Annotated in this window: 102 protein-coding genes, 1 pseudogene, 1 riboswitch and 1 other annotated feature (2 of these 105 running past the window's edge); of the genes and pseudogenes, 90 read left to right on the top strand and 13 right to left on the bottom strand. The window is 39.1% G+C overall.

The window, feature by feature from the left end:
- From IGJ95_RS14095 to IGJ95_RS14080, 4 genes are all read right to left on the bottom strand, one after another.
- A protein-coding gene (locus IGJ95_RS14095) for a rolling circle replication-associated protein (protein WP_438762210.1) crosses the window boundary here: on the bottom strand, positions 1–568 show its 5' portion. The gene continues 95 nt to the left of window position 1, outside the view; the window shows 568 of its 663 coding nt (coding positions 1–568); it begins with the start codon at positions 566–568; its stop codon lies off the left edge, out of view.
- Between the two features lie 266 nt (positions 569–834).
- Positions 835–1620 (bottom strand): hypothetical protein, encoded by a 786-nt coding sequence (locus IGJ95_RS14090; protein ID WP_438762159.1) that lies wholly within the window; start codon positions 1618–1620, stop codon positions 835–837.
- Positions 1610–2218, bottom strand: a complete 609-nt coding sequence (locus IGJ95_RS14085; protein WP_438762157.1) for a hypothetical protein — start codon at positions 2216–2218, stop codon at positions 1610–1612. The genes IGJ95_RS14090 and IGJ95_RS14085 overlap by 11 nt, the downstream gene beginning before the upstream one ends.
- On the bottom strand, positions 2218–2565 hold the full coding sequence (locus IGJ95_RS14080; RefSeq protein WP_438762155.1) for a hypothetical protein: 348 nt from the start codon (positions 2563–2565) through the stop codon (positions 2218–2220). The genes IGJ95_RS14085 and IGJ95_RS14080 overlap by 1 nt, the downstream gene beginning before the upstream one ends.
- A 172-nt stretch (positions 2566–2737) precedes the next feature.
- Between IGJ95_RS14080 and IGJ95_RS14075 the strand changes: the two genes are divergently transcribed.
- The 13 genes from IGJ95_RS14075 (at position 2738) to tkt (ending at position 17515) form a co-directional block, all read left to right on the top strand.
- Positions 2738–3463 carry a hypothetical protein gene (locus IGJ95_RS14075; protein WP_438762153.1) on the top strand — a complete coding sequence of 242 codons (726 nt, stop codon included), beginning with the start codon at positions 2738–2740 and terminating at the stop codon, positions 3461–3463.
- Between the two features lie 43 nt (positions 3464–3506).
- Positions 3507–5093: a type I restriction-modification system subunit M gene (locus IGJ95_RS14070; RefSeq protein WP_311801522.1), complete on the top strand. Its 1587-nt coding sequence runs from the start codon at positions 3507–3509 to the stop codon at positions 5091–5093.
- The gene (locus IGJ95_RS14065; RefSeq protein ID WP_251853430.1) at positions 5090–5656 is read left to right on the top strand and encodes a restriction endonuclease subunit S; all 567 of its coding nucleotides are present in this window, start codon (positions 5090–5092) and stop codon (positions 5654–5656) included. The genes IGJ95_RS14070 and IGJ95_RS14065 overlap by 4 nt, the downstream gene beginning before the upstream one ends.
- Entirely contained in the window at positions 5643–8774 is a 3132-nt protein-coding gene (locus IGJ95_RS14060) for a type I restriction endonuclease subunit R (protein ID WP_438762151.1), read from the top strand. Before IGJ95_RS14065 ends, IGJ95_RS14060 begins: the two co-directional genes overlap by 14 nt.
- Before the next feature lie 1070 nt (positions 8775–9844).
- Positions 9845–11329, top strand: coding sequence for a BglG family transcription antiterminator (locus tag IGJ95_RS14055; RefSeq protein WP_153830611.1), 1485 nt, complete (start codon positions 9845–9847; stop codon positions 11327–11329).
- The gene (locus IGJ95_RS14050) at positions 11319–11729 is read left to right on the top strand and encodes a PTS sugar transporter subunit IIA (RefSeq protein WP_226077342.1); all 411 of its coding nucleotides are present in this window, start codon (positions 11319–11321) and stop codon (positions 11727–11729) included. Before IGJ95_RS14055 ends, IGJ95_RS14050 begins: the two co-directional genes overlap by 11 nt.
- Positions 11730–11759: 30 nt before the next feature.
- Positions 11760–12071, top strand: a complete 312-nt coding sequence (locus IGJ95_RS14045) for a PTS fructose transporter subunit IIB (protein WP_010734012.1) — start codon at positions 11760–11762, stop codon at positions 12069–12071.
- 15 nt (positions 12072–12086) lie between these two features.
- The gene (locus tag IGJ95_RS14040) at positions 12087–12536 is read left to right on the top strand and encodes a fructose PTS transporter subunit IIA (RefSeq protein ID WP_010734013.1); all 450 of its coding nucleotides are present in this window, start codon (positions 12087–12089) and stop codon (positions 12534–12536) included.
- 20 nt (positions 12537–12556) lie between these two features.
- Entirely contained in the window at positions 12557–12871 is a 315-nt protein-coding gene (locus IGJ95_RS14035; RefSeq protein ID WP_010734014.1) for a PTS fructose transporter subunit IIB, read from the top strand.
- A 24-nt stretch (positions 12872–12895) separates the two neighbouring features.
- Complete coding sequence (locus IGJ95_RS14030; protein ID WP_010734015.1) at positions 12896–13996, top strand: PTS fructose transporter subunit IIC; 1101 nt, start codon at positions 12896–12898, stop codon at positions 13994–13996.
- Positions 13997–14027: 31 nt separating this feature from the next.
- Positions 14028–14681, top strand: a complete 654-nt coding sequence (gene fsa, locus IGJ95_RS14025; protein ID WP_010734016.1) for a fructose-6-phosphate aldolase — start codon at positions 14028–14030, stop codon at positions 14679–14681.
- Positions 14682–15371, top strand: a complete 690-nt coding sequence (gene alsE / locus IGJ95_RS14020) for a D-allulose 6-phosphate 3-epimerase (protein WP_010734017.1) — start codon at positions 14682–14684, stop codon at positions 15369–15371. It abuts the gene before it with no gap.
- Positions 15372–15520: 149 nt separating this feature from the next.
- Positions 15521–17515, top strand: coding sequence for a transketolase (gene tkt, locus IGJ95_RS14015; protein ID WP_438762148.1), 1995 nt, complete (start codon positions 15521–15523; stop codon positions 17513–17515).
- Between the two features lie 126 nt (positions 17516–17641).
- Here tkt and IGJ95_RS14010 read toward each other — a convergent pair whose 3' ends face one another.
- A complete protein-coding gene (locus IGJ95_RS14010; RefSeq protein WP_010734020.1) occupies positions 17642–18793 on the bottom strand; it encodes an ROK family transcriptional regulator in 1152 nt (383 codons plus the stop codon).
- Positions 18794–19051: 258 nt separating this feature from the next.
- Here IGJ95_RS14010 and xylA point away from each other — a divergent pair, with 258 nt between their 5' ends.
- From xylA to IGJ95_RS13880, 26 genes and pseudogenes are all read left to right on the top strand, one after another.
- Positions 19052–20359, top strand: coding sequence for a xylose isomerase (xylA, locus tag IGJ95_RS14005; RefSeq protein ID WP_153830558.1), 1308 nt, complete (start codon positions 19052–19054; stop codon positions 20357–20359).
- A gap of 103 nt (positions 20360–20462) precedes the next feature.
- Complete coding sequence (locus tag IGJ95_RS14000; RefSeq protein ID WP_153830559.1) at positions 20463–22079, top strand: glycoside hydrolase family 43 protein; 1617 nt, start codon at positions 20463–20465, stop codon at positions 22077–22079.
- 40 nt (positions 22080–22119) lie between these two features.
- The gene (locus IGJ95_RS13995; RefSeq protein WP_023520549.1) at positions 22120–23631 is read left to right on the top strand and encodes a sugar ABC transporter ATP-binding protein; all 1512 of its coding nucleotides are present in this window, start codon (positions 22120–22122) and stop codon (positions 23629–23631) included.
- 41 nt (positions 23632–23672) lie between these two features.
- Positions 23673–24638, top strand: a complete 966-nt coding sequence (locus IGJ95_RS13990; protein ID WP_194180109.1) for an ABC transporter permease — start codon at positions 23673–23675, stop codon at positions 24636–24638.
- Between the two features lie 25 nt (positions 24639–24663).
- Complete coding sequence (locus tag IGJ95_RS13985; RefSeq protein WP_438762145.1) at positions 24664–25713, top strand: sugar ABC transporter substrate-binding protein; 1050 nt, start codon at positions 24664–24666, stop codon at positions 25711–25713.
- Positions 25714–25754: 41 nt separating this feature from the next.
- Entirely contained in the window at positions 25755–27290 is a 1536-nt protein-coding gene (gene xylB / locus IGJ95_RS13980; protein WP_430395221.1) for a xylulokinase, read from the top strand.
- Positions 27291–27332: 42 nt separating this feature from the next.
- Positions 27333–27947 (top strand): ThuA domain-containing protein, encoded by a 615-nt coding sequence (locus IGJ95_RS13975; RefSeq protein ID WP_153830580.1) that lies wholly within the window; start codon positions 27333–27335, stop codon positions 27945–27947.
- Between the two features lie 93 nt (positions 27948–28040).
- Positions 28041–29690, top strand: a pseudogene (locus IGJ95_RS13970) (MutS-related protein).
- 316 nt (positions 29691–30006) lie between these two features.
- On the top strand, positions 30007–30948 hold the full coding sequence (locus IGJ95_RS13965; protein ID WP_010734030.1) for an ABC transporter ATP-binding protein: 942 nt from the start codon (positions 30007–30009) through the stop codon (positions 30946–30948).
- On the top strand, positions 30941–31711 hold the full coding sequence (locus IGJ95_RS13960; RefSeq protein WP_010734031.1) for an ABC transporter permease: 771 nt from the start codon (positions 30941–30943) through the stop codon (positions 31709–31711). Before IGJ95_RS13965 ends, IGJ95_RS13960 begins: the two co-directional genes overlap by 8 nt.
- 386 nt (positions 31712–32097) lie before the next feature.
- On the top strand, positions 32098–33063 hold the full coding sequence (locus IGJ95_RS13955) for a tRNA dihydrouridine synthase (protein WP_137072974.1): 966 nt from the start codon (positions 32098–32100) through the stop codon (positions 33061–33063).
- Positions 33064–33402: 339 nt separating this feature from the next.
- Positions 33403–34893 carry a phytoene desaturase family protein gene (locus tag IGJ95_RS13950; RefSeq protein ID WP_019722718.1) on the top strand — a complete coding sequence of 497 codons (1491 nt, stop codon included), beginning with the start codon at positions 33403–33405 and terminating at the stop codon, positions 34891–34893.
- Positions 34880–35776: a phytoene/squalene synthase family protein gene (locus IGJ95_RS13945; protein ID WP_023520543.1), complete on the top strand. Its 897-nt coding sequence runs from the start codon at positions 34880–34882 to the stop codon at positions 35774–35776. Before IGJ95_RS13950 ends, IGJ95_RS13945 begins: the two co-directional genes overlap by 14 nt.
- 364 nt (positions 35777–36140) lie before the next feature.
- Positions 36141–37031 carry an Rgg/GadR/MutR family transcriptional regulator gene (locus tag IGJ95_RS13940; protein ID WP_023520542.1) on the top strand — a complete coding sequence of 297 codons (891 nt, stop codon included), beginning with the start codon at positions 36141–36143 and terminating at the stop codon, positions 37029–37031.
- A 141-nt stretch (positions 37032–37172) separates the two neighbouring features.
- The gene (locus IGJ95_RS13935) at positions 37173–37466 is read left to right on the top strand and encodes a WXG100 family type VII secretion target (RefSeq protein ID WP_023520541.1); all 294 of its coding nucleotides are present in this window, start codon (positions 37173–37175) and stop codon (positions 37464–37466) included.
- Positions 37467–37718: 252 nt separating this feature from the next.
- The gene (gene esaA / locus IGJ95_RS13930; RefSeq protein ID WP_438762143.1) at positions 37719–41117 is read left to right on the top strand and encodes a type VII secretion protein EsaA; all 3399 of its coding nucleotides are present in this window, start codon (positions 37719–37721) and stop codon (positions 41115–41117) included.
- Positions 41118–41130: 13 nt separating this feature from the next.
- Positions 41131–41616, top strand: coding sequence for a hypothetical protein (locus tag IGJ95_RS13925; protein ID WP_010734039.1), 486 nt, complete (start codon positions 41131–41133; stop codon positions 41614–41616).
- 13 nt (positions 41617–41629) lie between these two features.
- Positions 41630–41905, top strand: coding sequence for a hypothetical protein (locus IGJ95_RS13920; protein WP_010734040.1), 276 nt, complete (start codon positions 41630–41632; stop codon positions 41903–41905).
- Positions 41902–43074 (top strand): type VII secretion protein EssB, encoded by a 1173-nt coding sequence (essB, locus tag IGJ95_RS13915; RefSeq protein WP_438762141.1) that lies wholly within the window; start codon positions 41902–41904, stop codon positions 43072–43074. Before IGJ95_RS13920 ends, essB begins: the two co-directional genes overlap by 4 nt.
- Positions 43061–47473, top strand: a complete 4413-nt coding sequence (gene essC / locus IGJ95_RS13910) for a type VII secretion protein EssC (protein ID WP_438762139.1) — start codon at positions 43061–43063, stop codon at positions 47471–47473. The genes essB and essC overlap by 14 nt, the downstream gene beginning before the upstream one ends.
- Positions 47470–47871 (top strand): DUF4176 domain-containing protein, encoded by a 402-nt coding sequence (locus IGJ95_RS13905; RefSeq protein WP_010734043.1) that lies wholly within the window; start codon positions 47470–47472, stop codon positions 47869–47871. The genes essC and IGJ95_RS13905 overlap by 4 nt, the downstream gene beginning before the upstream one ends.
- 11 nt (positions 47872–47882) lie before the next feature.
- The gene (locus IGJ95_RS13900; protein ID WP_010734044.1) at positions 47883–48137 is read left to right on the top strand and encodes a hypothetical protein; all 255 of its coding nucleotides are present in this window, start codon (positions 47883–47885) and stop codon (positions 48135–48137) included.
- Positions 48138–48146: 9 nt separating this feature from the next.
- Positions 48147–48497 (top strand): hypothetical protein, encoded by a 351-nt coding sequence (locus IGJ95_RS13895; protein WP_010734045.1) that lies wholly within the window; start codon positions 48147–48149, stop codon positions 48495–48497.
- Positions 48488–50038, top strand: a complete 1551-nt coding sequence (locus IGJ95_RS13890) for a hypothetical protein (protein WP_438762137.1) — start codon at positions 48488–48490, stop codon at positions 50036–50038. The genes IGJ95_RS13895 and IGJ95_RS13890 overlap by 10 nt, the downstream gene beginning before the upstream one ends.
- Entirely contained in the window at positions 50035–50910 is an 876-nt protein-coding gene (locus tag IGJ95_RS13885; RefSeq protein ID WP_153830565.1) for a DUF4176 domain-containing protein, read from the top strand. The genes IGJ95_RS13890 and IGJ95_RS13885 overlap by 4 nt, the downstream gene beginning before the upstream one ends.
- The gene (locus IGJ95_RS13880; protein WP_010734048.1) at positions 50903–51235 is read left to right on the top strand and encodes a DUF4176 domain-containing protein; all 333 of its coding nucleotides are present in this window, start codon (positions 50903–50905) and stop codon (positions 51233–51235) included. Before IGJ95_RS13885 ends, IGJ95_RS13880 begins: the two co-directional genes overlap by 8 nt.
- 171 nt (positions 51236–51406) lie before the next feature.
- On the opposite strand, the gene IGJ95_RS13875 is transcribed toward IGJ95_RS13880, so the two are convergent.
- Both IGJ95_RS13875 and IGJ95_RS13870 read right to left on the bottom strand, forming a co-directional pair.
- Positions 51407–53014, bottom strand: coding sequence for an SWIM zinc finger family protein (locus IGJ95_RS13875; protein WP_023520532.1), 1608 nt, complete (start codon positions 53012–53014; stop codon positions 51407–51409).
- A gap of 171 nt (positions 53015–53185) precedes the next feature.
- Positions 53186–53653 (bottom strand): Rrf2 family transcriptional regulator, encoded by a 468-nt coding sequence (locus IGJ95_RS13870; RefSeq protein WP_019723027.1) that lies wholly within the window; start codon positions 53651–53653, stop codon positions 53186–53188.
- A 121-nt stretch (positions 53654–53774) separates the two neighbouring features.
- Here IGJ95_RS13870 and IGJ95_RS13865 point away from each other — a divergent pair, with 121 nt between their 5' ends.
- Positions 53775–54620, top strand: coding sequence for an SDR family oxidoreductase (locus tag IGJ95_RS13865; protein ID WP_438762135.1), 846 nt, complete (start codon positions 53775–53777; stop codon positions 54618–54620).
- A gap of 330 nt (positions 54621–54950) precedes the next feature.
- Complete coding sequence (locus IGJ95_RS13860; protein ID WP_153830567.1) at positions 54951–56111, top strand: glycoside hydrolase family 73 protein; 1161 nt, start codon at positions 54951–54953, stop codon at positions 56109–56111.
- A 67-nt stretch (positions 56112–56178) separates the two neighbouring features.
- Here the strand turns inward: IGJ95_RS13860 and IGJ95_RS13855 are convergent, their stop codons facing one another.
- Positions 56179–59667 carry a glucosaminidase domain-containing protein gene (locus tag IGJ95_RS13855; RefSeq protein WP_438762133.1) on the bottom strand — a complete coding sequence of 1163 codons (3489 nt, stop codon included), beginning with the start codon at positions 59665–59667 and terminating at the stop codon, positions 56179–56181.
- 220 nt (positions 59668–59887) lie between these two features.
- Between IGJ95_RS13855 and IGJ95_RS13850 the strand changes: the two genes are divergently transcribed.
- Together IGJ95_RS13850 and IGJ95_RS13845 are read left to right on the top strand one after the other, a co-directional pair.
- Positions 59888–60328, top strand: a complete 441-nt coding sequence (locus IGJ95_RS13850) for a DUF2798 domain-containing protein (protein ID WP_019723030.1) — start codon at positions 59888–59890, stop codon at positions 60326–60328.
- An 84-nt stretch (positions 60329–60412) separates the two neighbouring features.
- On the top strand, positions 60413–60721 hold the full coding sequence (locus IGJ95_RS13845; RefSeq protein ID WP_175401350.1) for a hypothetical protein: 309 nt from the start codon (positions 60413–60415) through the stop codon (positions 60719–60721).
- Between the two features lie 180 nt (positions 60722–60901).
- Here IGJ95_RS13845 and IGJ95_RS13840 read toward each other — a convergent pair whose 3' ends face one another.
- Positions 60902–62149, bottom strand: a complete 1248-nt coding sequence (locus tag IGJ95_RS13840; RefSeq protein ID WP_153830569.1) for a glutamate-5-semialdehyde dehydrogenase — start codon at positions 62147–62149, stop codon at positions 60902–60904.
- Positions 62149–62952, bottom strand: a complete 804-nt coding sequence (proB, locus tag IGJ95_RS13835; RefSeq protein ID WP_010734057.1) for a glutamate 5-kinase — start codon at positions 62950–62952, stop codon at positions 62149–62151. Before proB ends, IGJ95_RS13840 begins: the two co-directional genes overlap by 1 nt.
- Before the next feature lie 214 nt (positions 62953–63166).
- On the opposite strand from proB, the gene IGJ95_RS13830 reads away from it, so the two are divergent.
- The 12 genes from IGJ95_RS13830 (at position 63167) to IGJ95_RS13775 (ending at position 73676) form a co-directional block, all read left to right on the top strand.
- Complete coding sequence (locus IGJ95_RS13830; RefSeq protein ID WP_010734058.1) at positions 63167–63694, top strand: dUTP diphosphatase; 528 nt, start codon at positions 63167–63169, stop codon at positions 63692–63694.
- Positions 63695–63759: 65 nt separating this feature from the next.
- On the top strand, positions 63760–65130 hold the full coding sequence (gene radA, locus IGJ95_RS13825; protein WP_010734059.1) for a DNA repair protein RadA: 1371 nt from the start codon (positions 63760–63762) through the stop codon (positions 65128–65130).
- Between the two features lie 26 nt (positions 65131–65156).
- Entirely contained in the window at positions 65157–66305 is a 1149-nt protein-coding gene (locus IGJ95_RS13820; RefSeq protein ID WP_010734060.1) for a PIN/TRAM domain-containing protein, read from the top strand.
- A 325-nt stretch (positions 66306–66630) separates the two neighbouring features.
- A complete protein-coding gene (gene gltX, locus IGJ95_RS13815; RefSeq protein ID WP_153830570.1) occupies positions 66631–68091 on the top strand; it encodes a glutamate--tRNA ligase in 1461 nt (486 codons plus the stop codon).
- Positions 68088–68321: a binding site (T-box leader), on the top strand. Its footprint overlaps the gene before it by 4 nt.
- 82 nt (positions 68322–68403) lie before the next feature.
- Positions 68404–68952 (top strand): serine O-acetyltransferase EpsC, encoded by a 549-nt coding sequence (gene epsC, locus IGJ95_RS13810; protein ID WP_010734062.1) that lies wholly within the window; start codon positions 68404–68406, stop codon positions 68950–68952.
- Positions 68936–70348 (top strand): cysteine--tRNA ligase, encoded by a 1413-nt coding sequence (cysS, locus tag IGJ95_RS13805; RefSeq protein WP_010734063.1) that lies wholly within the window; start codon positions 68936–68938, stop codon positions 70346–70348. Before epsC ends, cysS begins: the two co-directional genes overlap by 17 nt.
- Complete coding sequence (locus tag IGJ95_RS13800) at positions 70345–70749, top strand: Mini-ribonuclease 3 (RefSeq protein WP_010734064.1); 405 nt, start codon at positions 70345–70347, stop codon at positions 70747–70749. Before cysS ends, IGJ95_RS13800 begins: the two co-directional genes overlap by 4 nt.
- Positions 70733–71596, top strand: a complete 864-nt coding sequence (rlmB, locus tag IGJ95_RS13795) for a 23S rRNA (guanosine(2251)-2'-O)-methyltransferase RlmB (RefSeq protein ID WP_153830571.1) — start codon at positions 70733–70735, stop codon at positions 71594–71596. Before IGJ95_RS13800 ends, rlmB begins: the two co-directional genes overlap by 17 nt.
- Before the next feature lie 3 nt (positions 71597–71599).
- Complete coding sequence (locus IGJ95_RS13790; protein WP_010734066.1) at positions 71600–72130, top strand: NYN domain-containing protein; 531 nt, start codon at positions 71600–71602, stop codon at positions 72128–72130.
- 77 nt (positions 72131–72207) lie between these two features.
- Positions 72208–72783 carry a sigma-70 family RNA polymerase sigma factor gene (locus IGJ95_RS13785; protein ID WP_019724411.1) on the top strand — a complete coding sequence of 192 codons (576 nt, stop codon included), beginning with the start codon at positions 72208–72210 and terminating at the stop codon, positions 72781–72783.
- Positions 72784–72899: 116 nt separating this feature from the next.
- Positions 72900–73145: a Veg family protein gene (locus IGJ95_RS13780; protein WP_010734068.1), complete on the top strand. Its 246-nt coding sequence runs from the start codon at positions 72900–72902 to the stop codon at positions 73143–73145.
- 93 nt (positions 73146–73238) lie between these two features.
- The gene (locus IGJ95_RS13775; RefSeq protein ID WP_023520523.1) at positions 73239–73676 is read left to right on the top strand and encodes a GNAT family N-acetyltransferase; all 438 of its coding nucleotides are present in this window, start codon (positions 73239–73241) and stop codon (positions 73674–73676) included.
- A gap of 35 nt (positions 73677–73711) precedes the next feature.
- On the opposite strand, the gene mscL is transcribed toward IGJ95_RS13775, so the two are convergent.
- The gene (gene mscL, locus IGJ95_RS13770; protein ID WP_438762129.1) at positions 73712–74173 is read right to left on the bottom strand and encodes a large conductance mechanosensitive channel protein MscL; all 462 of its coding nucleotides are present in this window, start codon (positions 74171–74173) and stop codon (positions 73712–73714) included.
- A gap of 222 nt (positions 74174–74395) precedes the next feature.
- Between mscL and yfmF the strand changes: the two genes are divergently transcribed.
- The 10 genes from yfmF (at position 74396) to IGJ95_RS13720 (ending at position 86181) form a co-directional block, all read left to right on the top strand.
- Entirely contained in the window at positions 74396–75664 is a 1269-nt protein-coding gene (gene yfmF, locus IGJ95_RS13765) for an EF-P 5-aminopentanol modification-associated protein YfmF (RefSeq protein WP_019723893.1), read from the top strand.
- A complete protein-coding gene (gene yfmH / locus IGJ95_RS13760) occupies positions 75657–76946 on the top strand; it encodes an EF-P 5-aminopentanol modification-associated protein YfmH (RefSeq protein ID WP_023520520.1) in 1290 nt (429 codons plus the stop codon). The genes yfmF and yfmH overlap by 8 nt, the downstream gene beginning before the upstream one ends.
- A gap of 295 nt (positions 76947–77241) precedes the next feature.
- Entirely contained in the window at positions 77242–78132 is an 891-nt protein-coding gene (locus IGJ95_RS13755) for a helix-turn-helix domain-containing protein (RefSeq protein ID WP_438762127.1), read from the top strand.
- A gap of 171 nt (positions 78133–78303) precedes the next feature.
- Positions 78304–78882 (top strand): CDP-diacylglycerol--glycerol-3-phosphate 3-phosphatidyltransferase, encoded by a 579-nt coding sequence (gene pgsA, locus IGJ95_RS13750; RefSeq protein ID WP_019723896.1) that lies wholly within the window; start codon positions 78304–78306, stop codon positions 78880–78882.
- A 226-nt stretch (positions 78883–79108) separates the two neighbouring features.
- Complete coding sequence (locus IGJ95_RS13745) at positions 79109–80353, top strand: competence/damage-inducible protein A (RefSeq protein WP_023520517.1); 1245 nt, start codon at positions 79109–79111, stop codon at positions 80351–80353.
- Between the two features lie 105 nt (positions 80354–80458).
- Complete coding sequence (gene recA, locus IGJ95_RS13740; protein WP_010734076.1) at positions 80459–81499, top strand: recombinase RecA; 1041 nt, start codon at positions 80459–80461, stop codon at positions 81497–81499.
- A gap of 288 nt (positions 81500–81787) precedes the next feature.
- The gene (gene rny, locus IGJ95_RS13735; RefSeq protein ID WP_010734077.1) at positions 81788–83344 is read left to right on the top strand and encodes a ribonuclease Y; all 1557 of its coding nucleotides are present in this window, start codon (positions 81788–81790) and stop codon (positions 83342–83344) included.
- Between the two features lie 239 nt (positions 83345–83583).
- Positions 83584–84552 (top strand): hypothetical protein, encoded by a 969-nt coding sequence (locus tag IGJ95_RS13730; RefSeq protein ID WP_137072960.1) that lies wholly within the window; start codon positions 83584–83586, stop codon positions 84550–84552.
- Between the two features lie 526 nt (positions 84553–85078).
- Positions 85079–85819 carry a hypothetical protein gene (locus IGJ95_RS13725; protein ID WP_153830572.1) on the top strand — a complete coding sequence of 247 codons (741 nt, stop codon included), beginning with the start codon at positions 85079–85081 and terminating at the stop codon, positions 85817–85819.
- An 8-nt stretch (positions 85820–85827) separates the two neighbouring features.
- A complete protein-coding gene (locus IGJ95_RS13720; protein ID WP_438762125.1) occupies positions 85828–86181 on the top strand; it encodes a hypothetical protein in 354 nt (117 codons plus the stop codon).
- 133 nt (positions 86182–86314) lie between these two features.
- Here IGJ95_RS13720 and proC read toward each other — a convergent pair whose 3' ends face one another.
- Positions 86315–87109 (bottom strand): pyrroline-5-carboxylate reductase, encoded by a 795-nt coding sequence (gene proC, locus IGJ95_RS13715; RefSeq protein ID WP_010734082.1) that lies wholly within the window; start codon positions 87107–87109, stop codon positions 86315–86317.
- A gap of 349 nt (positions 87110–87458) precedes the next feature.
- Here proC and mprF point away from each other — a divergent pair, with 349 nt between their 5' ends.
- The 9 genes from mprF (at position 87459) to thiT (ending at position 98331) form a co-directional block, all read left to right on the top strand.
- Positions 87459–90029, top strand: coding sequence for a bifunctional lysylphosphatidylglycerol flippase/synthetase MprF (gene mprF / locus IGJ95_RS13710; protein WP_324186894.1), 2571 nt, complete (start codon positions 87459–87461; stop codon positions 90027–90029).
- A 112-nt stretch (positions 90030–90141) separates the two neighbouring features.
- Positions 90142–90990: a 4-(cytidine 5'-diphospho)-2-C-methyl-D-erythritol kinase gene (gene ispE / locus IGJ95_RS13705; RefSeq protein WP_438762122.1), complete on the top strand. Its 849-nt coding sequence runs from the start codon at positions 90142–90144 to the stop codon at positions 90988–90990.
- A 534-nt stretch (positions 90991–91524) separates the two neighbouring features.
- Positions 91525–92463 (top strand): metal ABC transporter substrate-binding protein, encoded by a 939-nt coding sequence (locus IGJ95_RS13700; protein ID WP_108145309.1) that lies wholly within the window; start codon positions 91525–91527, stop codon positions 92461–92463.
- 18 nt (positions 92464–92481) lie between these two features.
- Entirely contained in the window at positions 92482–93162 is a 681-nt protein-coding gene (locus IGJ95_RS13695; RefSeq protein ID WP_010734086.1) for a metal ABC transporter ATP-binding protein, read from the top strand.
- Positions 93135–93956: a metal ABC transporter permease gene (locus IGJ95_RS13690; RefSeq protein ID WP_019722358.1), complete on the top strand. Its 822-nt coding sequence runs from the start codon at positions 93135–93137 to the stop codon at positions 93954–93956. Before IGJ95_RS13695 ends, IGJ95_RS13690 begins: the two co-directional genes overlap by 28 nt.
- A 175-nt stretch (positions 93957–94131) precedes the next feature.
- On the top strand, positions 94132–94950 hold the full coding sequence (gene purR / locus IGJ95_RS13685; protein ID WP_010734088.1) for a pur operon repressor: 819 nt from the start codon (positions 94132–94134) through the stop codon (positions 94948–94950).
- A 155-nt stretch (positions 94951–95105) separates the two neighbouring features.
- A complete protein-coding gene (gene glmU, locus IGJ95_RS13680) occupies positions 95106–96479 on the top strand; it encodes a bifunctional UDP-N-acetylglucosamine diphosphorylase/glucosamine-1-phosphate N-acetyltransferase GlmU (protein WP_153830574.1) in 1374 nt (457 codons plus the stop codon).
- 89 nt (positions 96480–96568) lie between these two features.
- Positions 96569–97537 carry a ribose-phosphate diphosphokinase gene (locus IGJ95_RS13675; protein ID WP_019722356.1) on the top strand — a complete coding sequence of 323 codons (969 nt, stop codon included), beginning with the start codon at positions 96569–96571 and terminating at the stop codon, positions 97535–97537.
- A gap of 23 nt (positions 97538–97560) precedes the next feature.
- A riboswitch (TPP riboswitch) is annotated at positions 97561–97663 on the top strand.
- An 83-nt stretch (positions 97664–97746) separates the two neighbouring features.
- On the top strand, positions 97747–98331 hold the full coding sequence (thiT, locus tag IGJ95_RS13670; RefSeq protein WP_023520509.1) for an energy-coupled thiamine transporter ThiT: 585 nt from the start codon (positions 97747–97749) through the stop codon (positions 98329–98331).
- Positions 98332–98385: 54 nt separating this feature from the next.
- On the opposite strand, the gene IGJ95_RS13665 is transcribed toward thiT, so the two are convergent.
- A complete protein-coding gene (locus IGJ95_RS13665; protein ID WP_010734092.1) occupies positions 98386–99162 on the bottom strand; it encodes a hypothetical protein in 777 nt (258 codons plus the stop codon).
- A gap of 232 nt (positions 99163–99394) precedes the next feature.
- Between IGJ95_RS13665 and IGJ95_RS13660 the strand changes: the two genes are divergently transcribed.
- The 16 genes from IGJ95_RS13660 to mreD all read left to right on the top strand — a co-directional run.
- Entirely contained in the window at positions 99395–101053 is a 1659-nt protein-coding gene (locus tag IGJ95_RS13660; protein WP_096081882.1) for a patatin-like phospholipase family protein, read from the top strand.
- Between the two features lie 2 nt (positions 101054–101055).
- Entirely contained in the window at positions 101056–101274 is a 219-nt protein-coding gene (locus IGJ95_RS13655) for a YdbC family protein (protein ID WP_019722353.1), read from the top strand.
- A gap of 18 nt (positions 101275–101292) precedes the next feature.
- Positions 101293–102183 (top strand): YicC/YloC family endoribonuclease, encoded by an 891-nt coding sequence (locus IGJ95_RS13650; protein WP_010734095.1) that lies wholly within the window; start codon positions 101293–101295, stop codon positions 102181–102183.
- 257 nt (positions 102184–102440) lie between these two features.
- The gene (gene gmk, locus IGJ95_RS13645; protein ID WP_153830575.1) at positions 102441–103055 is read left to right on the top strand and encodes a guanylate kinase; all 615 of its coding nucleotides are present in this window, start codon (positions 102441–102443) and stop codon (positions 103053–103055) included.
- A gap of 4 nt (positions 103056–103059) precedes the next feature.
- Positions 103060–103365 (top strand): DNA-directed RNA polymerase subunit omega, encoded by a 306-nt coding sequence (rpoZ, locus tag IGJ95_RS13640; protein WP_010734097.1) that lies wholly within the window; start codon positions 103060–103062, stop codon positions 103363–103365.
- A gap of 190 nt (positions 103366–103555) precedes the next feature.
- Positions 103556–105964 (top strand): primosomal protein N', encoded by a 2409-nt coding sequence (gene priA, locus IGJ95_RS13635; RefSeq protein ID WP_023520505.1) that lies wholly within the window; start codon positions 103556–103558, stop codon positions 105962–105964.
- Between the two features lie 13 nt (positions 105965–105977).
- Positions 105978–106469 (top strand): peptide deformylase, encoded by a 492-nt coding sequence (def, locus tag IGJ95_RS13630; RefSeq protein WP_019722350.1) that lies wholly within the window; start codon positions 105978–105980, stop codon positions 106467–106469.
- On the top strand, positions 106462–107406 hold the full coding sequence (fmt, locus tag IGJ95_RS13625) for a methionyl-tRNA formyltransferase (protein WP_010734100.1): 945 nt from the start codon (positions 106462–106464) through the stop codon (positions 107404–107406). The genes def and fmt overlap by 8 nt, the downstream gene beginning before the upstream one ends.
- Positions 107406–108764 carry a 16S rRNA (cytosine(967)-C(5))-methyltransferase RsmB gene (gene rsmB / locus IGJ95_RS13620; protein ID WP_153830576.1) on the top strand — a complete coding sequence of 453 codons (1359 nt, stop codon included), beginning with the start codon at positions 107406–107408 and terminating at the stop codon, positions 108762–108764. The genes fmt and rsmB overlap by 1 nt, the downstream gene beginning before the upstream one ends.
- 12 nt (positions 108765–108776) lie before the next feature.
- Positions 108777–109517, top strand: a complete 741-nt coding sequence (locus IGJ95_RS13615) for a Stp1/IreP family PP2C-type Ser/Thr phosphatase (protein WP_010734102.1) — start codon at positions 108777–108779, stop codon at positions 109515–109517.
- Positions 109514–111562 (top strand): Stk1 family PASTA domain-containing Ser/Thr kinase, encoded by a 2049-nt coding sequence (gene pknB, locus IGJ95_RS13610; RefSeq protein WP_010734103.1) that lies wholly within the window; start codon positions 109514–109516, stop codon positions 111560–111562. Before IGJ95_RS13615 ends, pknB begins: the two co-directional genes overlap by 4 nt.
- A gap of 150 nt (positions 111563–111712) precedes the next feature.
- Complete coding sequence (rsgA, locus tag IGJ95_RS13605) at positions 111713–112612, top strand: ribosome small subunit-dependent GTPase A (protein WP_029593934.1); 900 nt, start codon at positions 111713–111715, stop codon at positions 112610–112612.
- Positions 112613–112624: 12 nt separating this feature from the next.
- On the top strand, positions 112625–113275 hold the full coding sequence (gene rpe, locus IGJ95_RS13600; protein WP_010734105.1) for a ribulose-phosphate 3-epimerase: 651 nt from the start codon (positions 112625–112627) through the stop codon (positions 113273–113275).
- Positions 113275–113913 carry a thiamine diphosphokinase gene (locus IGJ95_RS13595; RefSeq protein WP_010734106.1) on the top strand — a complete coding sequence of 213 codons (639 nt, stop codon included), beginning with the start codon at positions 113275–113277 and terminating at the stop codon, positions 113911–113913. Before rpe ends, IGJ95_RS13595 begins: the two co-directional genes overlap by 1 nt.
- Positions 113914–114072: 159 nt before the next feature.
- Entirely contained in the window at positions 114073–114927 is an 855-nt protein-coding gene (mreC, locus tag IGJ95_RS13590) for a rod shape-determining protein MreC (RefSeq protein WP_438762120.1), read from the top strand.
- A 3-nt stretch (positions 114928–114930) separates the two neighbouring features.
- Positions 114931–115343, top strand: the 5' portion of a protein-coding gene (gene mreD, locus IGJ95_RS13585; protein ID WP_010734108.1) for a rod shape-determining protein MreD. 112 nt of this gene lie beyond the right edge of the window; 413 of the gene's 525 nt are visible here — the first part of the coding sequence; it begins with the start codon at positions 114931–114933; the stop codon falls past the right edge of the window.

Here is a 115343-nt window from a genome sequence, read left to right as displayed (position 1 = left end):
TTACGTGATTTTTCTTCATGATAATATTTTTACTTGCGGTTTCAGTAATAGGATCTTGAATACCTTTACTTCTCCGATATATCCTTATTCCTTTAGGATAGAAATACAATCTAGCACCTTTGACGTACTTCTTACTTTGATTATTCTTGTCAGCAGGAAGATCAAGATTACTTAGATAAGCCAATACATAATTTCCTACCTTATCCGATGATTTTAAACGTTTTGTATTGGTATAACCTTTTCCCCAGCAGCGTGCTATTTCGTCATTAGAAATAAATAGAGTTGTATCACTCTTTAATAGAATATGAAAATGCCAACGCCCACTTGCTTGTGGCTCAATGACTGATATATATTCTAAGTTTTTATAAGATTTCCGTAGATTTTTCATAAACAGTTTATAGTCTTTTGAAGCAAGTTTGTAGTCAGTAATATTTTCCTTATAGGTTAGAGTAATCCAAAGTTGATTATTTCCACCGTTAAAATTATGAGCGATGAGACGTCGTAATTTTTTCATGGTTTGCTTCACAGCTTTTAGGTTGTCAGCTCGATTCTCGGCACTAGTGTTCATATCCCTAATCTCACCAGTTTTGAGTACTACATATTGTTTATTTGGAAGTACTTTTATCGTCTGCCTATTTAGACCATTTGAGGTTGTGATTTCTAAAGTTCTTCCGTAGCGATAGGCTTTGACAAGCGCACCACTATAAATGAAAAGGCTGCTCATTGTTTGATTTCATCAGATCACCTCCAATATGATTGAAGTTCACTTGTTTTCCGCTTATCAAGTCAAAGCGCGCTTGCGCGCGAGGGCATTTTGCTAAAACCAAAATGCCCTTATTTAGTTTCACTTGTTTTGTACATTTTTAAATATTTATCGTCATTCTGATTATTAAGATTCTTTTTAAACGACTGCCAAATATCGATGTTCGAGAGATCTGGAGCGTAAAAGGGTTGAATAATCCGTTCTCCTTGCATCCAAATTAGGCCTTGCCCTCTAGAGAGATTAACACGAGGTATTTCATAGGTGGCGCCGAACGTCTGACGATATGATTCCTTTGTATCTGCTCCCATATGAACAATCATTCCGAATTGCTGCTTTATGTTACTATTTAGACCACTATTAGTAACTGAAATTTGTTGCATAATCGCTAATACTCCAAAATTATATTGCCGCCCTAATAAAACCAGTTGAGATAATAAATCATCGTGTTTTTTTTTCTCACTGGTTGTTAATGTTGGGGTGAATGCACCAAACTCGTCATACCAAAGATAATATAAAGGCATTTCTAAGTTTACTGCTGTAGTACCAAATTCAGTGTTATCATTTATGAATTCGCGTCGTTTATGCATTAAGTTAATGAAGTGTTCTAATAATGAAAATATTTCTTCCTTTGTACAGGCGACTCGTTTTTCTGGAAGTAAGGTATTAAGTCTAGAAGCATCACTTTGTTTATAGTCAATAATAAATAACTGTGTGGGTACCTCTAAGGTGGCTAGCTTATTGGCTATATACATACCTAACCAACTCTTGCCCATTCCTCGAGGCCCGCCAATTAAGCAATTAATTTGCTTTGCGGCATCATAATTGATTGATTTGGTAATGGGAATGCTATAGTTCAATATCTTCACCTCGTAATTGCTCTTTTTCAAAATTTGTTGTCAATATATATCGTATCCACCCGTTTATTTCATAGCTCTCAAACACATGATATTCTGAATTATGGTGAGCTAAATAGCTGTTAATTGCATCATTTAATGACAACATTCTTTCTTTGAAATCAGCTATTATTTCTATTTCAAATGCTTTTTGGTTATTATCATTGCCCTTTTTTATTTTACGTACATTGGGCAATAAAATAGTTTCTTGATCTAATGGAATACAGAGATTCACGGTCTGTAACCAAAAGTCAAAATAAATACTTCGAATTACAAAAGGATAAGGGTCATATCTTTTTTTAATAGCAATGTGAAGATATAGAATGCCAATACCAAAAAGAAATATTAGTATGGTTAACCCAGGGATAATTATCTCGGTCCAATCTCTCAGTATTGTTAGGATGTGATTGGTTGTTTCAGGAAAGTCGTGTTGGATAAGAAATACTAGAAATTGATTTAATATTATTATTAGTAGGTCCAGTAATGCTGCCACTCCAAGTACTTTTACTTGAAGTGGTATTAATTTAGGAAGTTGAGTTTGTTTATTTACTGTTCGTGCCATTATTTTGTATCCTCGGTAATGAAGGTAATATCTTCAGCAGAAACACTCAATTGATTACGAAATTCTCCATAGACTACTCCGGTTGGATTAATCAATTTAACTTCCGAGGGACTCTCTATCTTTTTTAAATGTTTTCCAACTACCTTCACTTTATAAGTATCACCGATATTAGTAATGGATTGATCGCCGTAATCAGTTGCATCTTCCCATACGATTACAGTGTACTTACTTCCAATAATTTCTTGATTTTCATTTTTTAATGGCTCAGATTGCATTGCTAATAGGATTTTTTTCTCAAAATAGTTTTCAGCATCAAAATAGAGGAAGGCTGATAATTTTTTTGTCATACAAATAACCTCTTTCTGCGTTTGTCACTAGCAAACAAACACTATGAATTATTCAAGGGATTGCGACTCTTTCTTGATGTTCTAATTGTGCCATTAATTTAATCAGTTGCTTGCGCTGAACTTTTTTGTGATATACTAATAAAAAATACACCACTTTTTTGAAGGTGAAATTATGAAGGAAATATTTCAAGAAACTAGTCAGTTTATTTACTCATTAGCAGCAAAAAGAATCTACTCTAAAAAAAAGAGTATGGAGGTAACCTATTACAAATTAGCGGGTTATGCTAACCAGATAGACTATGAAACTTCTACTGAAAAAACAGGGTATGATCCTAAAATGATTAATAAAATAGCTATAGGCAAAACCAATAGAAATAATCGATATTTGATACCAGATATGTATGTTGATTTACTTACTAATAAATTGAAATTTAACAATAAGCATGATCTTTTGTGGGGAAATACCGAAGAAATAAAACAATATGCACCAAAATTATTTGAATGTTTGCTAAAAGATTGTATTGAAGAAGATGTTAAAATTAAGAGTAGTATTTTGTCGCTTTTATCAAATTTCGGAAGAGGATCAACAGAAGTTACTCCAGAAAAAGTATCCACTCTTTTGGAAGCATCTTCTGATGATATGGATACTGTGGAAGATCAATTCGTCAGATTATTTACGGATTTCACATATAACAAATACAATTCAACAAATCAAGTAGAAAATGAAGGTGTATTGGAATTTAATAAAGAGACAAAATTAGTAACTAGTTTTAATGGTGCTGAATATTTAACCTTTAAGAAGCTCCCACAAAGCATAGAGCTATTTGTTGCAAATGTTTTTTTATCATTTGTTATGTCAATATTTTTATCTGAGAATCTAAAAGAGTTTTCTGATTAATAGAAACTAGAAAACAAAGAGTAATTGAAGGAGACTAAAAGTAATGGTAAAAAAGAAAGCTGAAAAGAAAGAGCTGACACTTGAAAAAATTTTATTTAATTGTCGCAATGCCCTTCGTGGTGCTGGAGGTACTGAAAAAAACCGTGATGCAGTCATTGGTTTAGTATTCATCAAATTTGCAAGTGATAAGTTTGATAATCGTAGAGAAGAAATCAAAGCGCAATATGGTGATGTTCCAGCGTTCTTGGATAAGAAATCATTCTATTTAGCTGAAAACGTCTTTTATCTAGAACCACACACTCGCTGGTCTTATCTTGTGAAAGAAGCAAGTTCAAATGACATTGCGGTCAAAATAGATACGGCAATGGCGGATATTGAAAAAAACAATCCGCCACTCGAAGGTGCACTATTATCGAACTTCTATACCAATCTTGGAGCTGACATTAGAACGCTGAAGAATTTGATTGACGAGATTAACAAAATCGACCCTGAAAAGTTCCATGAAGATGATTTGATTGGTCGTGTGTATGAATATTTCTTGCAGAGTTATGCAGTTGCAAGCTCCAAAGAAGACGGCGAGTTTTATACACCACATTCAGCAGTAAAGTTGATTGCTGAGATGATTGAGCCATACAGCGGTCGTGTGTATGACCCTGCTTGTGGTTCTGGTGGCATGTTCGTTCAGTCTTTCAAATTTGTAGAACGTCATAATGGAAACAAACGAAATATCTCAATCATTGGGCAAGAGAAAAATCCTGACACACGCAGACTTGCGAAGATGAACCTTGCGATTCGTGGGATTTCTTATGACTTGGGGGCGAAGCCCTATGGTGAAAGTTCCACATTTACAGATGATCAACACAATGACATGAAAGTTGACTACATCATGGCAAACCCGCCATTTAACTTAAAAGACTGGCGCGGAGAGAATGAACTGTTGGACGATGCGCGCTGGGCAGGATATGCCGTGCCACCTAAGTCAAATGCCAACTATGCGTGGATTTTGCATATGCTGTCAAAACTTGATGTGACGAATGGTGTCGCTGGGTTCTTGTTGGCGAATGGTGCACTCAATGCGGACGGTGCGGAGTACGAAATCCGTAAGAAATTGCTCGAAAACGATAAAATCGAAGCGATTATCGTCTTACCTCGTGATATGTTCTACACGACGGACATTTCGGTGACGCTTTGGATTATGAATAACAACAAGAAAGCGTCTGATAAGAATGGGCATAAACTTCGTGACCGTAAAAATGAAGTGCTGTTTTGTGACTTGCGTAGTTGGGACGACCATATCGAGCAATATGTGGTCGAAAAAGGGAAAAAGAAGAAAAAGACGGTCTTGACTGACGAGCAAATCGCCAAAATTAAGGATATCTATCAAGCATGGCAAACGGGTGTTGATTATGAAGATATTCCAGAACTTTGTAAATCAGCAACGCTTGATGAAATCAGAAAAGCTAACTACTCGCTTGCACCAAGTAAATACGTGGAATTTATTGACCATGACTTAGAAATCGACTATGACAAGGAAATGGCGAAGATTCTCGAAAAGATGGAACAAGCTCTTCAAGAAGAAAAGAAAACAGTATCTATCTTAGAAGCAGCAATTATGGGGGTGAAACGATGATCATCAAAAAGACAGTAGGAGAACTAATCAATTATGTTGATGAACGAAATATTGATAGTTCAATAATGGACTTTTATGGGATAAACATAAACAAAGAGTTCATGCCGACAGTTGCAAATGTTGATACGGTAGATCCCAAAAAATATAAAGTTGTACGAAAAAACAGATTCGTATTTAGTGGAATGCAAACAGGTAGGGATAAGACTATCAGGATTGGATTGTTTGATAGGGAAAATCCAATAATTGTTTCACCAGCTTACACTACATTTGAGATTAAAGATGAGGACGTCATCCTTCCTGAGTATTTCTTTATGTTGTTCTTAAGGAATGAGAGCGATAGATATGGTTGGTTCATTAGCGATAGTAGTGTACGTGCAAATTTAGATTTAGATAGGTTTGAGGAAATATTATTTAATTTACCACCTATCGAAATTCAAAGAAAATATGTAAAACTGTACGAAGCAATTTCTAGAGTTCCTGAGTTAAAACAACAAATAAAAGATATTTGCCCGATTCTTATCAATGGGGCAATCAAGGAGGCGAGAGCGCTTGCCAAAGTTTGATGAGGCTCAGCTCGAACAAGCCATCATAGAACTGTTTGTTAAAAACGGCTATGACTATGTCAGTGGGGAGTCTATCCATAGAAAATATGATGAGGTACTGTTATTCGATGACCTTAAATCATTTATGTTGTCAAAATATCCTGATTTGAACGGAAAAGAGCTCGAAATCATCACAAACAAACTCAAATTTGTGCCGACAAGTCCGCTCTATATCGGAAACCGTCAAGCCTTTTTCTTAGTCAATGAGGGTTTTGACCTTGCGCGAGACGATACAAGCAAACCACCCATTCATATTGATTTTATTGATTATAAAAACCCTGAAAACAATATCTTTAAGGTGGTCAACCAGTTTACGGTAGTTGATGTGCGAGAACGCAGACCAGATATGCTGCTTTTCGTAAATGGTATTCCACTGGCAATTTTTGAATTCAAAGCAGCTATCAAAGAAGAAACAACTATTTATGATGCTTGGAAGCAAATTCATATCCGCTACAATCGGGATATTCCAGTCCTTACAAAATACAGTTTTTTATCTGTTTTATCAGACGGTGCAAATACCAAAATGGGGTCAATCTTCACACCTTATGAATATTACTATTCATGGAATAAGGCAAATGATGAAGAAAAAGTGTCAAATGGGGTTTCGGCACTGCTTACGATGATTGATGGTGCTTTTGCAAGAGACAGACTGGTTGCAATTTTACAAGACTTTATATACTATCCAGACTCGGATAAAAAAGAAAAAGCGATTGTCACGCGCTATCCACAATTTTTTGCAGCAAATAAAATGCTTGCCAATATCAAAGCACACTTGAAACCTGTGAGTGACGGAAAAGGTGGTACATATTTTGGCGCGACTGGCTCAGGTAAAACAAATACCATGCTTTTCTTGTCAAGATTATTAGCCACACATGATCGAGATATTTTTAATTCTCCTACGATTATCATCATCGTTGACCGTGAAGATTTGAGTAATCAGACCAGTGAACTCTTTGAAGGCTCTAAACGCTATCTCAAAGATAAAAATGTTAAGTCGATTGCCAGTCGTGCGGAATTGAAAAGCGAACTTTCAACGAATGAAAGTGGAGGTGTCTACATCACAACCATTCAAAAGTTTGAGGAAGAAACAGGGCTATTGTCTGAACGTAATAATATCATCTGTATCTCAGACGAAGCCCACCGCACACAAACCAATACAGGCTCAAAGCTCAAATATACGGATAAGGGTGTGGAAACAACTTACGGCTTTGCGCATTACCTGCGTGACGCTTTTCCTAATGCAACTTATGCTGGCTTTACAGGTACACCAGTAGATGAAACCATTCATGTCTTTGGTGATATTGTTGATAGCTATACCATGAAGGAGTCAACTGATGATGGTATTACCGTCCGTATTTCTTACGAGCCACGTCTTGCACGAGTGATTATCTCGGATGAACAGACTGATGAAATTGACAAATATTATAATGAAGCTACGGAAGCTGGTGCCAATGAAGAACAGGTAGAAGCAAGTAAACGTGCTATGTCTAAGATGACACAAATTTTGAGCCATCCAGACCGTATCAAAAAAGTTGCAACAGATATTGCTGACCACTATGACAAGTTGGTCAGTGAAAAGCCTGAAATCGTACAGAAAGCGATGATTGTCTGCTCAAATCGTGAGCACGCCTATAAAGTCTATCACGAGTTGAAAAACGTTCGTCCAGAGTGGTTTGTTCCTAAAAAGACAGACCGTGATGACTTGACTGATGTAGAACTTGAAAAACTACAGGAGTTGACTAAAGTAAACATTGTCGCCACTCGTGGGAAAGACGATGAGCAGGAAATGTTTGATTTACTTGGCAATGGCGACCATCGTAAAATGCTTGATAAACAGTTTAAGAATAACAATTCTAATTTTCAAATTGCGATTGTGGTTGATATGTGGATTACAGGATTTGATGTGCCATCGTTAGCCGTGATGTATATTGATAAGCCTCTGCAAAAGCATACCTTGATTCAGACAATTTCACGAGTAAACCGTGTGTTTGAAGGGAAAGACCACGGGTTAGTTGTGGACTACATCGGTATCAAGAAAGCTATGATGGAAGCTGCCAAAAAATATGGTGACCCACAAGAAAGTCCGATTGATGAGTTGCCAATCACTTTAGGTATTTTTAGAAATCACATCGCTATGATTGATGAACTCATGGTTAATTTCGATGCGAGCGATTTTTACAATGGCAGTCCAGCTGAACGCTTGCTTTGTCTCAATCGTGGCGCAGAGTATATTCAAACCTCAAAAGAGATGGAATTACGGTTCATGGGCTTATCTCGCAGAATGAAAATGGCGTATGAAATTGTTTATCCATCGGGAGAATTGACTGATGAAGAAACTGAAAAAGCACAGTTTTATCTTGCGATTCGTTCCATTATTTATAAACAGACTAAAGGTGATGCTCCTGACACTGAAACGATGAATAAACATGTGCAAGAGTTGGTATATCAAGCAATCACGTCCACAGGCGTTGAAGATATAATTAACAATGACACTGATGAATTGTTCAATGACGAATTTCAAAAGCAACTTGATGAGTTGGATATGCCTATCACGAAATTTAATGCTTTGTTGAAAATCCTTCAAAAGCAAATCAATATGTACGGCAAAACCAACAAGCTCAAAGCGATTGAGTTTTCAGAGCGACTAAAACGTGTGGTCGAGGCCTACAACAATCGAGATGCACAACTATTTGTTTCTGAAGTTGTCTATGACTTTATTGACGATTTATCAGGTCAGCTCTTGGATATCTTGAAGGACTTGCAAGATGACAAAGATTCATTTAGTAAACTCGGCATTTCATACGAAGAAAAAGCTTTTTATGATATTTTAGTTAAAGTACGCGATGAGCATAAATTTGAGTATGTGGATGAGAAATGTTTAGACCTTGCTAAAGCCATCAAAGAATTAGTGGATGAAAAAGCACAGTACGCAGACTGGTCAAGTCGAGACGATATCAAAAATCAGCTCAATATGGATTTAACGGTGTTGTTGTACGAAAATGGTTATCCACCAGAGTGGGATGAAGAAGTTTTTGAAAAAGTAATGGAGCAAGCTGAGAATTTTAAAAAATATTCCTGATAATAAAACGTTAAGATATTCAAAAACCTTATATATAATTAGTTCATTAATAGGGGATCTCTGTTAAAAATTTGTATTCAACTAACATCAATAATGGTTCAAAATGGTTCAAATGGTATCTACAGAGACCCGTTTTTATCCTTATCAATCCATTGTTCATATTGACAGAATGTTGATGTATAAGGATTCTTATGGATAAGTGTTCTTAAAATTCTCAACTGGCAGTTCTCAAAACGTTAATTGCTGGCGTCGTTGCGAATTTATTTGCTTACGAATACAGTATGGGACGGAGATTTTTAAAGAAATCGAGTACCATTCAATTGAAACAATCAAGGCGTTTCGCAATTCAGTTTGCGAAGCGTCTTTTTTTGACGCTTATTTAAATAAATTTGGTGAGTTCAAATATCCGATAGTAGAGACATTACGTGATTTGTTTGCTCGCTTGTTTTACTTATTTGTAAATAATGAATAGGATAAGTTATCTTATTTAATGTTGTTAGTTATTTTAAATCTACTAGGTTGTTCAAGTGATTCATGTTGAAATCACGAGTAAATCTATGGAATGAACTCTTTGGTCAAAAACATTTTAAAAGGATTTTTTTGATGTTCGCTTTAAAAATAATGGCTAAAATGTTATGTTTTCATATAGTTATCTTTAGCTTCGAAAAATGTAACTATTTGGTTGTTAAAAAAGCTGACCTTCAATAGTAAGGCGGAACGGCTTTCTCACAACCTGATAAACGGTGTTCAAGAAGCAACACTTCAATAATAAGCCAAAAAAATCAAAAACGAAAAAGCCATTTTCGATTTTTCTGTCTTATTACTCAGTGCTGACCGCTTCTTTCACAACCTAGATAAACGGTGTTCGAAAGCTAACTCCTACGATATTAAGCCAAAATTTGAAAAAATAGGAGAAGCTATTTTCTCAAATTATTTCTTAATACTCGGAGTTGCCCAGCTTTCTCACAACCTTGTGTAACCGAATACATTTTGTCCGCTGCAAGGGACATTATGTAGTGAAGCAGAATAAAAATAATCGCTTATGATAAAGATACAGGGGGGATAGAGCTATGACTAGTCAAATGGATCGAGGGAATAAATTAACGCTTCTTTTATCAAAGCAAAGAGATTATGTTACTGCTGAAGTGTTGGCAGAGTTAATGAGTACCTCTACCAAGACGGTCTACCGCTTGGTTAAAAAAATGAATGACGAGTTTCCAAATGGGCCACTGATTTTGTCTGAAAAGGGTCGGGGGTACAAACTGGATTATGAAAAATATATTGCACAGACGAATCAAACAATTGTGTCTTCTGTGGAAGTCCTACCGTCAGAGCGGCAAAATAATGTGATGGAAGAATTATTATTATCCTCGCCTAAAGCACTAAAAGTCATTGATTTGTATCAAACCTATTATGTTGGTGATTCAGCGATTGCGAATGATGAAAAAATCATTGCGGAACGGATTTCAGCGTATGATCTGCAATTGATCCGCAAAAATCGGACATTAGCCATCGAAGGCAAGGAAGAGAATATCCGTCGAGCGATCACTGAGTTGATTCAACGATTGAATATTTTCGATATTGATGAAATCGCTTTATCGGACGAATTTTCGTTTAATCGTTACGATGCGAATTTTGTCATCGAACAGATCAAGCTGATTGAAAAAAAACTCAATGGCACGATTCCTTACCCATACAATATCAATATTTTCTCCCATCTATACATTGCGGTACGTCGCGCAAGAAAAACGAATTATCAAGCCACTGGAGAAAAATTAACGATGGAACAATTACAGGTTTTAGATAATGAATCCTTGATTCGTGATATTGCCATCGAAGTGATCCGCCAAGTGGAAGTATATTTGAAAACGAAATTACCAGTAAGTGAGATCTACTATCTTTATCAATATTTGCTTTCTTCCAGAACGGATAATAGTCAAACGAAGACCCAAACGTTCACAGAAGAAGTGATTGAGATTACTTCTTATTACTTGCATCAAGTTGGTGAGAAGCTAAATCTCAATGTAGCAAGCGAGATGATTTTTACAGATCTTGCTAATCATATCAAACCTTTGGTCAATCGGTTGCGCCATCAAATCAGAGTGAAAAATAGTTTGTTGGATCAAATCCAATTAACGTATGAAACGATTTTTAATACGGTTGCTGAAGTATCAAAACAGGTGAGTCAAACGTTTCAGCTTCCAACGATCACGCCTGATGAGATTGGGTTTATCACCTTGTATTTTGCACGAATTATTGAGACGCACCAATTTCCGATCCAAACACTGATCATGTGTACAACTGGCGTGGGAACTTCTGAATTATTGAAGGTGAAGTTAGCCAAAAAATTTCCGGAATTAGAAATCGTAGATGTGATCAGTACGAAAAATTACCAATCAGTGTTAGAGAAGACGCCAGGAATCGAGTTGATTTTAACAACAGTTGGCCTGAAAGAAGCATTTCCTGTTCAATCTTTGATCGTTAGTGCGATGTTGACCGCTGATGACCAGTCAAGAATCCAACAGAAAATCGAGGATATTTATCATGATAGATAATTTCGTGGAACTATTCGATCAGATGTCACTGGCTTCCAAAGTAGCGACTTATGAATGGATCAGTCAACAAGTCTTTCCTACCTCAAAAGAAAAGGCACAAGCGATCCAACAGGCATTGTTTGAGCGAGAAGAGGCAGGAGATATCCAAATTGAGGAATGCGTAATTTTGCCTCATCTTGAACATCCAGCACTAGCCAAAACACAGGTCTGGGTGATTCGTCCCCAACAGCCAATTACTGAATGGTCGGAACGAATCTCAAAAGTGGAATTGCTCATCGTTGTCTTACTAGCAGAAAATGAAACACTAGCAGTCAAACGACAGCTTGCTGATTTTATGCGACAACTGGCTGATCCTGACTATCTAGATGAATTGAAAGCTGGTAATTTTACAGAACGATAAAAATACTATCAAAAATTGGAGGAACCAATAATGAAAATCGTTGGAGTAGCAGCATGTACAGTGGGAATCGCCCATACGTATATCGCACAAGAAAAATTAGAGAATGCAGCAAAAAAAGCGGGTCATGAGATCCATGTCGAAACCCAAGGAACGATCGGGACTGAAAATGAATTGCCACAAGAAGCCATCGACCAAGCGGATATCGTGATTCTAGCAGTGGATGTCAAGATCAGTGGACGGGAACGTTTCGAAGGAAAGAAAATCATCCAAGTACCAACAGAGATCGCGGTAAAATCACCAAACAAATTAATCGAAAAAGCAATGGAAGTTGTCAGTAACTAATGAGGAGTGAGGAAAATGGAGATCAAAGAAATCATTGATCCAACAATCATCAAAACGAACTTAAACGGAAAAACGAAAGATGCGGTCTTATATGAATTAGCCAATCGCTTGTATGAACAAGAATACATTACGGATGTCGAAGCGTTTGTGAAAGATATTTATTTGCGAGAAGCGCAAGGTCAAACAGGGATCGGTAATTATATCGCTATTCCACATGGAAAAAGTGCGTATGTGAAGAAGGTCGGTGTGGCGATTGGGGTGACTGAAAATGAAATTCCTTGGGAGACATTAGACGGTAAGGGTGTGAAAGGCATCATCTTGTTTGCAGTCGGAGACGATACGGAAGGTGCGCAAAAACATTTGAAATTGTTGTCCTTATTTGCCCGTAAGTTAGGAAATGATGAAGTGGTGGAACGTTTGATTGCTGCAAGAGAAATCGATGAAGTAGTCGCTGCATTTGGATAGAGAGTGAGGAGAAAGAAAAAATGAAAATCGTTGGAGTAGCAGCATGTACGGTGGGGATCGCTCATACGTACATTGCGCAAGAAAAGTTGGAGAATGCCGCAAAAAAGGCCGGGCATGAGATCCATGTGGAAACACAAGGAACGATCGGGATCGAAAATGAATTGACAGCAGAGCAAATTAGTCAAGCAGATGTCGTGATTTTAGCTGTAGATGTCAAAATCAGTGGTCGTGAACGTTTTGAAGGAAAACGAATCGTCCAAGTACCGACAGAAGTTGCTGTAAAATCACCGAGTAAGTTGATTGAAAAAGTAGAAGAAGTAGTCGTGCAACAATAATTACCAGAATGGGGGAGACAAAAAATGGAGGCAATTAAAAAGTTAAATTTAAAAGGACATTTATTGACAGCGATTTCATATTTGATTCCAATCGTATGTGGTGCCGGATTCCTGATTGCAATCGGCATGGCCTTTGGTGGAACAAGTCAAGGAACACTTGTACAAGGTGAGTTTTCGATTTGGGATGCGTTAGCAACGATGGGTGGCGCTGGTTTAGGATTATTACCAGTTGTGATCGCTACTGGGATTTCTTATTCCATTGCAGCTAAACCAGGGATCGCACCAGGTTTCATTATTGGTTTAACAGCAAATGCAATTGGTGCTGGTTTTATCGGGGGGATTTTAGGTGGTTACTTAGCAGGTTATCTTGTTTTAGGTATTTTAAAACATGTCAAAGTACCAAAATGGGCAAAAGGATTGATGCCAACATTGATTATTCCATTTATTGCTTCAATTGTTGGTGGCTTAGTCATGGTGTATATCATTGGCGCGCCAATCGCAGCATTAACGCTATTATTAACGAATTTCTTAGATGGATTAGGCAATTCTTCCTTATTGATTTTTGGTGGTGTGATCGGCTTATTAAGTGGGATCGACTACGGTGGTCCAATCAACAAAACCGTATTTGCCTTTGTGTTGACGATGCAAGCGGAAGGGTTGAATGGCCCGATTACCGCACTGCAATTAGTCAATACAGCCACACCGATCGGCTTTGGTTTAGCTTATTTTATCGCCAAAATGTTCCGCAAGAATATCTATACAAAAGTGGAAGTAGAGACATTGAAATCAGCCGTACCAATGGGTGTCATCAATATTGTTGAAGGTGTGATTCCTTTAGTTATGAATGATATCGTACGTGGCGTAGTCGCAACAGCAATCGGAGGATTTGCTGGTGGTGCAACAACGATGATCTTAGGTGCGGATGCAACGGTTCCTTTCGGTGGTGTCTTGATGATCCCAACGATGTCTCGACCATGGGCAGGTGTGATCGCAATCTTAGTGAACGTCTTAGTAACAGCCGTCGTTTTAGCTGTGATCAAAAAGAACGTGCCGGAAGAAGAAATGGACTTAGTAGTAGAGAAAGAGGAAGAAGATATCAGTTTAGATGATATTCAGATTTTTTAAAATAAGTGCGTAAAAAAGAGGGGCAAAATCGATGAAATTTTTTCTAGATACAGCAGATGTAACAGCAATCAAAACAATCAATGCGCTAGGTTTAGTCGATGGGGTGACAACCAATCCGACGATCATTGCCAAAGAAGGACGCGTGTTTGAAGAAGTCATCAAAGAAATCTGTTCGATCGTTGACGGACCTGTCTCAGCAGAAGTGACTAGTTTGGAAGCAGACGGCATGGTCGCAGAAGCGAAAGAGATCGTCCAATGGGCGGAAAACATCGTGATCAAGATCCCTATGACAGAAGAAGGATTGAAAGCGACGAACGAATTATCTAAATTGGGGATCAAGACCAATGTCACATTGATTTTCTCTGTGGCGCAAGGGTTACTAGCAGCAAAAGCAGGTGCGACATTTATTTCACCATTTTTAGGTCGATTAGATGATACCGGAACGAGCGGGATCGAGCTTGTCGCAAAACTACGTGAAGTACTAGATACTTACGGGTTTTCTACAGAAATCATTGCAGCAAGTGTCCGTAATTCGGAACATGTGGAAAAAGCGAGTTTAGTTGGCGCACACATTGCCACTGTACCGCCATCATTGTACCAAACGTTGTGGAGCCATCCATTGACAGATAAAGGGATTGCGCAATTTATGGCGGACTGGGAAAGCTTTCAAGGAGGGAACAAATAAATGGGAAAAGTGGAATTTTCACCTTCATTGATGACGATGGACTTAGATAAGTTCAAAGAACAAATCGAATTTTTAAATGATCATGTCGATTCTTACCATATCGATATCATGGATGGTCATTATGTACCAAATATCACATTATCTCCATGGTTCATTGATGAGGTACGTAAAATCAGTAATCTACCGATGTCTGCGCACTTAATGGTTAAAGACCAAAGTTTTTGGGTGAATCAATTAATCGAGCAAAAGTGTGAATGGATCTGTATGCACGCCGAATTATTAGATGGTTTAGCTTTTCGTTTGATTGATCAGATCCATGATGCAGGGTTAAAAGCTGGCGTCGTTTTGAACCCAGAAACACCGATCGAAGCCATCTTCCCATACATCGAATTGGTCGATAAAATCACGATCATGACGATCGATCCAGGGTTTGCTGGACAACGGTTTATTGAAAGTACACTGGATAAGATCGTTGCTTTACGCGAACTACGCGAAGAAAAAGGGTATCACTATGTGATTGAAATGGACGGCTCTTCCAACCGTAAATCCTTCAAACGAATCGATGCAGCAGGACCAGATATTTATATCGTCGGTCGCAGTGGCTTGTTTGGTTTAGATGAAAAAATCGAAAAGTCATGGGAAATCATGAAAACCGATTATGAAGAAATGACTGGGAAAACGATCGGGTAAGAGAAGGTCGTAAGAAAGCCGGTCACCATCGAGTAATAAGACAGGAAAATCGAGAATGCCTCATTCATTTTTGATTCTTCTGTCTTATTTTCAAAGTGAAAATTAAAGAATGGGTATTATTTTATAGGAACGAATAAGGAGGAATTATATTGTTTGATAAAGTAGATCAGCTTGGTGTGAATACGATCCGTACATTGAGTGTCGATGCAGTACAAAAAGCAAATTCAGGACATCCGGGGTTACCAATGGGTGCCGCGCCAATGGCTTATGCCCTTTGGACGAAACACTTGAAAGTGAATCCGAAAACTTCTAAAAACTGGGCAGACCGTGACCGTTTTGTCTTATCTGCGGGACATGGTTCAGCGATGTTGTACAGCTTGTTGCACTTAGCAGGGTACCATGTGACGATTGATGACTTGAAACAATTCCGTCAATGGGAGTCAAAAACACCAGGACACCCTGAGGTCAACCATACGGACGGCGTCGAAGCAACGACTGGTCCGTTAGGACAAGGGATCGCAATGGCTGTGGGGATGGCAATGGCAGAAGCGCATCTAGCAGCGACCTACAACAAAGATCAATTCAACGTCGTTGATCATTATACCTATGCGTTATGTGGCGATGGCGACCTGATGGAAGGTGTGTCTCAAGAAGCAAGTTCGATGGCTGGACATATGAAATTAGGAAAATTAATCGTTTTATACGATTCAAACGATATTTCTTTAGATGGACCAACCTCAAAAGCCTTCACTGAAAATGTTGGAGCACGCTATGAAGCTTATGGTTGGCAACATATCTTGGTCAAAGACGGCAATGATTTGGAAGCTATCTCAAAAGCAATTGAAGAAGCGAAAGCCGAAACAGACAAACCGACATTGATCGAAGTGAAAACGGTCATCGGATTTGGTGCACCAAACCAAGGAACTTCTGCGGTTCACGGCGCACCACTTGGCTTAGAAGGCATTCAAAAAGCTAAAGAGATCTATGGTTGGGAATACCCTGACTTTACCGTACCAGAAGAAGTGGCGGAACGCTTCCGTCAAACGATGGTTGAAGAAGGCGAAAAAGCTGAAAATGCTTGGCGTGAGATGTTCGCAGCATACAAAGCAGCGTATCCAGAATTAGCGCAACAATTCGAAGATGCTTTTGCTGGGAAGTTACCAGAGAATTGGGATGCCGAACTTCCAACGTACGACGAAGGTGAAAGCCAAGCGAGTCGTGTCTCAAGTAAAGAAGTTATCCAAGAATTATCAAAAGCGATCCCAAGCTTCTGGGGTGGTTCTGCCGATCTATCTGGATCAAACAATACGATGGTGACAGCAGACAAAGATTTCACGCCTGAACACTATGAAGGCCGCAATATTTGGTTTGGTGTTCGTGAGTTTGCGATGGCATCAGCGATGAACGGGATCCAATTGCATGGTGGTACTCGGATCTATGGGGGAACATTCTTTGTCTTTGTCGATTACTTGCGACCAGCTGTGCGTTTAGCAGCGATCCAAAACACGCCAGTTATTTTCGTCTTGACCCATGACTCTGTGGCAGTTGGTGAAGATGGCCCGACGCACGAGCCAGTGGAACAATTGGCTTCGGTTAGAAGTATGCCAGGTGTCCATGTCTTACGTCCGGCGGACGGGAACGAAACTCGTGCGGCGTGGAAAGTTGCGATGGAATCGACAGATACACCAACGATCTTAGTCTTGAGTCGTCAAAATCTACCAGTTCTTCCAACAACAAAAGAAGTGGCGGATGATATGGTTAAAAAAGGTGCCTATGTCTTGTCTCCAGCTAAAGGGGAACAACCAGAAGGAATCTTGATCGCGACAGGTTCAGAAGTGAATCTAGCGGTCAAAGCGCAAAAAGTATTAGCGGAACAAGGAAAAGATGTCTCAGTGGTTTCTATGCCAAGTTTTGATTTGTTTGAACAACAATCTGCAGAATATCAAGAAAGTGTCTTGCCAAAAGCAGTGACGAAGCGTGTTTCTATCGAAATGGCTGCTTCATTTGGCTGGGAGCGCTATACGGGAACAGCAGGGGCAATCATTGCGATTGATCGTTTCGGTGCGAGCGCACCTGGGGAAACGATCATCCAAAATTATCAGTTTACAGTGGAACATGTTGTTGAAGTGTTTGATCAATTGTAGAAGGTATTTTTGTTCTTTTACTATTTAAAATTTCAAGTTAAAGATACACGTACTTTATTTAGATAAAATCTGCCAAACTGGAATTCAATGTTTTCCGGTTTGGCAGATTTTTTTATTGATTCATGATTATTTTAATTTCAGGTGTTTGATTTCTAAAAAGTGTTGGAGATTTAAGACCAATCCTCCTAGAAGTGTCGCTTTTTCGTTCAAAGAGCTGTTGCGGACGACTAATTGATTCGAAAAATGATTGTGCAGATTCCCTTTTAATTGTTCGATCATATCAGGTATTTCGCGATAAAGTGAGCTATTCAAAATAATGATCGATGGGTCATAATGGGCGATCAAGTTGTTGATACCGATCGTCAAGTAGTTGATATTTTCTTCTACGACTTGTCGCGCATCACGATCTTGGTTTTGGTAGTATTCTCTAAGGATGATGCCATTGACATAGTCTAGGTTTTTTTTCTGAGCAAACCGATCGTAGCAAACTTTGTTGGCAGCGTACATCTCCAAACAACCTCGGTTGCCACAGCGACATTCCTTACCGTCCATCACGATGATCTGATGACCGATTTCACCAGCAAAACCATGGGCACCAACCTCTAAATTCCCATTTTTGACGATTCCTGCACCAATGCCGCTGTGCATATTGATACTGACAAGATTTTCCGAATCTGAGGTAAAGCTATACTCACCTAAAGCTGCCAGATTTGCTTCATTTTCCAAATAGACAGGATAGTCTCTCAGTTTTTCAGCTATTTTGCGAAAAGGAATGTGATCGAAATTGTAATGTGGGCCAAAAATCGGCTCACCATGGTAGACAGGGCCATGAACGGCAATTGCTACCCCAATAATTCCATATTCTGTCGTCGGAAGATGTTGTTCAAATAACGTGAAGATTTCTGAAAGATACAGATGGATGGCTTCCTCATCTAATGTGATTGGCTTTTTTTGGATATGTTGGATCTCTTCCCCATCTAGATAAGTAAGGAGAGCATGGATGTAATTATAGCCGATGTCAATAGAAATAGAGAGGCCAGCTTTTCCATTATATTGAAGAATGATCGGTTTACGTCCACCGACATTACTAGATTCTCCAATGCCGGTCTCGATGACTAGTTGATCATCGATCAATTTTTTCACAATAGAGGACACAGTTGCTTTGGTTAGTCCAGTTATGGCTGAAAGCTCTGCACGAGAAAGAGCGGGTTGATTCATAATCAATTCTAAACAGAGAGACTCATTTGGGCTCCGTCGAGTATACGTTGGATTTTTCAAAGTAAATCACTTCCTATTCATTATGTAATGAGGATACGTTCTAAAGTATACTGGTAATCTCATTATTTTTCTAGTTATTTATCTATAGCTATTTCGTTTTGTAAAGTAAATAAATTAACTTCATTCGAATATAAATGCTTTGATAATAATAAAAAAATAACTTGACTATAATTATGAAAGCGTATACTATATGCTTGTTAAGTTAGTTTGTTAGATAAACTAACTAATATAGAATGAATAAATTAGGAGGAATATGTTATGAGCTATTTTCCACAAATAGAAAAAATCCAATATGAAGGTACAACGACAACCAATCCCTTTGCTTTTCGCCATTTTAATCCAGAAGAGGTAGTTGCCGGTCAAACGATGAAGGAGCATTTACGATTTGCTGTTGCTTACTGGCATACCATGACACAAGATGGCAGTGATCCATTCGGCTCACCAGTCAATCAAAGAACGTGGCTAGGTGCGACTGAAATGGAAACCGCAAAAAATCGAGTAGCGGCCTTTTTTGAGATTTTAGAAAAATTAGGTGTCGAATATTTTTGTTTCCATGATGTCGATATCGCGCCTGAAGGGGATAGTTTAGAAGAATTCTATGCAAACTTAGATGAAATCACCGATTTGATCAAGGAACAGATGGAGCGTACGGGAATCAAACTACTTTGGAATACTGCAAATATGTTCAGCCACCCACGCTACGTGAATGGTGCAGCTTCAACGAATCATGCGGATGTCTTTGCCTATGCTGCTGCTCAAGTCAAAAAAGGCTTAGACATCTCAAAAAAACTCAACGGTCAAAATTATGTATTCTGGGGTGGTCGTGAAGGGTATGAAACGTTGTTGAATACGGATATGGCGTTTGAACAAGATAATATTGCACGTTTGTTCAAAATGGCGATCGCGTATAGTGAAAAAATCGGTCATACGCCACAATTCTTGATTGAACCAAAACCAATGGAACCAAGTAAACATCAATATGATTTTGATGCCGCAACGGCTTTACAATTTATTCAAAAATATGGTTTACAAGAGAAATTCAAACTGAATCTAGAGGCTAATCATGCAACGTTAGCTGGGCATACGTTTGAACATGAGATCGAAGTAGCACGGATCAACAACGCGTTAGGTTCCCTAGATGCGAATCAAGGGGATGTGTTGCTTGGCTGGGATACTGATGAGTTTCCAACGAACGTCTATGATGTCACATTGGCCATGTATGGTGTCTTAGAAAATGGCGGTATCGCACCAGGAGGAATCAATTTTGATTCGAAAGTCCGTCGTTCCAGTTTTGCCATGGAAGATCTATTCTTAGCGCATATCGCAGGGATGGATACCTTTGCTAGAGGGCTGAAGGCAGCTGCGAAATTAAAAGAGGATTGCTTCTTCGATACCTTAAAAGAGAAACGCTATGCTACGTTCCAAGAAGGCATTGGGGAATCCATTGTCAACGACAAGGAAGATTTGGAAAGTTTGGCTGACTATGCATTGAAGTTGAAAGGTATCGAGCTGGAATCAAGCCATATCGAATATGTCAAATCTTGTTTGAATGATTATTTAGTTTAATCCAACTTATGGAGAGTCTCATTCAGTTAGCTAAGGATAGATGTCACTGACTCCTTTGGATGGTTGAAAGGGATTCTCCTAAAAAAATAGAGTGAGGTGTACGATGAAAATTAAAAATCCAGTATTAACAGGTTTTCATGCTGATCCGTCTATTGTGCGTGTGGGAGAAACATATTACATTGCCAACTCAACGTTTGAATGGTTTCCAGGCGTTCAGATCTATGAGTCGCAGGACTTGATGAATTGGCGTTTAGTGGCACGTCCATTGGCTTCTGTCGAGATGTTGGATATGAAGGGCAATGAAGATTCAGGAGGGATTTGGGCGCCCGATCTCTCTTATGCGGATGGGAAATTTTGGTTAGTTTATACCGATGTCAAAGTGGTCAATGGAGCGTTCAAAGATTGTACAAATTATTTGACTACTGCAGAAGAGATCACTGGTCCATGGAGTCAACCGATCCGGTTGAATGGTGTCGGCTTCGATGCTTCTCTTTTCCATGATGACGATGGCCGCAAATACCTAGTTCAAATGGAATGGGATCATCGCGAATACCATCATCCATTTAACGGGATCAAATGCACCGAATATTCAGTAGAAGTGCAACGTCTACTTCCGGAAACAGGTAAGATCATTTGGAAAGGAACTGACGTGAAATTAGTGGAAGGCCCACATCTGTATAAGTTATTTGGTTATTATTATTTGTTTTGTGCAGAAGGTGGTACCGTCTATACGCACCAAGAAGTGGTGGCACGGTCAAAAACTTTAGAAGGAGCTTTTGAAAGCCAAGCAGAGACCTTTTTAACTGCCTATGATTCTCCAGAAAATCCGTTGCAAAAATGCGGGCATGGTGCATTAGTCGATACACCAGAAGGCGAATGGTATTTTGCCCATTTGACTGGTCGACCGTGGCATCACAAAAATGAATCCATCCATGATCCTCGTGGCTGGTGTACATTAGGCAGAGAAACAGCGATCCAAAAGGTGACATGGTCTAAAGAATTGTGGCCAGAAATCGTTGGTGGAAAGCAAGGGAGCATGGAGGTGGAAGCACCTAAAGGAGTGACACCTCACCCTTATGAAAAACTGCCAGAAAGGACTAACTTCGAACAAAGCGAACTGCCACCACAATTTCAAACAGTACGTGTCCCTTTTACGAAGGACATCGGCATCTTGAAAGAGGGAAAGCTGACATTACGAGGTGCCGGAAGTTTAGCCAATACACATGGAAACTCCCTAGTTGCTAGACGTTGGCAAGCATTTGAGTTTGAAGCGGAAACTGCATTGAGCTATTCGCCAACGACCTTCCAGCAAATGGCAGGGCTGACGAATTATTACAATTCGCAACATTGGTCGATGATCCAAGTTACTTGGCACGAAGAAAAAGGTCGTGTCATTGAACTCACTGAGAATAATCAAGGCGTATTCAAAAGTTATTTGCAGGAACAGGTCATTCCAATTCCAGAGGATGTAACAATTGTTTATTTCAAAACGATCGTCAGAAGAGAAACTTACACATATGCTTATTCGTTTGACGGAAAAACATGGATCGAATTAGCGATCCAGTTAGACGCAAAAGTACTATCCGATGAATATGTCAACCAAACCCATGGTGGATTTTTTACGGGTGCATTTGTGGGAATGGTCAACATCGATTACTCAGGATATGATTTACCAGCTGTTTTTGATTATTTTGATTATCGGGAAAAGCAAAGTGAATAGGACAGTGTGGTCGCTTCAGGAGTAAGAGGGGAGATCTTTCATGGAAAAAGAACGTTTATTTTCAATGTCTAATATTGAAAAAAGTTTTGGCCCTGTCCACGTCTTGAAAAAAGCAAGACTTGAGATAAATAAAGGCGAGATCCATGCTTTTATGGGAGAAAACGGAGCCGGTAAGTCTACTTTAATGAACATTCTTGCTGGATTGATCGATAAGGACGAAGGAGAAATCATATTTGAAGGGAAAGAAATCCCTAAAATGACTCCTGACTTCGCACAAGAATTAGGGATTGCCTTTGTTCATCAAGAGTTGAATCTAGCAGAAGATTTGTCTGTGGCAGAAAATATTTTTATTGGTCGTTTGCCCTATAAAAATAAGGCGTTAGGAATTGTTGACTTCAAAAAATTATATGAAGACACGCAACAATGGCTGAATCTAGTAGGATCTGCGATTTCTCCTACTACACTGGTTGCTTCGTTGTCTACTGCCAATAAACAATTAGTTGAAATTGCCAGAGCGCTTAGTTTGAACGCCAAAGTGATCATTTTTGATGAGCCAACGACTTCTTTGTCTGAAAAAGATGTCGAAGTTTTGTTTATTATCATTCGCAGATTGAAGGAAAAAGGTGTATCCAGTATTTACATCTCCCATCGGATGAAAGAGATCTTTGAATTAGGTGAACGAATCACGATCATGCGCGACGGGGAATATATCTTGACCGATGAAGTGAAAAACTTGTCTGAAGAAGCAATCATCGCTCGCTTAGTTGGGCGAGAAATCAACGATCTGTATCCGAAACAACCTACCCAATTAGGAGAAACTTACTTACAAGTTTTGAATCTTTCTGATTCTTTTGGGCGGGTGAAAAATGTTAGCTTCCAGGCAAGACGAGGGGAAGTATTGGGCTTTGCGGGGTTAGTAGGAAGTGGTCGAACCGAAACGATGCGATTGATTTTCGGTGCAGATCGAGCAAAATCTGGTGAAATCAAATTGGCGAACCAGCCGGTAGTGATCAAGTCACCGGTGGATGCGATTCGTCAAGGAATTGGACTACTAACGGAAGACCGTAAACACCAAGGCTTGTTTCTTGGTCTTTCGATCCAAGACAATATCACGATAACGAATCTAGGTGGATTTGTATTAAAACATGAATCACTTAATCAAACGGCTCATCAGTTTGTACAAGACGTGAAGATCAAGATCAGCGATATTGCGCGTCCAGTTGCCAGTCTCTCTGGTGGGAATCAGCAAAAAGTCGTTTTAGCAAAATGGTTGAATACAACAAATCAAGTATATATTTTTGATGAACCGACAAAAGGTATTGATGTGGGGGCAAAATCAGAAATCTATACGATCATCAATGAGTTGGCACGCCAAGGGAAAACGATTTTGATCGTCTCTTCGGAAATCCCTGAATTATTAGGGATCTGCGATCGAATCCATGTTTTTCGGGAAGGTGAGATTACAGGAGAAGTCGTCGTCGCTGAGTATCAGGACAGAAAAGATGAGGCGCAAGAATTGATTATGACCTATGCTACGCTTAATGAGCATTAACGATTCTTCAGTTAGAGGATATGTAAACAAAGGAGAGAACGATGGAAAAACGAAACAAGTTAACGATCAAGTCACTTTTTATGAACTACTCTGTTTATTTAGTGTTAATTGCTTTAGTCCTATATTTTTCAATTGCAAATGCGAATTTTTTGAGCACATTCAATATTGAAAATTTCTTCCAACAAATTCCACCGGTAGGCATTTTAACTGTTGCTTATGCGATGATTTTGATTTGCGGCTATGTGGATCTATCAATTGGTTATGTCGGAATGGCATCAGGAATGCTCGGTTTATATGCGGCAAATCAAGGAATGCCTGCGCTAGTCGTTGTGCTTCTGGCATTATTGACAGGGGCAATGTTAGGCGCGGTGAACGCTTTGTTGATCAAGAAATTTGATTTGCCTTCGTTTATTTTAACGTTAGGAACAAGTTATGTCATCAAAGGGATGCTCGGTTTTTTCACGGACGAACAATTTATCGGTTCCGAAAACGAGTGGTTCAATCGCTTAGCGAAAACGCCGATTGGTACGGATATGTTCAAAAGCAATGCCTTGATTTTTTTAATTATCATCATTGTATTTGCTTTTATAATGAAAAATACGCGTTTGGGAAGATATACCTATGTGGTAGGGTCAAATCAAGAAGCAGCCAGACTATCCGGTATCGATACGGATAAACATATCATCAAGATGTTTATGATTGAAGGAATGTTAGCAGCCATCGCTGGTTTGTTGATTGTTTCGAATTTAAATGGTGGCGCTTCCAAAGATGCGAATGGCTTAGACTTGTTCGCAATGGCGGCAGCTATCATGGGTGGTACATCATTTAGCGGTGGAATCGGCACGATTGGCGGAGCGGTAGCAGGTATCTTAACCTTACAAGTATTTAAAAATGGCTTGACATTGATGGGGGTAAATTCATTTTTACAAGATACAGTGACCGGTCTAGTCATTATTTTAGCAATCATCATTGATTATTTGAAACGTCGAGCAAGTCGTCAGTCATAATTATAATCTAAGGAGTGAAAAGACCATGTTAAAAAAATCATTTTGGGTCATCAGTATGTTCGTTGCGTTATTATTAGTTGGTACAGGATGTAGTACGAGTGATTCTGCAGATGCAGATAGCGAAAAGACCTTGTATTTCATTCCAATCGTAGACACCGGGGCTTATTGGAACCCCATGAAAAAAGGAGCAGAGGATGCGGCACAAGAATTGGGCTATACATTGGTCACGAAAACATCTCCTTCTGCTGAACCAAGTAAGAAAGAGAAACATATCGGCTTTATCAGAGAAGCAGTTGCCAAAAACGTAGCAGGAATCGCCATTGCACCGATTGAGAAAAAAGCGTTCGTTGATCCAATCAAAGCAGCCATGGATAAAAATATTCCAGTCATCACCTTTGATGCCGATTTAGAAAATCCTGAAGATCGGACAGCTTACGTCGGTACAGACAATGTCTCAGCTGGAAAAGAATTAGGGTTACGTGCGGCTGAAGAAATGAAGGCAAAAGGCATTACCTGTGGTTCGATCGCCATCGTTTGTGTGGACGTCGCACAACCAACTATGATCGATCGTGAAAAAGGACTGAAAGAAGGTTTTGCAGAGATCTATGGAAAAGATGCTGAGAACTTTAAGTTTTTAGCGACGATCCAAGACAATGATCAACCATCAGAATCTAAAAAACAATTAGAAGGCTACATTGCGGCGAATAGAGACTTAGTCACTGTCTTTTCATTAGGTTCAGAAGGGCCGAATGTCGGTGTGATGAGTGCATTAGAATCTCAAGGAAAAGCAGGACAGGTGCTTCATTATGGATTTGATTATACGGACACTTGGTTAAGCGGAGTAGCGGACGAACGAATCACAGCGATCGTTGACCAAGATGCGTACCAAATCGGCTATCAAGTGATCGAGAATTTAGTGAAAGCAATCGACGGTGAAACAATTGACGCAACAATTCCGATCGATGTCAACTATGTGTTAGCTGAAGAGTTAGAAGAGTATGGAAAAGAAAAAAGTAAAGTGAAAACAGACTCAGTAGAAGATTCTTCAGTAGAAAGTACAGAAGAAACAGAATAAAAAGCGTATGTAATCAGTGGAAAGGAACAGGTGGTGTCTTGATGGAACGGACTGTTTCTTTCGCTTGTTTTTGTCGGAAAGGGGAACGATTCATGTATGTATTAGGTTTAGATCTAGGAACAAGTGCCTTGAAGGGCCTAGTGTTTGATCGAAAAGGAAAGTTAGTGGCAGAAGCAGTTGCTTCTTACCCTATGAGCAATCCACAGATGGGGTATAGCGAGCAACAACCGGCGGATTGGCTCAAAGCAGCAGATCAAATATTGAAAGAATTATTAGGGAAAGTGACTGATCTTAAAGATGAATTGGCAGGCATCAGTTTTTCTGGACAGATGCACAGCTTAGTTTTTTTGGATGAAGCCGATCAAGTTGTAAGACCAGCTATTTTATGGAATGATGTTCGTACGACACCACAATGTCAACGAATCACTGAAATAATGGGAGATAAGTTGTTACAGCACACGAAAAACAAAGCGTTAGAAGGATTTACACTACCGAAAATCTTATGGGTCCAAGAACACGAACCAGCGAGTTGGGAAAAGGTCAAACACATTCAATTACCGAAAGATTATTTACGATTCTGGTTGACTGGTTCGTATCATATGGACGAGTCAGATGCGGCTGGCACACTACTGCTGGATCAAGAAACGAAGCAGTGGGATGAAGAAATCTTAGAAGAATTTGGGATCGATCCAGCCATCTTACCTCCTTTAGTGGCTTCTACTGACGTGGTGGGGACATTGAAAGAGGAATTAAAAGAAAGATACGGCTTTACCAAGCCAGTCAAAGTGATTGCAGGCGGTGCCGACAATGCCTGTGGCGCTGTTGGCGCTGGTATTTTAGAAGAAGGTCTTGGATTATGTTCCATCGGCACAAGTGGAGTATTCCTTCGTTACGAAAAAAATGTGGATAGAGACTATCAAGGGAAGCTCCATCTCTTCCAACATGCCTCAGGTGCCGCGTATTCCATGGGTGTGACCTTAGCAGCTGGCGACAGCTTGAGTTGGTTCAAACAGCGCTTTGCTCCTGATCGTTCCTTCAGCGAGTTGCTATCAGAAATCGGAAGTGTTGATGCAGGCAGTAATGGCTTATTGTTCACTCCTTATATCGTAGGGGAACGGACGCCTTACAGTGATAGTCAAATCAGAGGAAGCTTTATTGGGATAGATACGCAACACGAATTGAAACATTTTACCCGTAGCGTGCTAGAAGGGATTACCTTCTCTCTAAAGGACTCCCAAGCGATCATGGAAGAGATGACCCAACAAAAAATCGAAACAATCGTATCAGTCGGTGGCGGCGCAAAAAATCAGACGTGGCTCCAAATGCAAGCGGACATTTTCAATCGACCGATCGTTACTTTAACCACCGAACAAGGACCTGGGCTTGGCGCCGCTATGTTAGCAGCAGTAGGCTGTGACTGGTTTACTGATTTGAACGAATGTGCAAGTGTTTTTGTTTCCTACCAATCCCCTGTGCAACCGAACCCGCAACAAGTGGAAATTTACCAAAAGGTGTATGCGCGTTATCGTAAAGTATACGAATGTACAAAGGAAATTTGTCACATGTACGAAAAATAATAAACGAGTACCTAAGTGAAAGGAGTGTTCCTAGTGAAAAAAATGATCACGTTGTTAGGCGATTTTTACCATCCGCATGATCCGTTAGTCAACTATTTTCAGGGGATCGCTAAGCACTTCCCACAAGAACTAAAGATGACTGATCTGACGATCGAGCAACTAACCAAAGCATTACATGAGCAACCTGATTTATTCCTCCTTTCAAAGGAAAATCGGTTAGCACCCAAAACAAATGACGCTTTTTGGTTAAATGAAACATACGATCAGTTGATCACCAAGTATGTAGCGGGTGGCGGAAGCCTGATTGCGTATCATTCAGGACTTTCTAGCTACCCGATCCACTCTGCGTTTAGTGAGATGTTGCGGGGGCGCTTCCTTCATCATCCCAAACCTACAGAAGTAACCTATCGAGAACCAAATGGTAAGTCTTATAAAATATGGGACGAACACTATTTCACTGAGGTAGCTATAGGCGAAACGGAAGTTCTGATGCACAGCTTTTCTCACTATGGTGAATCGATTGCCGCTTGGCGACATCTGTATGGTAAAGGTAAAGTTTTTTGTATGACTCCTGCACATTTTTCAGAAGGATTGCAACATGAAGGAAATCAAATGGTACTTTTCGATGGAATTAGTTGGTGTCTAGAATCAACATGAATACGGTGAAAAAGAAGGATAGTTTTTTTATAAGTCCATTTATGTTTCCAATCAGTGCTATACTTAAAGTATTCAATAGATTGGAGAAAATTTATGAGTCAAACAGAATTTATCATGCTCCTGATCGTCGGCATCATTGGAATCTTAATTGTCTTAGAAATCAATTCGCGAAAAAAATTAAGAGCAGATATCCGTTACAAATGGGGGAAGCTTCCATATCAAGTACGATTTGATAAGGAGGAGAGCTTAAAAGAAGCTTGGCAGACAGAAAAAAAGTTTCGCACGTGGGACAGTGAAGTCGATGACTTGACTTGGTATGACCTAGATATGTTTGAAGTATTCGAAACGCTCAATCATACGTATTCAAGTGTGGGTTCAGAAGCGCTTTATCAGCGACTGCGTAATTTTGATTTTGGACAAGGTCAGCGTCTAGAAAAGTTGATTACTTTCTATCAAGAAAATCCTAAGTTGAGAGAAGAAATCCAATATCAATTTGCACGAATTGGAAAAAAAGACCGGAATTTTGCCAAACAATACTTAGCAGATGGCAAAAGCAAAAGAATTGGTCATATTGGGCTATTTGCCTTTTTAGGCATGTTACCACTCATTGGTTTAGGCTTGTTTTTACTTGGACAAGTGATCGGCATTTATCTCGCGATCATTAGTGTGTTATTCAATACGGTTTATTACTTGATAAAAAAGCAAACACTCGAAACAGAACTTAATAGTATGAGCTATCTTGTTTCTACGATTTCTGCGGCGAAAAAAATAGCTACGTTTGCCACACCGTTACAAGCAGAGTTACAAAAAAATGTTCAGCCTTTAAAAGAAATCCCTAAGTTCGGTTTTTCATTTCGAGTGAAAAATGGCTCAGAAGCGGAGTTGTTTTTTGACTACTTGAATATGATGTTCATGTTGCCATTTATTTCGTATCATTTTGTCATTAGCCGATTGGAAAAGAAAACGGAACAAGCGATTGAATTATGGCAATTACTCGGAGAGTTAGAAGTAGCTGCGGCAGTATTGAATTATCGCACCTACATGCCCTATTCTTGTCAACCAGTCTTTGCAGAAGGCGGGATTATGGCAGAGGATACGTATCACCCTCTGATTGCAGAGGCAGTCGTCAATCCCATCGATTGGCAACAGAACACATTGGTCACAGGCTCGAATGCTTCAGGAAAATCGACGTACGTCAAAAGTATTGCCATCAACTGTATCTTAGCGCAAACGATCCAAACTGCTTTAGCCGAATCTTTCACGATCCAACCCGGTCATGTCTTGACCTCGATGGCGATCGAAGATAATTTGTTTGAAGGCGATAGTTACTTTGTTTCAGAAATCAAATCGATCAAGCGCTTATTACAGCAAGTGGAAACAAAAGAACGTTGCTATTGCTTTGTCGATGAGATCTTGAAAGGGACAAATACGATTGAACGGATCGCGTCTTCAGCAGCTATCGTGAATTGGTTGAGTGATTACCCTTCTTTAGCCTTTGTCGCAACACATGATATCTAACTGACAGAGATCTTGAAAAAAGATTGTGCCAATGTCCATTTTGAAGAGCAAGTGACGCCTGAGAAAGGGATCAGCTTTGACTTTAAATTAAAACAAGGACCTGCTAAGACAAGAAATGCCATCGCATTATTAGATGTGCTGAAGTATCCTACAGCAATCGTGAAAGAGGCACAAGCAGAAGCCGCCTATTTTGATCAACATCGCCAATGGCGGGTAGTGGAGTAAGAAATAAGCCCAAGCTGAAAGTATTTAGTCAATAACCATCATTGATAATGAAAACCACAGAGACGACAGAATTATTTTCTGGAAGGACTTGTGGTTTTTTCATTTTCATCTTACTGCATGAAGCTTAACGGCTTTCTCACAACCTAGATAAACGGTGTTCGAAAGCCAACTCCTTCAATAGTAAGTCGAAAATTGAAAAAATATGAGAAACTATTTTCTCAATTTCCGCCTTACTATTCGGAGCTTAACGGCTTTCTCACAACCTCTTTACATGCTAAAATAGTAAATCAGACAAAATAAGGAGAGTTAGTAAAAAATGACATATGCTCTTGAGATAAATGAGTTAAGAAAAATATATGGGACAGGTGTGGAAGCACTCCGAGGCATCGATCTGACGGTTGAAGAAGGAGATTTTTATGCATTATTGGGACCAAATGGTGCAGGGAAATCAACAACGATCGGGATCATCACTTCATTAGTGAATAAGACATCGGGAAAAGTGAAAGTATTTGGCTATGATCTGGATACAGATTTAGTACGAGCAAAACAACAAATCGGCTTAGTGCCCCAAGAATTCAACTTCAATCCGTTTGAAACAGTGCAACAAATCGTCGTGAATCAGGCGGGTTACTATGGCGTGTCCCGTAATGAAGCATTGAAACGTAGTGAAAAATATCTTAAACAATCTAATTTGTGGGAGAAACGCAATGTTCGTGCGCGGATGCTTTCAGGTGGGATGAAACGACGATTGATGATTGCCCGTGCATTGATGCATGAACCCAAATTATTGATTCTAGATGAACCCACAGCGGGTGTCGATATTGAATTAAGACGAGAAATGTGGGAATTTCTACGTGAATTGAATCACGCAGGAACAACGATCATTTTGACGACTCATTATTTGGAAGAAGCAGAAATGCTTTGTCGAAATATTGGAATCATCCAATCGGGTGAACTGATTGAGAATACCTCTATGAAAGCCTTGCTTTCCAAATTACAATTTGAAACGTTTATCTTTGACTTAGCACCTTATGATAAAAAGCCAGAGATCATTGGCTATACAAGTATCTTAGAAGATGAACGCACACTTGCGGTTGAAGTGGAGCGTGATCAAGGAGTGAATGGGATCTTTGAACAGTTAAGTGCGCAAGGGATCAAAGTCTTGTCTATGCGCAATAAATCCAATCGCTTAGAAGAACTTTTCTTGAAAATTACGGAAGAAACTTATCATATGGAGGCAACGAAGAAAAATGTTTAATCTTTATTTTACTGCATTAAAAAGTTTAGCAATCAAAGAAACCAATCGCTATATGCGTATCTGGGTACAAACGCTAGTACCACCAGTGATCACTACGTCTTTGTATTTTATCATTTTTGGGAAAATGATCGGGGGACGAATCGGTGATATGGGTGGTTTCTCCTACATGGAATTTATTGTTCCCGGATTGATCATGATGTCCGCCATCACAAGCTCTTATTCAAATGTTTCTTCTTCATTCTTTTCACAAAAATTCCAAAAGAATATCGAAGAGATTTTAGTTGCCCCTGTACCAACACATGTCATCATCTGGGGATTTGTGATCGGTGGGTTGGGACGGAGTGTCTTGGTCGGTGCATTAGTCACAATGATTTCTCTATTTTTTGTGCCATTACATGTCTATTCATGGACGATCGTTGTATTAACACTATTGATGACCGCTATCTTATTCTCGCTTGCTGGTTTGATCAATGGGATTTTCGCCCAATCTTATGATGATGTGTCCATTGTACCAACGTTTGTGTTACAACCTTTGACTTATCTTGGCGGGGTGTTTTATTCAATTTCGATGTTACCACCGATTTGGCAAGCCATCTCAAAAGTAAATCCAATTGTTTATATGATCTCAAGTTTCCGTTATGGTTTCTTAGGCACCACCGATGTGCCAATCTTCATTTCGATTGCGATCCTTGTACTGTTCATTGTAGTGCTTTATTCAACGTGTTGGTACTTGATCAATAAAGGTAGAGGGTTAAGAAGTTAAGCGAACGAGGCAAGCTAACTCCTTCAATAGTAAGTCGGAGCTGACCGGCTTTCTCACAACCTCGATAAACGGTGTTCAAAAAGCTGACCTTCAACATTAAGCTAAAAAATTGCAAAATATGAAAAGCTATTTTACAATTTTCTATCTTACTGCTCAGGTCAAAACGCTTTTTTCACAACCTATGATAAACGGTGTTCAAGGAGCAACACTTCGGACATAAGCCAGGAAAATCAAAAATGAAACAACCATTTTCGATTTTCCTTTCTTATGCCTTAGTGCTGATCGCTCCTTTCACAACCTCTACTTTGCTTCTTTTTCTTTTTCCTTGTATAATGGCAACAATGTTTTTGATGGAACTTTTTATATAGCGAAATGGAGTGTACTTGATGAAGAATAATTTTTGGGCTGAACTACCTACGCCCTTTTTTGTATTAGCACCGATGGAAGATGTGACAGATGTGGTTTTTCGCCATGTTGTCCAAAAGGCCGGTGCGCCGGATGTGTATTTCACCGAATTTACTAATTCAGATAGTTTTTGTCATCCAGATGGCAAAGAAAGTGTCAAAGGACGTTTGACATTTACTGAAGATGAACAACCGATGGTGGCACATATCTGGGGAGATAAACCGGAATTTTTCAGAGAGATGAGTATTCAACTAGCCGAGATGGGTTTTAAAGGAATAGACCTCAATATGGGTTGTCCGGTACCGAATGTGGCAGAACGTGGAAAAGGTAGTGGCTTGATCCTACGTCCTGAGGTTGCGGCAGAATTGATCGAAGCTGCAAAAGCTGGAGGGTTACCGGTAAGTGTAAAAACACGTATTGGCTACACAGAGCAAGCTGAAATGGTTGATTGGATCAGTCATTTACTAAAGCAAGATATCGCGAATCTTTCTGTTCATTTACGTACACGCAAAGAAATGAGTAAAGTGGCGGCACATTGGGAACTAATTCCTGAAGTCGTTGCCTTGCGTGACCAAATTGCCCCACAAACGAAGTTGACGATCAATGGTGACATCCCTGACCGCCAAACAGGGCTTGAATTAGCGGAAAAATATGGTGTAGATGGCATCATGATCGGCCGAGGTATTTTTAAAAATCCATTTGCCTTTGAAAAAGAACCGAAAGAGCATTCAGCAGAAGAACTTATTGATTTACTGCGCTTGCAACTAGATTTACAAGACCACTATGCAAAAGAGATCCCACGTTCGATCACAGGCTTACATCGTTTCTTCAAAATCTACGTCAAAGGATTTCCAGGAGCCAACGATTTGCGTGTGCAATTGATGAACACGAAATCCACTGATGAAGTTCGGGCACGTTTAGATGAATTTCAACATAAAACTGAATAAACTGTCTAAGTTTTCACAAAGTAATCAGCCAAAAAAGCTGTGACATCTAAAAAATATGAAAATATTTTCGGATGTCATGGCTTTTTTTAATGAATTGACTTTTGAAGGCTGTTTATTCAGTTTTAGCTGACAATGGCTATCTAGATTGTATATTTCACGTGTAAATAATACTGAGTGAAAAATGATAAAAAATGAATTAAAAACAAAGAAAAATGAAGAAAATTTAATGTAACGTATGTTATTTGAGCGTTTTATTTTATGACATAACGGATTTAATGATATCCTAAAATTTATCAGATGATAAAAATTTATAGAACAAGAATTGAGTAGGTGGATGTCATGAAAAAAGTCATTGTAACAGGTGCAGGAGTTGCGGGATTAAGTGCAGCTGTACGCTTGCAAAAATTAGGCTATGAAGTAACATTGTACGAAAAAGAAAGTGGCCCTGGCGGCAAGATGAATCAAATCAAAAAAGATGGGTTCACGTTTGATGTGGGGCCAACGATCGTGATGATGCCTGAAATCTATCGCGAAGTATTTGAATTTTGTGGGAAAGATCCGGATGACTACATTCCGATGGAAAAAGTCGATCCTATGTTGAAACTCTATTTCAATAAAGAAGAACCAATCGAATTTTCAAATGATCTCATTGAATTGACCAAAACGCTCGAAGCGATTTCCCAAGAAGATGCGCAAGGCTATTATGCGTTTCTAGCGGATATCTACAAGCGTTATCACATAGCCAAAGAAGCATTTATTACTAAATCCTTTCGTGGTTTTTGGGATTTCTATAATCCTAAATCACTATGGGCAGGGATTCGTCTAAGAACATTTAGTGATGCGTATTCATCGATTGCTAAATTTGTTAAAGATGAACGTTTGCGAAAATCATTGGCGTTCCAAACCTTATACATCGGTGTTTCCCCATATCAAGGTCCATCGTTATACACGATTATCCCGATGATCGAACTTTTATATGGCGTTCATTTTATCAAAGGAGGTATGTATACTTTAGCAACCTCACTAGCTAACTTATTAGAAGAATTAGGTGGAACGATCCATTATAATACACCCGTTGATGAATTGATCATTGAAGATAAAGTGGCAAAAGGTGTTCGAATCGGACAAGAACGAATAGAAGCAGATGCGGTCGTTTGTGGTGCTGATTTTCCTTATGCAATGAAAGAGTTGATTCCTGATGAAAAGAATCGTGGGAAATATACGGATAAGAAAATCGATAAGATGGAATACTCTTGTTCTTGTTTCTTACTATATTTAGGTCTAGATAAAAAATATCCGGGGGATTATCTCCACAGCATCTATTTTGCAGATGACTTCAAACGAAATGTGGATGATTTATTTGAAGATGGTCGTTTACCGGAAGATCCATCCTTTTATCTATACCGTCCTACGATCATGGATGAATCATTAGCCCCAGAAAACCATGAAGGATTATATGTATTAGTACCAGTTCCAGAACTTTCAAAATACGAAGATTGGTCAGAAGCGAAAGTCCAAGAATATCGTCAAAAAGTATTGACATTATTAAAAGAAAAGACAGACTTTACTGATATTGAAGAGCATATCGTTTCAGAAAGTTTTTATACACCAAAAGACTTTGAACAACATTTCAATGCCTATAATGGTGCAACATTTGGGTTGAAACCAACCTTAAAACAAAGTAACTATTATCGACCTCATAATAAATTTGCTTCTGCTGAGAATCTTTATTTCTGTGGTAGCAGCACACATCCCGGAGCTGGTGTACCAATCGTGATGCAAAGTGCTAAGCTTGCGGTAGAGGAGTTGGTTAAAGATGATAAAAACTAATCAGGAACTGTTTGAAAAACACGCAGACGATTTTGCCTATTGTGAAACTGTGATAAAAAAATATTCAAAATCGTTTTACGCTGCGTTTTCTCAACTTCCTGAAGAAAAAGCAAAAAGTGTCTATGCCATTTATGCTTTTTGTCGCTTGGCAGATGATACAGTTGACTTAGCCCATAGTGAGGAAGAATTGTTGGCACTAAAACACCAACTAGATGCTTTCTCCATGGGTAAAATTCCTGATGAACCAATTTGGCGTGCCTTGTCGGTTGTTTTTTCCGTTTATCCCATGACCTTGTCTCCGTTCTACGACATGATCGCAGGTCAAAAGCAAGATTTAGTCTTTACACAGCCAGAAACATTGGCTGACTTAGAAGACTATTGTTACTATGTCGCAGGTAGTGTCGGCTTGATGTTGTTACCTTTATTATCTGACCAAGCAGAAAAAATCCAGTCACAGGCAAAAAGGCTGGGTGAAGCGATGCAACTCACTAACATTTTACGAGATATCGGTGAAGATAATAAAATGGGACGAATTTATTTACCAAAGGAAATGATGCGTGCCCATGGTGTGACTGAAACCATGTTGCAAGCAGATAAACCTGCGAAGCCATTGATTGATCTATGGGAAGCGATAGCTAATGAAGCAGAGAAAAAATATGAAACTTCTTTTACGATGCTGCCGTTTATTGACCGAAATTGTCAACTCGCATTAACTGCTGCTGCAATGATCTATAGAGAGCAATTAAGCGTAATCAGAGAAAATAACTATTTCATGTTAGATCGTAAAAACTATGTCAGCCAGATAAGAAAAATCCAACTGCTGAGAAAAGCCAAAAAATATGTAGAAACTCTAATAAATAGTCCACAACAATCAACATTATAATTGGTATGATAGCATTGATAATCTGATGTATCAGAAAACGGAATGAGCACTCGCGGAAAGTACCGTTGCGAGTGCTCATTCTTTGTTTATCATGATATTTTGAACAAAAAATACATTGTTTATTCCATTATTATCGCTCTTATAAATAACATCAATGTTTTTCTGTTCTGTTTTTTTGTATTTATTAGTAAAGTCTTTATATTTAAAAACAACAGTTATTATAAATAAATGTAATATTCAAACGAGAATGATGGTAAGATTATAATAAACGGGGATTTTTAGCTTTATCAAATTTCAATCATAGAAGCTCTTTCTATAAAATCTTTGAGTTCAAGATTCAGTGAAAGAGGTCAGGAGTGAAAAAATGGAAGTATGGGAGATCGTTGAATTTGTCAGAAAGCAAAAAGGAATAACGATTGCAGAACTTTGTGGAGAGGAAGCTAGTCGTTCTGTTTATAAACGTTTTATTCAAAATAAAGCAGATACGACAGTCAGTAAGTTGACTTATTTTTTGAAAAAACTAAATTTGGACTATGATGAATTGCAGTTATTTAATTTTCCAAATGATTTATCCGAGGTCAATCGATTGATGCAAGAAGCGGTAGTCGCTTTTGAAAAGAAAGATAGTTTAGAATTACATAGTATTATCATGTTGTATGAAACAGAAGAACCTGATTCTCAAAGAGAACGTCATCTAATCAGTCTTTGTCGCTTGATGATCGCTCAATTAAAAGAGGAAAAAATCGATGTGCTATCTTCAGAGGTTTATCAGTATTTAATGAAGGCACAAACATGGACTCGCTACGAAATTTTTTTGTTTACTAATTGTATGTATGCGTTCCATCCTAAATTTATCGATTTGATTTTAGAAAAGTCGTTTCTTAGTTTGGCGGTCTACGAAGAAAACCGCAGCGGGCAAAGTGAGACATTTCGCATGTTGGCAAATGGCCTCATTCTATTTATTAAAAATCAGGATCTCCGCCTGGTTTGGAAATATGGTGCGAAGTTAGAAGAGTATTTCCTTGAAGAAGAACTATACTATGAGCGTAACTTGCAATTGTTTTTGCAAGGCGTCTGGTATGTGATCAAAGGTAATAAGAAAGGGAAGTATCACATAAAAAACGCTTTAGCAGTCAGTTGCTACTTGGATTCAAAGCAACAATATCAAAAAAAATACGAACTGTTACGCTTCGTGGAGCAGGCGTACCATGTGGATTTTGAACTCAAGAATGAGTTTCCCCCCGCTAGTAATTGAATGCTATCTTAAAATAACTAATCTTATACGAAAAGAATTGTGCGTATACGACGAAGATCAACCTTATTCGGCGTATTTTATTTTGACCAGTTGAAAATCAAGTATGATAAACTAGTCAAAAAAATTTTAGGAGGTACAAAAATGGCAGGAGTAATTGCAGTCACCCCCGAACAACTGAAGTCACAAGCACAGGTTTATTCACAGGCAGCCTCTCAGATCCAAGAGGCGATCCGTAAAGTAAATGCAATGAACCAACAAATCAGTCAACAGTGGAAAGGACAAGCATTTCAAGCTTATTTGGAACAATACAACCAATTAGAAGGTAATGTTCGTCAAATGGAAGAACTTCTTGAGCGCATCAATCAGCAGTTGAACAAGTATGCTGATACGGTTGCAGAACGCGATCGTCAAGATGCAGGTTCGTTTGGATTTTAACTTGATGTTCAAACAGAAGTCACTTTGCTAGATTTTCTTAAACGAATCACATGTGCAACAATACACAATGTAAAACAGAGCATCTCAGCTATAGCCTAAAAAGAGGATATGACAGAAGTGCACATCGCCATGATATAAGCGTCAAAATCCGAAATCAGCTAGCTATTTTTGGATTTTGACGCTTATTTTGAAAGGTAGAAATACAGACAAGTCACTTCTGACCCCATGCTCTTTTAGAAGGAGGAGAACAACTTGAAAAACCATCTGAAGCAAAAGCAGACATTTATCCTTGCGATCATCGCAAGTTTATCTTTGCTTCTTTTCTTTGCTTATATTGGCTTTAAAGAAAAGAGTATCATCACGAGCACCGCCAGCCCGACGACAAAAATGCAATATGTTTTGGTAAATGAGGATCGAGGAGCAGATTTTGAAGGTCAGCAGTACTTGTTAGGAACCGATTTTGTGACACTGATCAATAAAGATACTGCCAATCGTTGGGAAACGACTACGCGTAATATTGCAACAGCAGGACTAGAGAACGGCCAATTCGATGCAAAAATCATTATTCCCCAAGATTTTTCGGAAAAACTATTATCTTTACAAAGTATCAATCCAGAAAAAGCGATCATCGAATACCAAGTTCGAGATGGTCAAAATGAGATAACTAACCAAATGATCGAAGAACAAGTGAATCAGATTTTAACAAACTTCAATCAGCGTGTTGTGCAGATGTATTTCTCTAGTATTGTAGGAAATCTCTCTGAAGCGCAGCAAAACGTGAATAAAATGACGAATACACATAGCAATTATCAGCAAAATCTAGAAAATAGTATCTATCAGCCATTCCAAAATATTTCAGACAACTATGCGAGTGTATTAGACTCAACTAGTATTTTAGATACAACAAATAGTGCATTCAAGGCACAACAACAGGCCTTTGTTGATTCGGTACAATCTCTTTTGGAGCGCAATAATACAAGTTTAGAAGAGACTCACAAAGAGACTCACAAAGAGACAGAAAATGTTCAGGAGACAATTGTTGATTATACAAAAGAAACGAATGAAAAAATCACTGGAGCGATCGATCAATTCAATCAACAAGTCATCTTACAAAAAAATCAATTAACCACTCAGTGGGAGAACGCAACAACTAATTATAGAAATCAATACGACTTGTTCAATGATGCGATTTTAGCTCAATTTAGTAACTTTTATACACCAAATGAACAAAATAGTTTCGGTATTTATTGGGATTTCTTGGCTCAGGCAACGGCGTTTCAAACCAATCAACAAACCCGCATCGAAGAGATCCAACAACAAATTACTGAGTTGGAGAGTCAAGTAGAACAGCTAGAACGCTTAAAAGGTCAAATTGCCAATGCGTATTATAATGATCCGACAAGTACACCCGCAACTGCGACAGAAGTTCAAGTGAAAAATGCGATTATCAAATTGATGACAAATCAAAGGAATGAACCCAAATTAGATGGGGCGTACCAATCAGTTATCGAGGAGATATTGCCCCGGATCTCGGTGGATAGTTTAGCTCTATTATTAGCTGAATTACAAAATCAAGCAGTGATCAGTCAGGATCAGGCCGCCATTTTCAATGATGAGCTAGCGATTGTTACACGCTATGCCCATGATTTTGACCGACCAATCGGAAGTGAAGCCTCTTTTGCTTATCTTGAACCGAAAGCACAACATGATGCAATGATTTCTTTACCCACCACCAATCAACAGATGTCAATTGAGTTAAATCAAGATACGTTCCTCTCGATACAAGCAGAAGAAGAGCAGCAAGGAATGCTCTTTTTTGATCCAACATATGATTTTATAGAAATGGAAACTCAATTGAATCAGTTACTAGCCCCCTACAACTATGAAACAGCAATCCGAGTAGATACAAATCATTCATTCACAATCGTACAACCTTGGACGATTGAACCGGAGGAGGAAATGGAAGAGACATACCAGCGTATAGAATATCCTTCGCTACCAGATAAATTGAACTTTGAAGTAAGCATTCCTTTAAAGTGGCAGTTGACTCCAGAACAACAAACTACTTCATACAATCAGGTGTTTTACACATGGATGATCAATGAACGCGAACAACCAATGAGTGAATTCTCGGTATATCTTCCAATGGATCAGCCATTGATTGATGATGTGCCACAAATCTTGGAACAGTTTCAACTATTAAGTACGACTGCGCAACAAATCGTCACGCTATTTGGTGCACCACACCATTCTATAACGATTCCCGCATATCGACAGATGATCGATCAACCAGAAAATACGGGGAGATCCCTTATTGAATTAGCTGATTCTCGTTCGATCTATTGGCTATATAACAATCTTCAGGAAAGCGACAAACCTTCGATGATCAGTGAACAACTGTATCAGGAATACAAAAAAACAGGGGATCAGTTGTATAGCGATACCGAGAATCAAATCATTGCATTACAAGCAGTCATTGGTTCTCCTGGGACTAAAGAACCTGAAGAACTAAAACCAACCTTGTACGGTACCTTGCAATTAATGACATTACCACAGACATTTATGGAAGAAGCGGACAAATTAAACCACTGGTTCGCCTCTGCGAATCAACAAATCCATGCAGTATACGACAGTTGGCAGCAAACGGCACAAACAGAAGCGGAATCCGTCATCTCAGAAGAAAATCCACATCCTAAAGAAAATGAATACGCTCTGATTGAAGCTCAAACAGCCAGTCTGATCGAAACGATGCAAGGATTGATGGCAAGTTCAAAAGCAGCAGCTGAAGTTACCGGTCAATCTGCGGCAGAAGTAGCTGATATCACACCTACAATCGATCAGCTAAAAGAATCGACCATCGAAGTACAAGAGAATGCCACCACTATTTTAAGTAATCTAAGTACCTCTCTTGATGAATCAGCACAGACTGTCTCTGAAAATCAAACATATGCCGAATCATTTAGTGAAGTCCTTTCGAATACAAAGAATGGAGGGGCAGACAATCCACATGTCTTTAATTTTTTAGCAAGTCCAATTTTAGGACAAGGAAGCTTTGGTCAAACAAGACAAAGCTCATTGACTCCTTACTATGTGACATTGATCGGTGGCTTTATGATTCTGTTAGTATCCTTTCAATTGTCTAGCGTGATGAAAAAACGTGTAGTGACTTCTGTCGATTTGTTAGTCACACCGAACCGTATATGGAAAAACGTGCCTAATATGGTGGCGGTACTCAGTGTAACGTTAGTTCTGTCACTTATTTATAGCGTTTTAACGACCATAGTATCAGGAGTCGCGCATTCTTTTGTTTGGTTCGTTTATGCATTTTTAGTCTTTGCTAGTGGTCAATTGATTCTTTTAGGGTTCATGCGCCAATTCAAAAAAATCACGTTGTATTTATGTGGTGGGATTTTTGGCTTGTTCTTCATGTTGACTCCTTTGTTGGGCGTAGCAATCAAAAATGGCTCGTTGACAGAATGGCTCTATCGTCTGTCACCTTTACAGAATATTCAAAACGGGTTTAATGTGCTGATGAATGAGGGTGTCATCGGTTGGGGAAGTTATCTCATGCTCGTTCTATTCCTGATATTTGGAGTGATACTGAATTTTATTGTCCGACCAGAAGAGAAAAAAGAACGGTCAAATGAATAAACGGAGGTATAAAATGGTTCAGAAAAAAATAGGGGGGCTTTTCTTTTTGTTGGTAGTTTTACTATTTTTAAGTCACCCGAATGTCACAGTCTTTGCAAGCACACTTACTATCAATAACCATGTGATCTACCAAGAAAGGGAAGGCATCGAAGATCATGAAACAACATTTATAGTGCAAGATTTATTTTTAGAAGATAAAACAAAATTAGACCAAGAACGTGTCCAACAACAAAGACAACAGATTTCTACTGCTCACAACCTCGTCTTTGTGTCGGAAGCAACTCCACAGCCACAGGTCTTTGAGCAAACAATTACACCCCAATTATTCAAAGAAGGGCAAATGTCTGTAGGACATCAGGTGTCAGCTAACCCAAATCACACAGCTATCCAGGGAAGAATTGTTTTGTGGATCTTACTTCTACTAGGAAGTATTTTACTGACTATTGGAGGCAATTATCTTGGTAAAAAGTTTTCACAGCAGAAATACAAAAATGATTAAAGGACTGTTGTAGTTGGATAGAAATCAAGCAATTGGGATAAGTTTACAAGTCAAAGAAGAAATCATTGACTTACAGATCCCGACCCAAGTAACGATTACACGATTAAAAGAATTACTGAAGGAATCTTTCATACAAAATGGTTCGTCCTTGCCAGAGGTGTTCGACTTAGTGGTATTGAATAAACCGATCCGCTTAAAGGAAGAGGCATATGTGGCAGACTATCCATTAAGTGAAGGCGATCATTTACTGATCCATGAATCTCAACAAAAATCGGAGGAACGAACGTGACCCACATAAAAGATATTTCTGAAACGATCATGATTGAGACAACAACTGATGCTGTCAAAGTGACACTGAATGCTAAGCAATACCAACTCGATCGTTTAGAACAGTATCAACTATTCTTAACACAGAAAAAACACTTGCTCTCTGGACAGATCGTAGAATCTTCAGAGGAAAAACTCGTCATTCAATACCAGAAAAGTAAACAAATCTATTCTTTGCAAGAGTACCTTAAACGAACAGAACTTTTTCAACGATTATTACTTGCACAAAAAATCAATTTCTTATCCGAGTTTTTGAGTAGCCCGATCCAGCCGTTCATCCATCCAGCCAATCTATTTCTATTTGGAGAAGAAATCATCGTAGCACATAGAGGTTTTGCGCATTCAATTATTCCTTATGAAATAACCGAAGAAGAATTTTTGAAGCAATATCGTGCCTTGATCCTGACAATTTTACATCCTAAGTTCGATTATGAGCAACTGATTGAAGGAAATGGCACATTGAAGGACGAGTTTTCTAAACGAATCCAAAGAGCAAACAGTGTCGCAGAAATCGACCGCATGATTGGCGAACAAGTCGTACAGCAGAAAACGAAACGTGCATCAGAAATTCAAATGGTGAACAAAAGAAGCTATTTTATGTTTAAGTGGGGCACGCTTTTATTAAGTATTTCAACAATAGGTTTAGCGCTTACAACAGGTATCTATGCGTTTGATAAACTTCCCGCACAAGAACGGATCAGTTCTGCTGAAACGCAATATATTGCTAATAATTATGCTGGTGTTTTGACCACATTAAAAGAGGATAAACCCGAAGATCTCCCTTCTGGTGCCCAATATGTCGCTGCAGTCAGCGCGGTACAGCTGGATAATTTGTCGAATGAGCAAAAGACAGCAATCTTAAATAACATTTCTCAAAAATCAAATGAGAATACTTTGCTTTACTGGATCTATATTGGAAGGGGGAATTTTGAACGATCATTAGATATCGCACAAAACCTCGGCGATCATCAATACATTTTACATGCCTACACCAAACTATACAACGCGACGCGAGCAAACAACAAGATGAGTGGACAGAAGAAGCAAGAGTTATTAACAAGTTATGAGGAAGAAATCAATAAGTACTTAGAAATCTTAGAAAGCGAGACGGATAGTAATGAAGCAAACTAAGCCAAATTCAATAACTGATCAAATCCAACATTCCGTTTCAGTTCTTTATGATCTTTTTTACTTTGGTTCGACGTTTATTCATAAACAAATAACAGAAAAAAACAATCAAGTAATACTGGACGATCGAACACTTTCCTGTGAAGACGGACAGCTTTTTTGTGGAGGAGAATTAGTCAAGGATGAAAAGTTTCTCCTCGTTCATCATGAAAATTTGAAAACGGTAATCGTCAATAAGCCAAGGGAAAGCGTCTATCTATCAAATACACAAGACTCGGCGATCCGTATTGATTCGGATGCGTTGATTTTTATTCATCGTAATAGTACTGATGACTATCAAATAAAAATCTATCCTAGTAAGGCCAAGATTTATTACAATCACCAACGTGTAGAAAAAGGTGTCTTTCCATTTTCTGTAGGCGATCAATTGATCATTGATTATCTCATGATTGAGATGCGTGAGAAACAATTAAAGATCTCAGATTTAAAAAATCAGCTACAGTTGGACCCCTGGCAGTTGCTCGAAGAACCCTACATTCCCGAGTATCCAGAAAATTTTCCAGCATTTAGGCGTAGTCCAAGAATCCATTTAAAAGAGCCAAAAGAAAAAATAGAGATCCAAGCGCCTAAGCAGAAATCTAATGAAGGAAAGAATGAGTGGTTGAAAACTATCGTTCCACCGTTAGGTATGGTTGTTTTGAGCGGTGCGACAAGTTTTTTGAGCGGGGGCAATCCAGTTATGTTGATCAGTATGGGAGGTGCTAGTTTACTTACAACAGGTTTTTCTGTGTCGAGTTATTTTACAAACAAAAAAGAAATCAACAGAAAAAATCATATGAGAGAAGAGCATTTCCGTCAGTATATGATCAAAAAAAAGTCAGAGCTTAATGTCTTACAGCAAACACAAAAAACAGCATTAGAATATATGAATCCTTCACTGGATGAATTAGCATTGATGGCTAAGGATTATCATGCGAGGATTTATGAACGCATGACAGTGAACGAAGATTTTTTGACTGTCCGCCTAGGAATCGGCGAAATCAATGCTAGTTTTCAAACAAACTTTCAGCCGGTAGAAGAGGATGAACTGAGTAATGAAGCGTTTGAGCATCTTAATAGTCCCTATAAACAACTTGGAGATGCCCCGATCATCGTTTCACTTTTGGAACAGACGGTTGGCTTAGCAGGAACACCTAGTGTTTTACGAACAGCATTACAACTCCTATTATTTCAGTTATGTGTGTTGCATTCTTATCGAGACGTCGAATTCATTACACTGATCCCGTCGGAAGAGTACGAACAACATTGGCGAGAATGGCGTTGGTTACCTCATAACAAAATCCGTTCTTTAAATCTAAGAGGAATGGTGCATACCCCCCAAAGTCGAGACATGATTTTGAATTCTTTTTATCAAATAGTGGCAAAAAGAAAACAACAAGTCCGTGAAGCGGGAAATGAAAAGGTACACTTTCAGCCACAGTATGTTTTTTCGATTTTGGATGAAAGTTGGTTGGCAGGTCATGGATTGAACGAGTTTTTAGCCGAAAACTTAGAAGACTATGGAATCACGGTCATTTGGGGAAAAGAAACGTTGAATATGTTGCCAGAAACAACGACTACTTTAATTGAATATCAAAGCAATGAAGCAGCAACGTTGATCAATCAGGACAATGAATATGTGAACCAGTGTTTTATTCCCAATCATTTGCCGACAACCTATCCAATCGAAAAAGCCATTCGGCGTTTGGCGAATCTTCATCATGTGGAAGTAGAGAAAAATGCCGTACCTGACAGCTTGAGTCTATTGGATCAATATGAGGTCAAGACAGTTGAAGAACTAGCGATTTCAAATCGCTGGGCTACTGCGGAACCTAATAAATCGATTCGTTCATTAATTGGTTGGCGTGGAAAAAAAGATTTAGTTTACTGGGATCTACATGAACGAGTCCATGGACCACACGCCTTAGTTGGTGGTACGACTGGTTCCGGGAAATCTGAATTTTTAACGACTTATTTGATCGGCTTAGCAATCAATTTTTCGCCAGAAGATATCGGCATGTTGATTATTGACTGGAAAGGTGGCGGAATAGCCAATACCTTAGATCATTTGCCCCATTTTATGGGCGCAATCACTAATTTGGATGGTGCTGGAACTGCGCGAGCCTTAGCAAGCATCAAGGCAGAGCTAGCGAAACGTCAAAGAGAGTTTGCCAAATATGGTGTAAATAATATCAACGGCTACATGACCTTGTATAAACAAAGAAAGGCCCCAAAACCAGACGTTGTTCATCCACAAAAACCTTTGCCCCATTTGATTTTAGTTTCGGATGAATTTGCGGAGCTTAAAGCCAATGTTCCAGAATTCTTAGATGAGCTCACTTCTGTTGCCCGAATCGGACGTTCATTAGGTGTTCATTTGATTTTAGCCACCCAAAAACCTTCTGGGGTAGTCAATGATCAGATCGAAGCCAATAGTACAAGTAAAATTGCCTTGAAAATGGCGAGTGTTCAAGACTCGAATGAGTTACTCAAAACGCCAGATGCCGCACAAATCACGAATCCTGGACGAGGCTATTTGAAAGTTGGCGAAAATGAGGTGTATGAATTATTTCAAAGTGGCTATGCGGGGGTTCCATATGATCCAGAACAATTGATCGAAGAAGTGATTGATGAACGGGTATTCAAAATCAACGAATTGGGCCAGTTAGAATTACTCTATGATCCAGATATCGAAATCATTCAAGGAAAAGATACACGAGATTTGCCGACACAATTAGAAGCAGTGATTGATAAGATCAAGACAATCTTTGCCGATTCTACCTACAAATTGCCGGATAAGCCATGGCTACCGAACTTAAATAAGCAGATTATGGCGCCAAAAATAAAACAGTCAGAAGTTCGTAATCTAGCTATCCCATTTGGTTGTTTAGATATTCCTTCTGAACAAAAACAAATGAATTATACCTTCAATCTCGAAGAAGCGAGTCACACATTGATCGTAGCTAGTCCAGGCTATGGGAAGTCGACAGTGTTGCAAACTCTTGTAATGAACCTTGCCCGTCAAAACACCCCTGCAACGATTCAGTTTCATTTAATTGATTTTGGGAATAATGGTTTATTAGTACTCAAGGAATTACCCCATATTGCGGATATAGCGACTTTGGAAGAAGATGAAAAACTGCAAAAAATGCTTGATCGCATCGAAAAATTATTGGCAGCACGCAAAAATTTGTTCAAGCAAGCTGGTGTCGCGAATCTAACGCAATACGAAACAAGAACAAGAGAAAAATTACCGATCTTAGGAATCATTCTTGATAGTTATGATGGCCTGAGCTTGGAAGATAAGCGCAAAGATAGAATCGACGAAGTGCTTCTTCAACTACTAAGAGATGGTGCCAGTTTGGGTATCTTTCTTGTGATGACCGCGAATCGTGTAGGAAGTATTCGGACTAACATGATGAGCAATATTGCCACTAAGATAACGCTATATTTAAACGATGAAAATGAAATAAATATGGTCATGGGCAGAAATGCTTTGTCACCTGAAGCAATCAATGGGCGCGGACAAGTCTTACTCTCTACGCCAACTACCATTCAGTTTTATCTGCCGATTAACGGGAAAAATGATGCGGAACTACTCCAAAATCTGGAAGAAGAAATTATAGAAATCAATCAAGCTTGGACAGGCGAACGCCCAGATAAAATTCCAATGGTACCAGAAAACCTAACGCAAAAAAGTTTTGCTTCTTACCTTGAACAAGACGACAGCCACACACTGTATTTGGGATTAAACAAAGCCACTTCTTCAGTAGAATCGTTCGACTTGTTCCAGCGCATGAGATTAGGGATCTTTTTCAAATCCAATAAGCAACTTCGTGCGATGATGCCTTGGCTGCTTCAACAAATTTGTCAAGAAAGACAAGAAGAAGTGGTGTTGATCGATGCAAATGGAACACTCGAACCAGCAAAGCCGAAAGTTTCACTATATTTGGACCGTTCATGTCTTAGTGAAAAAGTAACAGCCCTAAAAGGGGCTTTAGAAGCTCTCTTAACAAATGAAACTGGCAAGAGAATCATCATTATCAATGGTATCGCAGACTTGGTCGATAAATTAACATTGAACCCTGAGGAAGTTACCGCTCTGCTAAGTGGAGGAAACGAGCATTTACAGTTTGTTTTTCTCGATCATATGACGAAAGTGGGTAATACCTTTGGCGGAATCACTATGTTCGTAAAAGAAAATATCGATCATATTTTATTTGGTGGAAGCTTACAAAATCAATTATTTATTGAAAATCTTTCTTATCAAGAAAAAAACGCAATAGTTGCTAAAAACGTCCTACACAGTTTGAAGGATGAACACTTGGAAGCTTTGGTGTTTCCTACGGAGGAAGAAGCATGAGAGAAGAAATGATCACACCGTTTTTGCCACTAGGTAGTATCTTAAGACTAGTTGGGACAGAGGATGACCAACTGCTCTATTTTGTCGTTGCTCGTGCTATCGCTAAAAATGAAGAAGAAAAAGTGATAGCGAGATATCGAGTAGCCCCCCATCCGTTTGGAGATGTACCGAGCCAAGAAGTCTTTTCTATCCATGCCGATCAAATCACAGAAGTGTTGTTCGAAGGCTTCCAAAACCAAGACGATGAAGAATTTTTAGACGATTTGCTGAAGCAACTTAGGGATGCGCCAACTAGACCACCACTCGTGCAAGAGGAGAAACCTGTACAGATTGTAGAAACTATAAAAATCAATGAAGAAGAGAGATTAAAAGAAGACCCATTCTATCAATTCAGATAAGGAGAAAAAAGATGCCGAAAATCGCTTCTCAGGAATCCACTGCAACAGCAGCCGTATCAGGAATAAAAAATGTATCTGTTAGTAGTAGTAAAACAAGTTCTTTAAGCAAGAGCACGATCAGCAGTATGAAAACAGGAGTAGAGGTCAGTAACAACCTACTCACAGATATTTCAAATCTAGTTACTTGTGTCAATGAACAGGCAAACAAATTCCCTCAGCTTGCTCAAGCAATCGCAGTCAGAGACAGTCAAACAAGATTCAAGTAAGGAGTCAGTATGGAAAAGGAAGAGTTGCTCGCTGAATATGAGCGTAAAATCAGCAACAATGAACAACGATTGGAGCGTCTGAGTAAAGAAAAACAGCAGTTAAAACAATGTATGTATTATTTAGAGATGGACATGCGAAAAAGCTTTCGAGAAATCCAACAATTCACAGAAGAATTAGTATCCCAAGGAAGCCAAGTTGCTCGTTGGGAGCAAAATGAGAATGAAGGGAAATCAACTTACTTCACGCAGTTAGTAGAAAACCAACAGCACCAACTAGATCAAGAATACTTAAAAGGTGTAATCAAACTTGAAGAAGAACGTACGGAACTTCAGAAAGAAAGGAATAAACGATGGGACTAATTTATTCAGCCACAGAGTCTTCTAATTTAATGAGCAATCTGACCACTAATTTATCGCTTGCTCGTACAACGATCACCCAACTACGAACAGGTAGTCAACAAGTTGTTCAAGCGGTTGATGACAAAAAACTCTCAGGAGCTGCTTATCAAGCTGGGAAAGGGCTGTTTTCTGAGTTGATCATTCCTACGATCAATCGGGTAAACACTGCGGTACAAGGGATTCAGTCAGACTTGAATCTTTACTCTTCCGCGCATCAAATGATTGCCAGTGAAGGATACTTGGACGAAGAGAATTTAAGCGGACAGATTCGTGTCAAAGCATTCGCTAAACAATCAATCGATAACCACGCGCAGACGATTAGACAGATCGCCAATACAAGCATATTACCAGGTATCACAGAAATGCTCAGTGATTTTCATCGAAACTTGATGCGAATGGCGGACAGCCTGCAAGAAGATATCTACAAGCTGCAACGCAAACAACAGAAACTGCATGCCTTTAACTCCCAAACCAGTGGACTGTTCAATAACAGTCTACTGGAATTGAAACTCGCCATGCAAAGCGTATTAGTCTTGAACCAAACAACCATCAAGGCAGACGGTAGTTATGTATTGCCGAAAGGAGTGGATGGTAGTTGGTTTGAGAAGTACAAACCAAACGGACAAGCTTTGTTGGAAGAATCTTCAAATAATGCCTACTTAGAAATGTATGCGGAGATCGAAAAATTGGTCCAACCCTTGAAAGATGGGAAAACCGATGCAGTCAAGCGGTTCGAAATGTTGATCAAAAATTATCCGGATGCATTAGTCAACAAATTGGCATCCAACGATGAATTTTGGATGCTTGCTAATCATCTACCATCAGGTATGAAAAATAAATTATTTAGCGGTCTTGCAAAATACGAAATGTTCGGTAAAGCCGTTGCCCAAGGGAAATGGATTCCTAAAATCGATACGCTAGGCAAAGCCTATCAAAATTTCACTAAATTTACGTCCCCTGTAAAAACCTATGTCAGCGAAGCCTTGAAGAAATCTCAATTTGTGCAAGGAGCTAAAAATTGGGGTGTTGCCAAAGGATTAGGAACGGCAGGCCAAGTAGCTACTTACGCGCAATTAGGCGTCACTTTCGCCGCCAATGCGGTGAATGAATATGGAAAAACAGGAAGTGTTGGCAAAGGAATAATAGGCGGTGGAATAGAGATGGTGAAGAGCATTGGACCGTTAGAGGGAATGACATTAGGTGCAAAGTTAGGAACATTTGTACCATTTATTAGGAATGGTGTTGGTGCTGCTATAGGATTTACTGCAGGCTTAGTAAATAAGGGGATACAACTACTAGCACCAGATGTGTATGATCGTGGTAAAACTTGGGCATATGAAGTATATGATAGGAGTACGGAAAAAATAGGCAAAGCTATTGAGCAAAGTACTAATACAGTGAAATATATGAATAAGGAGATTCAGCAAGTGGGAAAATCAATTGGGAATGCACTTTCTTCGATAAAATTACCAGAAATAAATTTTAATTGGAGATTAATATGAAAAATTTATTCAAGGCATCTTTTGAAGAAAGTTTAAATTTGAAAAATGACAAGCTAATCAATTATATGAAAAATGATGTTGAAAGGTGGGATTTAAAAGAAAGACCTATTTTATTGAAAATATTAGCACTAGCTTTGATAGGCATGCTATATGGCATAGTTTTATTTACAAATAGCATTATTACGAATCACGATAAGAATAGTTTGGTTCCACAAGCTGATATAAACTTTTTACCTTTATCTTTGTTTTGGATACTTTTGGTAATGTATTTAGTTATATGGGTCTATACATTGATTAAACGTTATCGAGCCACTAAATTTTTCTGGGGCTACATTAATGCAGTAAACATTTTTGTTTGGCTAGTAATTGAAACTAACCTTCTTTTCATCACAGCATTTCTAAAGCCTCTAACAGCTATAGGAATGGGAATATTTTTCTCAATAATTTTATTAGTAGGATATATAGTAGTTAGAAGTAAGAAAGCGTCGTTGGAAAATTTGCTTTATGATACAAATAAAAAAGAAAAGGTGGATGAATGGATAGAAAAATCAATAAATTTAGTGGTGAAGTATAGCTCAATAGTCGTTATTATCGGGGTTATTTGGAATTTTATTTTTCCTAGTGGAGATACACCACGCACAGATGTAACTGGTTTTCTAGGATTTTTAGCTATGTGGTTTGTGTTTGATATAGGATTTATTATCGCACAAGCTTACCTGTTCCTTCCGTATCTCTTGCGTGGTTATTATAGACACAAATATTCAGAAGAATACCGCAATCTGGAAGGGAAAACACAATTAGAATGGTATGGAGAGAAATATTTTAACAAACATATCAAAGGAACTGATAAGGAGGAAATATATAATGAATGAGGGGAAAAAGTTATTACCATTAGGAAGTGTCGTGTTGCTTGAGGAAGGGTTACAAAAATTAGTCATCGTTGGAAGAGGTGCTGTATATACAGATCAACAGTCGAAAAAAGATACGTTTGCAGACTATATGGCAGTACTTTATCCCTCAGGATTAAATCCTGAGACCACGATTTTTTTTGATCATAAAAATATCGATAAAGTTGTTTTTGAAGGATATAGTGATGAAGAAGAAGTGAGATTTTTAGAGATCTATAGCAAGTGGGAGACTGACGTGAAGCAAGCAACCAGTAAATCAGCCCAATCAATTCCGATTGGATTTGATTGACAGATGAGATATCATGTTATTTAAAAGTTTTTAAAATGCTTTTTCTTTTTTAGGAAAATATAGGAAATAGACAAATTTGTAATTGTCTATTCAAAAAAGCCGAATCAACAGCGTTGCTTGTTGATTCGGCTTTTTGAAGTACGGACTGTGAATAGGGTCGCTATTGCTACATTATTTATACGTTTTTTCTAATTTTCTCAATTCTTCTAGCATCGCTTTTCTGCGTGGGTATTTTTCTTTTAGTTCTTTGATCAGTAATTGAACAGAGATGGTGCTACTTGGAAGGGTGGCCATTTCGGCGATCAACAAAGCCATTTTATGATACCGTAAACGTGTAGTTGTCTCAGCAGCCATCCGCCGTAATTCGTATTCATATTTTTGAAGAAGTGCTTCTGGAAATTGCTTTCTCAAGAAAGAAAAATAGCGACTTGCTTCTTCCAGTCCAGGTGACTTGAGGACATAATCCAACAATAAATCATAACGTCTTTCTTTTGAATAAAACAATCCAACGTCTGTACGATATTTTAATTTTTCAAATAAGTTTTCACGTACTTCTTCCCACTGATCAATCGAATATGTTTTTTTCAATTGATGGATCAAATTCATATCGACGGTCTCTCCCTCTAATAGAAGATGCAAGACTTGTTCCGCATACAGCTCTTTTTCCCCTAGTTTATGATAAAGATTTTTTAATGCATAGCGATGCAAGGTGACCATATCAGAAGAGTGTTGATCTAATACAATACTTTCATTCAAAACAGTGATTGCTTCTTCATATGCTTTCTTTTGCATCAGATAGTCAATATATTGTGAACGTATAGTTGGAGATTGCCAGCTTTCGCGTGCACGTTGATGAATTTGATTGTCTGTATAATTCAAATTTTCCATTTGGCGAATGGATAGCAGTCGTTTGTTTTTATAGTTTAAGTGTCCGTTATTTTCAGATGTTTGATCAAGTTTTTGCTGATCCTGATCAGAGAACTGTTCAGGGAATTCTTCATGTAAAATTTGTTGGATATAAAAACGAGATTGGCTTGCGTTATTTATTTTAGCCGAAAGTTTAGAATATATTCGTTGTTTTTCTTGCTCAGACGCATGTCTAAGTAATTTTTTCCATAGAGAGTACCATTGATGCATGATAAGGCTGATATCATTTTCTACATTATGTACCTTTGCTAAGTCAAAGTGTTCAACTATTCTGTTCATTAATTCGAATGCATGAAGGATCTGTTTTTTTGCGATGGATGTATCAATAAGGCTGTTTAAAAATTCAGACAGTTCTTTATTGATGTTTTGAAGTGTACGATCATGAATATTGCTTCCAGAATAATGGGTATGTTTTTCTAAAATAACAATCATTTTATCGTAATCGTCCATATTTTTGATTGCAGTATGTTCTTGGAATCGTTGAGCTAGTTCTTGGTTCTCTTTTAAAATAATTAATAGAAAGTCTTGAATATCTTGTTCATTTGCATAAGAAATCAACTTGACCAGTTCATTTGCTTTTCTCTGCTCTTTTTCTTGTTCATATTTGAATAAGGTAGCCACGACATGAGGACAATGACCTGTGTCTTCGTGGGAGCAACTGCAAGACAAACCATAGAATTGGTTGTCATCTGTTAATTGGATAAGTATGTCATACTCCTTCTTGTTTTCTTCTGTGACTTTTGCGATGATTTTTTCTTGTGTAAACAAACATCCATGAACGCGTTTTTCAATAAACATTTCATAGCCATGATCTAAATCAGATTCCCAAAAATCGTTTTTCCAATCTTTCATAAAATTTCCTCCTTTAGTTATCTTCATAGTTTAATTTTACCGAATAAATAAAAAGAAAACAGCAATTTTTTTCCAGTACGAAGATTATTTAATCTATTATAAAATTAATAATAATATAAAACTGTTATTTTAATTTTTAGATAACTAAAAGTGACTCTGATTTACATCAAACTAAAGAAATTTTTCCACGAGCGGCTGGTTTTCTGGACGTTTCTCTTTTTCTGATAATGCAATCTGTTTAATGAGTCCATCTAAAGTGATTACTGCCATTTCTTCTTCCACTTTTTTTTGTAATCGAGAATAAGTTGCAGCCAAGACTTCTTGGATATTAGCGCCTACCACGCAATTCGGATTTGTTTTTGGATCTACTTGGATCAAATTTGTGTTGCCTTCAATACTTCGATAAATTTCCAATAAATTGATATTTTCGGGAGCTTTCGCAAGTACGGGTGTTGGTTTCCCACTTGTTGTATGGATAAGATCTGCTTTTTTTAATTGACTCATGATTTTTCGAACATTTGTTGGATTCGTTTCAATGCTACTTGCAATCATGTCGCTTGAAAGTAAATCAGTTCCTTGAAATATGTGGATATAAGCTAAGATGTGGATCGCATCGCTTAATTGTAGAGAATATTTCATTAAAATCCATCCTTTCAACTTGATTTCTTGACTTATCTTAGCATACTCTTTATGATAATGGTGTGTTTTAAAAATGTACAGCTATATGAACAAAAATAATTAATCAATAGGGAGTGGGAATATGACTTATTTAGTAACAGGAGCAACTGGAGGATTTGGACACTACGCTTTAGAAGAATTAAAGAAGCTGGTTCCATTGGAGGAGATCTATGTCCTTGCTCGTAATGAAGAAAAGGCACAGAAATTAATTGAAGCAGGACTTCAAGTTCGCATCGGCGATTATGCTGATCGCGAGACGATGGTACAGGCGCTACAAGGCATCGATCGTCTATTATTTGTATCAGGTGTACCGGGAAACCGACAAGCTGAACATCAACATGTTGTAGAAGCAGCAAAAGAAACGGGGGTTTCTTTTATTGCCTATACTAGTTTTGCGGATGCAGATCATTCGACTAGTATCCTGGCTCCAGACCATCAATTTACAGAAAAAATCATCAAAGAATCGGGTATTAAACATACCTTTTTACGAAATAACTGGTACTTAGAAAATGAGATGCCATTGATTGGAGTAGCATTGAAAACTGGTCAGTTTGTTTATGCAGCTGGCGAAGGGAAAACCGGTTGGGCGTTAAAGAGAGAGTATGCAGAAGTAGCTGCAAAAGTGTTAACAGGAATGGATTATCCTGAGTTCTTAGAATTATCTGGAAAACCAATCACCTATCAAACCTTGGCAGAACAAGTTGCTAAAGTAAGTGGGAAACCTTTAGACATCCTTTCGTTGGCTCCAGATGAATTTACAGACAAACTAACAGCCTCGGGATTTTCTCAAGGTGGTGCAGAAATGACGACTGCAATCCAAAATGATATTCGCAATAATCAGTTAGATGTAACTTCTGATAATTTTGCAAAAGTATTAGGACGCGAATTGACTTCGATAGAAGATGGGTTAAGGGAGTTAGGTATCTAAATTAAGGACTAGTTTTTTCTACCAAATTTAATAGGAATGTTACTCTTAGAGCACGCGTATGGGTTTGGAAATAGCAGATGTATTTCTAAACTATGCCGGCAAGCCTCTAAGAGTTTTTTATTTTTTGATTTGAGCCAATAATCATCGACTTCAAAAATAGAAAGTTACAAAATGGCATAAAGACTCCTCTAAATCTTAAGAATTTATATACTGAAAAATGTTGAAATCTATGTATAATTAAAAAGTGTATGATGTTTAAAGAGAGTGTATATTTCTGTTATCATATGCAACACATTAAATTATTTTATTTTTAAGAATAAAGGAGAAGTAATGAAAGCAAAAAATTTATTATTTAGTGCAATTGTTCTGAGTAGTCTTGTGACTACCAACCTTACTGTACTTGCAGAAGAAGTAGGGACAAATAATTCTGTTGAAACCACCGTTTCGACACAAGCAGACGATGTGACAGAACAGCCTACGGAAAATGTGGAACAAACTGAATCTATTACGAATCCTCTGACAAATGGGGAAGAACTAACACACACACATCAAGCGGATTTATCACAATTTGAAAATCCTGGCATAGCAGCATTTTCAGCACGTGCTTCTTCAAATGCGCAACAAGCGTTCATTGATAGCATTGCTGCAAGTGCACAGACCTTAGCAAGCGCGAATGACTTATATGCTTCAGTTATGATCGCTCAAGCGATTGTTGAAAGTGGCTGGGGGAAAAGTACGCTAGCTTCGGCACCTAACTACAATTTATTTGGAATAAAGGGAAGTTATAATGGGCAATCCGTGACAATGCCAACTTCTGAGTTTGTAAATGGGCAATGGATCACTGTAAATGCCGCTTTTCGTAAATATCCTTCGTACGCAGAATCTTTACAGGATAATGTAACTGTTCTTAAAACAACTTCGTTCCAATCGGGTGTGTATTATTACTCAGGTGCTTGGAAAAGTAATACCTCTTCGTATAAAGATGCCACAGCATGGTTAACAGGTCGTTACGCGACAGCACCAAACTATGGTTCAATATTGAATAGTATTATTGAAACCTATAATTTGACACAATATGATACGCCAAACTCTAGTTCTTCACCGATGTATCGCTTATATAATAAAAGTACAGGGCAACATTTGTACACATTAAATGCGGGAGAGAAAAACTATTTATCAACAGTTGGTTGGAAATACGAAGGAATTGCATGGCAAGCACCAAATAGTGGTCAACCGGTGTATCGTCTGTATAATCCAAATAATGGGGATCATCATTATACAATGGCTCAGTCAGAAATCAACTTCCTTACACCACTAGGCTGGAGATATGAAGGGCTAAGTTTTTATTCTGGAGGTTCTAAACCAATTTATCGACTATTTAACCCAAATGAAACTATCGGAACACATCATTACACATTAAGTTCAGTAGAAAGAGATTCTTTGACACCATTAGGTTGGAGATATGAGGGAATCGGCTTTTACGCGAATTAATAAATAAAAAATATCTACTTGGCATTTTTAAATAATGTCAAGTAGATATTTTTTATAAAAGATCAGATCAATCAAACTGATCCAAACGCCAACGTTCAATGATGTTGTTTAATTTTGTTCCATAATTTGGATCAGTTGCATATGTTCCAGTTAAGGCTTGGGTCGCATCTCGATAAGAACGTGTATTAACTTTCCAAGTTCCACGATAGCGAACAGGGTCCCAAGGTACGCCATATTTCAGTTTCACAGCATTGTCGATGAAAGATTCATCGGTACTTTGATAGACACGGAATTTAGAATTGACAGGTATCGTGATCCCGTTGACAACTTCATTGGATACATGCCAAACGTAATCATATTTCCCTTCATCTTCCCCATCTTTGAACTTCATTCCAAAGAAATTGTTCGCATTGCGTGCCAAGAAGCTAGTGCCATAGCCGGTCTCTAGAATTGCTTGAGCAAGCATGACAGAAGTGTATAATCCGTATGCTGGAGCAACTCGATTTGCACTTTGTGTAATAGAATTGACAAATCTTCCTTCTGGTGTTGAAGTGTCAATTTGACCTAATATGGTCAGTTGATTTGCTTGGTAACCCGCTGGTTTTCGATCATTTTCTACAATCGTGACTTCAATTGCTTCGACAGGTAGACTCATTCCAACTGAGCCTGCTTTTTGACCATTTGAAGCCCAACCTAACCAACCGCGTGAACGGACGAATGAACGATAGTAAATATCGTATTTTTCAGATAATTCACCTGTTAGTTGAAAAGAGAAGGCCTGGAGTGCACGACTATGTCCGACCGAACCTGATATTGCTCCATTCTCAACAAGATTTGTCCATCCACTTGATGAAATATGTGAATCATATCTAATTCCACCAGAGTAATCACTTTGTTCTAATTGTGCACGAATTGCTTCAAATTGCCGCCCTTGATTCGCATGATTGATTGAATTACTTAGACCATTGCGATTGACCCAACCAATACCAGACACATGACCATCAAAGAAAACCTTAGGTGGTGCAATTCGAAAGGCACGAGCAGTTTGACCTGGGGGAGCTTGCCCTTTTTCGACTAGTTTTATTTGTAAGCCCTCTGCACGATACGAGTAACCTTGTGTGCCAGCTGATTCTCCATTTTTTGCCCAGTCTAACCAGCCGAAGTGTTGGGAGTGGACACGGTAATAAATATCATAGTGGTGACTGATATCACCGGTCAAATTAATTCGGACAGCTTGTAATGCTAAGCTTTGTCCAACGGTCCCTGAAGTTTGTCCTTCCTGAATCCATGAAGTTTCCCAACCACGATGTGCCAGGTGGGACTGGTAAACGATACCACCCTCATAACTGTTTTCCGTTAATTTTAATTGAAGTGCCTGTAAGCTAAGTCCTTGTCCGACCGTTCCAACTTGTGTCTCGGCTGTTTGTTCTGGTAGCCATCCTCTAGAAGCTACGTGAGCGTTTGCTAAGACAGAAGGGGTTTTTTCAACATAAGATTCACCCGTTGGTGGCCCAATTTGCTCTTTGGGTAGCAGACGTATTTCAATTGCTTCAATACGATAACCGTACCCCAATGTACCAGCACTATTTCCATTTTCTGCCCAAGGTAACCAGCCTAGATTTTGAGCATGGATTCGGTAATAAATATTGTAATGTGTTGCAAGTTCGTCTGTCAGTCGTATCCTGATTCCTTCAATCTGACGACCTTGTCCTTCTGTTCCCGATATCCCTCCATTTGCTACCCAATTTTGCCAACCATGATTTTCAATATAGGAAGTATATTCGATTGATCCAGAAAAGGCAGAAGAGAGATTGACACGTAACGCTTCAATACGTAACCCTTGTCCTTCTGTTCCAGAAATTTCCCCATTCGAAGATTCAGGAAGCCAACCTTGCCCGCGTACATGCGTGGAATAATTTATAGATGCTCTTTGGACGTAAGAATCTCCAAGTTCAGGACCTTGTTGGGAGCGGCTAATTAATTGAATTTCGATGGCTTCGATTCGGAAACCAAAACTGGATGTTCCAGAAGGATTTCCATTTTTTGCCCAAGGTAGCCAACCAAGTTTTTGAACATGAACTCGGTAATAAAGGTTATAATTTTCAGCCAATTCTCCTGTGAGTCGCATATTAATTCCTTCTATTTGAAGACCTTGCCCCTCCGTTCCTGATATTGCTCCATTTGCTACCCAGTCTTGCCAGCCAGTTCCTTCAACATAGGAACTATACTCAATCGAACCAGAAAGGGAAGAAGTAAGATTGGCACGTATTGCTTCAATGCGTAGTCCTTGTCCTTCTGTGCCAGACAACTCACCATTTTTTGAGGTGGGCATCCACCCATGTCCACGCACATGTGTTGAGTAACTAATTGAAGTTTCTGTTCTTCTTTCGCTAGGTGAATGATTTGTATCATTGACACTACTATTCGAAGGTATAGTAGGTGTAATATTTTCTGTTTCAGTTGTGTCTGGATCACCTTGTCCCAATTTGTTGAAGTCGTTCTGATCAACATACCCCACCACAACATTGTCATGGGATATTTTATAAAATGAACGGTTATTGATTTGTATTTGTTGATTTATTTCATAAAGTGTTTCAAGATCAGCTTGCATTGCAGATTTTTCAAGCCATGCATCATCTAAAGTGGAATAAATTTTTGCATGATTTTCTGTTAATTTTCCTTTTTCAGAAAGGTTTATTATTTTAGAAGCATGATAAGTTAAATTTTCTGCAAAAATCCAACCGGACTGCGTAGCGCTTTCGACAAAAAAGAATGTTTCCTGATTGGATAATGCGATTTTTCGACTCAAAAGAATGTTTCCAGAGAATACTTTTTCATTAGATTGTTGATTAAATGTATCAGTTAGTGATTGTTGTTGCACACTCCCATATTGATCAGTTAAATCTTCTATTTCTCGAATGGTGGTTTTTTCTGTGACCTGCGGATAATACTCTTGGATCAAAGCAAACAAACTATCTTCATTGATCGCTAAAGTTGGATCAATTGAAAGAATATCTGTGAGATTTTCGAGTGAGAGTTGATAAGTTTTAAACTGTTGTGCAAGATAATAAGCTAAAGTTTGTTTGGTTTGTGAGACATCTCCAGTGTAGACAGCTAACTGGATCGTGGATGAATCAGTAGTTCGGGGGTTAGGGACTTGCACATCTGTGGAATTGATTTCATAGATTGTGTTTCCACCAATGTAGCTGTGTGTTGTTTTTTTGTTTTCCTCATCTTCAATAAATGTTTGTTGCATAGTTTCAGTCGCTGATACGTTGATTCGTTTCGGTTTACTGACACCATCCTTATAGCTTTCTCCTATTAATTGGGGAGTTCCTATTATAGTTGGTGTGTCAGTGCTGGGTGGGGGTATCTCTTCATTTGTGGTTGAAATGGTAGTTGGAGATATTACATTCGTTGTTTTTTCTTCGGTGATTGAACTTGAGGTGGTTTCGGTTTGCTGATTATTGTTTGTTACTGTTTCTGCTAAAGCAATACATGGCGACAATGATGCGTTTAATAACATTATCGATGCAAGCAAAATCCTTACTTTCATCAAATATCCTCCTGGTTATAATCTTTTCTTTATTTGATTGATAAGAAAATGTTATTTTTATTTCGGTGTTACTAATATTATTCTATCGTAAATTTAATTATTTTCCAATATATTTTCTAAATTAAGTCAAGAAATATAGCTCAATGAAAAAAATAAAATAAAAACTTACGAAAAATTTTCATTTATGCTATGCTGTTTTTCATGAAAAGGAGTGATTGAAGTGCCAACAAACAAAAAAGAAGGAATTATTTTTACAACAATGATGTGTTTTCTGATGGTTTTAGGGATGAGTATCTATAATCTATGGTTACATAATGCGTTGCATGTATCAAACTTATTCGTAGGACTTATACCAGGATTTATCGTGGCATTTATCTTAGATGTTTTTATCGTAGGAGTAGTCGCAAAAAAGATTGCTTTCAAACTACCTATAAATAAACAAAATAAAATGCAAATGATCCTTACGATTTCATGTCTCATGGTTTTAGGTATGGTGACATGTATGTCATTATTCGGTATTGTTATTGAACAAGGGATTCCAGAACAATTTCTTTCTGCCTATCTTACAGCTTGGAAAATGAATGTGATCATGGCGTTGCCGTTACAGTTATTATTTGTCGGTCCAGTTTCACGTGCAGTTTTGGCGACGATCCAAAAATAAATAAAGAAGTCTCTATGTTGTCGCTAGCAACTTTCAGTTAGATAAGCTAAAATGCAAGCAAGACATAAATGTGAGGCTTAGATGATGATCGAAGAATATTTTAAAGAGGTAGGTTTGACGATGGTCGAACTACCTGTTGAATGGGTAGATGAACAGTTGATTTATCGGGGATTGATCAAGGAGCTTCCGACGATCAATGCGGAGGCTAATTCAAGGATAAAAATGCAACAACAATTAGCAGAGACCTACCGAATCTATCGTGAACAACTTCTTCTTGAATCAGAAGAGGAAAAAGAAACTACCACAAATCTGACGAGTGAACAATTATTGCGCTATTACGATGGAGAAACATTTGATGGCTTTTCTTTATTTGATCAATTAACGGAAGAATAGTCTATCAAGGGAGAATGTACTAATAGTGTGCACTCTTTAGAAACAAGACGACATCCACGATATTTATTTTAAAATTTTGTGGATGTCGTCTTATTTTTTTCTTTTAATAAAGAATAATCTGATTTTTACGTAACTTTATTATGAAAGACAACTCGCACATAAAATGTTTCCCGTGAAACATTATTTACGAATTTGTCCATCTCCATAGATGATGTATTTCGTCGTTGTTAACTCATTTAGCCCCATTGGACCTCTAGCATGAAGTTTTTGTGTAGAAATACCGATTTCTGCACCGAAGCCAAATACTGAACCATCCGTGAAGCGAGTGGACGCATTGACGTAAACAGCAGCTGCATCAACTTCATTTAAAAAGCGTTGGCTTGCTGTGTAACTGTCCGTCACGATAGCTTCGGAATGTTGTGTATTGTGACGGTTGATATGTTCAATTGCTTCGTCCAAAGAATTAACGATCTTAACCGCTAAAATATAATCCAAATATTCTGTATCCCAATCGGTTTCGTCTGCTAAGGTTGCGGTCTCTAAATAATCTAACGCGTGAGCATCTGCATGTAGAGAGACACCATGTTCAACCAGTGCTTGCTCAATAGATGGCAAGAAGAAAGGTGCGATCTCTGAATGGATCAGCAAAGTCTCGGCAGCGTTACAGACAGAAGGGCGAGATGTTTTGGCGTTCACAATGATATCCACGGCCATGGCTAATTGTGCTTCTTTATCGATATAGATATGGTTGTTGCCGGTACCCGTTTCAATGATTGGTACAGTGGCTTGCTCTTTCACACGTTTGATCAACGAAGCACCACCTCGAGGAATCAATACGTCTAAATAATCCGTTAATCGCATCAATTCCGCAGCCGTCTCATGAGAGGTATCATCCACGAATTGGATCGCGTAAGGCGAAACTTCAGCATTTCCCAATGTTTCTTGAAGTAATTCAACCAACAGTTGATTGGAATGGAAGGCTTCTTTTCCACCACGTAAAATCACTGCATTTCCTGATTTAAATGCGAGACTTGCCGCATCAGTTGTCACATTCGGACGTGATTCGTAGATCATGCCGATGACACCTAGAGGGACACGTTTCTTGCCAATCAATAAACCATCTTCGTTTTGCCACATGTGATCGACTTTTCCGATTGGGTCGTCTAGTTGCGCCACTTTAATGATTTCTTCCGCCATTGTATGGATGCGTTCTGGTGTTAGCCGTAAACGATCTTGCATTGTTTCGCTAATATTATTTTCTGTCGCTTGATCTAAGTCTTTTTGATTGGCTTCAAGAATGGCTAGTTGATTTCTCTTGATTGTTTGTGCCATTTGCAACAATAAGTCATTTTTTTGTTTAGTCGGCATCAAAGCAAGTTCTCGCGCGCCTTTTTTTGCTTGTATCCCAAGTTGGTTAAGATCAGTCATTATAAAACCTCCTTAAATAATGTGCCGATTTCTTTTCCAGCTAAAATATCAAAAATGATTGCTGGATTTTTTCCGTTTGCTAAGATCATCGGACGATTTGCTTCAAAGATCCTTAAAGCTGCTTTTAGTTTGCTTGCCATCCCACCAGTTCCGTAGGCACTACCAGCACCACCTGCTTGGGCCATCAGTTCATCGTCGATCGCGGTAACTGTTTGATACATTTCAGCGTCAGGATTGATGGTTGGATTATCCGAATAAAAACCGTCGATATCTGAAAGAATGATGAGTAGATCAGCGGCAATCAGTTTGGTAACGATCGCAGATAACTGATCATTGTCGCCAAATTTGGTGGAGTGATCTAATTCATCCACTGCGACGGTGTCATTTTCATTGACGATCGGAATGGTTCCCATTGCTAGTAGCTGTTCTAACGTATTGACAACATTTTTTCGGCTTTCAGGGTAATCGATAACATCTCGCGTCACTAAGATTTGTGCCGTTTGTTGACCATAGGCACTGAACCGTTGATTATAGATATTCATCAATTCAGCTTGTCCAATTGCTGCAATCGCTTGTTGTGCGGGGATCGTATTAGGACGCTTTGCTAGATTCATCTTGTGCATCCCAACACCTACTGCACCGGAAGAGACTAAGACGATTTCTTTGCCTTGATTACGAAGGTCAGAGAGAACAAAAGCGAGTTGATCGATCGCACCCAAATTGATGTTGCCATTTGGATAGATCAACGTACTTGTTCCTACTTTTATAATGATTCGTTTTGCTTCTATTATTTCTTTTCGCATGGTGCACCTCAACTAATCTTTTTTACACAGAAATGATTTTGCTCTATTCTACTTGTTTTCAATCATAAAGTCATGTTTTAATAAACTTTTTTTCAAAAAATCAATAAATTTGTTTCTTAAATAGAGAAAGGAATTTCATGAAGAATTCGTTAACTTTGGGTATTCAGTCGCTTGGTATGTTAAAATAGAACTAGTTTACTCTGGGAGGGATTCGGTGAATAAAAGAGGTTTTGAAGTAATTACACGTTATCAGGATCAACAGATCCAATTGCCGCAAAGAGCGACTCATCACGCTGCCGGTTATGATTTTGAAGCAGCAGAAGATGTGGTGATTCCAAGTGTTTGGAAAGCCGGGTTCAAGCAAGGACTAACAGCTGTATCAGATGCGCTGATCTCTGAAATGTCAGCAGAGGAAAAGAAAATCAAACCCGTTTTAGTGCCTACAGGAATCAAAGCGTATATGGGTGAGGATGAATTCTTACAATTAGCCAATCGTTCGAGCAATCCATTAAAACGTTTTTTGATTTTGACGAATGGTGTCGGCGTGATCGACAGTGACTATTATAATAACGAAGCAAATGAAGGGCATATCATGTTCCAATTCACGAATTTTGGTTTCAAAGATGTAGTGATCAAAAAAGGGGAAAGAATTGGGCAAGGAATCTTCCTACCGTTCTTAAAAGCGGACCAAGATCAAACCGCTAATGCTCGTCAAGGTGGATTTGGTTCATCCAACCAATAAGCAAAGTAGATTTAAGTTATCTTTAACTCAAGAAAAGTAAAATGAAAGACAGGTGGTACACCGAAATGGCCAAAAAAGCAAAAGTTCAATTTGTTTGTCAAAATTGTGGCTATGTGTCGCCTAAATTTTTAGGACGTTGCCCAAATTGTGGTAAATGGAATACCATGGTTGAAGAAATCGAACAAGATACAACGGACCGCAGAGTACGAACGAGTTTGACCGGAGAAAAAGCCAAGCCAACAAAAATTGCTGAGGTGGTTCCTAAGAAAGAACCACGAGTAAAGACGAAGCTAGAAGAATTGAACCGTGTTTTAGGCGGTGGTGTGGTCCCTGGCTCGATGGTTTTGATCGGTGGCGACCCTGGTATCGGAAAATCCACCTTACTCTTGCAAGTATCACAGCAACTGGCTGCTATTGGTGGAAAAGTCCTTTACGTATCGGGAGAAGAGAGTGCGGACCAAATCAAGTTGCGTGCAGAACGATTAGGTTCGATCGACACAGAGTTTTACTTGTATGCAGAGACAGATATGAATGAAATCAGTCGAGCCATCGAACAAATTTCACCTGATTATGTCATCATCGATTCGATCCAAACAATGACTCAACCTGATATTACGAGTGTCGCTGGTAGTGTTAGTCAAGTGCGAGAAACCACAGCTGAGCTATTGAAAATCGCAAAAACAAACGGTATTGCTATCTTTATAGTAGGTCATGTCACGAAAGAAGGCTCGATTGCAGGTCCGCGCATGTTAGAGCACATGGTTGATACGGTCTTGTATTTTGAAGGTGAGCAACATCATAGTTTTCGCATTTTGCGTGCCGTCAAAAATCGTTTTGGTTCCACCAATGAGATCGGTATTTTTGAGATGCACACCCATGGCCTTGAAGAAGTAGCCAATCCTTCACAGATTTTCTTAGAAGAACGATTGGATGGGGCGACAGGTTCAGCGATCGTTGTCGCCATGGAAGGTACACGTCCGATCTTGGTTGAGATCCAAGCCTTAGTCACGCCTACGATGTTCGGAAATGCCAAACGAACAACGACTGGTTTAGACTTTAATCGGGTGTCATTGATCATGGCAGTCTTAGAAAAACGGGCAGGATTATTGTTGCAAAATCAAGATGCTTACTTAAAAGCAGCTGGTGGGGTAAAATTAAATGAACCTGCAATCGACTTAGCGATTGCAGTCAGTATTGCGTCTAGTTACAAAGAAAAAGGAACGCAACCAACGGAGTGTTTTATTGGAGAAATCGGTCTGACTGGTGAAATCAGAAGAGTCAACCAAATTGAACAACGAGTCAAAGAAGTACAAAAATTAGGTTTTACAAAAGTATATTTACCTAAAAATAATTTAGGTGGTTGGAATATTCCAGAGGGTATCGAAGTCGTAGGTGTTGCTACACTTGATGAAACTCTTAGACGAGTATTTCGCTAAAATCAAAATGAAATGGAGGAAACAGGATGCAAAAACGTGTCATCACCTTACTGATGATCATCGTTGGTGCCAGCTTAGGGATTTCTTTTTTACCTACAGCTTGGCAGGCGGTCGGTCAACAGACGAATGGATGGCTGAATAACACCTTTACCAATAGCTTGTTAGGTGCACTTATTTTCTTTCTATTATCTTTGCTATTGGCAAAACATATAACAGCAGTCATCAAGCAAATTGAAGAAAAATTAAGTGAAGTCAGCTTGACGTATCTCTTATTTGGCGCAATCGGTGCAATTATTGGCCTAACGTTGGGGGTTGTGATCTCAACGCCGCTTTACAATATTGAAATACCTTTTGTGAACAGTGTTTTACCCATCTTATTGATGGTGATCCTTGGCTATTTGGGCTTGCGAATGGGAACGACCCGCATCGAAGAATGGAAGAAAATATTTGGACCTAGAAGCAAAAAGGTGGAGCAAGAAACACCTAGTCAGGTGGAAAGTCAGTTATTAGAACGCAAATTAGATGATCATTTTCATAAATATAAAATTTTAGACACAAGCGTCATTATTGATGGACGTATTTACGATATTACAAAAACAGGATTTCTAGAAGGAACCTTGATGATCCCAAATTTCGTCCTGTATGAATTACAATATATCGCTGATTCTGGCGATAGCCTGAAGCGGGTACGTGGACGTCGCGGACTAGATATTTTGAACGCGTTACAAAAAGAAGAAGGTATTTCAGTTGAGATGTATGATGGTGATTTTGAAGACATCAGTGAAGTAGATAGTAAGCTGATCAAATTGGCAAAACTATTGGATGGTGTCATCGTGACCAATGATTATAATCTTAACAAAGTCTCTGAATTTCAAAATGTACCTGTTCTCAATATCAATGCACTTGCTAACGCAGTGAAACCAGTCGTTATCCCTGGTGAGAATATGAATGTACTAGTGGTCAAAGCAGGCACAGAACGTCAACAAGGAGTGGCTTATCTAGATGACGGTACAATGGTGGTTGTGGAAGATGGGCAACATTACATGAATGAACGGATCGAAGTCGTGGTAACGAGTGCACTACAAACAGCTGCTGGACGAATGATCTTTGCAAAACCTGCTCATGCGGGTAGAGGAATCGACAATAAGCGTGAAAATGAGAAAAAAGCGAAATAAAAACGCAATATGGTAAATATGAGGCAGTTAGACATCGTCAGATTTTTTAGAGAGATGGTTTTTGCTTCCTCAGTTTAGGTGGAGTAGGTGAGGATTGAAAAGTAGGCCAAACTATTTTTTCGATTCCCGCCTTCTTACGTAGATTTGAATGACTTTTTCATAATCTCTTTACTATTTAACGTATAAAAGGTAAAATTTGTGCTGAGTAGCTTTAAATTTCAACATTTATCGCTAAAGGAGATCCAACCCAAAACAATCTGATAAGATATTGTATTGTCAGTTGTTTTTGGCGTCTCAAAGTCTAGTTTGAAAGAAGAGGAAGAAAATGACGAAAGTACGCGTACGTTATGCACCAAGTCCAACAGGGCATTTGCATATTGGGAATGCACGAACTGCATTATTCAATTATTTATTTGCCCGTCACAATGATGGAGAGTTCATTATCCGCATTGAGGACACTGACCAAAAACGAAATATTGAAGATGGCGAAAAAAGCCAATTAGAGAATCTTGCATGGTTAGGGATGGAATGGGATGAATCACCTGAAAATCCAGGTGAATACGGTCCTTACCGTCAATCTGAAAGAAAAGAAATCTACCAACCATGGATCGATCAGTTATTAGCAAGCAATCGTGCTTACAAATGCTATTGTTCAGAAGAAGAATTAGAAGCAGAACGTGAAGCGCAACGTGCGCGTGGCGAAATGCCTCACTACGCTGGGACTTGTGCGAACTTGTCACCTGAAGAACAAGCGAAAAAAGAAGCAGAAGGTATTGTACCAGTGATTCGTTTCCGTGTGCCGCGCAATACAGAATATGCGTTTACCGACATGGTCAAAGGAGATATCACCTTTGAATCAGACAATATCGGTGGGGATTATGTCATCCAAAAACGCGATGGTATGCCAACCTATAACTTTGCGGTAGCTGTTGACGATCACTTAATGACGATCACTCACGTATTACGTGGGGATGATCATATTGCGAATACACCAAAACAATTAATGATCTATGAAGCATTTGGTTGGACTGCGCCAACATTTGGGCATATGACCTTGATCATCAATTCTGAAACGGGCAAAAAATTAAGTAAACGTGATGAATCGATTTTACAATTTATCGAACAATACCGTGAATTAGGCTACTTACCAGAAGCGATGTTCAATTTTATTGCTTTACTAGGCTGGTCGCCTGTCGGTGAAGATGAATTGTTCAGTCAAGAAGAATTGATCAAAATGTTTGATCCACAGCGCTTGAGCAAATCACCAGCAGCATTTGACGCAAAAAAATTACAATGGGTGAACAACCATTACATCAAAGAAATGGATCTAGATGCATTGACAGAAATGTGTTTACCTTATTTGATCGCTGATGGTCGTGTGCAAGAAAATCCAGATGCACAAACAATCGAATGGGTGAAAAAAATTGTTCGTCTGTACCAACCACAAATGAGTTATGCAGCGGAAATCGTTGAAGTATCAACATTATTCTTTAACGAACATCCTGTATTAGATGAAGCAGCCAAAGAAGTATTAGCGGGTGAAACGGTTCCGACTGTGTTGAAAGCTTTCAAAGAACAACTTACTCAAATGGAAGTGGTAGATGCACCAACAGTCAAAGCAGCAATCAAAGCAGTACAAAAAGAAACAGGGGTAAAAGGAAAGAACCTGTTTATGCCGATTCGTGTCGCTGTTTCAGGACAAATGCATGGACCTGAATTACCAGAAACAATCGAATTGTTAGGAAAAGAAAAATCTTTAGCACATTTAAACCAAGTATTGAACTAAACACGATGAACAGAAAGAAGTAAAAAAAGAATGGTTTCAAGAGAGTCAACGGGTGGTGTAAGTTGTCAATTGTTCTTTTTTGAAATGCCTCTGGGAGTGGTCTTTGCGAAGAGGGGGTTGATCAATCTCAATCCTTGAAAGTAGCGAAGAACGAATAGCAGACGTTACCTGTTAGAGATAATCATTTGATTATGAAAAAAAGTGGAACCACGCCTCATAGCGTCTTTTAATAAGGAAACTTATTAAAAGACGTTTTTTAGTTGTCTTTCGTTGTTCTTACATACAGTCGAAAAAGGAAAGGAGAGGAAGTCGATGGAATGGTTCAAACGAGCTGTCATTGCCGTAAAGAAAAATGATCCAGCAGCGCGTACCACAGCAGAGGTCATTTTGACCTATCCTGGGCTACATGCATTATTTTGGCATCGTTTCTCCCATTATTTATATCGCCATCGTCTCTATTTGATTGCCAAAATGAATGCTCAATTTTGGCGATTTATTACGGGAATAGAGATACATCCAGGAGCGACGATTGGAACGGGTGTATTTATCGATCACGGTATGGGAATCGTTATTGGAGAAACAGCAGAAATCGAAGATGATGTCGTCTTGTTTCATGGTGTCACTTTAGGGGGGACTGGAAAAGAAACGGGGAAAAGACATCCAACCGTCAAAAAAGGCGCAATGTTGTCAGCCAATGCCCAAATCTTAGGACCGATCACCATAGGAAAAGATGCGAAAATCGGTGCAGGCGCAGTCGTCTTAAAAGATATACCTGATGGGGCAACAGCAGTAGGGATACCAGCAAAAGTTGTCCGAATCAATGGAGAGAAAGTAGGGGATGAGAATGATAAAAATCTATAATACGCTATCAAGAGAAAAAGAGACTTTTGTTCCTTTAAAAGAAGGACAAGTTTCAATGTATGTTTGCGGACCAACTGTTTATAATTATATCCACATTGGAAATGCCCGAAGTACGATTGCGTTTGACACGATTCGACGCTATTTGGAATACCGTGGATATCAAGTGAACTACGTATCGAATTTTACAGATGTGGATGATAAAATCATCAAGGCTGCCAATGAGCTTGGGATGACGGCGCCTGAAGTTGCTGATCGTTTTATCAAAGCTTTTGAAGAAGATACGAAAGCATTGAATGTGCAGCCAGCAACGAGCCATCCAAGAGTAATGGATCACATGGAAGATATTCGTGTGTTCATCCAAATATTGATCGCCAAAGGTTTTGCTTATGAATCGAATGGCGATGTTTATTATCGTACGCGTAAATTTACTGATTATGGTCAATTGAGTGATCAATCAATAGACGAGTTAGAGATTGGTGCAAGTCAACGTACTGGCGCAGAACAGCAACAAAAAGAAGATCCTTTAGACTTTGCCTTGTGGAAAAAAGCAAAACCAGGCGAAATTTCATGGGAATCGCCATGGGGCGAAGGACGTCCAGGGTGGCATATCGAATGTTCCGTGATGGCAACGAAACATTTAGGTGAGACAATCGATATCCATGGTGGTGGACAAGACTTGGAGTTCCCTCATCATGAGAACGAAATTGCCCAAAGTGAAGCGAAAACAGGTAAAAAATTTGCGAACTATTGGATGCACAATGGCTATGTGACGATTGGTGAAGACGATCAAAAAATGAGTAAGTCTTTAGGGAACTTTATCACTGTCCACGAAATGATCCAAGAGGTAGACCCACAAGTGTTACGCTTCTTTATGGCAACCACACAATATCGTCGACCGATTCGCTATAGTGAAGCAACGATGAAAGAAGCAGCGACAAACTTACAGCGATTGAAAAATACGTTTGATAATCTAAACTTCCGTTTTGAAAATGCGGTAGCAGCCCAGTCGGAAGATGAGAGACAGGTAACAGAACTGGAACAATTAGAGACACGATTCATCAAAGAAATGGACGATGATTTCAATGCGGCTAACGGCATCACAGTTGTCTATGAATTAGCAAAATGGATCAATACGTATTTGGAACAACCGACTGTCTCCAAAACGATCCTATCCAAAAGTGAGGCACTATTTACCCAATGGTTGTCGATCTTTGGTATCTTATTTACGACAGCAGAAATGTTGGATGAAGAAATCGAGCAACTGATCGAAGAACGAACACAAGCCAGAAAAAACCGAGATTTCGCTCGTAGTGATGAAATTCGGGACCAATTAAAAGAAAAAGGTATCTTGTTAGATGACACTCCACAAGGTACTCGTTGGAGAAGAGAAGCATGAGAGATCATACACAACTAAATGGTTTAGCACTTGCTTATGTTGGAGATGCTATCTACGAAATCTATATTCGAGATTACTTGATTGAAAAAGGTGAAACAAAGCCGAATAAACTGCACCGAGCAGCGACACACTATGTTTCGGCAAAGGCACAAGCTTTTTTGATCCAACAAATGTTGCAAGAAAACCTGTTAACAGAAAATGAAGAACTTTACTATCGCAGGGGTAGAAATGCCAAAAGCCATACGAGTGCAAAAAATGCGGATATTACCACTTATCGCGTTGCAACAGGGTTTGAAGCCTTGATGGGCTACTTACATCTAACAAAACAAACCGAACGTATGGAAGAATTGATCAATTGGTGTATTGAGAAAGTAGGTGAAACCCATGAGGAAAGAAAATAAAGAACGTAATTATCAAAAACGAAACAAAAAAGATTCTCAACGTTTTACAAAAGGCAATGAGAAACGTAGTGCCAAGAAGGAAACAGTTTATGTTGGTCAAGAGGACACAACGAGTGAAGACAATTTTGTATTTGGTCATCATGCGACAGTCGAAGCTTTGCAACAAGGTCGTGGAAATAAATTGTTCCTCCAAGAAGATTCACGGGGCGACAAGGTTGAAGAGTTGAAAAATATTGCTCGAGAACAATCGGTGCCGGTCAAGTGGGTGCCTAAGCAGAAAATAGACCTACTGAGTGATCGTGGTGTTCATCAAGGGGTGGTATTGGCCATCACGCCTTATGAATATCTGACGTTGGATCAACTATTGGAACAGGCGAAGAGCAAAACGGAAACACCCTTTTTCTTGATCTTGGACAGTATCGAAGATCCTCACAATTTTGGTTCGATTTTACGAACGGCAGATGCCAGTGGGGTGGATGGTGTCATCATTCCTAAACATCGCGCAGTCGGAATCACGCCAATCGTGACGAAAACATCGACAGGTGCCGTTGAATACGTGCCAGTGGCTCGTGTGACAAACTTAGTTCAAACTGTCCAGCAGCTAAAAGAGCAACAATTTTGGGTATTCGGAACGGATATGGAAGGAACGAATTTCCAATCATGGAATGCAAAAGGATCGATAGCGTTAGTGATCGGTAACGAAGGTCGTGGCATGAGTGCAGGCTTGAAGAAAGAAATGGATGAGTTGTTAACGATCCCTATGGTCGGTCATGTTCAAAGCTTGAACGCGAGTGTTGCGGCTGGGCTACTGATGTATCAGGCTTTTTCTCAGCGTCAGGGGGGATAAGGCATGAAGAAGCAGCTGTTGATCGTCGATGGCTATAATATGATCGGTTCTTGGCCGGAATTAGTGGCACTGAAAAAGCAAGATAAAATGGCGGATGCCAGAGAAGCCTTGTTGCATCGTTTATCGAATTATGCAAAATATGAAGGCCTAGAAGTAATCGTTGTCTTTGATGCACAATTAGTGCCGGGTATCCAACAAAATTATCGAAAATACCAATTAGAAGTTGTTTTCACAAAAGAGGATGAAACGGCAGATACGTATATCGAGCGGATCGCTGGAGAGTTGAATACTCGTTTGACGCAAGTGACTGTCGCAACGAGTGACTTAGCAGAACAATGGGTGATTTTTTCACAAGGTGCCTTACGAACTTCCGCGTACGAATTATATAAAACAATCAAAAAAACAGAAAAAAATATTACCCAAGATAATATAAATATGCGTTTTATTGATTTTCGACGAAATTCTCCGTGGAATGAAGAACAATTAGAAAAATTGTCCCAAAAATTGGACGATTTAATGAGAAAAGAAAAATAACAGCCAGATACGATTAGTTATTCAATGAATTGATGGTAAGATTCCTCCATAATCGAAAGTTATGGAGGAATTATTTTATGTCCGAGGAGTTATTGTGCGCCGCCCGTAATGGAGATGAAGAAGCATTTTCTATGCTGTATCAAAAATATTTCCCGTTATTATTACGGTTGAAAAATATTTATTATCTAAGGAATTATGTAAGTGAAGATTGGGAACAAGAAGCAAGGATTGCTCTATATCAAGCACTTAAAACGTACGAAAATAATAAAGGTGTCAGTTTTGGGAGTTATTACAAAAGTATTATCAGTAACCAAATCTACTCTTTATTGCGTAAGCAAAACGCGCTAAAACGTCGAGACCAAAAAAATGAAATTTCTATTGAACAAAAAATAGCGACAGAAGGACCAGATTTTTTAGCCGAGATCACCATCCAAGAACCTGTTGCGATGCAACAATTACTATTAAAAGAAGCTTTCGAGGACTGTGATATCAAATTCTCATCAAAAGAGGCAAAAATCTTTCAACATTACATGCAAGGCAATGATTTTAGCGAGATGGAGAGAGAATTATCAATGGATCTGAAGCAAATAAAAAGCGCTTACGGTCGAGTGAAATATAAGATAAAAAAACATCTGAAAGATTATAATGAGTGATTTTTTATAGCATTACTAATGTTTTTCTTACTTATTTCTATTGCATTTCTTTTTTTGATATGGTAAACTTGAAAAATTTTACTATATATGGTATGATAGTAATTGAGGTGAATTGTATGCCACTAACTTTAGCTACAATCAAAAAAGATTTAGAAGGTCGTATCGGCAGCCAAATCATGTTGGTTGCACAGACCGGAAGAAAGCGTCAAACGGAACGCCGAGGCGTTTTAACAGAAACCTATCCTTCAGTATTTGTCGTAGACTTAGATCCTGAAGAAAATTCATTTGAACGAGTATCTTACAGTTATTCAGATGTACTTACTCGAACAGTTGAGATCGAATTTTTAACTGAAGCAGTTTAAAAAGCAAGCGGACCTAGATTATATATGAGGTTCGTTTGCTTTTTTGTATCTAACTCGTTATGCTATTAGCAAGAAAGAACGGAGGTCCTGATGATGAAGCATTATGTAAAAAAATTTGCAGAACTAACAACAGCAGAATTTTATGCAATCGTGAAAGAGCGAATCGCCGTATTTGTTGTTGAACAAAATTGTCCTTACCAAGAAGTCGATGAGATCGATGAAATCGCATGGCATACTTATTTTAAAGATGAAGATGGTACGATTTTGGCATATACACGTATTTATGCAGAAGAAGACACAGTTCATTTTGGACGAGTCTTGGTCAATCAGGCGCATCGCAAGTCAGGGTTAGGACAAAAAATCGTGGCACAAACATTAGCGGCGATCGAAGCCAATGCACCTGGACGTCCGATCGTGATCGGGGCACAAGAATATCTACAATCATTTTATGAATCCTTTGGTTTTCAGGCAATCTCAGAAGTATATTTAGAAGATGGAATCCCCCACTTAGACATGAGAAAACAAGCATAAAAAAAACAGAAGGATTTCCTTCTGTTTTTTTTATCTCACGCTTTAGGATCCGTGCTCTCAGAAGTTGCTTGGGCAGTGGGGCGTGCATTATTTTCAGCTGTTTGTTGTGCCAATAGATCGCGAATATCACTAAGATAATCTTCCGCAGTGGGTTTGTCTTCCACCACTTCTTCTTTTGGACGTAAGTTTTTCGCATGATTGGCTGCTTTGACCACTAGGAATAGAACAAAACCAGTAATGACAAATGTAATAATTGCACTAATAACATTCCCAAAAGAAAAGGTGACCCCTTTCGCAGGTGACCAATCAAGAACAGACAATGCACCATCCAAATCAGAGGTACCTGTGATCATTGCAACGACCCAACCAATTAAGGGAGTAATCAGACCTTGAACGATTTGATTCACAATGCCCGTAAAAGCACTACCGATCACTACACCGACAGCTAGATCTAGCACATCGCCTCGCATGATAAATTCTTTAAATTCTTTGATCATTGTTTTTCTCCTTTCTTGTTAATCCTAGTATATCGAAGAATAAAAAAATGTAAAAACAACACGCTTAATAATATCCCCACACGTTCGTTCAATCACTTGTATGCTATACTAGAAAGTGACTTTTAAAAAAATTGGACAAAAAAAGAGAACTTTTATGTCGTTGAAACAACAACGATCATCGCTAAGAGATCCAAGGATCATGACAAAAAGGAGTAGTTATTTATGGCCTATCAATTGACAGAAGGTGTCAACCTTCATGTGCTACCAACCAAACAATTTAAAACGATCCGTATTTTTGTACGGTTCACCACAGCCTTAGAAAAAGACATCGTCACCAAACGTTCATTACTGAGTAGTTTATTAGAGACGAATAGCTTGAACTATCCGGATCAGACACAATTAAGTGCAAAATTAGCTGATTTGTATGGAGCTGGTTTCGGTTTTTCTGTTCGGAAAAAAGGCAATCTACATTGGATGAATGCGGGAATCAGTTTCGTCAATGGTGCGTATGTCAATGACAGCACGATTTTGACGAATGCCGTTTCCTTTTTAAAAGAGGTATTATTCTTCCCTAACATCAAAAATCAAACATTTGATCAAGCAACATTTGATTTAGAGAAAAATAACTTAAAGCAATATTTGGAAAGCTTAAATGAAGATAAGCAAACAATGGCTTCATTAGCATTACAAGAATTATATTTTGAACAGTCAGATGCACAAAAAATCCCAAGTATGGGGTCCGTTGAAGAACTCGAAAATATCACATCAAGTGCCTTAGCAGAATATTATGCACGTATGATCAAAGAAGACCAAGTGGATATTTTTGTAGTGGGTGATATCGAAGAAACAATGGCAATCGAAGCGTTAAAAGAGCTTCCTTTCACTGAGCGAAAAGTGGTACGACCAGAAATCTTTTATCAACAAACACAAAACAACGTGATCAAGGAACGACAAATCCAAGAACCAGTGGTGCAAGCCAAACTGAACCTAGCCTATCAAACCAATGTTTATTACGATCAGCCAGAACGTTTTTCATTGATGGTCTTTAATGGCTTATTCGGAGGCTTCCCTCACTCCAAACTTTTCATGAATGTACGTGAAAAAGAAAGCTTAGCTTATTATGCGTCTAGCAACGTTGATACTTTTCGTGGGTTATTGACTGTACAAACAGGCATTGAGACCAAAAATCGTAATCAAGTCTTGCACTTGATCCATCAACAACTGGCAAGTTTACAAAATGGCGAAGTCACTGAATTGGAGCTTGAACAAACCAAGGCAATGTTACGTAATCACTATTTGTTGTCTTTGGATTCGCCACAAGCTGCAATCGAATCCGCTTATTTAGCACACTGGCTTCCTGATACTGAACTATCGGACGAGGAATGGCTGGCTCGCATGGAACGTGTAACGATCGAAGATATTCAAGAAGTGGCAAACCAAATCGAATTACAAGCAATTTTCTTTTTAGCTGGAGGTGAAGAGAATGCATAAAGCAGAGTACAGTCAAATCAATGAAACACTGTATCACGAAGTCTTACCGAATGGTTTGACGGTTTACTTGTTACCAAAAAACGATTATCACAAAACATACGGTTTATTCAGTACGAACTATGGGTCGATCGACAATGAATTTATTCCCTATGATGCAACGGAAAAAGTGAAAGTTCCTGATGGGATCGCGCATTTCTTGGAACATAAGTTATTTGAAAAAGAAGAAGGCGATGTGTTCCAGTTGTTCGGTCAACAAGGAGCATCAGCGAATGCGTTCACGAGCTTTACAAAAACCAGCTATTTGTTTTCAACGACAGATCAGGTAGAAAAGAATCTTTTGACCTTACTTGATTTTGTTCAAGCACCTTATTTTACTGAAGAAACAGTCAACAAAGAAAAAGGGATCATTGGTCAAGAAATCCAGATGTATGAAGACGATCCGAATTGGCGGTTATTCTTTGGTATCTTAAACAATCTATACCCCAATCATCCATTACACATTGATATTGCAGGAACGGTGGAAAGTATTGCTGACATCACAGCAGAGGATCTATATACTTGCTATCGCACCTTTTATCAACCAAGCAATATGGTGTTATTTGTAGTTGGTAATTTGGAACCAGAACAGTTGATGGAGCAAATTCGCCACAATCAAGCTACCAAAGAATTTCCACCCGCTCAAAAAATCGAACGATTCTTTCCCGAAAATCAAGCAGATGTTCTGCCGATAAGTACCTTAGAAGCAGCGATCACACGAGAAAAATTTGTGTTAGGGATCAAAGGAATCGATGTGTTACCTGAAAATGGGAGAGAATTGCTCAGATATAAAACAGCGATTCGTTTGTTACTACAATTACTTTTAGGCCCAACTGCACAAAACTATTTAGCCCTTTACAACGAAGGAATTATTGATGATAGTTTTGGCTTTGAGTTTAGTTTAGATCGTGAATTTCATTTTGCTGACTTCAGTGGCGATTCGGACCAACCAAAACTAGCAGTAAAAAAAATAAAAGAGATTCTATTGAACTTTGAACATGACGAAGGAATCACAGAAGAAAACTTGAACTTATTGAAAAAGAAAATGTTAGGGCAGTATTTCCAATCATTGAACTCCATCGAATACATCGCCAATCAATTTACACAAAGTCTATTTGGTGACCAAACATTGTTTGATTTGCCAGAAATCATTGAATCAATCCAGATGACGGATCTTCTTCAAGTAGGACGCTCTTTTATCAATGCTGATGTGTTTAGTGAATTTTATATGCAGCCAAAAAAGTGAAACAGTAAAAAAACTCTGAATTTATTGGACATACTCGCTGTTTCGTCATGCTTTTTGTAAGAATAAAAGAAAGTTTTAAATTTCACTTTAAAACAGATGAAATGTTGTCCAAAGTAAGTTCGCTTTGTGGTATTCTTAAGTAGATTGAGTGCAAGATTGATCAATATAGAGGGAACACTATACATTGAGCATGAATAAAGCAAAAATTCAATGAGAAGCAGTCAGAAAAAATGGTCGATCCTCAGTAGAGAAAGCACCTTCTGACTAGAATACACAGACTGGAGAAGATGAACGAGTGGCTTTTGAAACCATCGGGGAAAAATTACGGCAAGCCCGTTTAAACAAAAAAATATCATTAGATGAATTACAACAAATGACGAAGATCCAAAAACGTTACTTGGAATCGATCGATCAAAACGAATTTGATCAATTGCCAGGTAAATTTTATGTTCGTGCATTTATTCGTCAATATGCAGAAGCTGTTGGTGAAGATGGTGATTATTTAGTGGATGTTTTTGATGGGAAAAAATCTTTCGCAGATGAGACCATCAAAAAACGACCAGAACCAGAAACAGTGAGTGGTTCAAGAAAAGCCATGCACGAAGAAGAAAAGAATCTAACAAAATTCTGGACAAGTCTGCCAGTGATTTTATTAGGATTAGTCGCTGTAGCAATTATCACAGTAGTGGCATATATGTCATGGCAAGACCGTCAATCGGAGCCGATCATTGGTGGAACAGCTTCAACGGTATCTGTCGATGGTTCGATCACGGAAGAAGAACCGGAGTCAAGTGAATCAACGGTTGAATCGACCGTGGAATCGACAACAAAATCAACAGAAGAAGAGAAAAAAATGATCATCACACCGGGACAAGACACAGGAAGTGCGCTTTCAATCGAGGTAAAAGATGCGAAAAAACCGATCACATTGGAATTTACAGCAAGTGAACGTGTCTGGATTGGTGTCCAATTGAACAATACGTTTGACTATCACTATCAAGAAACCTTGGTTGTCAATGATACAAAAACAACAGAACTTCCAGAAAATACGACAAATGCAATGATCACACTTGGAGCAGCGAGTAATGCAACGGTCAAATTAAATGGTGAAGAACTGCCTATCAACGCAGGCCCAAATAATACGAGTCTGAAGAATATTTCGCTTTCCTTGCAGTATGCAGAATAACTAGTTTAAACATCAACCGTGTAAAAGAGAGCCGGAATCTCGTGTTGGGCTCTCTTTTCTTGTTTAGATAGTAGGTTATAATGTAGTGGAAGATTTGTTTAGCAATTGAGAGACTATTGGTGGAAACTTTTGCTGGACTGACGTAAAATAGGAAAGAAAGGAGTCGTTCTTGTGAATTTACCAAATCAATTAACTGTACTTAGAATCTGTATGATTCCAGTGTTTATTTTAGTCGTCGGCCTTCCGTTAGATTGGGGGCAATTAACGGTAGGAACAACGTCATTAGCGATCACTCAGCTAGTAGGTGCCATCATTTTTGCTTTAGCAAGTGTGACGGATTGGCTAGATGGGAAAATTGCTCGCTCCAGAGGATTAGTGACGAACTTCGGAAAATTTGCTGATCCATTAGCAGACAAAATGTTAGTTATGACAGCTTTTATCATGTTGGTAGGTCAAGGAAAAGCGCCAGCATGGGTGATTGCGATCATCGTTTGTCGTGAGTTGGCTGTAACAGGGTTACGATTATTGCTTGTCGAGGACGGGGAAGTCATGGCAGCTGCTTGGCCTGGAAAAGTAAAAACAGCTACTCAAATGATTGCGATCATTTTATTATTCATCAATAATATCCCATTCAACTTGATCAATGTACCCCTTGATCAAATCATGTTATACGCTTGTCTGATTTTTACCATCTATTCAGGTGTCGATTACTTTATCAAGAATCGTGGCGTATTCAAAGGATCCATGTAAAATCATAGAGTCACTTAGTGAACCTTGCAATCAGATCGGTCATTTCCGGTCTGATTTTTATTTTTTTGACATAGACGCAATCACAAGAATAAATTGAGCAAGGAGAAATGATTCTATCAGCAAATAGCGTATACTATTTGGTAGAGATAATTAGTCGAACAAAGACTGATTTACAGATAAATAGAGATGTTGCAAAAGCAACCTCAACTAAAGGAAGCGATCAAATATGAAATCTGAAATCATAGCAGTAGGAACAGAATTATTACTTGGACAAGTCGTGAATACGAATGCGACATTTTTATCAGAACAGTTAGCAGATCTAGGAATCGATGTCTATTATCACACAGTTGTCGGGGATAATCCGACTCGTTTGGAGGAGTTACTCCAGTTAGCTGAATCAAGAAGTGAACTAATCATTTTATGTGGTGGATTAGGACCAACAGAAGATGATTTAACAAAAGAAGTTGTTGCAAAACACCTTGATAGAAAACTGATCCAAAATACAGAAGGTTACAAGAAACTGTTGGCATTTTTCGAAACGACAAAAAGAAAAATGACGGATAACAATTTACAACAGTCCCAAATCATTGAAGGTGGCACACCATTACCTAATCGAACTGGCTTAGCGTTAGGCACGTTTTATCAAACGAAAAGCAATGCCTATCTTTTACTTCCTGGGCCACCGAGTGAGTTGAAGCCGATGTTTGTAGAACAAGTACGCCCCTTGTTAGAACAACAATTCCCTTCAGAAGAAAAACTGATCTCAAAAGTGTTGCGCTTCTATGGCATTGGTGAATCACAATTAGTAACCGATCTAAAAGACTTGATTGCTACACAAATCAATCCCACGATTGCTCCTTATGCCAAACCAAATGAAGTCACACTGAGATTGACCGTCAAAACGTCAGACATCCATGCAGGGAATCAAGCGTTGCACGCACTAGAAGAAAAAATCCAAGCCCGTGTCGGTGAATATTTTTATGGCTATGGGGATGACTATTCGTTGCCACAAGCCGTCGTGGATCTACTGAAAGAACAGGGGAAGACAGTCACAGCAGTTGAGAGTTTGACAGCCGGAGGCTTTCAATCCGCACTAGGAGCGATTCCTGGCGTCTCTCAAGTCTTTTCTGGTGGTTTTGTGACTTATTCAGCAGAGACCAAAGCAAAGCTCTTAGGCATCGATCCAGACCTGTTAGAGCAGTTTGGCACAGTCAGTAAAGAATGCGCCGAACAAATGGCGATTCGAGCACGCCAACTCGTTGGTACAGATTATGCCGTAGCGTTTACTGGCGTAGCGGGACCCGACACATTAGAAGGACATCCTGCGGGTACAGTTTGGCTTGCCGTTGCATCAAAAGAAGGCGTAGAAACAAAAGAATGTCACTTCACAAGAGACCGTTCGGCAATCAGAAATAGCGCGATTATGCAAGGATTTGATCTGCTAAGAAAGCAACTATTAAGAAAAAAATAAATGCGAATATTTGTTCGGTTTTCGCTTGCTTTTTATAAATAAAAAAGATATTATAAACGTAATGAAATGTTACTTTGAGTCGTAAAAATAAGGAGGATTATCGTATTGGCAGATGATCGTAAAGCAGCCTTAGATGCTGCATTGAAAAAAATTGAAAAGAACTATGGGAAAGGTTCGATCATGAAACTGGGCGAAAAAATCGACCAACAAATCTCGACAATTCCAAGTGGTTCTCTTGCACTAGATGTTGCTTTAGGGATAGGTGGCTATCCTCGTGGACGGATCATTGAAGTCTACGGTCCAGAAAGTTCAGGTAAAACAACGGTTGCACTTCATGCAATCGCAGAAGTCCAAAAAAATGGTGGGACTGCCGCCTTTATTGATGCGGAACATGCCTTAGATCCACAATATGCCCAAAAATTAGGGGTAAATATCGATGAATTACTCCTTTCTCAACCGGATACAGGAGAACAAGGATTAGAAATCGCTGATGCTTTAGTATCAAGTGGTGCAGTAGATATTGTCGTTATCGACTCAGTAGCAGCTTTAGTACCACGTGCAGAGATCGACGGTGAGATGGGTGACTCACACGTAGGGTTACAAGCTCGTTTGATGTCTCAAGCCTTACGTAAACTGTCAGGATCGATCAACAAAACAAAAACGATCGCGATTTTCATCAACCAAATTCGTGAAAAAGTTGGCGTGATGTTCGGTAATCCAGAAATCACACCAGGAGGACGTGCGCTGAAGTTCTATGCAACGATCCGTTTGGAAGTACGTCGTGCTGAACAATTGAAACAAGGAACGGACATTGTCGGTAACCGTACAAAGATCAAAGTCGTAAAAAATAAAGTAGCGCCACCATTCAAAATCGCTGAAGTCGATGTCATGTATGGCTTAGGTATCTCTCAAGAAGGCGAGCTATTGGATATGGCAGTTGAAAAAGATATCGTTGACAAGAGTGGTGCATGGTATTCTTACAAAGAAGATCGTATTGGTCAAGGTCGTGAAAACGCGAAAATCTATATGTCAAATCATCCAGAGATGATGGCTGAAGTATCTACATTAGTGCGTGCAGCTTATGGCATCGGTGAACCAGTTGATGTACCAGAAGAAGCACAAGAAGAATTACCACTAGATGAATAAAGAAATAAGCGGATATCCGGTAGTCTAATAACTACCGGATGTTTTTTTATTTTTCTCTAGAATAAGCACAAAAAAATAAGTTATCACTCGCTCAAAACCTCCCTTTTTTGAAAAATGAGGAAGCCGTTTCTTTTCGTATTTAAAGTTGACACTACTGGAAACAAACATTAGAATAAACTTGTGCAGGTTTTTATGCACATATGCAACAGCATATTTATAGTTTAGAATAATTTATCATAGAAATTGGTAGATGATAAAAATGGAAAAGATAGTATGGAGGTGGATTTAATGGGACTCAACATTCTCCTCGCTATCATCGGTTTAATTGTCGGTCTTGGTTTAGGGTTTATGGTTGCGAAGTCACGTCATGAGAAAGAAATTGCTGGTGCAAAAACATCAGCTGCAAGTATTCTTGAAGGTGCAAAAAAAGAAGCAGAAACTCTAAAAAAAGAAGCATTGTTGGAAGCTAAGGAAGAAAATCAGAAATATCGTTCTGAAGTTGAAAGTGAGCTGAGAGAAAGTAAATTAGAGCTAAAATCTCAAGAAAATCGATTGATCCAACGCGAACAAACGTTAGATCGTAAAGATGACTCGTTAGAAAAACGAGAAAACTCACTTGAAAGTAAAGAAGAGGCACTTAGTTCAAAACAGCAATTAATTGAAGAGCGAGAAAAAGACGTTGAAAGATTGATTGAAGATCAACAAAAAGAATTAGAAAAAATTGCTGGTTTATCGAAAGAAGATGCAAGAGAAGTAATCATGAAATCAACCGAAGAAGAGTTGAATCATGAACTGACCTTGATGGTAAAAGAATCAGAACAACGTGCAAAAGAAGAAGCAGATCGCAAAGCGAAGAACTTGCTCTCATTGGCTATCCAACGTTGTGCAGCAGATCAAGTTTCTGAAACGACAGTGTCTGTCGTGACATTGCCAAATGACGAAATGAAAGGTCGTATCATCGGACGTGAAGGACGAAACATTCGGACCCTTGAGACCCTTACAGGGATCGATTTGATCATTGATGATACACCAGAAGCAGTCGTTCTTTCAGGATTTGATCCAATTCGTCGAGAAATCGCACGAATGACATTAGAAAAACTGATTCAAGATGGACGGATCCATCCAGCGCGTATTGAAGAAATGGTTGAAAAATCACGCAAAGAAATGGACGAACGGATTCGAGAATATGGAGAAGAAGCAGCCTTTGAAGTCGGCGCACATACGCTTCATCCAGATTTGATCAAGATCATGGGTCGTCTACATTTCCGAACAAGTTATGGCCAAAACGTGTTGAAACACTCGGTCGAAGTAGCGAAATTATCAGGAATCTTAGCAGCGGAGTTAGGCGAAGATATCCAATTGGCGAAACGTGCGGGATTGCTGCATGATATCGGGAAAGCATTAGACCATGAAATTGAAGGCTCACATGTTGAGATCGGTGCAGAACTAGCAGCGAAATACAAAGAGAATCCAGTTGTGATCAATGCGATCGCCTCTCACCATGGCGATGTCGAAGCGACTTCTGTTATTTCCGTCCTAGTTGCCGCTGCAGACGCATTATCAGCAGCTCGCCCAGGTGCAAGAAGCGAATCATTGGAAAACTATATCCGTCGTTTGAGAAGCCTAGAAACGATCTCAAACAGCTTTGCCGGTGTTGAATCAAGTTTTGCTGTCCAAGCCGGACGTGAAGTACGCGTCATGGTCAAACCAGAAGAAATCTCTGATTTAGACGCGGTACGCTTAGTACGCGATATCCGTAAACGCATCGAAGATGATCTGGATTACCCAGGACACATCAAAGTAATCGTGATCCGAGAGACTCGTGCAACCGATTATGCGAAATAAAAAATAGTTAAAATATAGGATGACCCAACAGATTAGATTAGTCTGTTGGGTCATTTTTTTTATTGACTTTAGTCAAAGATGTGTGTTTAGAATTATTAAAAGTAGATAAAATCGCAGAAACAGTCGAAGGTCAATACTTAAGAAAATTCCTTGATATACCACCTTCTTTTCAATAAGAGAAGATTTTAAAGGAATCAGTCGAGCGACTTCTTTCGATCGCAACAAAAGGCGAACAATGTTTGCGTCGAACAGCAGACTGGGGATTTGAAAATATTTGGGTCGTTTCGACTGATTTTGTGCTAGATGAGAAGACACATGCCTATTATTCCATTAGTAATGATGATCCGAAAGCCTATGCCTTTGTATTGAAAGAAGATGCTGAGTGTCGCATCGTTATTGTAGCGGATGCTTTCCATAAAAGACCAGAAATTTTACAAGGAATCCAAATGGCAGTACCTCCAGAGAGAACGATCACACATGAAACCACACATATTGTTTCAGGAACATATGATATTGTTAAATATGGGCTAACGTCTACTGGATTTTTGCTGAGTGGACAAAATGTGAAAGATGATTTTCTTGCACGCTACGCAGAGTATTTTGAACCTCCTAATTTTGATCAATTTGTTACAGCGGTAGCAAAAAAGCAAAATGCCCCTCAGTCATCTAAAAAAACTGTCATCAAAGCATTTCAAACAGACCCTTTATTATTTACTAAGTTCAAATTGACGGATGCTCAATTGCTTGCAACGATTATAAGAGATTTTGCCAATCAAAATAGGTTCTATAACCAACCGTGTGTCAAAAGAAAAACAAAGGCAGAGGAAATGGGAGATGGCAAGCTATTCACTGTGTTAGCAATGATGCAAACAGTTAATTTCTTTGTTTTAGAACAAACCAAAGATTTAGAAAAAAAGCAAGAATTGTCTGAAATGACGCCGACAAGATCTACTCAAATAAGAGATGAAGTAGCGAATTTTGCAAGGATCATGAGAGGGGGTGAGGATAAAAATGAGTTCCACGATAACCCCCGCGTCAAAAGAGAGACAAAAGAAGAAGGATTAGGAGATAGTAAGCTGTTTAGTGGTGCAACGACGATGCAAACAGGTGTTTTTTTAGTGATTGAACAAGCTAAACGTTTAGAAAAGAAACAAGCAGTACCAAAATGTCGACAGAAGTACCTGCTCAAACAAGAGATGGAGCGGTAGATTCTGCAAAGATCATAAGTCATGGCAAAAAGGTTAGTAAAGAGACCAACGCGACAATCACTTACCAGCAGTCTATCGTGAAGGGAAAACAGGTTAGTCTGTAAAACGAACAGTAAAGGACACTAGCCAAAAAAAATAGCATAGAGATAAAGTATAATTTTACTACTGTAAGTATCAGCTAAAATATGAAGAACAACCTCTTCGATTACTAAGACAGTAAGCATAAAAATGTGCAGTCTTATTCTCGAAGAGGTTACGGATGTTCTCGGCGTTTATTCAGTTCTAAGGTAACAGAAAAAAGTGAATTTACAAGGATTTTTATATATTATTGTTATTATTTAATTTTAAAATAACTATTTTATAGTTGTTTTTCTGGTGTAAGCAAGTGATTTAGTGTTTTTTATCAGTATGTTATTGCGTTTATTGTGTCAATAATAAAAAAACATAAATTATTTAATGCAGGGCTTTAAATATGTGGTTTAATATTTAGAGAGATTTCTCACAAAATATTGTTGGAGGAGTATAAATGATTAAATCTAAAATCATTACCTTATCTGTCACAATCAGTACGTTAGCTAGTGTTATAGTATTTTCGGTTTTAGGAGTTAATGAGTCAGTATTTGCCTCGGAGTATCAAGAAAAAACAACGACAGAGGCTAAATCTTATCAAACGGATTTATTTAATGATGCGGTTATCACTTATAAGAATACTGCTAAGATTAATCAATTCGATGAAAACAATGAGCATATTATTCAGTTGCTAGATAGAAACAATAATGTATTGGCCGCAGAGGTTACTAATTTACAAACATTAGAAACAATGGCTGTAACAAGAACAGGTAGTGAAGTGATTGTCGAGGAAAAAGAAAAAAATAATGATGGTGAATATAGACAAATAACTGAAAAATACCCATTGATAGTCGAAAATAGTGAAAAAAATGGGTTAGATGATCTCTCAAATAATCTACTAAGGCTGAAATATACCTCATGGAATTATACGAATTTAGCTGTAGGGAAAAATATATTTGGGTCGCTAGTAAATATAGGGATTGCGTCTTTAATTACTTTTACAGCTGGTGTATTTGGTATTGCAACAATTGCAGCAGAATTTTTACTTGAGTATATGGGGGCATATGGTCTATCTAGTGGAGCAGCCATTGCATCGGCTTTAGACACTAGTGGTAATGGTTGGATTGGATTATATGTTCGAGAAGTATGGAATGACTCATGGACGGTATATCATGGAACGCAGCATCGAACGATGTGACTAACCTTATGAAGAAATACATCGTTAAATTACTAGTTATATTTTTACTTGTATTAGTCTTTATCGGCTTGGTTGAGTTTTTATTGAAAGGAAATAAATCCATACTAATATCAACCAGTGGTTTAGGCTATGTTTTTGGCGTTCCATTTTTATCCGTTAAACCGTTTAAGAATGAAACTAGGATAAAAAAAATCCAATATGTGGTTCTTCTCTTCTTGTGTTTTTACTTACCACCTAAAATAGTAAGCTCATTTGGGGTTGAAAAATTTGAGATTACACGTTTTTTGTACGCTATATTAATACTTGTAGGAATACTAATTTTATATGGGGTAATTTTGTTTACACAGCGAAACAAGAAATAATAGCAATTGTTCAATATAAACAAGCCGAAGAATCCAGAAGTAGGCACAGGCGTTTTAGGATTCTTCGGCTTGTTTTGTTTTAACAATATTAAATTTTATTTTTTTTCAGTCTATCCTTGCATCGCTTCTTCGTTTACAACATTTCTTTATCTTTTTCGATTGTTTTCGTGATCCCTGTGATGATTGCAGGGATAAACCCAGCTTCTTCTAATGCGACGACACCGGCAACTGTCGTTCCGCCTGGAGAAGATACTTGATCAACTAATTCCCAAGGATTTTCATCGCTTGCTAGGAACTTTTGGCAGGAACCTAAAATCGCTTTAGCGGCAATTTCTGTTGCTGTTTTTTTAGGTAGTCCATGTAAAACACCTGCACGTCCCATTGCATCGATCAACATATAAATAAAAGCAGGGGAGCTTCCAGCCAATCCGATAAATGTACTGAAATCATCTTCTGCTAAAGGGTAGACACTACCAATCGCTTCAAAGATTTGTGTCGCTTGTGTCAACTGTTCATTTGTTGCTGCTTGGTTTTTGCAGATTGCAGAAACACCCGCGCCAACACTCACGTTGACATTGGGCATCACACGAATGATAGCAGCTTCTGGATCCAGTGCTTGTTCTAGTGTTGCAAGCGATTTTCCTGAAGCAATTGAGATAAACAACTGTTGTTTACGATGGTCGCGTAATTCATTTAACACCTGTTCGATGATTTTTGGTTTCACTGCCAAAACAACGATTTCTGCTTTTTCAGCAATCTCTTGATTGGTTTGACAAGCATTGACCCCAACTTTACCAGCAAAGCGTTGGGCATTTTCATAATGACCGCTTGAAACAAAAATATCTTCTTTAGCCACTAGATTATTTGCTAAGATACCGTGAATAATTGCTTGTGCCATATTTCCTGTACCGATAAATCCGATTTTCATGTAATCCTCTCCTTTGGTTTTTAGCATAGCTTTTTTTCTCATAACCTGCAAGTCGAGAGACGAACTGATTTTGAAGAAGTCAAGGAGAGTATACATAAGGGGAGGACAGTGAGTGTGAAGCTAGTGAATGGCGGATTTTTCTGGGGGAATAAAAGCGATTAAAAAGCCAGCTCCTTCAATAGTAAGTCAAAACGTGAAAAAATATGAGGCGCTATTTTTCCACGTTCTGCCTTACTACTTGGAGCTTCACAGCTTTTTCACAACCTAATGCCCAAAGTGGAAAAATCAATGTAAATAAGATAACATGAGTGTATATGTTTAGAAAGTCTACAGGTGAGGAAGGGTGCCGGTGAAAAATAAATTACAGATCATGATCCAGTGGGTGAAAGTACATCAGTTGATTTTGAAGCTGATTTTCTTTGGATCGATCCTTGTTTTTGTGGCGAATCAAGTCGCAAACATTGCCAATGGGATGAGTTGGCAAGATGTCTGGCACACGATGGAACAACAAAGTCATGTCACGTTAGCATGGATGATAGTAGCAGGTTTGATTGGTGTGATGCCGATGTTACTTTATGATTGGGTAACGATTCGAGTATTGGAAAAACAAGGCAAGCCCAAAATGAGTCGTAAAGACTTTTTGTTATCTGCATGGATCACGAATACGATCAATAACTTGGCAGGATTCGGAGGGATTGTCGGAGCAAGCTTGCGCGCCAGTTTTTATGGCAAGCATACGAATCGAAAAATGGTGTTGGCAACTGTCTCTAAGGTTGCTTTGTTTCTATTGACGGGTCTTTCTATTTGGTCATTAGTGACGTTCATCAATGTCTTCTTTCTTCAAACAGATAGTGTGTTTCGGAGTTATTGGATTTGGTTATTTGGTGGAAGCTTTTTGGCACCGCTTATCTTTTTGTTTGCCTATTTGAAACGTAAAACGCTATTTGTAGAATTTTATCCTAAAGGCTTACTGGGCTTGTTGCTGGCTTCCTTTGGACAATGGACCGGTGCCTTAGTGGTTTTCTTGTTGATTGGGCGCTTGATGGCTGTAGATATTTCTGTATGGTCCTTGTACCCTATGTTTATCATTGCCACATTGATTGGGATGTTGACGATGGTGCCAGGTGGTGTAGGAACATTTGATGTGCTGATGATCTTAGGAATGAGTCAACTTGGCGTGCGGCAAGATGTTGCACTTGTTTGGTTACTTTATTATCGTTTGTTCTATTATGTTCTACCCTTTCTTTCAGGGATCGTTTTATTTTTGACACACACAGGTGTCAAAATCAATCGGTTTTTAGATAATATTCCCCGACTATTTTTTCAAAAAATTGCTCATTTGGTGTTAGTGTGTGCCGTTTATTTTGCGGGAATCATGATGGTCTTACTTTCAACGATCACGAATCTTTCGACTGTCAGTCGGTTGTTTCAAATACTCTTACCCTTTTCGTTTGATTTTTTAGATCAGTCATTGAATCTGCTGGTTGGGTTCTTATTGTTAGGACTAGCTAGAGCTTTAGCGATGAAAGTCAAAAAAGCATTTATTCCTACGATTGCTTTACTCGCTTTTGGCATCATCAACACTGTGATGCGAACCTTATCATGGGAATTGATTGTTGTATACCTTTTGATTTTATTAGCGGTGTGGTTATCCCGAAAAGAGTTTTATCGTGAAAAGTTCGTCTATTCTTGGGGAGCAATCATATTTGATGCGTGTTTGTTTGGCTTTTTATTTATTGTTTATGCAATCGCAGGCTATCACCGTGGAAGTTTTTGGGTAGGTGATTTAACTGCGAATCGCTTTATTCTCTTTCCATCTGAGGATGTTTGGTTTTCAGGACTGATTGGTTTAGGGATCTCATTACTTGCGTTAGTTGCATTGTACCAATATTTAGCTTCAGAGACAGGGTTTGGTGAACCTCTGGATCAAATGCGTTTAAATCGCCTTTTGACCGCCTATGGTGGAACGGCAGCTAGTCATTATCTGCACTTACCTGGATATACTTATTTTTATTATCAGGAAAATGGTCAAGATAAAGTAGTGTTTGGTTACCAAATCAAAGGGAATAAATGTTTTGTTCTTGGTGATCCGATTGGTGATCCAACGAAGATACGTACAGCTACGCATGAGTTTTTGAAAAAAGCCGATTGTTTTGGCTATGAATTAGCTTTTTATAAAGTATCCGAAAGTTATGTCGTCATGCTTCACGAAGCGGGTTTTCACTTTGCAAAAGTTGGCGAAGCAGCAATTACTGATCTTTCTTCAGATGCGCTACACTGGCGCACAAAGCAGATCGAATTACAACGTTTGACGAATGAGGGCTACCATTTTACTTGGTATGACCAATTACCTGAAGAGTTGCTCGAACCGATCCAAGAAGTTTCTCAAAAATGGTTGGATGGTTCTCGTGAGAAGCATTTCTCTGTTGGTTATTTTGAGAAAGATTATCTCTTGATGAGTGGTATTGGTATTGTTCGGAAAGAGCAGAAAATCGTTGGGTTTATTACATCTCAACCAATCAATGACCGCCAAGCGGGGTATGATTTATTGCGGTATCTGCCGAACCAGCCGAATAGTCTAGGTGATTACTTACTTGCAAATCTATTGGATGTCTATCGCAAAAATGGGTATGCAGAAGCAAATCTGGGACTGGCTCCACTTGCAAATGTCGGAGAAACTGATTTCTCGTTCTTACAAGAAAAAGTGATGAGGATCATCTTTAATTATGGGAATTTCTTTTACTCATTCCAATTAGCTTACGAAGAAAAACAAAGGTATGTTACTCATTGGGAAGGCCGTTATTTTGCATATATGAAAGGAAGTAGTTTTACTTTAGCCACATGGCAGCTTTTCTTATTGATTGGCAAAGGGAAAGAAAAAGGAACAAGTCTAGCAGAAGAAGTTCTGACAGAATTGTAAAAATGATTGTAAAGCTGTGAGGAAAGTGTTTACGTATGTTGGTGGAAGCTATACTTTTATTTTCCCCTATGATAGAATACTTTCGACTTAGACTTTTCGAATGGGTGAGAGGATGGAATTGATTGAAAAAGCACCAGCGAAGATAAACTTAGGGTTGGATGTGTTATATAAAAGACTAGATGGGTATCATGAGTTGGAAATGGTGATGTCAAGTGTAGATTTAGCTGATCACTTGTTCTTTGAAGAGCTATCGGAAGATCGGATCATTGTTGAAACGAATAAAGCATTTTTACCGGTAGATCAGCGTAACAATGTGTATCAAGCAGCTTTGTTGTTGAAAAAGAAATATCAAATCAAAAAAGGCGTAAAAATCGTTGTGAAAAAAAATATTCCTGTCGCTGCTGGCCTAGGTGGTGGAAGTACAGATTGTGCTGCCGCGTTGCGAGGGATCAATCGGTTATGGGAGTTAGGCTGTAGCTTAGAAGAACTAGCAGAGATCGGCTTGGAAGTGGGGACAGATGTTCCTTACTGTGTTTATGGCCAAACAGCTTACGTAGGCGGAAAGGGAGAAATCGTCCAATTGTTGCCAGCGATGCCCTCTTGCTGGATTATCTTGGTAAAACCTAAAATGAGTGTTTCGACACGAACTGTTTTTCGAGAAATCGATACGCAAAAAATCCAACATCAAGATATTCCTGGGTTGGCTGATGCGCTTCGACAACAAGATTATCAAAAAATGTTGACGAAAATGGGGAATAGTCTTGAAGATGTGACAGGAAAACGCCATCCGGTCATTTATCAAATCAAAGAGCGAATGATCAAATATGGTGCAGACGCGGCCCTGATGAGCGGTAGTGGACCAACTGTTTTTGCCCTTTGTCAACACTATTCCAGAGCACAACGCGTCTACAACGGATTAAAAGGTTTTTGTGAGGAAGTTTATCTTGTCAGAACGCTATAAACGCATGAAAGAGACACGATGTCATGACGGAAGCAGTCAGATTCGAAAAATAAGCGGTAAAAGAGGTCGGAATAGAAGTGTTTAGCCTCGAGAAATAAGGCGCCATCCACGAAAATTGTTTTTTAAATTTTTGTGGATGGCGCCTTATTTTCGAAGAGGTTACTTCTGTTTCTGCCGTTTATTCAGTTTTAGGAGATGTGAGAGGACTAATATTCCAGACATCTTTCCCGCTGATTTCGTTTTAGAAGATGAAGGATCGTTACCTTCTTTTTTGTTATCAATCTCAACCAATCGTTCATTGTTCTCGGGACATAAAATAATAGTGTGGAACAGCCACTTTTTGACCAAAGTTGAAAGAAAACAATTACGTTCGTTGTTGATATGACGGGCAATTCATTTGTTTTCCGATTTACATGGTAAGTTTGCATTTAAATCAGAAAATCAGGTTAAACTATTGACTGTTTTTTTTTTATTTGGTACATTAATCCTCGTTGATAAATCGTAATATTACGATTTGTTTTGAAAGGAGCATATATGAAGAAATATTTATTAGCCGCATCTTTAGCAATAGGAGCTTTCCTATTTACAGCGTGTGGACAGACAACCCAAGAATCGGCACAAGATGAGTTGAACGTTGTCGCAACGTTTTACCCGATGTATGAATTTACGAAAGAAGTCGTTGGTGATACTGGGAAGGTCGAATTATTGATCCCCGCAGGAACGGAACCCCATGATTTTGAGCCAAGTGCCAAACAAAGTGCAACCATTGCGGATGCAGATGTTTTTGTTTATAACAGCTCAGATATGGAATTTTTTGTTGACTCATTGAAAGATACGGTCGATACCGATCGAACGTTGATGATCGAAGCCGCTAAGGGAATTGAACGTCTAGAGTCACAAGAAGAGCATGAAGAAGAGCACGAAGAATCAGAAGGACATCAGCATGATCATGCCTATGACCCTCATGTTTGGTTAGATCCAACATTAGCGATCCAAGAAGTACAGACGATTGCTACAGAGCTCGGCAAGAAATATCCAGATAAGAAAGATACATTTGACCAAAATGCCGCAGCTTATATCAAAAAATTAGAAGCATTGGATCAGAACTATACAGAAGCATTAAAAGGTGCAACCAATCGAACATTTGTGACGCAACATGCTGCCTTTGCTTATTTAGCAAATCGCTACGACCTAAAACAAGTAGCCATCTCAGGAGTTTCACCGGATCAAGAGCCGACGCCTAGTCGATTGGCTGAATTGAAAGATTTTGTCGATCAAAATAAAATCGAAGTTATCTATTTTGAAGAAAATGCGTCATCTAAAGTAGCAGAGACATTATCAAAGGAAACAGGTGTAAAACTTGAAGTACTTAATCCTCTTGAGAGTTTGACGAATGAACAAATCAAAGCGGGTGAAACCTACATTTCTACCATGGAGAAAAACCTAGAGGCATTAAAAGAAAGCATAAAGTAAAGGAAGGGAGTCCTCTATGTGCGTTATATCGAAATAGCTGATCTTACTTTCTATTATGATGAAGAACCTGTGTTAGAAGGTGTTTCTTATCATGTAGATGCCGGTGAATTTGTGATTTTGACTGGTGAAAACGGGGCGGCAAAATCTACATTGATCAAAGCTTCTTTGGGGTTATTGAAACCCTCTAAAGGGACCATCAAAATTGCAGGAAAAAATCAGGACGGAGACAAATTAAGTATCGGGTACATTCCCCAACAAGTTTCTTCCTTTAATGCGGGTTTTCCTAGTACAGTCTTAGAATTAGTACGTTCTGGCAGATATCCGAGAGGTCGTTGGTTCAAACGGTTAAGCGAAAAAGACCATGAGCATGTCAAGCGTGCCTTAGAATCTGTTGGTATGTGGGATATGCGTCATCGTCGGATCGGTGAGCTGTCTGGTGGTCAAAAGCAACGAATCAGTTTAGCACGTATTTTTGCGACTGATCCAGATTTATTTGTACTTGATGAACCAACTACTGGAATGGATGAAGAATCACGAAATGAATTTTATCGTTTGTTGCGCCATAGCGCACACGACCATGGGAAAGCTGTATTGATGATCACTCATGATCACGAAGACATCAAACAATATGCGGATCGACAAATCCGTTTAGTGAGAAAGGAGGATTCTCAATGGCGTTGCTTTCATATGAATTCATGAGGCGGGCATTTCTTGCTGCGATCTTTATTGCAGGAATCGCACCAATGTTAGGAGTATTCTTAGTGATACGTCGGCAATCGTTGATGGCAGATACACTGTCTCATGTTTCTTTAGCAGGGGTAGCCTTAGGATTTTTCCTCAATCTCAATCCAACGATGACCACAATGGTGGTAGTCGTTATCGCTGCAATCATTTTAGAATACCTACGTTCGATGTATCGTACGTATTCAGAGATTTCCATTGCGATCTTAATGGCAGGAGGACTTGCGCTTGCATTAGTTTTGATGAATTTGAGTGGGGGTAATTCTGCCACGAGCATCCAATCTTATTTATTTGGATCGATTGTGACGATCACTTGGCCACAAGTTCTATTCCTAGGTATTTTGTTTGCAGTAATCGGTCTTTTGTTTTTCTTATTCAAACGTCCGATGTACGTGTTAACCTTTGATGAAGACACCGCTCATGTCGATGGGCTGCCAGTTCGTTGGATGTCAATGATGTTCAATATCATTACTGGGGTAGCAATCGCTGTCATGATCCCGATAGCAGGCGCGTTGCTGATTTCTGCTATTATGGTTTTACCAGCAGCAATCGGGATGCGTTTAGGGAAAAGCTTCAATATTGTTATATTGATCAGTATCATCGTTGGTTTTATTGGTATGCTTTCTGGGTTAACTAGTTCGTTCTACTTGGATACACCGCCAGGGGCAACTATCACATTAGTATTTATCTTTTTATTCTTATTAGTCAACTTGAGTAAACGTATTTTATTAGGAATTAGAAGGAAAAAATAGACCACTATTTTTAAAACAGGTAGTTATTTGAGACAAACAAATGTCTTAAATAGTTACCTGTTTTTTTATAAATACCGAACTATTTTCTTAATTTTGGATAAAATGCTCGAATTTTCCCGAAAAAACTTATATAATGAAACACGATAAAATTTGTTGGAAAAAGGAGCTGGAATTTTTGAAAGTACGTCGCAGTGAGCGTCTTGTCGATATGACACAGTATTTATTAGATCATCCGCATGAATTGATTTCATTAACAAGCTTTGCCGAACGTTATGAATCTGCTAAATCTTCGATCAGTGAAGATTTGGGAATCATCAAAAAAACATTTAAAGAAAGAGGTTACGGAACGCTTGAAACAATCCCTGGTGCAGCCGGAGGTGTTCTATTCATTCCGGAGATTTCCTACGAAGAAGCAAAGAAATATGTTGAATCGCTAGCTGAGCGCTTGTCTGAACAAGACCGTTTACTCCCTGGAGGCTATGTTTACTTATCTGATCTATTAGGAGAACCTGAGCTATTACGTCAAGTAGGGAAAATCATTGCCTCAAAATATTTAGGAGAAAAAATCGATGCTGTAATGACTGTAGCCACAAAAGGGGTGCCAATCGCTCAAGCCGTTTCCTATTACTTGAACGCACCGTTTGTCATCGTTCGTCGTGACTCTAAGATTACAGAAGGTTCTACAGTGAGTGTGAACTATGTTTCAGGTTCATCTGAACGGATCGAAAAAATGGAACTATCAAAAAGAAGTTTGAAACGTGGTTCTCGCGTGCTTGTCGTCGATGACTTTATGAAAGGCGGCGGAACAGTGAACGGAATGAAGAGCTTGATTGAAGAATTTGAATCTGAGCTTGTCGGTATCACTGTGTTTGCGGAGTCAAAATTCAACGGACATCGCGCAATCAATGACTACACGTCGCTACTTTACGTCAAAGATGTGGATACAAAAACGAAAAATATCACTGTAGTACCAGGCAACTATTTCGAAGAATAAAACAACGAACATAGCGGTGCTATGGAAAAAGAAGAGGCGATGGATGATGTCTCTTCTTTTTTTGCGTCCTGGTTGCTAAAATGAACGTTTAGTTGAAAAAAAAGAGCGACTGGGCTAAACTAAAAATAATAAATCGTAATTTAGGAGTGACACATTTGGATGCACGTTATGCAATCATATTAGCCGCGGGTAAAGGTACTCGCATGAAATCAAAACTATACAAGGTCCTACACCCTGTTTCTGGGAAACCGATGGTCGAACACATCATCAACCGTGTAAGTGAGACAAACCCTGATCAAATCGTGACGATCGTTGGTCACGGTGCAGAGAAAGTCAAAGCTCAGCTAGGCGAACGTAGCGAGTATGCGTTACAAGCGGAACAACTTGGGACGGGTCATGCGGTACTACAAGCAGCCTCATTTTTAGCAGGTAAGGAAGGCACGACGTTAGTCATCAGTGGTGACACCCCTTTATTGACAACTGAGACGTTGAACAACTTGTTTGAATACCATCAAGGGAAAAATGCAAGTGCTACGATTTTGACTGCACAAGCAGAAGATCCGACAGGTTATGGCAGAATCATTCGTGACCATGTAGGAATCGTTGAAAAAATCGTTGAGCAAAAAGACGCTTCGCCAGAAGAAGCGTTAGTTCAAGAAATCAATACAGGAACTTACTGTTTCGATAACAAAGCGTTATTTGAAGCGTTGAATAAAGTAGGAACAGACAATGCACAAGGCGAGTATTATTTAACAGACATCGTTGAGATCCTAAAAGATGCTGGAAATCCAGTTGCTGCGTATCAGACGGAAGATTTCGATGAGTGTATGGGTGTCAATGATCGTATGGCACTAGCAAAAGCAAACGAGTTGATGCGCCAAAGAATCAACAAAAAACATATGGTCAATGGCGTTAGCTTGGTTGATCCTGCAACTACGTATATTGATGCAGATGTTGTGATTGGTTCAGATACAGTGATCGAAGCGGGCGTTCAGATCCAAGGAGAAACAGAAATTGGTGAAGATTGTTTTATTGGTGCACATTCACGTATTGTTGATAGCAAGATCGGTGACCAAGTAGTCATCGAAAACTCAGTGATCGAACACAGTGTGGTCAAAAGTAAAGCAGATGTAGGACCGTATGCCCATTTACGTCCAAAAGCAGAAATTGCAGAAGGCGTCCATATCGGCAACTTTGTAGAAGTGAAAAATGCAAAAATAGGCAAAAACACAAAAGTTGGTCACTTGACGTATGTCGGGGATGCAACACTAGGTGAAGAAATCAATGTGGGGTGTGGTGTCGTCTTTGTCAATTATGACGGAAAAGCAAAACATCATACAACAGTCGGTGACCATAGTTTCATTGGGTCAAATGCGAATCTTGTGGCGCCAGTAGACGTGGCAGAGAATACATGTATCGCTGCTGGTTCGACGATCACTAACGATGTTCCTGAACATGCGATGGCAATCGCACGCGCTAGACAAGTCAATAAAGAAGGATACGCGAAGAAACTCCCATATTCAAATTGATACTTTTTGCAAAATCACTTGATTTATTCGGCAAATATGACTAGTATTTATTAGGTAGTAGAGTTGTGAAAAAGAAAGCGGAGGTCCTCATGTCCAAACATTACTTTGATCCAAGATTAAAAATATTTGCATTAAACTCAAATCGTCCATTGGCAGAAAAAATTGCTGCAGCTGTTGGGGTTGAATTAGGAAAATCATCGGTCACTCAATTTAGTGATGGTGAGATCCAAGTCAATATCGAAGAAAGTATCCGTGGTTCACACGTATACGTTATTCAATCAACAAGTAGTCCGGTAAATGATAACCTGATGGAACTGTTGATCATGATCGATGCATTGAAGCGTGCAAGTGCCAAAACGATCAACGTTGTAATGCCGTATTACGGCTACGCACGTCAAGACCGTAAAGCGCGCGCGCGTGAACCAATCACTGCAAAATTAGTGGCAAATATGATCCAAAAAGCTGGAGCAACAAGAATGTTGACACTTGACTTGCACGCAGTCCAAATCCAAGGTTTCTTTGATATTCCGGTCGACCATTTGATGGGCGCACCACTGATTGCGAATTACTTCTTAGAAAAAGGGATTCAAGGCGATGATGTTGTCGTTGTTTCACCTGACCATGGTGGTGTTACTCGTGCACGTAAATTGGCTGAATTTTTAAAAGCACCAATTGCAATCATCGATAAACGCCGTCCAAAAGCAAACGTGGCAGAAGTGATGAATATCATTGGTCAAGTAGAAGGCAAAACGTGTGTCTTGATCGATGACATGATCGATACAGCTGGAACGATCACATTGGCTGCTAATGCCTTGAAAGAAGCTGGAGCAGTGAGCGTTTATGCTTCATGTACACATCCTGTGTTGTCAGGACCTGCTTTACAAAGAATCGAAGACTCTGCAATCGAGCGCTTAGTTGTAACGGATTCAATCTATTTGCCAGAAGATCGCAAAATTGATAAGATTGACGAAGTAAGCGTTGGTGGCTTGATGGGTGACGCAATCAAACGTATCCATGAAAACAAACCAGTTAGTCCTTTATTTGAAACAAAAAGATAAAGGAAAATAAAAACTAAATAATTACAATCACAAAGGGGAGTCCATTTTGGGCTGAGACTGAATATATTCTAAACCCTTCGTACCTGTTTCGGTTATGCGAGCGTAGGAATTGTGAATGAATAGCTAGTGTGAAAGCACGAAGCTGTTTGTAAAAAAACAAACTTGCTTCCTCCTTTGTGATGTCCAATTATAAAGGAGGAAGCTTTTTTATGAATAAGAATCATCGTGTCTGGATCGAGGGAACGATCGTCGCAGCATTATCTTTAGTGTTGTCGATGATTCCTCTACAAATAGGTAGTAGTTTTGAAATCTCACTCGGGCAAATCCCTTTAACTTTATTTGCCTTGAGAAGGGGTTGGAAAGCTGGTATGGGATCGGCTTTTCTATGGGGAATCCTTCATTTTCCCATGGGGACTGTCTATTACTTGAGTGTCATCCAAGTGTTGATCGAGTATCCGATCGCGTTTACGTTTGCTGGCGTTGCAGGAATTTTTTCGCAAAGAATGCAACAGAGTTATCTGCAAGGCAATCGTAAGAAAATGGCCTCAACGATTATTTTAGCGACATTCGTTGGTGTGACTGCCAGATATTTCTGGCATTTTGTCGCTGGGGTTGCTTTTTGGGGGAGTTTCGCACTATGGGGAATGAATCCATGGTTGTTCTCTTTAGTCATGAATGGCGCTAGTGGGTTAGCTACGGGGATTGTAACAACTATTGTCCTATTAGGTATTGAACAGACCGTTCCTTCTTTATTTGTAGCCGAAGGGTTGCAGGTACGTAAAAGTAAAAATTAAAAAAAAGCGTAAAGGCAGCTGACCTTTACGCTTTTTTAGTGGAGTTGACTGTCATTATACAAATGTGTTGTAGACAAAATCAGAAACGTTGCCGTCTAGTTGCCAACGTTGTTGAGTGGCATGATAGACGAGAACAGCTACCGGTTTTTCTTCCAAGTAACGTGTTCCTTTTAATTTCCAAACGTAATCTTCAATGACATAAATCGGGATCTCATACTTGTCATCGACCAAACCTGCTTGATCAAACGAAAAAATGATTCCTTCTTGCATCAAATTACGCATCTTTTTCAGTATCTCCACACTGATTTTTTCAACAGGGATCTCTTTTCGAAAGAATGATTTTTTTTCGTTGATTTTTCCCGCCAAGATCGTGCTTAACTTGTTGGCAAAAATCCGATAAAATTCATCTAAATAACGATAATAGGTTCTACCTAGATGATCGCTCAAATCAAAATAAACAAAGTTATTTTGTAATTTATAGAAAAAAGGTGAATGGAGATGTGTTTTCATATGACCAAAATAAAGCAACTCTGAGATTTCTAAAGGGCTTAATTCTTTTAACATCGTCAAATCCGTAAAATCGATCCATTTAAGATCCGTACTGTTGTTACGGCTGCGAACGGTTTGGAAAAATCTTTGGATATTCTCAGTTCCACGAATGACCTTCAAGCCTGTGTGTGATTCATATTCTCCAGCAGATGCGGAAGGGTCCAACAAAAGTAGATTTTGAGGAAAATGCACGATGCTATTTGAAAAATCATTGATAGTCAGCCCTTTGGTCAAAACGGCGTTACTAGTTGTATCGATATGTACATATACTGAATCACTCATCATGCTCCTCCTCCCCTGTATCTCATCCCTTTCATTTTACAACATTTACTGAAAAAAAGCTTGTTTCTTTTATTTTAAAATTCGATTACAAAGCAACTTTTTTTTATGAATAAACGATGAACATAGAGTAAAAATTTATATATATATAACACTGCTATCAGATGACTATTCACCCCCACCCTTTTTTTCTGATTACTGATATAATAAAAGAAAAAGAGAATCCGAGGTGTCTATGAAAGTTCAAAAAGTCTATTGGTCGGAACGTTATCAGCAGAATCGAGTGCAGCAAGCAAAACAACTTTTTAGTTTTTTTACTACACATCAAGAAAGCCGGCAACATTTTTGGCAACAGGCAAAAAAACAACAGGCATGGAAGATCGTATCGAAAAGGCTGAACATTTACTTTACTGCAGAAATAACGAATGAAAAATTGATCTATACCAACGTGTTGATTAAAGAAGAATATTGGCAGTGGTCCGATATTTTCCTATTGCTAGAAAGTACGGTTCGTTATTTTTTCAAAAAATACGGACTCGTCCGCTTTGATCATTCAATCTCACCGAACATGATCGACCTTTTCCACCAAAGTGGTTATTTGGGAACGCAATCGTTTGAGAAGGAAATATCCTATCATACCGGTCTTGTCTTAGGCGGAGGAGGGGCTCATGGTGCTTATCAAATAGGTGTTTGGAAAGCATTGAAAGAAGAAAATCTAGAGATTTCACTCGTTACTGGTACTTCTGTAGGTGCGCTAAATGGGGCTTTGGTCGTTCAGGATCAACTAACACAAGCCATTGACTTGTGGCAGGAACTGTCAACCAATCAAGTATTGGCTTTACCAGAGGTTGCCTTATCAGAAGATTTGAGGCAACGTTATATCCAAGAAGCCAGCTTGATGACACGTCGTGCAGTAGTCGAAGGAGGAACCTCGATTGCACCGTTGGAAGCATTACTAGAGCAGTACCTAGATGCGGAAAAAATCAAATGTACAGAAAAACCGCAACTCTATACAATCGCAACTAAAATCCCAGAATTTCAAGAAACAGTTACAAGGATCCAAGCATTAGCACCAACAGAAATCGCCGATTGGGTCCTCGCCTCTGCTTCTTTTTATCCTGCCATGGCTTATCGTCAGATCGACGGATCAAAATATGTTGATGGGGGCTATCGAAATAACGTGCCAGTAGATGTTGCTATCCAACAAGGTGCAACCGAAGTCTTGATTGTCGATGTCCAAGGACCTGGGGTGACAAAAAAATACAAGGAACCTGATGCTTTGGTGACCTGGAAATGTTGTTCAAACTGGTCTTTAGGTGGTTTCTTAGTTTTTGAGCGACAAAGAAACCAATTGAATATCCAATTAGGTTATTTAGAGGCTAAAAAATGTTTAGGGATCTATCAAGGAAACTGGTATACGTTTGAAACAGCAAAGCCAGCTGAACGTTATTGGCGACGTTTCTTACGTTTCTTAGTCGAAACACTTGATTTAGACGTATCCTTTTTTTACAAAGAAAAATTCTGGCGGGACTTGCGTAATGTATATAAAGACAGGGTCACAAGTGAAACATGCGGATTGGCGATGCTTGAGCTACTAGCGAAACAAAAATTGATCTTACCGAATAAAGTGTATACCGTCGAAGAAATATTACCGCTCATTTGCCAAGAAAGTAAGATTGATGAAGCATTTTTAAAAAAGGTTGGACAATTAAATGCCAGCGAATGGTTGAAGTTTCGAAAACTGGAACGAAATGCTAAAATACACGTAATGAAGGAACACGCGATCTATCAATACGTGAAAGAAAAAAAGAGTGATCGCTTACAACGACAACTCAATGCAGATACAGTAGAAACTTTGATGTATCTCTATCTTTATCATCTAAAGGAGGAATAAAAATGGCACAAGAATTCTCATATGAGATCGTAGAAGAAATTGCAGTTTTATCTGAAAACAATAAGGGATGGCGCAAAGAATTGAACTTAGTGAGTTGGAATGGCAGACCACCAAAATTTGACTTACGGGATTGGGCACCGGACCATGAAAAAATGGGTAAGGGACTAACATTAACGAACGAAGAGTTTGAAGAGTTACAAAAAGCAATTAAAAATATGTAAAAGAAAGGACTCTGTCGCATGAAGAGCATGACTGGCTTTGGCAATGCCATCCGCGAAAAAAAGAACTATCAACTTGAAATCGAGATCAAAAGCGTCAATCAACGGTTTTTAGATATCCAGATACGTAGCCCTAAAGTATTAGGCTTTGTTGAGAATGAATTGAGACAATTGATCAAAACGAAGTTAAGTCGAGGACGTGTCGATGTCTTTATTAATTTAACATACTTAGGTGAACAAGATAAAAAAGTGACGATCAATTGGCAACTGATCGATACGCTCTATACACAGATGACTACCGGTATTAAAGAAAGGTATGGCGAAGCGAACGCATTGTCGATCGGTAAACTGATCGAACGTTTTGCACTAAACGAAGAGTTTGTGACAATTGCTGAAGCAACGGAAGAGGATCAAGAATTACTTGCACAATTAGCGAAAGAAACGATGCAAACAGCACTTCGTTCAATCGAAGAAAGTCGGAGTATAGAAGGCCAAGCCATGGCGAACGTGTTACTTCAACAAACCGCAGAATTAAAACAAAATATTGCTGGATTAGCTAACTTTGTCGAGATTTATGAGCAAGAATTTCAGACGAGATACCAAGAAAAATTAGAAGCTTTTCTTGGTGCAGAAGTTGAGCGAGATCGTTTATTGACCGAAATAGCGATTCTTTTAGAGCGTGGCGATATCCATGAAGAAATCGACCGTTTAATCATCCATACGCAGAAATTGGAAGAGTTACTTGAAGCAGATTACCCCATCGGTAGAGAACTAGATTTCCTTTTACAAGAGATGAATCGCGAAATCAATACGATCGGCTCAAAATCAAGCGCGATCGAAATCAAAAACCATGTCGTTCAGTCTAAAACGATTTTAGAAAAAATACGTGAGCAAATCCAAAATATTGAATAAGTGTCCAGCCTGTCTAATTGATGACCTATCCGTTAGGCAGGCTTATTTCCGAAGAGGTTACTCCTGTTCCCGCCGTTTATTCATTTTTTAGGTATCCAACAAAAGTAATTTTTACTTTTGTCTCGGACTCTTTAGTGGGAAGTAGACTAGCTTTTTCTAGGTTTTCTAGCTATAATAAAAAAATAGCCTTGAAAGTTGCAAGAAAAAAGTGCAAAATAAGCAATAGTATAAAAAAGACTAGTTGAAAGGACGTCGTCATGTCAGAGCGTGGATTATTAATCGTGTTGTCTGGTCCATCCGGTGTGGGAAAAGGCACAGTGCGAAAAGCAATTTTTGAGAGTGAGGATAATGATTTCCAATATTCGATTTCGATGACGACACGCAAGATGCGTGAAGGAGAAGTTGAAGGAGTCGACTACTATTTCCGAAGCCACGAAGAATTTGAACAAATGATCGCTAAAGGCGAAATGTTGGAATATGCAGAATATGTCGGGAATTATTATGGTACACCACTATCGTATGTCAACAAAACCTTAGACGAAGGAAAAGACGTTTTTCTTGAAATTGAAGTCCAAGGTGCACAACAAGTAAAAGAAAAAGTACCTGACGGCGTATTTATTTTCCTGACGCCCCCAGATTTAGCAGAATTGAAATCACGAATCGTTGGGCGTGGGACAGATGCAGATGAAGTAATCGAAGAACGAATGAAAGTCGCTAAGGAAGAAATCGAGATGATGGCACTGTATGACTATGCTGTTGTCAATGATGAAGTTCCATTAGCGGTCAACCGAATCAAAGATATTATTGCAAGTGAACATTTCCGTGTCGATCGTGTCATCGGAAAATATATCAAAATGTTAAAGGAGATGTAGTCTTATGATGTTAAAACCTTCAATCGACTCATTATTAGATCGCGTGAACTCAAAATATTCTCTAGTGATCTTAGCAAGTAAACGTGCACATGAATTAGACGCAAAAGCACAACCAACAATGGATTCATTTGATTCTGTCAAAAGCGTTGGACAAGCTTTAGAAGAAATCGAAGCAGGAAATGTGATCAGTGATCCACATCCTGAATTAAAACGTGAACGTCTACGTATGGAAGACGAAGAACGTCGTGCGCAAAAAGACCGTGCACAACAAGAATTAGAGTCTCGTATCCGTGACGAGCAAAAACTATAAAATCAATTCACTATTCAGCTTATGGATAGCAAAAGATTTGAGCTTGGGAAATGTTCCTAGGCTCTTTTTTTTCCTGCGTTAATTTTTTGTTAGGATTTGGCAGAAAGTAAGACAAAACAAGGAATCTCTAGTAAAATAGGCAAGAGCCATTTTGTGTTTAAAACCAAGATGAAGAAAGGAGAAGGAGTCCATGACTGTTATTGCGGATGTGATTGTCGATGTACCAACGATGCAAACCGACCAAGCATTCACCTACTTGGTTCCTTCTGAAATGGAAGCGGCTATCCAAGTCGGTATGCGTGTAGCGATACCATTTGGAAACGGCAATCGCCAAGTCCAAGGCTTTGTGATGGCGTTGACAGCCAACGAACAACCTATAAAAAAAGAATTAAAGCCAATCCTTCAATTACTTGACCTGGCACCTGTTGTCAATCAAGAGTTGATGAGGTTAGCCGACTATATGAAAACCATTACGTATGCTTTTAAAATCACCTGTTTACAAACGATGCTACCAAGTGTCATGAAAGCAGAATACGATAAGCTCATTTACCCAGTGACCGATGAACCAGAAGTCGTTGCATTTTTCGCAGGTAGACAAGAGATTTCTTGGAAGGAAGCGGAAGAAACTGGGATCTTACCGCAATTGATCCGTTGGCGTAAAAACAAGCTAGTTGATATCCGTTACGAAGTCCATACAAAAAACAAAGTGAAAACGATCCGTGTCGTTCACTCTCTTTTGTCAAAAGGACAACTCGATGAAGCTTGGGGCACCTTGAGGCAAAATGCGAAAAAACAAAAAGAATTACTTCTTTATTTGTCAGAAATGGAAAAACCAATGCCTATTGCTTATTTCAAAGAAAAAGGAGTCAGTTCTGCCGTATTGAATCAAGGTAGAGATAAAGGTTGGTTGCGTATCGAAGAAGTCGAAAGTTATCGTGACCCTTATAAAGATCGGGTATTTGAACGAACGACTGCCTTACAATTGAATGAAGAACAACAATCGGCGGTTCAGCAGATCATTGAAGCCTGTCATCAGGAAAAGAATGAAACCTTTTTACTTGAAGGAATTACTGGTAGTGGGAAAACGGAAGTCTACCTTCAAGCCATTGCTGATGTCTTGGCAGAGAAGAAGACAGCAATCATGTTGGTTCCTGAAATCGCATTGACCCCTCAGATGGTCGAACGTTTTAAAGGGCGCTTTGGAGAATCCGTCGCAGTTTTACATAGTGGCTTATCTCAAGGTGAGAAATATGATGAATGGCGTAAAATCGAGCGCAATGAAGCGCAGGTCGTCGTCGGTGCGCGTTCAGCGATCTTTGCCCCACTAGAGAACATTGGGTTGATCATCATTGATGAAGAGCATGAATCGAGCTATAAACAAGATGAAACCCCGCGTTACCATGCCAGAGATTTAGCTATATGGCGTGGGAATTACCATCATTGCCCGATCGTTTTGGGGAGCGCGACACCTTCCCTCGAATCAAGAGCCCGTGCACAAAAAGGGGTCTATCGCATGTTGCATTTGAGTCAGCGTGCGAAAATGAGTGCGCAATTACCTGAGATCGAAGTCGTTGATATGCGTGAAGAATTCGAAAAGAATCAGACATCGACGTTCTCTCAATTATTACAAGAAAAAATCCAAGATCGATTAGAGAAAAAAGAACAGACAGTTCTTCTATTGAATCGACGAGGGTATTCTTCCTTTGTGATGTGCCGAGATTGTGGCTTTGTCTTGCCTTGCCCAAATTGCGATATCTCATTGACTCTCCATATGGATTCTCGCTCGATGCGTTGCCATTATTGTGGACATGAAGAAGCGATCCCGCATCGTTGTCCAAATTGTGGGGAAAACAAGATCCGGTATTATGGAACGGGAACACAAAAAGTGGAAGAAGAGTTAAAAGCACTGTATCCTCAAGCAAGAATCTTGCGGATGGATGTGGATACCACCAGAAAAAAAGGCGCGCATGAACGAATCTTACAAAAATTTGGGGACAAACAAGCGGATATTCTACTAGGAACGCAGATGATCGCAAAAGGGTTAGATTTTCCTGATGTGACCTTAGTCGGCGTTCTAAATGCAGACACTTCGTTGAACCTGCCAGATTTTCGTTCTAGTGAACATACCTTCCAATTATTGACACAAGTCTCCGGAAGGGCAGGAAGAGCCGAAAAAGCTGGGGAAGTCGTGATCCAAACATTTAATCCGAATCACTATGCGGTAACTTTAGCAAAGGAACAAAATTATGAACGCTTTTATCAACAAGAAATGAATGTACGCCATCGTGGAGGCTATCCGCCTTATTACTTCACTGTGAAAATCACGACGAGTCATCCAGAAGAACAAGTCGCAGCCAAAAAAATCTTTCAGATCGCCAGTCAATTAAAACAAGTATTAGGAACGAACAGCCTTCTGTTAGGTCCGGTACCTAGCACCGTTTTACGTGTGAAAAATCGCTATTACTATCAGCTGATCATCAAATATAAACATGAACCAGAACTGCCTAACGTCCTGAAAGAAATTTTGGATCAAAGTCAAAAAGAACAGCGACAAAATCTATTTGTTGCGATCGACAACGAGCCGCTACATTTTATTTAAGAAAGGAAACACTATGCGTTATCCAATAATGATCCACCCAAATAAAAAATTGAATCGAAAAGCCCAACCAATCGATATGATCACTGATGAGACTATCGTCTTGTTAGATAACTTGTATGAAACAATGGTGGCAAATGACGGCGTCGGCATCGCCGCGCCGCAAGTCGGCAAAAATCAACGGATCGCTATTGTTGAAGTCGATGAAGGGGATAAATTTGAACTCATCAATCCTGAGATCATCGAGGCAAAAGGAGAAAGTATCGATGTGGAAGGTTGCTTAAGTATTCCGCATGTCTACGGTACAGTCAAACGTGCAGATGAAGTAACAGTTCGATATTATGATCGTGACGGAGAGGAAATCGAAGTTACCGCGTTTGGCTATCTTGCACGTGCCTTTCAACATGAGATCGATCACTTAGATGGGATTTTATTTATCGATAAAATGATCGAACAAATCCCCGAAGAAAAACTCGAAGAATACATGGAGGAACATTTAGATGACTAAAATCGTATTTATGGGAACCCCAGCATTTTCAGTTCCTGTACTAGAAGGGCTGATCGACCAAGGGTATGAGATCGTCGCTGTCGTGACACAACCTGATCGACCAGTGGGAAGAAAAAAAATCATTACCCCAACACCTGTGAAAGTGGCGGCTTTGAAGCACGATCTTCTTGTGCTACAGCCAGAAAAAATCACGGGTTCTCCAGAAATGCAAACAATCATTGATTTGCAACCAGATGTGCTGGTAACAGCAGCGTTTGGTCAATTCTTACCGGAGAAACTATTGCAAGTTCCAACACATGGAGCAATCAATGTTCATGCCTCTTTGTTGCCAAAATATCGTGGGGGTGCACCAGTCCATTATTCCATTATCAACGGGGAAAAAGAGACAGGTGTAACGATTATGGAGATGATCAAGAAAATGGATGCGGGCGGTATTTTCTCACAAGCAAGCCTACCAATCACTAAACAAGATGATGTCGGTACGATGTTTGAAAAACTTAGTCTATTAGGCAAAGAGTTATTGCTAGAAACACTACCAAAGATCATTTCTGGCGAATTGACGCCTACGCCTCAAAATGAGGACCAAGCAACGTTTTCACCGAATATCACACGTGAACAAGAAGCAATCAATTGGGAAAAAACAGCAGAAGAAATCGACTGCCAAGTTCGTGGCATGCGTCCATGGCCCATTGCTTTTACAACCTATGAAGGAACACGCTGGAAGCTTTGGGCAGTAGATGTGTTGGCAGATGAAACGACATCTGAAACACCAGGAACTATCATCCATAAAGATAAAAAACAATTATGGGTAGCTTGTGGGGAACAGACGGTATTATCGATCAAAGAACTACAACCTGCCGGTAAAGCAAAACAACTAATACAAGAATTCCTAAATGGCAGTGGACAACAAGTCGCTGTAGGACAGCAGGTGAAATAATGGCGAAAATACCAAAAAAAATGAAACGTTCGGTTCGCTTTATGGCGTTGATGACATTAGAGCGTGTCAACAAAGGTGGAGCATACTCCAATCTATTGTTGAATGAGATGATCAACCAAGGCGACCTTAACCAAAAAGATATCGGTCTGTTTACAGAACTAGTGTATGGAACGATCAGTCGCCATCGTTTGATTACATTTTATGTTGCGCCATTGATTGCAAATGCAAAAAAAGTGGATGACTGGGTCAAAACTTTGCTGTATTTGTCTGTCTATCAACTCGAATTTTTAGATAAAGTACCTGATCATGCAATTTTGAATGAAGCAGTAGAAATTGCAAAAATTAAAGGTAACCCCGGCACAGGGAAATTTGTGAATGGTGTATTAAGAAATTATTTACGTCAAGGAAAACCTGATCTGGAAACTATCACAGATGAAGTCGAACGTTTAGCCGTTAAATTAAGTCTGCCGAATTGGCTGACACAGCGCTTAATTGACCAAATCGGCTACGAGGAAACAGAAAGGTTAGGTCTTTCATTGTATCAACCAAGTCATGTGAGTGGCCGTATTGATACCCGTAAACTTTCGCGTGAACAAGCACTGGATCAATTGAAAGAAGAAGGACTAGATGTAAAAGCAAGTCCAATAAGCCCATATGGTGTGATTGCTGAAAAGGGCAGACTCGCCTCTACGACACTTTTTCACGATGGCTTGATGACGATCCAAGATGAAAGCTCGATGCTTGTTGCACCAGCGATGCAGATTGAGCCAGAACATCATGTACTAGATGCCTGCGCTGCCCCTGGTGGCAAAACGACCCATATCGCCACGTTCCTTGATCCAACTTGTGGAGGAGAAGTCGTGGCTCTAGATGTCCATGACCACAAAGTAAAACTAGTGGAAGAGAACGCTCGCCGTTTAGGAGTTGCCAACGCAGTGTTCGCACAAAAAATGGATGCTCGTGAAGTCAAAGAACAGTTTGAAGCAGAACAATTTGACCGTATTTTAGTAGATGCTCCATGTTCCGGTTTTGGCTTGTTACGCCGAAAACCAGATATTCGTTATAAAAATAATGAAAAAGAATTAGCCAATTTACCGGCTATCCAACTAGCTATTTTGGAAAGTGTGGCTACGGCTCTTAAACCTTCAGGAATATTGACCTACAGTACTTGTACGATTTTGAAAGAAGAGAATCAAGAAGTTGTTTCAGCGTTTTTACAACGACATCCTGATTTTGAGAAGATTGATGTTTTAGTTGATCCTGTGCTACAATCATCAATCAAGGATAAGATGTTGACGTTGTATCCACATCAATCTTATACAGATGGCTTTTTCATTTGTTGTTTGCGCAAAAAGTAATGAGGTGAAAGTATGCAGATTGAATATCAATCAGATGTAGGAAGAAGACGTAATACGAATCAAGATTATGTCAGTGTATTTGAAAACCAAGTCGGTCTCACGCTGGCGGTTTTAGCAGATGGCATGGGTGGGCACCGCGCAGGCGATATTGCTAGTCAAATGGCCGTCACAAATTTAGGGAAAGCCTGGGAAGAGCAAGCGTTACTTGATGACGAAAAAATCGCGCAGTGGTTTATCCAAGCGATCCAAGAAGAAAACCGCGCGATTCATCAATTAGGACAAGAACAGCTTGAATATAACGGAATGGGAACAACGATCGTAGCAGCTGCCCTATCAGAGGAACGTTTCACGATTGCCAATGTTGGCGATAGTCGTGCGTATTTGCTTCGCGATAATCGGATCATTCGCTTGACGGAAGACCATTCTTTAGTAAATGAATTAGTCAAATCTGGTGAAATCAGCGAAGAAATGGCCGTCAATCATCCACGTAAGAATATCTTGACTCGATCTGTCGGCATGCCAGGATCATTAGAAGTCGATGTTGCAACGTATCTTTGGCAACTCCAAGATCGTTTGCTTCTATGTTCGGATGGTTTGACGAATATGCTGTCAGAAGAAACGATCGGTACGATCATCAATCAAGAAGGATCATTATCAGAAAAAGTAACGCAATTAGTGGATCAAGCAAATGAAGCTGGCGGAGCAGATAATATCAGCGTTCTTCTTATTGAATACAAGGAGGATGTTGCATGATTGAGCCAGGAAGAAAATTAAATGGTCGTTACCAAATTACCGGTAACATCGGTAGTGGCGGTATGGCAAATGTCTTTTTAGCCCATGACTTGATTTTAGATCGAGATGTTGCAATCAAAGTCCTACGCTTTGATTTCCAAAATGACCAAACGGCGATCCGTCGTTTTCAACGAGAAGCATTAGCGGCAACCGAATTAGTTCATCCAAATATCGTCAGTGTTTATGATGTCGGTGAAGAAGATAACATGCAGTACTTAGTTATGGAATATGTAAAGGGAATGGATTTAAAACGTTATATCCAAACGCACTATCCGATTCCTTATGAAACAGCAGTAAACATCATGCAACAAATCTTGTCTGCGATTTCTTTAGCACATAGCCATCAAATCATCCACCGAGATCTAAAACCACAAAATGTCTTGATCGATAATGAAGGTGTTGTGAAAATCACCGATTTTGGTATTGCGATTGCTTTATCGGAAACATCGATCACCCAAACGAATACGATGCTTGGTTCGGTTCACTACCTTTCACCAGAACAAGCAAGAGGTAGTATGGCGACAAAACAATCAGATATCTATGCGTTAGGGATCATTTTATATGAAATGCTGACAGGAAGCGTTCCTTTTGATGGGGAATCAGCTGTCACCATTGCACTGAAACATTTTCAGGATGATTTGCCTTCAATCAAAGAGTTAGATCCAGGGGCACCTCAGTCATTGGAGAATGTTGTCTTGAAAGCAACAGCCAAAGAACCTGTCGACCGGTATAAAACGGCAGAAGAAATGGCAGATGACCTAGCAACGGTGTTGTCGTTAGAACGAGCAAACGAAGAAAAATGGCAACCCCAGGCGATGGACAACGAAACAAGAGTATTGACACCACTGACGGCAGAAACACCGATGCCAGATTCCTTTAAGTCAATGCCTCTTCCCGAAGAGAAACCAGCGGAAGAATTACCAGATCCCGAAGAAACAATGCCAGATGTAAAGACTAAAAAAAGAAAAAAATGGTGGATCATTTTGCTGGTCTTGCTTGCTTTGTTAGGAATTGGGACAGCGATTTTATTTGCTTCAGGTGGACGAGGAGAAGTAACGGTTCCCGATGTTTCGGGTCAATCCGAAGCTTCAGCAAGAGAAGCTTTGACACAAGCAAAATTAAAGGTAGCAACGAACACTGAAGAAATTGCTGACGATACGATTGAGAAAGGAAATGTGGTCAAAACAGATCCAGCCTCAGGAACAACAGTGAAACAAAATCGTGAAGTCACGCTTTATATCAGTACAGGTAAGAAGAAAATCCAACTCGATGATTTTACGGGTATGTCTTACGATGAAGCGCGCAAGCAGCTACTGGATTTAGGTTTCTCTTCAAGTAGAATCAAAAAAGAAGAAGAATTTAGTGATGAGGTCACTAGTGGAAATATCATCTCGCAATCAGAAGATGAAGGAACAGAAGTCGATCCCACATCAGATACGATTACTTTTACTGTTAGTAAAGGAAGTCAGCCGACGATGAGCGATTACACCGGACAAAACTATGAAACAGTTCTTAGTATTTTGAGAACGAATGGCTATACGAATATCAGTGCAACGAATGATTATAGTGATACGGTCCCAGCCGGTGCAATCATCAGTCAGTCACCAAGTTTTGGAGAACCATTGACGGATGCGACATTTATTAGTTTCGTGGTGAGTCAAGGACCAGATGCGAAGACACTGAATGACATTTCTGGTTATACGAAAAGTGATGCGCAAAGTTACTTATCTGGTATCGGTGCCGACTACATTGGTCATGAAACGTATGAGTTTTCAGATACAGTAGAAAAAGACAAAGTGATCCGTACAGATCCAGGAGTAGGTGCATCAATCACATCAGGAACGATCGTCAATGTGATTTACTCAAAAGGACCAGACCCAGCGAAAGCATCATCAAGTTCTGAAAAAGATTCTTCCAGCAGTTCTTCTAGCAGTTCAAGCAGTAGTTCAAGTTCCGAAACAACTAGTAGTAGTACCACCACACCGTCCTCGACGGATAGTGACTAGTAGACAGAATTAAAAGAACTAAAACGATAATGAAAAAAATAGATCTGAGAATTCAAAATGTCGGCGGCATTTGAGGAAATTCTTAGGTCTATTTTTTGGTGATTTCTCCTAACTTCTGCTGTCCTATGGTAAAATATACTAAAAATGGAGGTGGGTTTCATTAAAGGGCAAATCAGAAAAGCAATAAGTGGATTTTATTACGTATATAAAGATGGAGAGACCTATCAGACACGAGGTCGAGGGAATTTTCGTAATCGAAAGATCACGCCCCTTGTTGGCGATCAAGTCATATTTGAAAGTGAAAACAAGACCGATGGCTATCTACTAGAAGTTTTACCACGTAAAAATCAATTAGTACGACCACCAGTAGCAAATGTTGATTTAGGAGTTGTTGTGACGAGTTTGATCGAACCAACATTCTCTTATAATCTACTCGACCGTTTTTTAGTCATGTTGGAATATGAATCGATCGAGCCAGTGATCTATTTGACGAAAACGGATTTAGCTGTCGATTCTACACAAATAAAAGAAATTAAAGAGACTTACGAAAAAATCGGCTATCCAGTGATCGTCCCTCGCACACAGGGTGACACGGATGAATTAGTTCGCTATTTTCCAGAAAGACTGACTGTTTTCATGGGACAGTCAGGTGCAGGTAAATCGACGTTGCTCAACCAAATCTCACCAGAGCTTGAGTTAGAAACAGGTGAAATATCTGATTCTTTGGGACGTGGACGTCACACGACAAGACATGTCGAGTTATTACCACTCTATGATGGATTGGTTGCCGATACACCAGGTTTCAGTTCTATTGATTTCTTAGTCATCGAACCTGTCGAGTTATCCAAACAATTCCCTGAATTTGTCGATGCTTCTGTAGACTGTCGCTTTAGAGAGTGTATGCACGTAAAAGAGCCAGATTGTGAAGTCAAACGAAGAGTGGCGGCAAAAGAAATTGCACAGACTCGCTATGACAATTACTTGCAATTTTTGCAAGAAGTTGAAAACCGTAAACCGATGTACAACAAAAAAGAAACTAGAAGAAAGTAGGAGGGTATTTTTATGAAAATAGCACCATCGATTTTAAGCGCAGATTTCGCCAATCTCCAAGCAGACATTGAACGAGTAGAAAAAGGTGGAGCAGACTATATCCATGTGGACGTAATGGACGGCCAATTCGTTCCTAACATTACATTCGGATCGAATGTAGTGCAAGCAATCCGTCCGGTCACAAAACTACCTTTAGACGTTCATTTGATGATCATCAATCCTGAAAATTATATTGCTGATTTTGCAAAAGCAGGTTCAGATATCATTACGGTCCATGTGGAATCGACACCACATATCCATCGTGCGATCCAGATGATCAAAGATTTAGATGTCAAAGCAGGGGTCGTTATCAATCCTGGTACACCGATCGAAATGATCAAGCATGTTTTGCCTTTAGTTGATCAAGTGTTAGTGATGACAGTCAATCCAGGATTTGGCGGACAAAGCTTTATTACAGAAACAGTGGATAAAATCGCAGAGTTAGCGGAATTACGCAAGGTGAACGATTGGACCTATCAAATCGAAGTGGATGGTGGAATCGTTCCAGAAACTGCAAAAATTTGTCGTGAAGCAGGTGCAGACGTATTTGTTGCAGGCTCCTATGTCTATAGTGCAGAAGATCCAGCAGCTCAAATCGATCAATTGAAAAAGGCATTAGGCTAATGGAAGTATTACTTGTTGCAGGCGGATCACCAGAAAATTGGCCAGACTTGTCACAGCAATCATTTGATCAATACGTGGGCATTGACCGTGGGGCACTCTATTTACTTGAAAAAGGCTATTCATTAGATCTAGCAATCGGTGATTTTGATTCATTGTCTTCCTCGGAATATCAACGAGTATCCGATAAAGCTGTCGAAGTACACCAAGCGCCAGCAGAGAAAGACGATACGGACACTCAGCTAGGTTTAGCAAAGACATTCGAACACTTTCCAGAAGCAAGCGTGACACTGATCGGTGCAACTGGTGGAAGATTAGATCATTTATTAGCTAATCTATGGTTAGCATTAGAACCACGGTTTCAACCCTTTATACGACAGATCCAAATACAAGACAAACAAAACGTAATCACTTACTATCTACCAGGAGCTTACGAGATAAAAAAAATTCCTGAAATGAAGTATTTGGCTTACTGTTGTTTGACACCTGTTAGTCAATTGACATTATCTGACAGCAAATATCAACTATCAAACGAGGAAGTATCTCGTCCAACTTCTTATGCAAGCAATGAATTTGTCACTGACAAAGCATCCTTCAGCTTCTCTGAAGGAATCATTTCAGTCATCCAAAGTAAAGATTGATGGATCGGTTCAGGACAAAGTAGCAAAAGAAATGAAGCGGAAAAATGACAGTTTAAATTATTTGCTAAAAAAAGCTTAAAAGAAGGGTCGAGCCTTTTGTTTCCCCTTATTTAATGATAAAATTACAGGTAAGAGTCTAATTTAATTCGAGGTGTCTTTGTGAAGAAGTTCAATCCTAATAAAAATATCATTATTACCTTAGTCATCGTTATTATTGTAGTAACGGTCCTAAGTGTGACAGCTGCCCAGCGAGCGAATGAAGGAAAGCCCAATTTCTTCCAATCTATTGTGAACGACAGTGTCTCTTTTGTCGATCGGACGATTTCTGCTCCGGTCAAATGGGTCCAAAATGGCGTGGATTCAGTACATCATCTTTTCACCACCTATTCAGAAAATGAACGGTTAAAAGAAAAAATCGACAGCTATGATGAGATAGCTCAAAAAAACAAGAACATGCAAAAAGAAATCGATGCACTAAAAAGCGAACTCGATTTAAGCCAAACGTTGACGAGTTATGAAAGAGTCACAGCAAATGTGATCACTCGTTCACCTGACTCATGGCAAGATCTATTAGTCGTCGATAAAGGATCAAATGATGGAATCGAAGTCAATATGGCAGTCATGGCGCAAAAAGGTTTAGTCGGACGTGTCATTGAAGTCAATGCCGCTTCTTCTAAAGTAGAATTGCTGACTTCATCAAATGTAAGTTCCAACCATTTTCCTGTCCGCGTATCTTCTGGAAACGGAGAATCTTTCGGTTTACTCAAGAATTATGACGAGAAGTTACAAGCGCTAGTTGTGACACAGCTAACAGGTGACAGTGAAATCAAAGAGGGCGACGTAGTACAAACATCAGGTCTTGGAGGCAACTCGCCAGCAGATCTACAAATCGGTACAGTCATCAGAACAAAACCAGATAGTTATGGGCTAGATCGCGAAGTCTATGTCAAACCTTATGCGGATATGTATGATCTCCCAGTAGTAACGATCATCAAACGTCTTGTGGAGGAATAGTCCATGCTGAAAAAAGAGAAAATGACCATTTATTTGCCGATCCTCCTGTTCCTACTCATGTTGATCGATGGGCACTTTACCCGAATGATGATCAGGTGGTCGAGCGGTGACTACATGGCAAGTGCGCATCTTTTGATATTGGTTTTACTATTTTGCAGTTTGAGTTTTTCCAAACGCTACTTACTGATCACGACATTAGTTTTAGGTATTATCTTTGATTCTTACTATATTGGTGTGATTGGTATTTACGCAGTTGCTTTACCTTTATTAGTATTTATCATGTATGGGATGAAATCGGTCATCCATGTAAATATTTTTACTGAGTTTTTTAGCCTCATCATTTTCATCACAGGCTATGAGTTGTTTACATTGATCGTACAAATGGTATTCAAACTTGCGAGTGTAGATAGTACGTA

Source organism: Enterococcus sp. AZ156, assembly GCF_051714165.1.
In the GTDB taxonomy this organism is placed as follows: domain Bacteria; phylum Bacillota; class Bacilli; order Lactobacillales; family Enterococcaceae; genus Enterococcus_B; species Enterococcus_B pernyi.
The sequence above is the reverse complement of the archived record's forward strand: the minus strand, read 5'-3'. Positions and strand labels throughout refer to the sequence as shown.

What these genes read in the sequence shown, in the direction of transcription:
- IGJ95_RS13655 (WP_019722353.1), top strand. Translation starts at nt 101,056, where the DNA reads ATGGCACAAGAATTCTCATATGAGATCGTAGAAGAAATTGCAGTTTTA.
- IGJ95_RS13905 (WP_010734043.1), top strand. Translation starts at nt 47,470, where the DNA reads ATGAGAGAAGAAATGATCACACCGTTTTTGCCACTAGGTAGTATCTTA.
- IGJ95_RS14085 (WP_438762157.1), bottom strand. Translation starts at nt 2,218, where the DNA reads ATGGCACGAACAGTAAATAAACAAACTCAACTTCCTAAATTAATACCA.
- rpe (WP_010734105.1), top strand. Translation starts at nt 112,625, where the DNA reads ATGAAAATAGCACCATCGATTTTAAGCGCAGATTTCGCCAATCTCCAA.
- IGJ95_RS14000 (WP_153830559.1), top strand. Translation starts at nt 20,463, where the DNA reads ATGAAAATTAAAAATCCAGTATTAACAGGTTTTCATGCTGATCCGTCT.
- IGJ95_RS13995 (WP_023520549.1), top strand. Translation starts at nt 22,120, where the DNA reads ATGGAAAAAGAACGTTTATTTTCAATGTCTAATATTGAAAAAAGTTTT.
- IGJ95_RS14045 (WP_010734012.1), top strand. Translation starts at nt 11,760, where the DNA reads ATGAAAATCGTTGGAGTAGCAGCATGTACAGTGGGAATCGCCCATACG.
- IGJ95_RS13985 (WP_438762145.1), top strand. Translation starts at nt 24,664, where the DNA reads ATGTTAAAAAAATCATTTTGGGTCATCAGTATGTTCGTTGCGTTATTA.
- IGJ95_RS13845 (WP_175401350.1), top strand. Translation starts at nt 60,413, where the DNA reads ATGATCGAAGAATATTTTAAAGAGGTAGGTTTGACGATGGTCGAACTA.
- IGJ95_RS14030 (WP_010734015.1), top strand. Translation starts at nt 12,896, where the DNA reads ATGGAGGCAATTAAAAAGTTAAATTTAAAAGGACATTTATTGACAGCG.
- IGJ95_RS13665 (WP_010734092.1), bottom strand. Translation starts at nt 99,162, where the DNA reads ATGAGTGATTCAGTATATGTACATATCGATACAACTAGTAACGCCGTT.
- IGJ95_RS13800 (WP_010734064.1), top strand. Translation starts at nt 70,345, where the DNA reads ATGAGAGATCATACACAACTAAATGGTTTAGCACTTGCTTATGTTGGA.
- IGJ95_RS14035 (WP_010734014.1), top strand. Translation starts at nt 12,557, where the DNA reads ATGAAAATCGTTGGAGTAGCAGCATGTACGGTGGGGATCGCTCATACG.
- yfmF (WP_019723893.1), top strand. Translation starts at nt 74,396, where the DNA reads ATGGCCTATCAATTGACAGAAGGTGTCAACCTTCATGTGCTACCAACC.
- IGJ95_RS14050 (WP_226077342.1), top strand. Translation starts at nt 11,319, where the DNA reads ATGATAGATAATTTCGTGGAACTATTCGATCAGATGTCACTGGCTTCC.
- gltX (WP_153830570.1), top strand. Translation starts at nt 66,631, where the DNA reads ATGACGAAAGTACGCGTACGTTATGCACCAAGTCCAACAGGGCATTTG.
- IGJ95_RS13775 (WP_023520523.1), top strand. Translation starts at nt 73,239, where the DNA reads ATGAAGCATTATGTAAAAAAATTTGCAGAACTAACAACAGCAGAATTT.
- IGJ95_RS13975 (WP_153830580.1), top strand. Translation starts at nt 27,333, where the DNA reads ATGATCACGTTGTTAGGCGATTTTTACCATCCGCATGATCCGTTAGTC.
- fmt (WP_010734100.1), top strand. Translation starts at nt 106,462, where the DNA reads ATGACTAAAATCGTATTTATGGGAACCCCAGCATTTTCAGTTCCTGTA.
- IGJ95_RS13860 (WP_153830567.1), top strand. Translation starts at nt 54,951, where the DNA reads ATGAAAGCAAAAAATTTATTATTTAGTGCAATTGTTCTGAGTAGTCTT.
- IGJ95_RS13690 (WP_019722358.1), top strand. Translation starts at nt 93,135, where the DNA reads ATGGCGTTGCTTTCATATGAATTCATGAGGCGGGCATTTCTTGCTGCG.
- rlmB (WP_153830571.1), top strand. Translation starts at nt 70,733, where the DNA reads ATGAGGAAAGAAAATAAAGAACGTAATTATCAAAAACGAAACAAAAAA.
- IGJ95_RS13650 (WP_010734095.1), top strand. Translation starts at nt 101,293, where the DNA reads ATGAAGAGCATGACTGGCTTTGGCAATGCCATCCGCGAAAAAAAGAAC.
- IGJ95_RS13700 (WP_108145309.1), top strand. Translation starts at nt 91,525, where the DNA reads ATGAAGAAATATTTATTAGCCGCATCTTTAGCAATAGGAGCTTTCCTA.
- thiT (WP_023520509.1), top strand. Translation starts at nt 97,747, where the DNA reads ATGAATAAGAATCATCGTGTCTGGATCGAGGGAACGATCGTCGCAGCA.
- IGJ95_RS13820 (WP_010734060.1), top strand. Translation starts at nt 65,157, where the DNA reads ATGCAAAAACGTGTCATCACCTTACTGATGATCATCGTTGGTGCCAGC.
- IGJ95_RS13660 (WP_096081882.1), top strand. Translation starts at nt 99,395, where the DNA reads ATGAAAGTTCAAAAAGTCTATTGGTCGGAACGTTATCAGCAGAATCGA.
- IGJ95_RS13885 (WP_153830565.1), top strand. Translation starts at nt 50,035, where the DNA reads ATGAAAAATTTATTCAAGGCATCTTTTGAAGAAAGTTTAAATTTGAAA.
- IGJ95_RS14080 (WP_438762155.1), bottom strand. Translation starts at nt 2,565, where the DNA reads ATGACAAAAAAATTATCAGCCTTCCTCTATTTTGATGCTGAAAACTAT.
- IGJ95_RS13875 (WP_023520532.1), bottom strand. Translation starts at nt 53,014, where the DNA reads ATGAAAGATTGGAAAAACGATTTTTGGGAATCTGATTTAGATCATGGC.
- IGJ95_RS13965 (WP_010734030.1), top strand. Translation starts at nt 30,007, where the DNA reads ATGACATATGCTCTTGAGATAAATGAGTTAAGAAAAATATATGGGACA.
- IGJ95_RS13950 (WP_019722718.1), top strand. Translation starts at nt 33,403, where the DNA reads ATGAAAAAAGTCATTGTAACAGGTGCAGGAGTTGCGGGATTAAGTGCA.
- IGJ95_RS13840 (WP_153830569.1), bottom strand. Translation starts at nt 62,149, where the DNA reads ATGACTGATCTTAACCAACTTGGGATACAAGCAAAAAAAGGCGCGCGA.
- radA (WP_010734059.1), top strand. Translation starts at nt 63,760, where the DNA reads ATGGCCAAAAAAGCAAAAGTTCAATTTGTTTGTCAAAATTGTGGCTAT.
- IGJ95_RS13960 (WP_010734031.1), top strand. Translation starts at nt 30,941, where the DNA reads ATGTTTAATCTTTATTTTACTGCATTAAAAAGTTTAGCAATCAAAGAA.
- mscL (WP_438762129.1), bottom strand. Translation starts at nt 74,173, where the DNA reads ATGATCAAAGAATTTAAAGAATTTATCATGCGAGGCGATGTGCTAGAT.
- IGJ95_RS13925 (WP_010734039.1), top strand. Translation starts at nt 41,131, where the DNA reads ATGGTTCAGAAAAAAATAGGGGGGCTTTTCTTTTTGTTGGTAGTTTTA.
- IGJ95_RS13990 (WP_194180109.1), top strand. Translation starts at nt 23,673, where the DNA reads ATGGAAAAACGAAACAAGTTAACGATCAAGTCACTTTTTATGAACTAC.
- IGJ95_RS13615 (WP_010734102.1), top strand. Translation starts at nt 108,777, where the DNA reads ATGCAGATTGAATATCAATCAGATGTAGGAAGAAGACGTAATACGAAT.
- IGJ95_RS13900 (WP_010734044.1), top strand. Translation starts at nt 47,883, where the DNA reads ATGCCGAAAATCGCTTCTCAGGAATCCACTGCAACAGCAGCCGTATCA.
- IGJ95_RS14040 (WP_010734013.1), top strand. Translation starts at nt 12,087, where the DNA reads ATGGAGATCAAAGAAATCATTGATCCAACAATCATCAAAACGAACTTA.
- yfmH (WP_023520520.1), top strand. Translation starts at nt 75,657, where the DNA reads ATGCATAAAGCAGAGTACAGTCAAATCAATGAAACACTGTATCACGAA.
- IGJ95_RS13955 (WP_137072974.1), top strand. Translation starts at nt 32,098, where the DNA reads ATGAAGAATAATTTTTGGGCTGAACTACCTACGCCCTTTTTTGTATTA.
- rsmB (WP_153830576.1), top strand. Translation starts at nt 107,406, where the DNA reads ATGGCGAAAATACCAAAAAAAATGAAACGTTCGGTTCGCTTTATGGCG.
- IGJ95_RS13725 (WP_153830572.1), top strand. Translation starts at nt 85,079, where the DNA reads ATGATTAAATCTAAAATCATTACCTTATCTGTCACAATCAGTACGTTA.
- proB (WP_010734057.1), bottom strand. Translation starts at nt 62,952, where the DNA reads ATGCGAAAAGAAATAATAGAAGCAAAACGAATCATTATAAAAGTAGGA.
- IGJ95_RS13785 (WP_019724411.1), top strand. Translation starts at nt 72,208, where the DNA reads ATGTCCGAGGAGTTATTGTGCGCCGCCCGTAATGGAGATGAAGAAGCA.
- IGJ95_RS13855 (WP_438762133.1), bottom strand. Translation starts at nt 59,667, where the DNA reads ATGAAAGTAAGGATTTTGCTTGCATCGATAATGTTATTAAACGCATCA.
- ispE (WP_438762122.1), top strand. Translation starts at nt 90,142, where the DNA reads ATGGAATTGATTGAAAAAGCACCAGCGAAGATAAACTTAGGGTTGGAT.
- IGJ95_RS13870 (WP_019723027.1), bottom strand. Translation starts at nt 53,653, where the DNA reads ATGAAATATTCTCTACAATTAAGCGATGCGATCCACATCTTAGCTTAT.
- xylA (WP_153830558.1), top strand. Translation starts at nt 19,052, where the DNA reads ATGAGCTATTTTCCACAAATAGAAAAAATCCAATATGAAGGTACAACG.
- rny (WP_010734077.1), top strand. Translation starts at nt 81,788, where the DNA reads ATGGGACTCAACATTCTCCTCGCTATCATCGGTTTAATTGTCGGTCTT.
- fsa (WP_010734016.1), top strand. Translation starts at nt 14,028, where the DNA reads ATGAAATTTTTTCTAGATACAGCAGATGTAACAGCAATCAAAACAATC.
- IGJ95_RS13720 (WP_438762125.1), top strand. Translation starts at nt 85,828, where the DNA reads ATGAAGAAATACATCGTTAAATTACTAGTTATATTTTTACTTGTATTA.
- IGJ95_RS13780 (WP_010734068.1), top strand. Translation starts at nt 72,900, where the DNA reads ATGCCACTAACTTTAGCTACAATCAAAAAAGATTTAGAAGGTCGTATC.
- IGJ95_RS14075 (WP_438762153.1), top strand. Translation starts at nt 2,738, where the DNA reads ATGAAGGAAATATTTCAAGAAACTAGTCAGTTTATTTACTCATTAGCA.
- xylB (WP_430395221.1), top strand. Translation starts at nt 25,755, where the DNA reads ATGGAACGGACTGTTTCTTTCGCTTGTTTTTGTCGGAAAGGGGAACGA.
- priA (WP_023520505.1), top strand. Translation starts at nt 103,556, where the DNA reads ATGACTGTTATTGCGGATGTGATTGTCGATGTACCAACGATGCAAACC.
- proC (WP_010734082.1), bottom strand. Translation starts at nt 87,109, where the DNA reads ATGAAAATCGGATTTATCGGTACAGGAAATATGGCACAAGCAATTATT.
- gmk (WP_153830575.1), top strand. Translation starts at nt 102,441, where the DNA reads ATGTCAGAGCGTGGATTATTAATCGTGTTGTCTGGTCCATCCGGTGTG.
- IGJ95_RS13945 (WP_023520543.1), top strand. Translation starts at nt 34,880, where the DNA reads ATGATAAAAACTAATCAGGAACTGTTTGAAAAACACGCAGACGATTTT.
- IGJ95_RS13895 (WP_010734045.1), top strand. Translation starts at nt 48,147, where the DNA reads ATGGAAAAGGAAGAGTTGCTCGCTGAATATGAGCGTAAAATCAGCAAC.
- IGJ95_RS13595 (WP_010734106.1), top strand. Translation starts at nt 113,275, where the DNA reads ATGGAAGTATTACTTGTTGCAGGCGGATCACCAGAAAATTGGCCAGAC.
- pknB (WP_010734103.1), top strand. Translation starts at nt 109,514, where the DNA reads ATGATTGAGCCAGGAAGAAAATTAAATGGTCGTTACCAAATTACCGGT.
- rpoZ (WP_010734097.1), top strand. Translation starts at nt 103,060, where the DNA reads ATGATGTTAAAACCTTCAATCGACTCATTATTAGATCGCGTGAACTCA.
- essC (WP_438762139.1), top strand. Translation starts at nt 43,061, where the DNA reads ATGAAGCAAACTAAGCCAAATTCAATAACTGATCAAATCCAACATTCC.
- IGJ95_RS13675 (WP_019722356.1), top strand. Translation starts at nt 96,569, where the DNA reads ATGTCCAAACATTACTTTGATCCAAGATTAAAAATATTTGCATTAAAC.
- epsC (WP_010734062.1), top strand. Translation starts at nt 68,404, where the DNA reads ATGGAATGGTTCAAACGAGCTGTCATTGCCGTAAAGAAAAATGATCCA.
- IGJ95_RS14070 (WP_311801522.1), top strand. Translation starts at nt 3,507, where the DNA reads ATGGTAAAAAAGAAAGCTGAAAAGAAAGAGCTGACACTTGAAAAAATT.
- IGJ95_RS13935 (WP_023520541.1), top strand. Translation starts at nt 37,173, where the DNA reads ATGGCAGGAGTAATTGCAGTCACCCCCGAACAACTGAAGTCACAAGCA.
- IGJ95_RS13745 (WP_023520517.1), top strand. Translation starts at nt 79,109, where the DNA reads ATGAAATCTGAAATCATAGCAGTAGGAACAGAATTATTACTTGGACAA.
- cysS (WP_010734063.1), top strand. Translation starts at nt 68,936, where the DNA reads ATGATAAAAATCTATAATACGCTATCAAGAGAAAAAGAGACTTTTGTT.
- IGJ95_RS13790 (WP_010734066.1), top strand. Translation starts at nt 71,600, where the DNA reads ATGAAGAAGCAGCTGTTGATCGTCGATGGCTATAATATGATCGGTTCT.
- def (WP_019722350.1), top strand. Translation starts at nt 105,978, where the DNA reads ATGCGTTATCCAATAATGATCCACCCAAATAAAAAATTGAATCGAAAA.
- IGJ95_RS14065 (WP_251853430.1), top strand. Translation starts at nt 5,090, where the DNA reads ATGATCATCAAAAAGACAGTAGGAGAACTAATCAATTATGTTGATGAA.
- IGJ95_RS13865 (WP_438762135.1), top strand. Translation starts at nt 53,775, where the DNA reads ATGACTTATTTAGTAACAGGAGCAACTGGAGGATTTGGACACTACGCT.
- IGJ95_RS14055 (WP_153830611.1), top strand. Translation starts at nt 9,845, where the DNA reads ATGACTAGTCAAATGGATCGAGGGAATAAATTAACGCTTCTTTTATCA.
- IGJ95_RS13880 (WP_010734048.1), top strand. Translation starts at nt 50,903, where the DNA reads ATGAATGAGGGGAAAAAGTTATTACCATTAGGAAGTGTCGTGTTGCTT.
- IGJ95_RS13940 (WP_023520542.1), top strand. Translation starts at nt 36,141, where the DNA reads ATGGAAGTATGGGAGATCGTTGAATTTGTCAGAAAGCAAAAAGGAATA.
- IGJ95_RS13890 (WP_438762137.1), top strand. Translation starts at nt 48,488, where the DNA reads ATGGGACTAATTTATTCAGCCACAGAGTCTTCTAATTTAATGAGCAAT.
- alsE (WP_010734017.1), top strand. Translation starts at nt 14,682, where the DNA reads ATGGGAAAAGTGGAATTTTCACCTTCATTGATGACGATGGACTTAGAT.